The following is a 113095-nucleotide window of genomic DNA, read 5'->3' on the forward strand; positions in this document are numbered from 1 at the left end:
AGCGGCCACCGGTGCGTTCCAGTTCGTGCAGCAGCGTGGTCATCAGGCGCGCGCCGGTGGCGCCGAGCGGGTGGCCCAGCGCGATGGCGCCGCCGTTGGGGTTGGTGCGCTCGGGTGCATAGCCGGTCTCGGCCAGCCATGCCATCGCCACCGAGGCGAAGGCCTCGTTGATCTCGACCACATCGATATCGGCCAGGCGCAGGCCGCTGCGCTCCAGCGCGCGCTTGGTTGCCGGAATCGGCGCGGTCAGCATCCACAGCGGGTCGTCGCCCAGCACGCTCATATGCGCGATGCGCGCGCGCGGCGTCAGGCCGTAGCGCTTGAGCGCGTCCTCGGACACGATCAGCAGCGCGGCGGCGGCATCGGCGGTCTGGCTGGACACGGCAGCGGTCAGCGAACTGCCCGGCATCAGCGGTTCGAGTGCGGCCATCCTGGCCAGCGTGGTATCGGGACGCGGGGTTTCGTCCCGGGTCACGCCTTCGCACGGCACGATCTCGCGCGCGAAGCGGCCGGCCTCGATCGCCGCGGCCGCGCGCTGGTGGCTCTCCAGCGCATAGGCCTCCATGGCCTCGCGCGACAGCTTCCAGTGCTCGGCAATGCGCTGCGCCGCGTGGAACTGCGACACCGGCGCATCGCCGAAGCGCGCCTGCCAGCCCTTGCTGCCCGAGAACGGGTCGGCAAAGCCGAGCGCCTGACCGGCCAGCATCGCCGACGAGATCGGGATCTGGGTCATGGTCTGCACGCCGCCGGCGATCACCACGTCCTGCGTGCCGCTCATCACCGCCTGCGCGGCGAAGTGCACGGCCTGCTGCGACGAGCCGCACTGGCGGTCCACCGTCACGCCCGGCACGGTCAGCGGCAGCCCGGCCGCCAGCCACGCGCTGCGCGCGATATTGCCGGCCAGCGGGCCGATGGTGTCGACGCAGCCGAACACCACGTCGTCATAGTCTTCTGCGGGAATGCCGTTGCGGCGCACCAGCTCGGCCAGCACGAAGCCGCCCAGGTCGGCGCCGTGCAGGTGCGACAGTCCACCCTTGCGGCGCCCGGTGGGGGTGCGCAGGGCATCAACGATATAGGCGTGGTTCATGGTCTTGGTTCTCCTTGGGATCGGGCGATTCAGGCAAAGGTGGCGCCGGCGCCGATCGCGTGCTCGCCGTCCAGGATGTGCGCGCCCAGGCGTGCCTTGTGGAAGGCGCGGTCGCCCCAGCTTCCCGCCAGAGCCCAGGCGCGCTTGGTGAAGATCTGCAGGTCCAGCTCCCAGGTGTAGCCCATCGCGCCATGCACCTGGATCGCCTGGCGCGCCGCGCTCCACGCGCAACGCGCGGCGGCGACGCGGGCATGCGAGACATGCAGCCCGGCGTGCGGCAGGTTGTGTGCCAATGCGGCAGCGGCGCGCAGCAGCACCGGCTTGGCAAACTCCAGCTGGATCGCCACGTCCGCCAGCAGGTGCTTGACCGCCTGGTAGGCGCCGATGGCCTTGCCGAACTGCTTGCGCTGCGCGCTGTAGTCGATCGCCAGGTCGAGCATGCGCTGGGTCAGGCCCAGCTGCTGCGCGGCCACGCCGAGCGCCCCCCGGTTCAGCGCCGCATCCCACAGGCCAGCGCCGGCCGCCGCCGGGACCAGCCGGGTCCCGGCGCCCGGCGTCCACGCCAGCTCGAACAGCCGGCGCGACGGATCCAGGCCCGTGCGCGCCGTCAACCTGGCCTGGTCCGGCCGCAGCAGGTGCACGGCCCCGTCATGCGCGCACAGGACGGCGTCGGCGACATGGGCGTCCGCCACCAGCCGGTCCTGCGGGTGCGCGACCGCCACGCGCGCCTCGCCGGCGGCGATGCGTTCCAGCAGCGCAGCGCAGCGCTCGCGCGTTGCGGCATCGGGCGCGGCATCGAGTGCATCGCGCAGCAGGCCAGCCGCCACCAGCGCGGTATCGAGCAGCGGCTCAGGCAGCGCAAAATAGCCGCACGCCTGCGCCAGCGGCGCCCATTCGAGCTCGGCCAGACCGAGCCCGCCCTGCTCCGCCGGCACCATCACGGCGGTCATGCCCTGGTCGGCCAGTTGCCGCCACAGCGCATCGGAGCGGCCGGTCTCGGTCGCCCACAACTCGCGCGTCAGCTCCGGCGTCATCTCGGTCATCAGGAAGCGCCGGATCGCCTCGGCAAACTGTTCCTGCTCTTCGGTCAATGCGAAATCCATGTGTATTCCCCGGGTGCCGTCATGCGCGCGGCATGCCGAGCAGGCGCTCGGCGACGATGTTGCGCTGGATCTCGTTGGTGCCGGCGTAGATCGGCCCGGCCTGCGAGAACAGGAAGCCATCCAGCCAGTGGCCGAGCGAACCCGGCGGCTGGCCGGCGGGCGCGACTTCGGCGGCCTGCCCCAGGATGGCCAGCGCGGTATCGTGCATATGGATGTCCAGCTCGGACCAGAACACCTTGTTGGTGCTCGATTCCGCGCCGATGTGGCCGCCCTTTACCAGCCGGCTCGCGGTGGCGTAGGTCGACAGCGTGTAGGCCTCGGCATCCATCCACGCGCGCAGCACCGCTTCGCGCAGCGACGGGTCGCGGTCCGCGGCCTCGCGGTTGGCCTGGTACAGCCGCACCAGCGCGCGCGCGGTTTCCTGGAAGCGGGCGGGCGAGCGCAGCATCAGGCCACGCTCGAAGCCGGCGGTGGCCATCGCCACCTGCCAGCCGGCGCCTTCGGCGGCCAGGCGGTTTTCCACCGGCACGCGCACGTCGTCGAAGAAGATTTCGGCAAAGCCGGTCTGGCCGTTGAGCTGGCGGATCGGGCGCACGGTGATGCCGGGCGTATTCAGCGGCACCAGCACGAAGGTCAGCCCGTGGTGGCGCGTCGACGCCGGGTCGGTGCGGAACAGCCCGAACAGCCAGTCGGCCCACACCGCGCGCGTCGACCAGATCTTCTGGCCGTTGATCACATAGTCATCGCCGTCGCGGATCGCACTGCAGCGGATCGCGGCCATGTCGGAGCCGGCGTTGGGCTCGGACCAGCCCTGCGCCCAGATATGCTCGCCGGCGGCCATGCGCGGCAGGAAGCGTGCTTTCTGCGCCTCGGTGCCGAATTCCATCAGCGTGGGGCCGAGGAGGAAGATGCCGTTCTGGTTCACGCGCATCGGCGCGCCGGCGCGCCAGTACTCTTCCTCGAAGATCAGCCATTCGATCAGGTCGCAGCCGCGCCCGCCCAGTTCTGCGGGCCACGTGACCATGCTCCAGCGGCCCTGGTTGAGGGTGGCCTCCCAGGCGCGGTGCTGGGCAAAGCCGGCTTCCGTGTCGAAGCTTTCCAGCGGCGTGCGCGGCACGTGCGCGGCCATCCAGTCGCGTACCTCGGCGCGGAAGGCGCGCTGGGCGTCGGTGTACTCAAGCTGCATCGCGTGCTCCCTGGGCGAAGGAAGCTTCCCGGCCTTCGACGAACGCGGCGCGCGCCTCGCCGGAGTCGGCGCTCATGTACGCCTGCAGCGTGAAGCCTTGCTCCCAGCGGTACTTGTCTTCCAGGTTGCCGTCTTCCACGCCGTTGAGCGCTTCCTTGGCCAGCTGCAGCATGGCCGGGCTCTTGGCCGCGATCTGGCGCGCCAGCGCCATGGCGGCATCGCGCAGTCCGGCGCGCGGCACCACGCGCTCGACCGCGCCCAGGCGAAAGGCTTCGGCGGCGTCGATCATCTCCCCGGTGAAGTACATGGCCCGGACCTTCTGCACGCCGAACATGCGCTGCAGGTGCGCGCCGCCGCCCATGGCGCCGCGGTCGATCTCGGGCACGCCAAAGCGCGCGCACTCCGACGCGACGATGATGTCGGCCGCGCCGCAGATGCCGATGCCGCCGCCCAGCACGAAGCCGTGCACGGCAACGATGACCGGCTTGGGATTGCGGTGCACGGCGCGAAAGGTCGCGTAGTTGCCGGCGTTGACGTCGACGATGCGTTCCGGGTGCGCCGACAGTTCCTTGATATCGACGCCCGCGCAAAAGCCGCGGCCTTCTCCGCGCAGCACGATCACGCGCACGGCGGGATCGGTGCCGAGGCGGTCGATGGCCGCGGCCAGCGCGTGCCAGCCGGCGTTGTCGAGCGCGTTGACGGGCGGGTGGTCGATCACCAGTTCGGCGATGCCGTCGGCGGTGTCGATGCGGAAGGGTTGGTGCGTCGCTTGCATGGTTGAATTGGCTATCATGTTGTTGATGCGTTGGTTCGGGCGTTGACGGCTCGCTGCTGCGGTAGCGCCTGCCCTCACCCCCTGCCCCTCTCCCGCGAGCGGGAGAGGGGAGCAAACCGGCGGCGCTTGCAACGCACGCAGTCCTGACCGCTTCGGTCGGGGTACTCCCTCTCCCGCTTGCGGGAGAGGGCCGGGGTGAGGGCCGGGCGCATCAACGAAGCCCACCCTGCCGCAATGCCAGCGCCTCCATCCGCGCTCGCGCCGCGGTGACCATCCCGGCCACGATCTGCTCGCACGACTCGATCGCGCCGATCGCCGCGGCCGCCTGCCCGCTGGGCAGCACCCCTTCATCCGGGCACCCCTCCACCATCGCGCGCTGGATCAGCACTGGCGCATTGGCGGCCATCAGCGTCTGCGCGGCGCTGTAGTCCTGCTCGCGCATCGCGCGCCAGGCCGTCGCCAGCAGCTGCGTGCTGCGCATGCCGGTACGCGCCTGCCATTTGCGCGCGGCCGCCAGTGCCAGCCAGGTGCGCCGCAACGGGCCGGCCTTTTCCAGCCCGACCAGCAAATCGTTGTCGATCATCCGCTGCGGCAGCCCGTCGATTGCCAGCGAGACGCGGATGTGGGCCGGGTCGCGCACCTTGACGTAGCGCTCCAGCGTCTGCGCCGGCACCGGCGACTCGGCCGACATCAGGAAGCGCGTGCCCATGGCCACGCCGGCGGCGCCATAGGCCAGCGCCGCGGCCAGCCCGCGGCCGTCGAAGAAGCCGCCCGCCGCCACCACCGGCACGCTGACGCTGTCCAGCACCTGTGGCAGCAGCAGCGTGGTGGGCGTGCCGCCGGTATGGCCGCCGCCCTCGCCGCCCTGCACCGTGACCACGTCCGCGCCCATTTCCACGGCCTTGGCCGCGTGCTTGGCGGCGCCCACGGTCGGCATGCAGACGATGCCTGCCGCCTTGAGCCGGCCGACCATCTTCGCGTCCGGGCCGCGCCCGTAGCTGACCGCACGCAGCCGGTGGCGGATCGCCATCTCGATGACTTCGTGCGCGTTGGGCTGGAACATGTGGAAGTTGATGCCGAAGGGCCGGTCGCTGAGCGCCTTCACGCGCAGGATCTCCTGCTCGACCTCGCCGGGCGGAATGGTCGCGCCGGCAAGAAAGCCGAAGGCCCCGGCGTTGCCGCTGGCAGCGACCAGCTTCGCGTCCGCCACCCAGCCCATCGCCGTCTGCACGATCGGATAGCGGCAACCCAGCAGGTCGCACAGCACTGTGTGCAGGCTCGCGTTGCTCATGCCTTGTCCTCGCCGCCGGTGCGTTGCGACGCCGCCATCGCGCGCGCGTCGTAGCCGCCCAGCTTGTCGCCGCTGACCAGTTCGTTGTGCGCATGGGCAAAGTGGTGCCAGGCAAAGACCGCATCCATCGCGGTGCGCTTGCCCTGCAGGTCCTCCACGTGGTTGACCGCCTGCTTGGTCAGCGTCAGGCCCAAGCGCGGCATCTGCGCGACCTTGGCGGCCATGCCGTAGACGGTATCCTCCAGCACGTCGCGCGGCACGACGCGGTTGACCATGCCCATGCGCTCGGCGCGCTCGGCGCCCATGCGCTCGCCCAGGAACAGGAATTCCTTGGCGATGCGCGGGTGCAGCTCATACGCATGCGCGAAGTACTCGACGCCGGGAATCCCCATGCGCACCACCGGATCGGCAAAGAAGGCATCGTCGGAGGCCACGATCAGGTCGCACACCCAGGCCAGCATCAGGCCGCCGGCGATGCAGGCGCCGTGCACCATGGCGATGGTGGGCTTGGGCAGCTCGCGCCAGCGCCGGCACATGCCCAGGTAGACCTCCTGCTCGCGCGCATAGAGGAACTCGCCGCCGGGCTTGTTGACGTGGTCATACCAGAGCGAGGCGCGCTCGAAGGTCTCGTTGATATCGCGCCCCGGCGTGCCGATGTCGTGCCCGGCCGAGAAATGCTTGCCGGCGCCGCGCAGCACGATCACCTTGACCGCGTCGTCGGCGGCGGCGCGCCGGTAGGCCTCGTCCAGCGCATACGTCATCTTCGAGTTCTGCGCGTTGTGGAACTGCGGCCGGTTCATGGTCACGGTGGCAATGCCGTCCGCGACCTGGTAGAGCACTTCGGCGTTGGGGCCCAGTTCGATGGCTTCGGTAGCTGGCGATGTCATGGCTTGGATCTCCGTGTCACGCGCGTCCGGCAGGATTGCCGCGCACGATCGCGGCGCGCAGGTTGTGCGGATCGAGCTGCGCAATCAGCCGCAACTCTTCCGGCGTCGGCGCCGCCGTCTCCGGCAGCGCTTCACCGGGCGCGTTGGCCAGGGCGAAACCGGTGGCTGCCTGCACCTGGTCCAGGCTCACGCCGGGGTGCAGCGAACGCACGCGGATGGCATGTTCCGGCCCGCCGAAATCCATCACGCACAGGTCGGTGACGATCACGCGCAGGTCGACGAAGCTGCGCATGCCTTCGATCCGCCGCGCCGGGTTGTAGCCGACGCTGCAGACCATGTCGACTTCGCCGGCGACAAAGGCGCGCGTGCTGTGCCCGGGCACGAAGTAGGAGTTGGCGTGGTGGATGCTGTTGCCCGGGAAGCCGCGCGCGCCGAGCAGCTGCGTCTTGGGCTGCGCATGGGTGCCGCCCAGGCAGGAGATATTGGCCTGGCCGAAGCGGTCGATCTGCGTCGGCATCACCAGCGCGTGGCGGCGCCCGCCCCACAGGCAGTCGAACACGCGCGCATAGCCCATCCAGCCGCTCGCGCGCACCTGGTAGTCCGGTTCGCGCGGGCCCAGCGGCACCGGCGTTTCGACCAGGTAGGCCTCGCCGTCGGTCAGCAGCAGGCCCGGGTTGTGCGCAAGCCGCGCCAGACCGGCGGCGATGCGCGGGCCGGTGCCGATGCCGGTGGCCAGCACCTCGCCGTCGTCGCGCCAGGCGCGGGCGGCGACGGCAATCATCAGCTCGGCGCGGGTGAATTCATAAGTGGCGCTCACGGTCGCTCCTTGGGGATCAAAGTACGGGCAGCGGCAGGTCGTGCACGTGGCCAGGGCCGCCGATGCACGCCAGGTAGTGCGCCTCGCTGTCGCCCACCACCTCGTCGCGGTAGGCGCGGAAGCCGTCTTCCGCGTCGGCGCTGGCGCAGTAGGACTTCAGCGCCGGCAGGTCCCAGCCATAGGCCGGCGCGCACGAAGTGGGATGGGCTCCCGCCGGCGCGTGGACCACGCCGCTCACCAGCGCGCGTTCGAACGGGTTGTTGCGGGCGCGCGCCAGGTCGATGTCTTCGAGGCGCGGGTGCAGCGTTTCGCAGCTGACATAGCAGCGCTGCGCGGCGCGCGCGAACCACTCGTCGAAGAACGGATCGGGGCCGTCGATGCGGGTGTTGCCGAGCACATCGCTTTCGTTCACGTGCAGCAGCGCCGCGTCCAGCGGGATCGCCGGCATCGCCAGCAGGACTTCGCCATCGTCGTACGGCGAACGGACCGTCTTCAGGTGCGGGTTGCGGTCCAGCACATCGGTGCCCAGCGCGGCGCGCGTCGGCAGGAACGGCAGGCGCGCGGCGGCGGCGCGCAGGCCCAGTTGCAGCATGCCTTCGTCCAGTTCCGTCACCGCCAGCAGGCCGCGCTCGCGCGCCTGGCGGAAGTACGGCTCGAGCGGGATCACGTCGAGCGAGACAAAGCCGAACACCAGCCGGCGCACCTTGCCGGCGGCGCACAGCATGCCCACCTCGGGGCCGCCGTAGGCGACCACCGTCAGGTCTTTCAGCGGCGAGCGCAGGATCTCGCGCACCAGCGCCATGGGCTTGCGGCGCGGGCCCCAGCCACCGATGCCGATGGTCATGCCGTCGGCGAGCTGGCCGACCACGTCGGCCGCGCTCATGGTCTTGTCGATCGTCTTGGTCATAGGTCTGTGCCGCGCTTAGCGGTATCCGATGCTGAAGTCATGGCCCCACAGGCTTACCCGCGTGGCCTCGTAGGCGGCGTGCTGGCTCCAGTCCACCGCCAGCCCGCCGTGCCCGAACTCGAGGTCGAAGCCGCCGGGGGTCTTCATGTAGAAGGAAGTCATGCGGTCATTGCAGTGCTGCCCCAGCGTGGCCGACAGCTTCACGCCGTGCTGCTGCACGCGGTCCAGCGCGCGGCCCACCTCGGCCATGTCGGGCACCTCGGCCATCACGTGGATGCAGCCTGCTTCGGACGGCATCTCGAAGATCGCCAGGCTGTGGTGGCGGGCGTTGGCGCAGTGCAGGAAGTGGATGCGCTTCTCCGGCTCGTTGGGGTCGCTGGTGAAGCGCACGCGGAAGATGTCGGACAGGCCGAAGCCCATCACGTCGCGCAGGAAGGCATAGGTCTGGTCGAAGGCCGGTGCCGGCAGCACGGTATGGCCCGCGCCCATCGGGTCGGTGATGAAGCGCGGCACGCCAACCGGCGAGACAAAGCGCAGGAAGTCGGAGCGCATGCCCCACGAGACCTCGTGGCGGTTGCCGGACGGATCGGCAAACCAGGCCATCGCCTGCACGCGGCGCTGCGCCAGTTCCGCGGGGCTGGCGTGCACGACTTCGACGTTGGCCTGGCGCAGCGTCTCGAGCGCATGGCGATAGGCAGGCTCGTCGGCCAGCTCCCAGCCCGATGCCAGGTAGCGGTCGCGCGCACCGGGCACTACCAGGTAGCGGTAGTCGCGCTCATCCATCTTCACGTACAGCGCACCGCCGGGCGCGCCGGAACAGGCCATGCCGAGCACCTGCTCGGCATAGCCTCGCCACTGCCCGATGTCGGTGGACTCGACCACGATGTAGCCAAGCGCACGAATATCCAACATGCCGGTCTCCTCAGGTTCGTTGCCACTGCTGGCTGATGGGACCATTCTTCCGTGCGCTGCAGCCCGGCACATCGTCCAGTGGGACTAGCCGGTCCGGCGCGGGCGTCAGGCCGCTGCCGGGCGCACGAGGTACTGGCTGGTGGGGATCACGTCGATCTTGTCGAAGTCGATGAAGCGCTGGCAGCTTTCCATCATGGCCTGCAGGTTGCGCTGGAACTTGTCTTCGTCGCCGGCCGCGTCGAAGAACGCCTGCGGGTCGGTCATCGCCGCATCGGGGAAGCCCTCTTCGACAATGGCGTCGTAGTGCGGCGCGGCGTAGGTGAGCGGGCGCACCACCACGTTCTGCACGTAGAGGAAGTTGTCCTGGGTCTCGACCGCCACCGGCGTATGGTGGTTGTGCCAGAGGTCCAGCCAGGCCTGCGGCGTAAGCCGGGGCGGCCGGGTAAGGAAGGCAAGCTGCGCGAAGCCGGGCGTGCGTGCGCCCGGCGCGGCCGGGAAACGTGTATTGCGGATGGGCTGGGACTCCGTCACAAGGTAGCCGGCCATGCGGCCCACGGCGGCCTCGATCGCCTGGTCGAACGGCTGCCGCAGGCGGTCGATGGCGCTGTCCATCCAGACCGAGACCAGCCCTTCCATCTGTGGACGGGTATTCGCCTGGCGCAGGCCCGCGGCCGGCAACACCGCGTCATCCGCCACGTTCACCTGCAGTCCGCGCGCGCCCAGCGCCAATAGCTTGTCCGCAAGCGTCGTGCGCAGCCGGCGCGCGAACTCCCCCGGCTCGGTCTGGGAATCGCGCCAGACGATATAGATGACTTTTTCCATGCTCCACGCTCCCTGGTACAGGGTCCGGCCGGGGCCGGACAGGTTGATGCGTGCGCGGAACAGGAGCGGGCGCGGACAGCACGCGTCGCTGCGTCCGTCTGAGGTGCCATCCGTGTGCCGCGCCCGCTTGTCGAATGCATGCTAGCGGCGCGGATGGCGGGACTCATCCTCCATTCGGACTAGGAGAACCGAACATCGGGCCACAAGGGAGTTACGCGTGCCCTGGAACACGCGTGCGTAGATGGCGCCCCGGCGCTCAGCCGAGCGTTACCACACTGCTCAGCAGCATGCGCACCAGTGTGGCCTGCCGCGTGACCCCCGTCTTGGAGAAGATCGCGCGCAGGTGGGCGCGCGCCGTGTTCTTGCTGGTGCCCAGCGCCTCGGCGGCTTCGTCGAGCGTCATGCCGTCGGCAAGCACCAGCGCCAGCGCGGTTTCGGCGGGCGTGAGGTCGAACAGCTTGCGCACCACCTCATGCGAGGCGCGCGACTTGCGCTCGGGATCGCGGATAAAGACCGCGCAGGCCGGGCGATGGCGGTGGTCTTCGGACCATTCGCTGAGCGGAATGGTGCGGATCAGCACGCCCAGCTTGCCGCGCCCCGAGGGGCGGGTGATCGACATGGCTTCGGCCAGCGCCGGCGCGCTGCCGTGGTGCCCCATCTGGGCGCGGCGCAGCAGGTACTGGAACTTGCGGCTTTCCTGTGCGTAGGCGATCTCGAAGCTGGCGCCGTTGAGGCGGATGCCATCGTTCTCCGCAAGGATCTCGTCGGCTTCCGCATTCTTCTTCAGGATTGCGCCGGCTGCGTCGAGGATGACCATGCCCACCAGCATGCGGTCGATCGCGCCAGCATAGAGGCTGCGCTCCGATTCGACCACATCCAGCCTGGAATGCAGCCGGACCGCGCGCCGCAGGTGCGGCAGGATGGTAGCGCACGCCGCCTTGTCCACCTCGGAGAAGTCCTGCGCGTCGTGCTGGCGGCAGACGCGCAGCCGGCACTCGACCCCGTCTTCGGTGCAGATGTCCGCGCCCAGCAGGTAGCGCACGCCAAGCGGCTGCAGGAACTGCCGGTAGATCTCGCTGCGGCACCAGTTGCCGGCGCCCATCGCTTCGTCGACCGTCACGGCCCGGTCGGTGGGCAGGTTGATAAAGGGATCGATGGCGTAGTAGTAGGTGTTGTACGACGCCTCGGCCTCGAGCGAAGTGCCGTGCTGCGACGCATGCACCGCGATGCCACTGCGGTCGCTCGCGGGCGAGCGCAGGATGAAGCTCACATAGCTGGCATCAAGTTGATTGCGCAGCATTTCCAGCGCGCGGCCCCAGGGTACGGGCTCCATCGGCCCTTCGTAGACCGCCGCCAGCAGCGCGCTGAAATGCGGCAGGCTCAGTCCGGACTGCGCAAACCAGGGCGACGCCGCCCCTTGCGCCTCTACGGTCGCCATCAACATTGTCTGTCTCCTGTTTCCACACTCCATGCGTGGACTGACCGGTGCTCTGCGGCACCTGGGCAGCGCAGATTATAGGGAGGCTGCCTGCCGATGTCCGGCACTCGGCGCCCTTGTTTGCCCTGGTTTGCGCCCTCTCGGTGTTTTCCCTGACCTGCAATCGGACGATGCCGGTCGCGCCTGCCGCCGATCAAATGGCCGTACACCACAGGGCAACCGAAGGAGAACGACTCAGATGGATTTCACCGACAAGACCGTGCTGGTCACCGGCGGCGGCGCCGGCATCGGGCTCGCCAGCGCGCAAGCCTTCCAGGAACAGGGGGCGCGCGTGGCGCTGATCGAGATCGACGCACAGCGCGCCGGGCAGGCCCGGGGGCGCTGCTGGGCAAGACCGGCACGGAAGTGCTGGTGGTACAGGGCGATGCCACCGATGCCGGCACCGTGCGCGAACTGGCTGCGCAGGTCGAACAGCGTTTCGGGGTGCTGGACGTGCTGGTCAACAACGTCGGCGATTTCCTGCGCATCGCCAAACCGTTCGAGCACTATGCCGACGACGAGATCGCGAGCCTCTACGCCGCCAACCTGGGCCACGTGTTCACCGTCACGCGCGCCATGCTGCCGCTGCTGCGGCGCAGTGCCGCCGGCAGCATCGTCACGGTGTCGTCGATCGAGGCGTTCCGCGGCATTCCCTACTGCAGCGTCTATGGCGCCTTCAAGGCCGCCATCACCGGCTTCACGCAGAGCCTGGCGCTGGAACTGGCGCCGGCGGGCATCCGCGTCAACCTGATCGCCCCCGAGACCACCGAAACGCCGCAGGTTCCGGTGTCGCAGATGGTCGCGGCGGAACACCGGCACCATATCCCGCGCTGGATTCCGCTGGGCCGCTTCGGCACGCCGCGCGACATTGCCGACGGCATCCTGTTCCTGGTCGGCCCGCGCGCGGCCTGGATCACCGGCACGGCGCTGCATGTCAATGGCGGCGCGCTGGCCGCGGCCGGCTGGTATCGCGACCCCAGGGGCGCGTGGACCAACATGCCGGTCATCGGCGGCAACGGCATGAACCTCTGATGGCCGCGCACCGCGGCCACACCACCCCACCAGGAGACAAGCATGAAGATACTGATCGTCGGCGGCACCGGCATGATCGGGGGCCACGCGGCCCTGCACCTGCGCAGCCACGGGCACGACGTCACCATCGCGGGGCGCAACCGCCCCGCGCCTGGCACGGCGCTGGGCGGGCTGGACTTCCTGCGCTGCGACTACATCGCCAATGACGTCCCGGCCGCGCAGCTCGGCGCCTTCGACGCGCTGGTCTTCGCCGCCGGCAACGATGTGCGCCACGTGCCGCCCGGCGGCGACGAAGCCGCGCACTGGGAGCGCGCCAACATCGAGGGCGTGCCGCGTTTCCTGCGCGCGGCGCGCGCTGCCGGGATCCGGGTCGCCGTCTACGTCGGCAGCTTCTACCCGCAGGCGCAGCCGCAGCTGGCCGAGGACAACGCCTATATCCGCTCGCGCAAGCTGGCCGACGAAGGCGTGCGGGCGCTGGCCACGGATGCCTTCCGCGTGTGCAGCGTGAACGCGCCGTTCGTCGTGGGCACGGTGCCGGGCCTGATGGTCCCGATGTTCAAGGCCTATACCGACTACGCCCGCGGCAACTTTGCGCCGATGCCGGATTTCGCGCCGCCCGGCGGCGTCAACTTCATCTCGGCCACTTCGCTCGCGGAAGCGATCGAAGGCGCCCTGCTGCGCGGTGAAAACGGCAAGGCTTACCTGGTAGGTGACGAGAACCTGTCGTTCCAGGACTATTTCGGTGCCTTCTTCCGCGACGCGGGCCGCCCGGTGCCGCCTGTCATCGACCAGGAGCATCCGTTGCTGCCGGACTCGGCCATCTGCTTCGGCCGGGGCAATACGCTCTACTACGAGCCGGATGCGGCCGAGACCGCCCTGCTCGGCTATCGCCGCCGCGACATCCTGCGCACGGTCGGCGAGATCGTGACGCAGTACAGCTAGCCTGGCGCTGCGGCGGCCTGCTTCCACGGGCCGCCGCAGCGGGCCTTACAGCCCCGAGATCAACTGCGCGTTATCGATGCGCAATTCCGCGCCATTGATAAAGCGCGACGCGTCCGAAGCCAGGAACAGGACCAGCTTGGCCACATCCTCCGGCTGGCACATCCGTGCCATCGGGTCGGTGCCGATACCGAGCGTGGCCGGGTCCAGGTCCGGCACCAGCGCCTGCGTCATCGGCGTCCAGACGCCATCGGGATGGATCGAGTTGCAGCGGATCCGGTAGCCGTTCTGCTTGCAGTGCACGGCCACGCTGCGCGTCAGCGCGGTAACGGCGCCTTTGGCGCCGCTGTACGCGCACATCATCGGCAGCCCACCCAGCGCCGCCACCGACGACATCACCACGATGGAGCCCCCGGCGGGGTTGCCCTTCATCGCCTGCACACCGAACCTGCAACCAAGGAAATAGCCGTCGGCATTGACCCGCATGACCTCCCGCCAGCTGTCGAGCGAGGTTTCCTCGATCGACCCGAGCGGACAGATGGCCGCATTATTGACCAGCACGTCGAGCCGGCCGAAGCGGTCCTGTGTGGCGGCCATGGCCTTGCGCCAGTCCTCCTCGCTGGCAATGTCGTGGCGCACGAACATGGCCGCGTCCCCGATCTCGCGGGCCAGTGCCTGCCCGGCCTCCTGGTTGACATCGCTGATGACCACGCGCGCACCTTCGGCCGCCAGCAGCAGCACGTCGGCGCGCCCTACCCCGCTGGCCGCGCCGGTGACCAGCGCAACCTTGTCCTTGACTTGATGCATAGTTTCTCTCCTTGGGTTGCCGGCTTCAGCCGGCTTCGGGAATCCTGCCGGTCAGAACGGCCTGCAGCGCGGCTTCGCCATACACCGCAGCCACGGTTTCGTCGAGGATGGGATTGCCGCGCAGCTCGCTGCCGCCGTCCACGGCGATGCTCTGTCCGGTCACCCAGCCCGATTCCGGCCCCGCCAGGTAGCGCACCGCGCTGGCAATGTCGTCCGGTTCGCCGGCGCGGCCCAGCGGCATCTGCGCGACGAACTTGTCGAGGATGGCCGGGTTGTCGAACATCGGCCCGGTCGCGCCGGAGCGGGTGAGCCCCGGCCGCACCGCATTGACGCGGATGCCGCATCCCGCCAGCTCCTCGGCCGCGGCGCGCACGAACGCCTCCAGCCCCGCCTTGGCGGCGCAGTACGCCGACAGCCAGCGGCAGGTCATGCGCGCCGCGTTCGACGAGATACAGACGATCGCACCGCCATGCGGTGCCATCAGCGGCGACGCGTGGCGCACCGCCAGGAATGCGCTGGCGATGTTCAGCTCAAGCTCCGCCATCAGGGAGGCCGCGTCATGCATCAGCAGCGGACGGAAACCGCCCCCGCCAACGGTCGCGACCACGATATCGAGGCGCCGCTGCAGCGCCCAGGCCTGCTGCAGCGCGGCCTGCATGTCAGCCTCGCGGCAAGCGTCGCCGACGCTGATTTCCACGGTGGCGCCGGCCACCTGCGCGCACAGGCTGCGACGTGCCGCTTCCAGCGCTTCGCGCCGCCGCCCCATGAGGACCACCGCCGCGCCATCGCGCAGCAGCGCCAGCGCGCTGGCCGCACCGATGCCGCCGGCGCCGCCGGTGACGAGGGCGGTCTTGCCTTCCAGTACACGGGTCGTCATCATGCCCCCCGCAGCGGCAGGTCCTGCGTCCAGTCCACCACCAGCTCGCGCGCGGCAATGCGCCACTGGCCGTCGCGCCGCACGAAGCGGTCCTGGTAGCGGATGCCCCAATCCAGCTTGCGCGGCACGCCGTCCTGTTCGTACAGATGGTTGGCCACGCAATAGGTCTCGCCGGTCGCGGTATCGCCATCGACTTCGACCAGTTGCTGGTGCACGTGATGCTGCGTGGTGCTGTACTGGCCGAGCGATGCCATGCCGTCAGCAATCGCCTGCGCTGCGTCCATGCGGAAGCCCGGCCCGCTCAGCCATGCATCCGCCGTGAACAGCGCTGCCAGTTTCGAGAAATCGCGCCGGTCCACCGCCTGCGCATAGCGGCAGGTCAGGGCATGGATGGCTGCCTTGCACTCCAGTTCAGACATGGCCAGTCTCACTCCTTGTTGTGACCGCCAGCGCCGCGATATGCAGCGCTGGCAGTCGTTGGGATGGGGACTATCGTCGGCCTTGCCGCGCCGGGGGCCATCGTCCGCGTGGAGTATCCGGACCGGGTATCGCGTAGTCCGAACGAAGGATGTAGCGACGCCGTTCCCGCCCCAAGCTTCGATGGCATCCATGACACAGGAGACACACATGAAGCAGGTGGAACAGGCCATCGTCGCCGTCGTCACGGGCAGCTCGCGCGGTGCCGGCAAGGGCATCGCGCTGGCGCTCGGTGCGGCGGGCGCTACGGTGTACGTGACCGGCCGCACCGAGCAGGAAGGCAGCGCGCCGCTGCCCGGCACCATCCACGCCACGGCACGCGAGATCGATGCGCTGGGCGGGCGCGGCATCGCGCTCGCGTGCGATCATCGCGACGATGAGCAGGTGGCGCGGCTGTTCGCGCGTGTGCGCGAGGAATCCGGCCGGATCGATATCCTGGTCAACAATGCGACCTTCCTGCACGACGAACTCATCATGCCGGGGCCGTTCTGGCAGAAGCCGCTGGAGATGGCCGGCATCCTCGACGTGGGCCTGCGCTCAGGCTACGTCGCCAGCTGGCATGCCGCGCCCATGATGACCGCGCAGGGCCGCGGGCTGATCGTGTTCACCTCGTCATTTGGCGCCAACTGCTATATGCACGGTCCTGCCTACGGCGCGCAGAAGGCGGGCATCGACAAGTTCGCGCATGACATGGCGGTCGACCTGCGGCCCTACGGCGTGGCGGCGGTGTCGCTGTGGATGGGGCCGCTGCGCACGGCGCGCACGCTGCGGGTATGGGAGCAGCATCCGGACAAGTACGCGGGCTTCGCGCCGGTGGCGGAGACGCCGGAGTTCACGGGGCGCATCATCGACGCGCTGTATCGGGATCCGGGGTTGATGGAGAAGTCCGGGCAGGTGCTGATCGGGGCGGAGGCGGCGCTGGCCTATGGCATCGTCGATGCCGAAGGCGTGCAACCGCCGTCGTACCGGCAGGCGCTGGGCGGCCCGCCGGCGGTGCATCCGGCGATTGTGGAATAGGGTTGGGACGCGTTGGCGCCTGGGACGCGCCAACTCTCCCCAGGCCCTCCAACTCCCGCTTGTGTACTCCCTCTCCCGCTTGCGGGAGAGGGAGAAAACCCTCGGCAGGATCGTTGCCTCGGGCCTTCCAACTCCCGCTTGCGGAGATAGGAACAAACAATCGGCAGGCGCCAGCCAGCTCGAGCGCCGTCAGCCTACGTCCCCACCGACAACAACCCCGTCGTAAACACCGTCGACCGGATCACCCAGGCCCCCTCCACCCGCACATACTCATCCACATAGCGCCCAGTCAGGAACGTCCGCGTCCCGCTGGCATCATCCAGCGCCAGGTAAGCCAGGTCCCAGCTCCCCTGCGCCGTGCCGTCATCTCCCACGCGGATATCCCCCTGCCCCGCAAAATGCATCTCCCGCAGCGTGGGCCGGCAGGCCAGTTCCGCAAAGCACTGCACCAGCGCATCGCGTCCCGCAAAGGTCCCGATCCGGTCATAGTGGATATGGGCCCCGTCGGCGACAAAGCACGCCCGCATGGCCCCGGGGTCCTTGTCGTCGCAGGCGCGCAGGTAACGCAGCTTGAGCGCACGGATCGCGTCGGCGGCTTCGAGCCGCTCCAGGCGTTGCGCAAGCGACTTCATGTCCGTCATGGCGTATCCCCCCGTCACGATGCCCGCAACTGGTACTTCAGCACCTTCCCCGCCGCGCTGACCGGCAGCGAGGTCACGAACAACACCTCGCGCGGCACCTTGTAGTTGGCCATGTGCCGGCGCGCCCAGGCGATCAGCGTGTCGGCGTCGACGCGCGCGCCGTGGCGCAGCACCACGTAGGCGCGGCCGACCTCGCCGAGGCGGTCGTGCGGCATGCCCACCACCGCCACCTGGGCCACGGCCGGATGCGCCACCAGCAGCTTTTCCACCTCGGCCGGATAGCAGTTGAAGCCGCCGACGATAAACATGTCCTTGATGCGGTCGGTGATGCGCAGGTAGCCGCGCGCATCGAGCGTGCCGACGTCGCCGGTATGCAGCCAGCCGTCGCTGTCGACCGCTTCGGCGGTGGCTTCCGGCAGGCCGAAATAGCCCTGCATCACGTTGTAGCCGCGCACCAGCACTTCGCCCGGTTCGCCGGTGGCCACCGGCTGGCCCTGCGCGTCGATGCAGCGGATCTCGATGCCGGGCATCGCGCGGCCGGAGGTGCCGGCAACGGTCTCGGCGTCGTCGCCGGCGCGCGTGAGCGTGGCGAAGCCGCACGACTCGGTCAGGCCGTAGCCGGTGATGATGGTGTCGAAGCCCAGTTCGTCGCGCATGCGCTGGATCAGCGCCGGGGCGATCGCGGAGGCGCCGGTCACCGCCACGCGCAGCGAGGACAGGTCGAACTCGCGCAGGCGCGGCGCATTGAGCAGCGTCTGGTACAGCGTAGGCGGACCGGGCAGCACCGTGATGCCTTCGTTCTCCACGCGCGTCATCACGGCCTCGGCGTCGAACACCAGGTGGGGCAGCACCGTGGCGCCGCGCGACAGCGCCGCCAGCCATCCGGCCTTGTAGCCGAAGGTATGGAAGAACGGATTGACGATCAGGTAGCGGTCCCCTGCCCGCACCCCGGTGATGGCGGCCCAGCCGTCGATGGCGCGCAGGTTCTGCGCGTGCGCGGTCATCACGCCCTTGGGCCGGCCGGTGGTGCCCGAGGTGAACATGATGTCCATCGGCGTGTCTCCGCGCACGCCGGCTTCGCGCGCGGCAAATGCCGCCGGCTCGGTGCGCGACGCCAGCGCCAGGAAATCGTCCCATGTCAGTTCGTCCGCGCCGGCGGCCCGGCCCTGCCCCGGGCGCAGGATCACCAGCCGCTCCAGCGTGCCGGGGCGATGCGGCGCCAGCATCTGCGGATAGCTTTCGCCGAGGAAGCCGTCGACGCAGAACAGCAGGCGCGCGCCGCTGTCGGCCAGCACCGCGCCGGCTTCGGCCCCTTTCATGCGCGTATTGAGCGGCACCAGCGCCGCGCCCACGCTGTGCGTGGCCAGCGCCGCGATGATCCACTCGGAGAAGTTCGGCGCCCACAGGGCCACGCGGTCGCCGGGCTGCACGCCGAGCGCCATCAGCGCGCGCGCCGCCCGGATGCGGCTGTCGTCGAGCGCGGCGTAGCTCAGGCGCAGCCCGTCTTCCTGGATGGCGATGCGCTCGCCGTGGCGGCTGGCAGCGCGCCGCAGCAGCTCGGGAATGGTCTCGGCGATGCTGTCGTTTGCCGCGGCTTCGATGCCGGCCGGTGCCACAATGGCGTCGAGGGTGTCAGATGGAGTCATGTCAATCCGGGAACTTCAGGTGGATCTCGCTGCTGGCCGGGCGCGCCTGGCAGGCCAGGGTCCAGCCCGCCTCCAGGTCGGCGCGGTCGAGCACATGGTTTTCGCCGAGCGTCACGTCGCCCTGCGTCACCTGGCACATGCAGGCGCCGCACAAGCCGGCGCGGCAGGAGTTGGGCGCGGCCACGCCGGCGCGCTGCAGCGCGTCGAGCACGGTTTCGTCGGGCGCCACGCCAACCTGGTGGGTCGCGCCGTCCAGCTGCACGGTGAGGGCCGCGCCGCGCATCGCAGGCGCGCAGACGACAGCTTCGGTCACGGCCACGCTGGCTGGCGCCGTGGCCGCCGGCGCGTCGGGCAACGAGACGAAGCGCTCTACGTGCAGCTGGCCGCGCGGGACGCCCAGCGCCTGCAGTGCGGCCTGGGCGCCGTCCATGAACGGCCCGGGACCGCAGACAAAGCACTGCGCCATGCTCCACGGCCGCACCAGTTCCTCGATCTGGCGCTGCGTGGGCGGGCCCTGCACGCTGTCCAGCCAGTGGATCACGCGCAGGCGGCCGGGATGGCTGCGCGCCAGTTCCGCCAGCGCCTCGCGAAAGATGATGGAGCGTTCGTCGCGGTTGGCATACACCAGCGTGACCGCGCCGCGCCCGTGCCGCAGCGCCGCCTTGGCGATCGACAGCACCGGCGTGATGCCGCTGCCGCCCGCCAGCAGCAGGAAATCGCCCTGCAGCGCTGGCGGCGTGAACACGCCGGCGGGCGGCATGGCCTCGACCGTATCGCCGGCGCCGAGATGGTCGCAGATCCAGTTGGAGACGCGCCCGCTCTGCACGCGCTTGACGGTCACGCGCAGCGCGCCGTCAACGCCCGGCGAGCTGGACAGCGAATAGCAGCGCTGCAGCGGCACGCCGTCGACGGGCACGCGCAACGTCAGGAACTGGCCCGGGCGGTAGGCGAAGGTCTCGCGCAGCCCCTCCGGCAGCGCGAAAACCAGTGAATGCGCCTGGTCCGTCTCCGCGACCACTTCGGCAATCTGCAGCCGATGGAATTGCACTGGCGCCATGATGTCCTTCTCTGCGGTGGGCGCGCTCAGGCCACGCCCATGATGGTCTGGGCGTTGTCGATGCGCAGTTCCGCACCGTTGATGAAGCGCGACTCGTCCGACGCCAGGAACAGCACCAGGTTGGCCACATCGCGCGGATGGCACATACGCTGCATCGGCTCGGCGCCGCCGACTTCCTCGGGCAGCGCGGTGGCGCCGCCGGGCAGGAAGGCCGCGGTCATCGGCGTCAGGATGCCGTCCGGATGGATCGAATTGCAGCGGATGCGGTAGCCGCTCTGCTTGCAATGGCCCGCCACGGCGCGCGTCAGCGCGGCCACCGCGCCCTTGCTGGCGCTATAGGCGCAGAACGCGCCCATGCCGCCCAGCGCCGCCACCGACGACATATTGACGATGCTGCCGCCGCCCGCCTTCATCGCCGCCACGCCGTACTTGCAGCCCAGGAAGTAGCCGTCGGCGTTGATGCGCATCACGCGCTGCCACTGCTCGAGCGTGGCTTCCTCGACCGTCCCCAGCATCAGGATGGCGGCGTTGTTGACCAGCACGCTGGGTGCGCCGAAGCGCTGCTCGGTGCGCGCCATCACCTGTTGCCAGCCGGCTTCGCTGGCGATGTCGTGCGGCACGAACAGCGCGGTCTCGCCGATCTCGCGCGCCAGCGCATGGCCGGCTTCCTCGTTCACGTCGGTCAGCACCACGCGCGCGCCTTCGCGCGCCAGCAGCAAGGCGTCTTCCTTGCCGACGCCGCTGGCGGCTCCGGTGACGATCGCAATCTTTCCTTCAGTACGTCGGCTCATGGGTAGTCTCCTGGTGGATATGCGCCTGCCTTCCGTCGATGAGGTGGCCGGCAGGCTGTTGTGCAAGATGGCGGCCCGCGTTGCGCCCCGACCAGATGCAGTCGGCAAGCGACAGGCCGCTTACGTAGTGATTGGATGCGATGCCGACCGCCGTGCGGCCCACCGCATAGAGGCCGGGTATCGGCGCGCCGCCCGCTGCCGCCAGCACCCGGCCGCTGGATTCCTCCACCGCCAGCCCGCCCAGCGTGATCGCCGGACACGGGAAGACCCGGCTGCCGGCCGAGATGTCGATGGCCAGCCACGGGCCGGCCTCGAGCGACGCGCACATGGCCGCTGACTTGCCGGCCGGATCGGGCCTTTCGCCACGCGCCGCGGCGTTATAGGCGTCGAGGGTCGAGCGCAGCGCCTGCCCGGGCATGCCGAGCTTGCCGGCCAGCGCCTCGACGCTGGCGGCGCGGCGCGCACCGGCCAGCATCAGCAATGCCGCGGGCAAGGCCTGGAATGCCCACAGCCGGCCGCCCAGGCATTCGCGCAGGGCTTCGCGCGCCAACGCGCGGTTCAGCACCAGCCAGGCGCGCCCGCCGTGCCGTTCGCAGATGGCGTGGCCGAGGGTGGCGCCATAGGTTTCCTCGTTGCCGATGCGTGTGCCGTGCGCATCGACCACGCAGCCGCGCGCCCACGCGAACGGCGGATTGATAAAGCGCCACGCCGACACGCGCCCCAGGTGCCGGGTGGCGCCGCCGGCCGACTCGCCGAGGCGGATGCCGCTGCCGTCGCAACCGGTCGCGCCCAGGCGCCAGGCCTGCTGGTACTTGCCGGCATGGCGCGCCACCATGGCACGGTTGAAGATAAAGCCGCCGGTGGCCAGCATCACCGCGCCGGTGCGCACCGCGACCGGCTGCGCGTGGCGCAGCTCCAGCTGCAGCACCTGCGCGCGCAGCCGGTCGGCCAGCGCCGGCATGGTGTTGTGCAGGCGCTCGGCCAGGCGCGCCAGGCGCGCATGCAGCTTCTGGTGACGGCCCGGCGGCAGCTGCCACAGTTCGACGCCGACGACCGCGCCGTCGCGGTCCACGATCAGCCGCCGCGCCGCGCACTGGCGCATCACCGTGATCTGCCGGTTGTCTTCCACGGCGCGGCGCAGCACGCCATACAGGGTGCGGCCGGACATGCCGGGGCCCTTGACGCGGTGCCCGCGCGGTGCGGGCGCGGCATGCTGCGCGTAGGCGGGCACCGCTTCATTGCCGGAGTAGTACAGGTAGTAGGGCTGCGCCGGATACGAGGTCTTGCGCGGCGGCACGGTGGCGGCAAAGCGCACGCCCAGCGCTTCCAGCCAGCCGAGCATCGCGCGGCTGTTCTCGCAGAAGTCCTGCAGCGTGGCGTCGCTGACCACCCCTCCGGTTTCCTGGCGCAGGTAGCCAGCCATGGCCTGCGGGGTATCGTCAAAGCCCGCGGCGCGCTGGTAGGGCGTGCCGCCGCCGGCATAGACCACGCCGCCGCTTCTGGTGCTGGCGCCACCGCCTTCGAAGCGTTCCGCCACGATCACGCGCGCGCCGCCATGCGCGGCTTCCAGCGCGGCGCAAGCGCCGGCGGCGCCGAAGCCGACCACCACGGCATCGCAGGCGGCCTGCCAGGAATGCGCGTCGGGGTCATCGAGCCGCAACGGGGCGTGGACGGGGGTGACGGCGTCTTGAGCCATGCTGGTGCTCGCTCCGGGTCAGGCCGAACACAGCGCGCCCAGCGGCGCGGAGGTGGTATAGGCGCCGTCGACGTAGACCAGCGGCGAGACCTCGCCCGCCAGCCTGACCTCGCGCAGCCGGCCGATAAAGACCGCATGGGTGCCGTAGTCGAAGCGGCCGTCCTGCTGGCAGAACAGGTTGGCCTGGGCATCGCGCAGGGACGGCACGCCCAGCAGGTCGTCTTCCCACTCGCCGCTGGTGAAGCGCGCTTCGCCCTTGAGGCGGCCGCTGCAGTCGACCGCGATATCGCGGTGGTCCGCGGCGAGCAGGTTGATGCAGAAGTCCGCGCCGGCATCGAGCGGCGGGTAGATCGAAGAATTGCGGTTGATGCAGATCAGCAGCGAAGGCGGATCGGCCGACAGCGAATCGACCGCGGTGACCGACATCGAATAGCGGCGCTCGCCGTGGCGGCAGCTGATCACGGCGACGGAGCGGGCCATGCGGCGCATCGCCTTCAGCATGTCATCGCGCAGCGCGCCAACGGCTTCGGCGCTAGGTTCGGGTCTGGCGCTCATAGAGCCTCCTGTACAGGTTGAGCGGGGTGCATGGCGGCGGGTTGCCGCGCATGCTGCGAAATCACGTCCGCGGCGATCATGCCGAAGGTCATCGCCGGGCCCAGCGTGGAGCCGGCGCCGGGATAGCTGGTGCCCATCACCGCGGCGCTGGTATTGCCGATGGCGAACAGGCCGGCGATGGCGCTGCCGTCATCGCGCAGCACGCGCGCGCTGGCGTCGGTCACCAGTCCGCCCTTGGTGCCGATATCGCCGGCGTCGAGCCGCACCGCGTAGAACGGGGCCTTGCCGATCGGCGCCAGGCAGGGGTTGGGCCGTACCGCCGGGTCGCTGTAATAGGTGTCGAACAGGTTGTCGCCCTTGCCGAACTCCGCGTCCACGCCGGTGGCGGCGTAGTCGTTCATGCGCGCGACGCTGGCGGCCAAGCCATCGGCATCCACGCCGATCTTCTGCGCCAGCTGCGCGAGCGTGTCGGCGCGCACCAGGATGCCCGACAGGCTGGCGGGGATGCTGCGGTCCGGCATCACCGAGCCGGGCAGGATCGGCCCGCATGGGTACTTGTGGCGGAAGGTGGCGTCGAACACCATCCAGGCCGGCACGCTGCATCCGGTCTGTTCGTGGTCGCGGTACATCGCCGGCACGAACTCGGAATACGGCGCGGCCTCGTTGACGAAGCGCCGGCCCTGCCCGTTCACCACCAGGCAGCCCGGCATGGCGCGCTCGATAAACAGCGCGCGCTGTTTTTCCTCGCCCTGCACCTGCACCGTGGGCGCGCCCCAGACGTGGGACATCAGCGCCACATCGGCGCCGGCCGCCTGCGCGGCACGGATGGCATCGCCGGTATTGTTGGGCGGTGTCGCGCTCCAGGCGGCACGGGTGGGCTGCGGCAGGTATTGTTCGCGCATGGCCTGGTTGCGCTCGAAGCCGCCCGCGGCAAGGATCACGCCGCGCAGCGCGCGGATCTCCACCACGCGTCCCTCCTGCACGGCGCGCACGCCGCGCACAGCTCCGTCCTCGACGATCAGGTCCTGCAAGGCGGTATCGAGCCACAGCGGGATCGCGCGATCCATCATCGCGCGCCGCAGGCCGCCCACCAGGCTGTTGCCGAGCGTGAGGCGGCGGTCCCGCCGGGTCTTGCGGCGCCAGCCCAGGTCGAGCCAGTATCGGGCGAACTGGCGCACCGCCAGCCCGAGCCAGCCTGGCGAGCGGCACAGCAGCGCGTGCGCCTCGCCGGAGGTGACGGCCACGCGGCCGCCCACCAGCGTGCCCGGTGAGGGCGGACGCAGCCGGTCGAACTCCTCGCGCAGCTGCGCGCCGTCGAACGGCATCGGGTCGAGCGCGCGGTAGCCCGGCATCGCCCCCGGCAGCTTCTGGAAGTAGTCGGCGTAGCGCGGCAGCGTGTAGTAGTGCACCCCGGCCTGCTGCTCCAGGTACTGCAGCATGCGCGGCGCCTGTTCGAGATAGGCGCGGATGCGCTCCGGGTCGCCGTGCTCGCCGGTGCAGGCGAGGATGTATTCCAGCGCGCTGGCGTAGTCGTCGTGCCCGCCCGCCGGCGCGATATGGTGGTTCAGCGGAATCCAGATGCCGCCGCCGGACACCGCCGAGGTGCCGCCATACTGGCTGCTCTTCTCCAGCACCACCACCGACAGGCCGCGATCGGCGGCGCGGCAGGCGGCCAGCATGCCGCCGGCGCCGGAGCCAACCACCACCACGTCAAACTCGCTGGGCTGCATGCGCGCTCTGCTCTGGCTCATGTTGGTTCCTCGTGCCGGCGCGGCTCAGATGAAGAAGTCCGTATTGGCGCGGCCCATCATCACGCCGCCCAGGTTCTGGCCGAAGCGGTCCAGGTTGTTGGCATAGTGGGCGCGCGCCGCATGCAGGTCCAGGAAGCGGCGCACCATCGGGTTGCTGCGGTAGATGCCGTTGCCGCCGGCATAGCGCAGCAGGCCGTTGGCCAGCTCCGCGCAGCGCTGCGCCACCTGCGCCGACTGGAAGCGGAAATGCAGCCGGCGCGGCGTGTCGATCTGGCCGCCGTCGCGCGCCACCGCCAGCAGCTCGTCGAAGTTGCGCTCCAGGATGGCCCGCATCTCGTCGATGGCCACCTGCGCGCTGGCGCACGCCATCTGCGCGCCGCCGTCTTCGGCGGTCTTGCCGCCGCCATTGCTGCTGACGCGGCCGTCGGCGTAGGCGACGAAGTCATCCAGCGTGCCTTCGAGCGCGCCGATGCAGGCGGTGCAGACCGCGCGCACGAAGATCTGCGCGAACGGCAGCCGGTACAGCGGCACGTCATTGACGGCCAGCCCCGGGCTGGTGCCCATGGCGCCATCGACGGCGCGATGGGTGCGGTAGTCGGGCACGAATACGTCGTCGACCACGATGTCGTGGCTGCCGGTCGCGCGCAGGCCCAGCACGTCCCAGTTGCGCACGATCTTGTAGTCCGAGCGCGGCAGCAGGAAGGTGCGGTAGTCATAGGCACCGCCGGGCTCGGCCGGCGGCACCAGCCCGCCCAGGAAGATCCAGTCGCACAGCTCGCTGCCGCTGGAGAACTTCCAGTGGCCGGAGAAGCGGTAGCCGCCTTCCACCGGCGTGACCTTGCCGACCGGCATGTAGGTCGAGGCGATCAGCGTGGCGGGATCGTTGCCCCACACTTCCTGTTGCGCGCGTTCGTCGAACAGCGCCAGCTGCCAGTTGTGCACGCCGACCACGCCGTAGACCCAGGCGGTGGACATGCAGCCGCGGGCCAGCGCCATCTGGATGCGGAAGAAGGTCTGCGGGTCCAGCTCATAGCCGCCGTGGCGGCGCGGCTGCAGCACCTTGAAGAAGCCCGCGGCCTGCATCTCGGCAATGGTCTCGGCGGGAATGCGCCCGTCGGCCTCGGCCTGCGCGGCGCGCTGGGCCAGGGCCGGGATCATCTGCTCGGCGCGCGCGATCAGGCGCGCGGCCAGTTCCTTGGGATGGTTGTCGTGATGCACCGCGGTCTCCTTGTTGGCCTGGTTTTGTGGCTGGCATCGATGTTTGCACCGGCGCGGCGGCGTGCCATCGTCTGTTGGGACTAGCTGTTATCGCGAACGCGCGCGCGGCTTCGTGGATACGCCGGCCCTCACCCCCGCCCCTCTCCCGCAGGCGGGAGAGGGGAGCAAACCCGCAGCGGATGATTGCTTCGAGCCTTCCAACTTCCGCCTGCATACTCCCTCTCCCGCTTGCGGGAGAGGGTTGGGGTGAGGGCCGGAGCATCAACGAAGTGCAGGCCGTCGCTATTGCAAACGCCCGCCCTCACCCCCGCCCCTCTCCCGCAAGCGGGAGAGGGGAGCAAACCACCAGCAAACCAGCGCCATCTCGACTCAGGCCAGCGCCCGCAGCTTCCTGCCCTGCTTGCGGAAATGCGGAATCACGTGCTCGCCGATATTGCGGATGGTCTCCAGCTGCGCCCACTGCGGCACCGTGCCCATCTGGCAGATGAACAGGATTTCATCGGCGCCGGCATCGATCAGCCGCTGCACGTAGCCGATGCAGTCCTCCACCGTGCCGTAGGCGTGGTTCGGGTTCAGCATCATCATCGACGGATCGCTGAAGTCCACCGACACCTTCTCCGACGCGAACTTCGTGTTGATCACCGCCTTGCCCTGTGCATCGGTTGCCGTGACATGCTCGTCGTCCCAGGCCGACGGATCGGGACGCTCGCCGCCGGCATACCAGTACGACAGCGACTCCATGAAATAGCGCTGCCCCTTGATGCCGATCTTGCGCGCGGCCAGGCCGTCTTCCAGCACGATGGTCGGGCACAGCGCCGCCAGGTGCTGGTGCGGGCGGAAGCCCACCTGGTCTTCCGGCTTGCGCGTTTCCCAGGCGGCGCGGTAGATCTCGTTCTTCTTGGCCACATCCTCCGGTCCGCCGAAGCCGAGCACCAGCGCGCCCATGCCGCGCGCGCCCGCGCGCTGCAGCGTGTCGGCATTGGTGCAGGCCAGGTACATCAGCGGGTGCGGGTCCTGGCGCGGCTTGGGATGGATCGGGCGGCGCGGGATCTTGATGAACTCGCCGTCGTGCTCGATCTCGTCCTGCGTCATGATCTTCGGGATCAGGTACATCGATTCGTCGATCATCGGGTGCAGGCTGTTCAGGTCGTAGCCGAAGGTGCCGGCCTCCTGCTGGGTGCCGCCCTTGCCGACGCCGAAGTGCACGCGGCCGCCGGACAGGATGTCGAGCGTGGCGATGCGCTCGGCCACCTTCACCGGATGGTTCATCGCCGGCGGCAAGCACACCACGCCGTGGCCGATGCCGATGCGCTGGGTACGCCCGGCGACGAAGGCCAGGAAGGTTTCCGGCGCGCTCATGTGCGCGTAGTTGGTCAGCGCGGTGTGCTCGACCGCCCAGACCACGTCGAAGCCCATGTCCTCGGCCAGCACCACCTGTTCCATGATTTCATCGAACACCTTGTGGTCGCCGGCGCGCGAGGCATCGACGGTCTGGGCTTCATAGATCAACGAAAAACGCATTGCAGTCCCCTCTCGCTTGGTCGGTACAAGACCGCATCCGGGGCACTGCGAGGCGCTGCGCCTTGGGCCGGAAGCGGCCTGCGTGATCGCAGTGTGGTCGGCGCAAGACGTCGCAACATCGTCTGATTGGATTATGAGCCGCGCCGGGCGCGTCCCTATCATGGGCACCGGGCAATCCGCCCGCGCCTATCGAAAGGAACTGACACCATGCAAGCCAGGCTGCTGCTCTACCCCGTTGCGGACATCGACGCCGCGCTGCCGTTCTTCACCGAAGCACTGGGACTGCCGGTCAAGTTCCGCGACGCCAACCGCTATTGCGCGCTCGACGCGGGCGCGCTCACGCTGGCGCTGGTGGCCGGCGAGGAACGGCTGGTGGACCAGCCGGCGCTGGCCTTCAAGGTGGACGAGGGAGTCGAGATTGCCGCGGCGATGGCGCGGCTGGTGGCAGCTGGCGCCAGCGTGGCGCAGCCCGCGGCGCAGGGACCGCACGAGACGCGCGCGGTATTGCGCACGCCGGAGGGCTTTGCGCTGGTGCTCAGCGCAAAGCCCTGACGCCTTGCCTTAGCCCAGCGAGATCACGCTGCTCAGCAGCATGCGCACCAGCGTGGCCTGGCGGGTCACGCCGGTCTTGGAGAAGATCGCGCGCAGGTGCGCGCGTGCCGTGTTCTTGCTGATGCCGAGTTCGTCCGCGGCTTCATCGAGCGTGAGGCCGTTGGCCAGCTGCAGCGCGAGCTGGGTCTCGGCGGGGGTGAAGTCGAACAGCTGGCGCACCACCTCGTGCGAGGCCTGCGAGCGGCGCTCGGGGTCGCGGATGAAGACCACGCAGGCGGGGCGCTTGCGGTTGTCCTCGGACCACTCGCTCAGCGGGATGGTGCGGATCAGCACGCCCAGCCTGGCGCTGCCGGACGGGCGCGTGATCGACATCGCTTCCATCAGCGCCGGCGCGGTGCCGAGGTGGCCCATCATGGCCTGGCGCAGCAGGCGCTGGAACTTGCGGTTCTCCTGGCCGTACTCGACATCCAGGCCGCCCTTGGCGACACGGATACCATCCTTGGCGCCGAGGATCTCGTCGGCGGCGGCATTGGTCTTGATGATGGTGCCCGACTCGTCCAGGATCACCATGCCCACCAGCATGCGGTCGATGGCGCTGGCGTAGACGGTGCGTTCCGACTCGACCACATCCAGGCGCGAGTGCAAATCCACCGCGCGCTTCAGGTGCGGCAGCAGCGAGGTGCACAGCGCCTTGTCCGCGGCGGAGAAGTCGGGGCCGTCATGGTCGCGGCACACGCGGAAGCGGCATTCCACGCCGTCGTCGGTGCGCAGGTCGGCGCCCAGGATGTAGCGGATGCCGACATCCTTGAGGAACTGCAGGTACAGCTCGCTCTTGCACCATATGCCGGGGCCGAGATGCTCGTCGATGGTGACCACCCGGTCCGACGGCAGCCCGATGAACGGATCCAGCGCGTAGTAGTAGTTGTTGTAGGAGGTCTCGCCCGGCAGCGTCGAGCCATGCTCGGAGGCGTTGATCATCAGCCCGGGACGATCGGTGGCCGGCGAGCGCAGGATCAGCGTGGCGTAATTGGCATTGAGCTGGCGCCGGATCTGCTCCAGCGCCTTGCCCCATGGCACCTGCTCCATCGGGCCCTGGTAGATATTGCCCAGCAATGCGCTGAACTCCGACAGCGACACCGTCGCCTGCGCGAACAGGTGTGCGGCCGCCTGGCTCTGGCTAACCTCCATCAGCATTTTCCTCTGTCTCCATTGTGGCGTGCTCAGCGCTCCGGGCGAGCCGGGCCGCTGGCTTGTGCGGGCTCTGTGGCCCTTTTTTGTGCCCCGATTATAGGGACGGCTAAGAGGTCGCGGCTTGCCCCCCGCCTTCATGGTTTGCCCTAGGCAGCCTGGCCGCACAGGTGGGTCGCACATGTGGGTCGCACATGCCGGCCGGACTAGTCCCGCGGGACAGGCCCATCGTCACGCGGCGGCGGCGCAAACACATACTCCAAACAGACTAAGGACAGACCCATGCCCGCCCGCCAAGGGCAAACCCCTATGCAACCGGTAGCGCATGCGCGTCCTACCCAAACAGACGATGCCCGCGCGCCGCGCCGCCGCTACAAGGAGCCATGCGCGGCGATCGGCGCCGCCGTTTTCAGGAGACTTCCACCATGGCGGCAAACCCGCGGCAGCAGGCCGCAGTCATCACCGGGGCAGCCGGCGGCATCGGGCTGGGGCTGGCCCACGCGCTGGCCGCGCAAGGCTACGCGCTGGCGCTGGCCGATATCGATGCCGATGCGCTCGAAGCCGCACGCGCGGCGCTGGCACGCGACGGCGCCACCGTCGTCGCCGTGCCTACCGACGTAGGCGACGCGCGGCAGATCGCGCACCTTTGCGACGAGAGCTTCCGCCAACTGGGCCGTGTCGACCTGCTGTTCAACAACGCCGGCGTGCTTGCCACCGGCCGCTGCTGGGAATTGCCGCCCGAAGTGTTCGACAAGGTCATGCGCGTCAACCTGTGGAGCGTGCTGCATGCGCTGCGCTGCTTCGTGCCGCGCATGGTGGCGCAGGGCTCGGGGCATATCGTCAACGTGGCGTCGATGGCGGGGCTGGCCGTGGGGCCCTGGCTGGCGCCTTACACCCTGTCCAAGCAGGGCGTGGTGGCGCTGAGCGAAGGGCTGGCGCTGGAGCTGCAGGCGGCGGGCCTGCCGATCAAGGTGTCGGTGGTCTGCCCCGGCCCGGTTGCCACCGGCATCGCGGCGGACCTGGACGGCGCCGCGCCGCAGGAGGTGCACCAGATGAACGGCGCACTGCGCACGGGCATCGCCGCCGGCCTTGCGCCGGACCAGGCCGCGCGCGTGATCCTGGACGGCGTCTCGGCCGGCCGGTTCTGGATCCTGCCGCACGAACAGGCCGCGCACGCGGCGCTGGCGCGCGCGCAGGGCATTGCCGCGGGCAGCGCGCCGTCGTTTGCGATGCAGCTTTGATTGCCCGCCTGATTTTCGCCTGAATTTTTCGCCTGAATTTTTTGCCTGATACCCCCCGCCATCCAGGAGACACCATGCCGCTCGATCCCCAGGCCCGTGCCATGCTTGATGCCATGGCAGCCATGCCCAGCCCCGACTTCTCCACGCTGCGCGCCGCCGACTACCGCGCCGCGCTGGCGGCCATGCCCGGCTTCGCGCCCGGCGATGCCGTCGCCGCGCAGCAAGACCTCACCCTGGACGGCCCGGCCGGCCCGCTGCAGGCGCGCTTGTACCGGCCCGATGCGCCCAGCGAGGGCCAGGGCAACGTGGCGCTGCCGCTCGTGATCTTTTTCCACGGCGGCGGCTTCGTGTTGTGCGGCCTCGATTCGCACGACAACATCTGCCGCAGCCTGGCGCGCCGCAGCGGCGCGCTGGTGCTGTCGGTCGACTACCGCCTCGCGCCCGAGGCGCGCTTCCCGGCCGCCGCCGACGACGCCGTCGCCGCGGTGCGTTGGGCCGCCGCGCATGCGGCACAACTGGGCGCCGACCCGTCGCGGCTGGCGGTGGCGGGCGACAGCGCCGGCGGCAACCTGGCCGCCGTGGTGTGCCAGCAGCTGCGCGGCAGCGGCATCGCGCTGCGGCACCAGCTGCTGCTCTATCCCTGGGTGGACTGCAGCGATGCCGCCGCGGGCAGCGCCAGCTACCGGGAATGCGCGCAGGGCTATTTCCTCAGCGTCGCCGAACTGGCGTGGTATCGCGCCCAGTACCTGGCCACGCCCGCCGACGCCGGCGATGTCCGCGCCAGCCCGCTGCACCAGCGCGACCTGCGCGGCCTGCCGCCGGCCACCATCATCACCGCCGAATTCGATCCGCTGCGCGACCAGGGCGAGGCCTACGGCGAAGCGCTGCAGCGCGCCGGCGGCAACGCGGCCGTGCGCCGCTGGCCCGGCCAGATCCATGGCTTCGCCAGCATGCAAGGGGTGATGGATGCCGCGAGCCATGTGCTGGACGCGGCCGCGGCGGCGCTGCGCCAGGCGTTCGGCGCAAGCAGCCGGCAGGAGGCAGCATGAGCGCGGCCAACCTGCTGGCGCCGATGCCCGAGGTGCTGGCAGCGCTCGCCGCGGGCGAGCGCGTGGTGGTGCTCGAAGATGAGAGCGCGGAAGCCACCGGCTGCGTACTGGTGGCCGCCGAGCGCGCCACCGAGGCCGACGTCAACTTCATGGCCGCCGAGGCGCGCGGCCTGGTGTGCATGGCCATCACCGAGGCGCGCCGCGCGCTGCTGCAGCTGCCGCCGATGGCCGCCAGCCAGCGCCAGCGCGAGCGCTACACCGTGTCGATCGAGGCCGCCAGCGGCGTCAGCACCGGCATCTCCGCCGCCGACCGCGCGCTGACGCTGCGCGTCGCGGCGGCGCCGCGCGCCCGGCCGCATGACCTGGTCCAGCCAGGCCATGTCTTCCCGGTGGTGGCGCAGCCGGACGGGGTGCTGCGCCGCGCCGGCTTTGCCGAAGCATGTTCCGACCTGCCCCGGCTGGCGGGACGCGTCGCGGCCGGGGCCTATGCGCTGGTGCTCGACGACGACGGCGAGCTGATGCGCGGACCGGCCCTGCTCGACTTCGCCAGACGCCACGGGCTGCCGGCCGTCTCGGTCAGCGCACTGATCCACCACCGCCTGCTGACCGAGGGCGCGCTGCGCCGCACCCGATCGACCGAACTGGCGACGCCGTTCGGGCGCTTTACCGTGCACGCCTACCATGACGCGCCGGTGGACGCGCTGCACCTGGCGCTGGTACTGGGCCAGCCCGACCCGCACACGCCCGTGCTGACGCGCGTGCAGGCGGTGGAGATGCAGCGCGACGTGCTGGCCTTCGGCACGCCCGCGCAGCCGGCGTGGAACCTGGAGCGCTCGCTGGAGAGAATCGGTGCCGAGGGTTGCGGCGTGCTGGTGCTGCTGGACGAGCGCGAATCGCCGCAGCAACGGCTGGAGCGGCTGGCCGCTGCGGCCGCCGCCGCGCCCGCGCCGGCTTTCGCGCAGCGCGCGCTCGGGGTCGGGGCGCAGATCCTGCGCGACGTGGGCGCGCACAAGCTGCGCCTGCTGAGCCATCCGGTGCCCTACCGCGCCGTCACCGGCTTCGACCTGGAGGTGACGGAGTTTGTCCCGCCGGGCTGAGCGGCGCGCCGAAGCAGTCGGCAAAGCTGCGCGTAAAGCGCTCCACGTCGGCGTCGGGCAGGTGGTTGATGCCGCCGGCCAGGCGCCGGCCGCCGCCGGTCTCGAAGGCGCGGCAGAAATCGGCCGCGCCGGTAGCACTGTGCGCCGGCACCCGCACGCTGACCGCAAAGCCGCCGCCAGACCTGGGCGATAGCAGGCCGATCGCATCGCCGGGACGCCCGCGCACCAGCTCGTTGGCGAGCACGCCGATCGCGCGCCGTGCCCACGGTGCGTCGGGCAGCACCAGCAGCGCGGCGCCGGGCACTTCATGCAGGGGCGAAAGGCGGCGCGCCCGGGCCATGTCGTCGTCGTAGCCGTCGCACAGCAGCGTGTAGGTGGCGCACTGCGCGGCGAAGTCCAGCGGGTCGGCGAACGGCAGCATGTGCTGCGCCAGCGCGGCGGGGTCGCAATGCAGGTCGGCCACGCACTCGCCGTACGCGTTGTAGTTCAGGCAGGTGCCGAGCCGTTCCAGCACCGCGGTCTGGCCTGCATCCAGCCCGAGCTGCGCCGCCATCGCGCGCGCCACGTCGCCGAGGTTGTCGCCAAAGGCTGCGGTGACCGCCCAGCGCCGGTGGCGTCCGTCCAGGTGGCGGTCGACCAGGATGCTGGTGCAGACCTGCGCCGCCTCGTCGATATGCGCGCGCAGGCCGGCATGCGCCGGCACGTCGCCGGCGTGGTGGTGGTCGAAGTAGTGCACCTCCACGCCGGCGTCGAGCAGCCGCAGCAGCCCGTCGCGGTTCTGCTCGAGCGAGATGTCGAGCGCCGTCACGATATCGCCGGCGCGAGCGTCGATGCGCTCGAGCAGCCGGATATCGCGCTTGACGCCGGTAAACAGCGTGGCGTCGCCCGGGTGCAAGCGATGGGCCAGGCGCAGCTGCTGCAGGGCGCACAGGCCGTCGGCGTCGCCGTTAAAGGCAAAGTAGCGTGTCATGGCATGCGGTGCTATGGGCTCAGGGCATGAAATCGCCACCGTTGGCGTCCAGCGACGCGCCGGTGATGGCCCTGGCGTAGTCTGACACGAGAAACAGCGCTGCGCGCGCGCAATCATCGTCGGTCGGCATGCGGCCCAGCGCGATCTGCGCCGTTACCGGCGCGATCACCGCGTCTTCGCTCACGCCCTGCTCGGCGGCGGCGTGGCGCACATAGCCCTGCACCGGCGCGCCCCACATCCAGCCCATGAAGATGCTGTTGGCGCGGATGCCATGCGGCCCCAGTTCGCGCGCCAGGTACTTGACCGCCACCGCCAGCGCGCCCTTGGACGCGGCGTAGCCGGATTCGCCCGGCATCGGCTTGCGCGTGGCCTGGGTGTTGATCATCACGATGGCGCCGCCGCCCTGCGGCTTCATCAGCGCCGCCACCTCCTGCGTCAGCGTCATGGTGCCGAAGACATTGGTGTCGAACACCTGGCGCCACACGTCCAGGTCGGCCGCTTCCACCGGCTCGGGGAAATTGCCGTGCTGGAAAGCGCTGTTGACCAGCGCGTCGATGCGGCCGAAGCGGCGCAGGGTCTCGCTGGCAAGGTGGCGCGACTGGGCGCGGTCGGTGATGTCGGTCACCACCTTCAGCACTTCGCAATCGGCGCCCAGGGCATCGATGCGGGCCTGCGCCTCGTCCAGCTTCGCCTCGGTGCGCGCGGCGATGGCCACGGCGCGGGCGCCCTCGCGAGCGGCCTCAACGGCCAGCTTGATGCCCAGACCCGGGCCGATGCCGGATACGATGACGATCTTGTCTTTCAGCAGCATGGGGGTGGTCTCCTCGTTGTGTTCGTATCAGTCGCGGCCCAGTACGTGCCGCTCGCGGTAACCGGCAAAGTCGCGCTCCAGCTGCGCCTGGCTCAGCCCGAACCGTTCCGGCGTGTAGGCGTGCGCCGCGCGCTGGTTGCGCGGGTTGCTTTCCATCCAGGCCCACATGCCGGCGCGCGCGGCCTCGGTCAGCGGCATGCCGGCGAAGCGGTAGACCGCCTGCGCCACGCCGAAGGGATCGCGCACCGTGTCCTCGAAGCGCACGTCGAGGAAGCGCCCGGCGGGCATGGCGTCGCGCACGGCCATGGCGTGCTCGGTGCCGCGCCGCATCTGTTCGCTCCACTGGCGGCCCACCGCAAGCGGATCCGGGTCATCGGCGTACAGCTTCCACAGCGTATGCGCCATGCTCGCCATCGACGGGATGGTCTGGACCGGATCGCGGTGGGTCAGCACCACCTGCGCCCCTGGGAACACCCGGAACAGCACCTCCAGCGCATGCAGGTGCTGCGGAGTCTTCAGCACCCAGCGTTGTGCCGGCACCGTCGAGGTCTCACCGCGCTGGCGCTTTTGCCACTGCAGGAACTGCAGCATGGTCTTCAGGCAGGCATAGACCTCGGTGTGGTCCTGCTGCGCCAGCCAGCCGGTGTAGGCGGGCACATTGGCGTAGGAATCCATCGCGCACAGGAACGAATGCTCCATCAGCATGAATTCCTCGTCGGCGGCCATCGCGTCGAGCGGGTGGATGGCAAGGATGTCAGGGATGAGCTGGATCATCTGCGCCACTTCCTCGCGCGCCGCGGCGATGCGCCGGCCGGGGTCGCGCACGTCCTCGCCCGGCAGCGGGGCCGGATAGCGGGTCTCCCACCACGCCGCCGAGCTGAAGCGCGCGTCGGTGGCCAGCATGCGCTGCAGCAGCGTCGTGCCGGTGCGCGGCAGGCCGACGATGACCAGCGGGTCTTCCACGCGCTCCTGCAGGATCTCCGGATGGCGCCGGCAGTAGTCCTGGATCACCAGCCGGTTCGCCAGCTGGGCCTGCAGCTTGCCTTCCAGCATGTGCGCGCCTTGCGGCGACAGGTTGGCCTCGCGTGCCAGCGAGTCCGACAGCACCCGCAGCGCCTCGCGATAGTTGCCCGGGCCGAAGTCAGCCAGCCCCCCGGCCCGCTCGCTCGCCTGCGCCAGCAGGCGTTCCACGTTGATGGCATTCATGCGTTGTTCTCCGCGAGGGTTGCACTGAGCGATGCAAGCTTGACCACGCGCGTGCGCGGATGCGACGGCTGCGCCGCGCCGACCCAGCGCCAGCACATGGTGCCGTTGTGATGGCCCGCGGTTTCCAGCCAGTTAGGCAGGCCCGGGTCGCGCGCGCTGAGGATCACGGTGACGCCGCCGTCGGCGTTGAGCCGGGCACCGTGCTTGTTGAGGCAGATGTCGTGGTAGCGGTAGTCGAGCGATTCCATCCAGTAGTTGTTGATCTGGAAGTTCCAGAACTCGCACTCCGGCACCCGGTCGACCTCGACCACCAGCGCCTCGTCGTCCGCGAGCCGCCAGCAGGAGTGGTAGTAGTAGATGTTGGGATCGCCGCCGGCCGCCTGGCAAACCGCCTGGTCCGCCGGCGGCAGGGCGTTGACGTGGCCGCCGTAACCCTGGGCCCAGTCGGCAAAGATGCGCGCGGTGCCCTCGACAAAACCAGCGGCGCGCAGCAGGCCGGCGTGCAGGCGCTCCGCGCTCAGCGCCGGCGGCTTGCCGTCGGCGTCGATGCGCTCGATCTGCAGTTCGGCGGGCGTCTCCGCCTTGCGGTCGAGGAAGGTCTGGCGCACCACCAGGGCATTGGTGGCCGGCTCCATGCGCACCCAGTTGCCCGGTTGCGGCTGGGCGCTGAGCGTGATCTCGAAACTGCCGTCCGGCTCCACGGCAAGCTTGTTGCTGTCGATAAAGCCGGTCTGGACCATGCGCCCGTCGGCTTCGTAGCCGCCCTTCTGCGTGCCGAAGCTCAGGTACGCCACCGTGCCGCGCCGTCCGCGGATGCGGTACGCCGCGCTGCCGTCCAGCCGCGCGTAGCGGTACAGGTTGTCCGGATTGTCGGCACCGATCTTGGCGGTCTCGTGCGACGGCGAGAACAAGCCGGGGAACGCCGGATCGGCAAATTCCACGTGCATTTCCAGCGCAATGCGCAGCAAGCGGCTCAGGTAGCGGAAGCCCTCGGCGCGCGTGAGCGCGTCAGTCGGCGCTTCCGGGCGCAGGATCTGCTGCCCGCTGCGCTTGAGCACGTCACAAAACTCGGCCCAGGTCTGGCCGCTCAGCAATTGGTCTTCGGCGGATATCGCCATCTGCCTGCTCCCGTGGTTCGTCGGCGCAGCAACGATACCCAGCGCAGGGCGGCCCCTTCCTCGTCCGGGTGGACTAGGAAATGCGCGCCGCGGCCCGCGATTTCTTAGTCCGCCCGGACGAAGTGGCGCGGGCCCCCGGCTCGCTACCTTTGGCCCATGCCGGACGACCGCGACAACCCTGCGCGGCACCGGCAAACCCAGAGGACCAAGCGTAAAAAGGAGACCCCGATGTTGACCCACCTGGAGCAACTGGAGGCCGAGAGCATCCACATCATGCGGGAGGTGGTGGCGGAATGCGAGAACCCCGTCATGCTCTATTCGATCGGCAAGGACAGCGCGGTGATGCTGCACCTGGCGATGAAGGCCTTCCATCCCGCGCGGCCGCCGTTCCCGCTGCTGCATGTCGATACCACCTGGAAGTTCCGCGAGATGATCGCGTTCCGCGACCAGACCGCAGCCCGGCTGGGCCTGGACCTGCGCGTGCACGTCAACCCCGAGGGGCTGGCGCGCAATATCAGCCCGCACGAGCATGGCTCGGCCGTCCACACCGACGTGTGGAAGACGCAAGGCCTGAAGCAGGCACTGGACCACTACGGCTTTGACGCGGCCTTCGGCGGCGCACGCCGCGATGAAGAGAAATCCCGCGCCAAGGAGCGCGTGTTCTCGGTACGCACCGCGCAGCACCGCTGGGACCCCAAGATGCAGCGCCCCGAACTCTGGCGCCAGTACAACACGCGCAAGCGCAAGGGCGAGAGCCTGCGCGTGTTCCCGTTGTCGAACTGGACCGAGCTCGATATCTGGCAATACATCTACCTGAACGAGATCCCGATCGTGCCGCTGTACTTCGCCAGGGAACGGCCGGTGGTGGAGCGCGACGGCACCTTGATCATGGTCGACGACGAGCGCCTGCCGCTGCGTCCGGGCGAAACCCCGCAACTGCGCAAGGTGCGATTCCGCACGCTGGGCTGCTACCCGCTCACCGGCGCGATCGAGAGCGACGCCGACACGCTCGGCGGCATCATCCAGGAAATGCTGCGGGCGACCACGTCGGAGCGCCAGGGACGGCTGATCGACAGCGATTCGGCCGGTTCGATGGAAAAGAAGAAGCAGGAGGGATACTTCTGATGCAAACCCTGATCGACAACGCGCCGGCGACGGCGCAACCCGCCGGCGCGCAGAACGAGATCGCCCGGTATCTTCGTGCCCAGCAAAGCAAGAGCCTGCTGCGCTTTATCACCTGCGGCAGCGTCGACGACGGCAAGAGCACGCTGATCGGCCGGCTGCTGTATGAATCGAAGATGCTGTTCGAAGACCAGCTGGCGCAGCTCGAGGCCGACTCGAAGAAGATGGGCACGCAGGGCGAGAACCTTGACTTCGCCCTGCTGGTGGACGGCCTGGCCGCCGAGCGCGAACAGGGCATCACCATCGACGTGGCCTACCGCTTCTTCGCCACCGACAAGCGCAAGTTCATCGTCGCCGACACGCCGGGCCATGAGCAGTACACCCGCAACATGGTCACCGGCGCCTCCACCGCCGACCTGGCCATCCTGCTGGTCGATGCGCGCCGCGGCGTGCAGACGCAGACGCGGCGCCACAGCTACCTGGTGGCCACGCTGGGTATCCGGCGCGTGGTGCTGGCCGTCAACAAGCTCGACATGGTGGACTACTCGCGCGAGGTCCATACGCGCATCGAGAAGGAATACCGCGAGTTCGCGCGGCAGATCGGCCTGACCGATATCGTCTGCATCCCGATGTCCGCGCTGTGCGGCGACAATATCACCGAACCCAGCGCCAATACGCCGTGGTACCAGGGCCCGACGCTGATGGACCATCTGGAGAGCGTGCCGATCGACCACGTGCCCGCGCAGGACGAGGCGTTCCGGCTGCCGGTGCAATGGGTCAACCGCCCCAACCTGGATTTCCGCGGCTTTGCCGGCACGGTCAGCGCCGGCGTGGTCCGGCGTGGCGACCGCGTGCGCGCGCTGCCCTCCGGCCGCGAAAGCCGCGTGACCGCCATCGTCGGCGCGGCCGGCGAATGCGAGCAGGCCATGCGCGGCCAGGCGGTGACGCTGACCCTGGCCGACGAGATCGACATCAGCCGCGGCGACGTGCTGGCCTGCGCCGAAGACCCGCCCGCGGTGGCCGACCAGTTCGAAGCGACGCTGGTATGGATGAACGAGGACGCCATGCTGCCCGGGCGCCCCTACCTGCTCAAGCTCGGCACGCGCACCGTGGGCGTGACCGTGGCGCAGCCAAAGTACAAGGTCAACGTCAATACGCTGGAGCACCTGGCCGCGCGCACGCTGGAGCTGAACGAGATCGGCGTGTGCAACCTGCACCTGGACCAGGCGGTGGCCTTCGACCCGTACGCGCGCAACCGCGAGCTGGGCGGATTTATCCTGATCGACCGCCTGACCAACAACACGGTCGGGGCCGGCATGCTGCACTTTGCGCTGCGCCGGGCGCAGAACGTGCACTGGCAGGCCATCGACGTCGACCGCCGCGCCCATGCCGCGCTCAAGCACCAGTCACCGCGCATCGTCTGGTTCACCGGCCTGTCCGGCGCGGGCAAGTCCACCATCGCCAACCTGGTGGAAAAGCGCCTGCACGCGCTCGGCCACCACACCTACCTGCTCGACGGCGACAACGTGCGCCACGGCCTGAACAAGGATTTGGGTTTCTCCGAAGCGGACCGCATCGAGAATATCCGGCGCGTGGCCGAAGTCGCCAGGCTGATGCTGGATGCGGGGCTGATCGTGCTGGTGTCGTTCATCTCGCCCTTCCGCTCCGAACGCGAGATGGCACGCGCACTGGCCGGCGACGGCGAGTTCATCGAAGTCTTCATCGACACGCCGCTGGCCGTGGCCGAGCAGCGCGACCCCAAGGGCCTGTACCGCAAGGCGCGTCGTGGCGAACTGAAGAATTTCACCGGCATCGACTCGCCCTACGAGCCGCCCGAGCATCCGGAAATCCGCATCGACACCACCGGCGACACCGCCGAGCAGGCGGCAGAGCGGATCGTGGCGTGGCTGCGGGATAGGCCTTAGGCCGAATGGACGATGAGGCGGCGGCGGGGGTAGGTACGATGGGCAAAACCGGCATTCTGCCGGGCCTGCCCCAGGCCAACGTGCATCAACGACCGACGGCGTACTCCCTCTCCCGCATGCGGGAGAGGGGAGCAAACCGTCGCACCACCATGCTCCCAGCTTCCCTCCCTGCCGCCGAGCTTAGCGCCCTGCTCGCCCAGCTCTACCAGGGCCCCACCGAAACCGTCCCCTGGGCCGGCTTCCTCGAAAGCCTCCGCCAGCGACTGGCCGCCACGTTCGTCACGCTGGTGCTGCGCCACCCCGCCACCGACCGCCCGGGCCTGATCGTCAACGCTTCCGACTACGGCCCCCACCTGCCCGGCGAGCCTTCCTACAGCGAGCAATACTATGCGCTGTGCCCCTTCCTGGACCTGCACCCCGACCGCCTCTTCAGCGCCGACGAACTGTTCGGCGAACCCGGCTGGCTGGCGCATCCGTTCTACGTGCAATACCTGCAGCCGCTCGGCTTGCGCTACATCCTGGCAGCGAACCTGATCACGCCGGATGGCGTCGAATGCGCGCTGTTCATCAGCCGCACCGCGGCCGGACAAGACTTCACCAGCCCCGACAAGGCGCTGCTGCTCGACTTGCTGCCCCACCTGAAACGCGCCGTCGACCTGCATGCCGCGCTCGACGTGCTGGCCTCCGAACGGTCGCTCTACGCCGATGCGGTCGACCGCATGCAAGTGGGCACGGTCATACTGGACGAGCACGGCCGCTGCATCCGCAGCAACGACGTCGCCGGCCGCCTGCTGCGTGCCCACGACGGCCTCTACCTGGCGGACGGCGCGCTGCACGCGCACTGCCCGATGGAAAACCGCAGGTTCCGCAAGATTCTGGAGAGCGCCGCACAGGCCCATGCGCTGGCCGCGCCCCGCAGCGAAGTCACCACGCTCAGCCGGCCCGCCGCGCCCACGCCGCTGAGCGTGCTGGTCCGGCCCATCCCGCTCAGCTACCGCAGCGAGGACAAGGCCCGCCGCCCCGCGGTGGCGGTCTTTATCCGCGATCCCGCCGGTTCGCCGCGCAACACCCACGCCAGCCTGCGCAAGCTGTTCCACCTGACCCCCACCGAGATCGAACTGGCCCTGCTGATGGTCGACGGACTGACCCTGGATGAGGCCGCGGCGCGGCTGGGCGTGAAGAAGAACACGGCGCGGGCGCATTTGCGGGGGATTTTTGCGAAGACGGGGGCGACGCGGCAGGCGGTGTTGGTGAAGATGTTGCTGTCCAGTGTGGTGGGAATGGGGTAATGCAGGTGCGGGGCCCTGAGCGCGCGTCCACGGCGCAGCGTTTCCGTCAGCGTGATTCCCGCCTGCCCTGCGGGATCACGTCGCCGGCACGGCGCCTGCTGTCAGGGTGTCATACAACGCCCGCGCGGCAGGCTGCAATGGCCGGTCATGGCGCCGTATCAGGCCAAGGACCCGGTCTACGGAAGGATCCACCAGCGTCACGCCGCAAAGCCGGGGATGATCGTGCGGCAGCGCCATGCCGGGCAGCACTGCCATGCCCAGGCCGGCCTCGACCAGCGCCAGCACCCCGACCACGTGGTTGGCTTCGTAGTGGATGGTCGGGCGTCGCCTGAGGTGGGCGATGGCATTCTCGATCAAGGCACGGTTGCCGCTTTGCTTTGAGACGCCCACCATCCGCTGCCCCGCAAGTTCATCCCAGGCGATGGCATCCCGCCCCGACCAGGGATGGTCGCGCGGCATCACCAGCCGGTAGGGCTCGGCGCGGATGGCGCGAAATTCGATGTTCGGCTCCTGGGCACCCATGAAATTGAGCCCGAAATCGGACTCCCCGGACATCACGCTGGCCAGCACGTCGTTGGCGTTTTCGTCAATCACACGCACGCGCACCCCGGGGTGCCGGGAGCCGAACTCATGAATGGCGTCGGGCAGGAAATGCAGCACCGACGACGGTATCGCGGCCACGGTCACAAGGCCGCGCTGGAGCGTGACCTCGTCACCGAGCCGCAGCACCGCGCTGTCGAGGATGGCCAGCGCTCCACGCGCCTCCTCCAGGAACTGCCGGCCAATGTTTGTCACCTGCACGCGTCGCGTGGTCCGTTCAAGCAGGCGGGAGCCAAGCGTCCTTTCCAGTTTGTCGATGCGCCGGCTCAGGGCGGGCTGGGAAATGTGCAAGGCCTCCGCGGCCATGCGGAAGCTGCCTTGTTCCGCGGTGGCGACAAAGGCCTGCAGATCTTCCAGCCCGAAATTAATGCGCGGCATGCATCAGCTCTTGAATAAGTTGCAATTCACAGATTAATACGCTGCCCATATGCTGGCAATGCCTCGACGAGGCACCATGACGTGCAGTGAAGCGCATAAATCCAGAGCCAGCTTTGACCAGGGAGACGATATGAAGTCCGCAACCTCTACCGCCCGGCACACCGTTCTGATCTTGTTGCTAGGGTTGGGTGGTCCAGCCTGGGCGGATGACATCCGTGTCATTACCTCGGGCGGATTCACGGCGGCCTACCAGAAACTCGTCCCGCTTTACGAGGCCGCCACGCAGGATCGCGTCATCACCGCCTACGGCGCATCGATGGGCAATGCGCCGGACTCCATCCCGAGCCGGCTGGCGCGCGGCGAGACCTTCGACGTGGTCATCCTGGCGGATGCCGGACTCGAGAAACTGACCGCCGAAGGCAAGGTTCTGGCCGGCAGCCGCGTCGACCTCGCGCGTTCGCTGATCGGCATGTCGGTGCGCAAGGGGGCGCCCCGGCCGGATATCAGCAACACCGATGCCTTCAGGCAGACGCTGCTCAACGCCCGGTCGATCGCCTACTCCGCCAGCGCCAGTGGAACCTATTTGTCCAACGAGCTGTTTCCCCGGCTCGGTGTCGCGGACCAGATCAAGGACAAGGCCCACAAGATCTACAGTGAGCGCGTCGGCGCCGTGGTGGCGCGCGGCGATGCGGAAATCGGCTTCCAGCAGGTCAGCGAACTGCTGCCATTCCAGGAACTGGATTACGTCGGCCCCTTGCCTGACGAGCTGCAGCAGAAAGTCTTCTTCTCGGCCGGGACGATTGCAGGCCGGCAAACAACTGCCACCTCGCGTTTCGTTGGTTTCCTGGCCTCGCCTGCCGCGGCTGCAATCGTAAGCAGCACCGGACTGGAACCGGTGGCGACGCCACTGCCGCCACCGGCACCGCCGAAGCTGGGGCAACCGGCGAAACCCTGATGCCGGGCTTTGATTACGACTTTGCAATGATCACGCTGCCGTTGACACCGCGCTGGCAAATCAAAGACCGACCGGTCGGGCTAACAAACCATGGGGGATAGCGCTCTGCCAATTCGCTCGGGCACCGCATCAGAGCCGATGGGACCCATGCAGAAAATACTCCAGACCGTCGACAAGGACATTGAAGCCGCGGTGATGGGCACCTAAGATGGAGTTTCTGGCGCGAGCGGCAAGCCTGCCGTCGCCAGGATGTGGTCTGCGATGACTGGACCCTCCGATCCAGGCGGACCTGCGGTGTAGTGTAGTCCCGTAGCAAGAATAGACCTATAGCTTGGGAGACAACTGTGCTGAGTCATCATGAAATCGCCACGCTGGTCCTCGTGAACGACCACTCGGACACCATCGAGCTGGACGACGCAGACATGCAGGCACTGCTCGAGAAGCAGTTCATCACGCTCGAGCGCCTCGGGCCAACCGTTGCGCAGCCGCGCGTCACGATTCAAGGCTACGCCTTTCTCAAAGCGGTCGGTCGTGTTCGCGCAAGCGACGGCAAGGCACGCCAGCAATCCGCCTGCAGGACCTTGCTTTAACCCCTTCGGTACCTGTCGACTTCCCCGGCCTGCTTTGGCGGCAAGCGGCAGCCGGCATTGCCAATGTGGGCATGGCAATCGTCGTGCCTTGACCCTCCGCTCCGCGCAGCACTGGTCTTGCAATCGTTGCGAGGGGCGGAACTTATCTGGAGACGCAAAATGACAAAGTGGTCGCCTGAGCAAATCAGCAAGCTTCAGATTACCGGCATCGACGCCTGGGCGGGGCTGGCCAGCAAGTCGCTGGAATGCATCGCCAGGTTGGTGGACCTGAATCTCCAGACCATGAAAACAACCCTGGAAGACGGACAGGAGTGCGCCAGGAAGGCGTTGTCGACCAAAGACCCGCAAGAACTCGTTGAACTGCAAGCGGAATTGTTCCAACCCACGGCCGAAGCGATGTTGGCGTATCGACGCCGTGTGCAGGACATCGTTGCCGATGCGCAGGCCAACGTCGAAAAGGTGCTGGAGGTGCAGTACGCCGCCGGCAAGCGCGAGGTACAGGGATTCATGGAAACCGCGCTGAGCAACGCCCCGACCACCTCGATGACGCCTTTTGTCGCCTGGCAGGAGGCGCTTAACGCCACGACCGCGCTCTTCGACTCCATGCAGGCAACGGCAAAGCAGGCGATGCAGATGGCCGGGAGCAGCCTGGATTCCGCCGCCGAAGCCACGTCCAAGGGCGTACGGCGCCGCCCTGCACCCGCCCCGCACACGGCGGAGTAATACCGCCAGCCGCGTTTGTCGGCGCCGGCGCCAGGCCGCTTGCCTTACCGATGCGGGACAACGCCCGGAACCGTGGCGTAGCCGACCCGGCGCCTGTCCCGCATATTCCAGACACAGGGGATCGCAGACATGACAAAAAAAATCGCCATCGTGACAGGTGGCATGGGCGGGCTTGGCGAAGCGATCAGCATCCGACTACAGGACGCAGGTTGCACCGTTGCGGTCACGCATTCGCATGGCAACAGCGGCGTCGACGCCTGGCTGGCGAGAATGGAAGAAGGCGGGAGAAAATTCCATGCCTATCCCGTAGACGTTGCCGATTACGCCTCGTGCCAGCTGTGTGTTGCAGCCATTCACGAGGAGCTGGGCGCCACCGACATTCTGGTCAACAACGCCGGTATCACACGCGATGCCAGTTTCAGGAAGCTGGACAAGGTCGACTGGGACGCGGTCATGCGCACCAACCTCGACTCGGTATTCAACATGACCAAGCCGGTGTGTGAAGGCATGGTCAAGCGCGGCTGGGGCCGCATCATCAATATCTCGTCGATCATTGGTTCCAAGGGCGGCTTCGGACAGAGCAATTACGCAGCGGCCAAGGCCGGCATGCATGGATTCACCAAATCGCTGGCGCTCGAAGTGGCCAGGAGCGGCGTGACGGTCAACACCGTGTCGCCGGGCTTTATCGCCACCAAGATGGTAACGGCGATCCCGCAAGAGATCCTCGACACCAAGATCATTCCGCATATCCCCGTCGGCCGCCTGGGACAGCCGGACGAAGTGGCGGCGCTGGTCGCCTATCTTTGCTCGCATGAAGCCGGTTTCTTGACCGGCGCGAACATTGCGATCAACGGCGGACAGCATTTGCAGTGAAGCCTCGCTGCTCCGGCCGGCGCGATGTTGACGCAGCAATGCGAGGGCATCGCGTGGCGGGTCGCAGCGTGGGCGCATGAGCAAGGCGGGAAGCTCCGTGCCGGGGCGGCGTGCTAGCATGAACGCCTCCGCTCTCCTCCGCCCCGCTTCCCATGACCACGCTCTACGCGACGCTTGGCGTACAGGCCGATGCCACCCTGGATGAGATCAAGCTTGCCTATCGCCGTGCGGCAATGAAATGGCATCCGGACCGCAATCCCGGTCGCGAAGCCGAAAGCCATGCCGCGTTCCAGCAGATTCGCGATGCCTATGCGATCCTGTCCGACGCCGAGCAGCGCCAGGTCTACGACGACGTCTTCGAACGCGAAATGCGCAGGTGGGAAGCCGAGCACGCAGCACAAGAGGCCGAGGAACGCCAGGCCCAGGAGCAGGCGAGACGCGTCGCGCAGGAGCATTACGAGAAGATGGTGGCCATCGCGATGCGCTTTGCCGACGAAGGGCATTCGCGCGACGTCCTGTTCGGCATCCTGCTGGGCAAGGACTGCGAGACGGAACTCGCCGGACGAATTGCCGACAGCGTTTATGCACTGCATGAGTCGCGCCACGCATGCGCCGAGGGCGAGGCCGTAGCGCCGGCACATGCCGGCACCGCGCGCACCGAGATACCCGTCAGCCCGTTCGACGCATTCTGGCAAGGGCTGTTCAGGTTTCGCTAGCAGGCGAATCCACACCCCCACTTTGGTGGGGTGTTGGCGCTGCAAAATTGAATCTCCGTTAACCGCCGTTTGATATAGATTGTAAAGACATTTAGAGCCACCGGTTCGCATAGCAGGGCCTGGCCGCAGTTCATCTTTGGTATCAGCCGTCGGCGAAGACCACGATCTCGTGGTGACCGCCGGCGAGCCGGGGGGAGACAATCTTGCGCCTGGTGCTTGCGCGCATGCGGAGCCCGCTTGGACGCCTTGGGTCGCGTTCCATCACGGCGGGCACGGTGCTTCTTGGAGCGCTGACGACGGCTGTCGTCTATGCGTTCTGCACCGATCTGCTGGAACGGGATGTGCGGCTGCGCTTCGAGAGCGATACCGGCGACGTGGTCCAGCAGATCGATACGCGGATCCGGCTCTATACCGACGTGCTGGTCACGATGCAGGCGCTGTTCGGTGCCAGCGACGATGTCTCGCGCGGCGAGTTTCGCGACTTTGTCGTCGGCCTGAACCTGCCGCAGCGCTACCCCGGTTTCCAGACCCTGAACTACGCGCCCTATGTGCCGGCGCCGGAGGTCGATGCGTTTATCGCCCGGCAGCGCAATGATCCGATCCTGCGCGAGGCCGGCGTGACGTTCAGCATCCGGCCTCCCGGCCCGCGGCCGGGCTACTTCGTCCTGACCTATGTCGAGCCGCTCGACACCAACCTGCGGTCCATCGGCGTCGACATGGGTGCCGAACCGCGCCGCCTCGCCGCGCTGGAGCGCGCCCGCGATACCGGGCACCCGGTGAGCAGCGGCCGGCTGATCTTCAGCGACGCCAAGGATCCTCATGTGGGGATTGCCCTGCGCCTGCCGGTGTATCGCAGGGCGCTGAACCTGGATTCCGTGGAGGCGCGCCGCGCCGCTTACGTCGGGTCGGTCGGTGCCGGCATTCGCGTGGCGGATTTGCTCAAGGACCTGGTCAGCAACCAGAACCTGCGCCCGATCCGCTTTCGCGTCTATGATGCCGGCGACATCGCGGCGCCAGCCGATCCCCTCTCCGCCAACAACCTCCTTTACGACAGCCGCACGGGGTTGGCGACGCCGCGGCCGGGCCGTGCCGCGCAAGGCCGCGCAGCGCCTCGCGCGGGCACGCCGGCGGCCGAACCGGCGGCCAGCCGGGACGACCTGGCCAAGAGCGTCGAGCGCAACTTCGGCGGACGGCGCTGGGTCATTGCCTTCGCCGCCGACTCGACCGCAAGCGGCGGCCCGCAACGCTATCTGCCGACGCTGGTGATCATTTCCGGGATGATCATCACCGTGCTGCTGGGCTGGCTGGCCTACGCCTTGTCCAGTTCGCGTGCACGGGCCGTAGCCGTAGCCGACCAGATGACGCACAGCCTGCGCGAAAGCCAGGCCGCGCTGGCCGAGGCGCAGCAGATAGCCCAACTCGGCGACTGGCGCATCGACCTGGGCAAGGACGTCGCCCACTTTTCACGGGAGATGGGTCGCTTGCTGGGCTGGCGCGGCCACAGGCCGACACCGGACACGCTGTTCCAGGCGATCGAGACCAGCCATCGCGCGGTGTTGCGGGAACGGATGGAAAAAGCCGCGCGGGACCTTCAGCCGTTCGAGCTCGAGTGCCCTTACCGTACGCAACGTGGACAGCGCGGCTGGTTGCATCTGATCTGCCACGCGCAGGGTCCGGCGGGCAGCAGTACCGCCTTGCGCGGCACGGCACAGGATATCAGCCAGCGCAAGTCGGCAGAACAGGCCCGCGCGCAAGAGCACCAGATCGCCCTGCACCTGGCCACGGCCGACAGTGAAGCCGAAGTGCTCGAGGACATCGTCCACACGCTGCTGGAAGGCATGGAATGGGAGGCCGGCGCATTCTGGCCGGCCGACGAGGGCCATGGCAACAAGCTGCCGCAGGTATGCCTGAGCCGCGCCAAGGCGCTCGAGCCATGGCTCGCTTCGCGCCCTGCCCGTGCGCCGGATGCCACGGCCATCACGGCGCCACAATGGTATGCGGGGCTGCATGACGTGGCCAGCCATGCGCAAGCCGGTTGGCTCGCAAGTGGTGGCATCCGCACGGTATTCGCCTTTCCGCTGAGCCGGGGTCACGTCACCCTTGGCGTGGTCGAACTCTATTCCCGCACCCGGCGCAGCGTCGATGTCCATGCGCTGGCGATGGCCGGCGGCATTGCCAGCCAGACCGGGCATTTCCTGCTGCGGCGGCAGGCCGAGGAAAACCTGCGTTTCATCGCCAATCACGATGCCCTGACCGGCCTGCCCAACCGGCTGATGTTCAAGGCCGAGTTCGAAAAGGCCCTGGCACGCGCCCGCGCCGGCGGGCAGGCGCTGCACGTGATCTTCGTCGACCTGGACGAATTCAAGGTGGTCAATGACACCATCGGCCACAACGCCGGAGATGCCGTGCTCCGCGAAATGGCCGAGCGGCTTCGCCAGGGCCTGCCCGAGGTGGAGCTGATTACACGCTTCGGCGGCGACGAGTTTGTCGTGCTGCTCGACCCCAAAGGCGATTCGGCGATTCTCGCCCGGACCATCTCGCAGCTACAGGCCGTGCTCACACCCGCCTTTGTCATCAATGATTCCGAAATGCGGATGACCGCCAGCATCGGCATCAGCTCGTTCCCCGAAGACGGCGACGACTGGCAAACCCTGCTCAAGCATGCCGACCTGGCCATGTACGGCGCCAAGCAGCTGGGCAAGAACGGCTATCAGTTCTATTGCCGCGGCATGAGCACGACCTTGCAGCGGCGCATCGACATGGAGTCGCACCTGCACCGCGCGCTCGAGAATGATGAGTTCGTGCTCTATTACCAGCCGCGTATCGCGCTGGCATCCGGCACCTGCACCGCAGTCGAGGCACTGATCCGCTGGCGCCACCCGGAGCTTGGCCTGGTCATGCCCGCCGACTTCATTCCCTTCGCCGAGCAAAGCGGCGCCATCGTAGAGATCGGGGCGTGGGCGTTGCGCGAAGCGTGCCGCCAGAATGCCACGTGGCTGGCCCAGGGCCTGCCGCCGGTCAGGGTTTCGGTCAATCTCTCCGCCCGGCAGTTCGCCGACAAAGCGCTCAGGCTGACCATCATCGATGCGCTGCGCCAGGCGGCCCTGCCAGGCAACCTGCTGGAGCTGGAGCTGACCGAAAGCATGGTCATGCGCGATGCCGAACAGGCGTCGAACTGGTTGTCGCGCCTGAAGCGAACCGGCGTGCGCCTGGCCATCGATGATTTCGGTACCGGTTATTCCTCGCTCGCCTACCTGAGCCGCTTCCCCATCGATACGGTCAAGATCGACCGCAGCTTTGTCCGTTATGTTCCGGAGAGCCGCAGCGACACGCAGATCACCAGCGCGGTGATCGGCCTGGGCCACCGGCTCGGCCTCGAGGTCGTCGCCGAGGGCGTGGAGAACGAGGCACAGCTTGAGTTCCTGCGCCGCGAAGGCTGCGACGAAGTGCAGGGCTACTACTTCAGCCATCCCCTGCCGCCGGCGAAGATCACTGCCTTCCTCGCCAGCCGCATGGAGAATGGCCCCGATTTCGCACGGGGCCAGGAACCGATGCGCGCCTGACCGAGGCCAGGCGCGCGTCCGTGTCGTCGCAATGCAGGCAGTCCAAGACCAGCAAAAAGAGAGGAAACTGAATCATGCATGAACGTACTGTGCAAGCCATGTGGCAAGACATCGATGCCCTCGATTTCTCGAGGATGAAGGCCAAGCTGCTGCACCAGCAGCATCGGGACTGGACCCCGGCGTCCCTGGAGCAGGCCGAGGACGGCTACCGCCAGTTCCTGAAGCTGGCTGCGAAGTATCCGGAAACACCGGCCGTGCCCAGCGAGCTGGTCGATGCCTTCTGGCACGCCCACATCCTGGATACCCGGCGCTATGCCGACGACTGCATGCGCATCTTCGGCCGCGTCCTGCATCACGATCCCTACGTCGGCATCGATGGCCCGGAAGACGAGGCGCGCCTGATGGCGATGGCCGCCTCGAGCGATGCGCTGAACATGCGCGAGTTCGGCAACCCGCTCACCTCCGCGGCGTACTGCGCCCGCGCTGCAACCGACAACGCCGCGTATTGCGCGCGCATGAGCGAAAAGCAGGATGCCGCGTACTGTGCGCGGCTGGCTGAAAGCAAGGATGCCGCCTACTGTGCTCGCCTGGCGACGGATAAGGCTGCCTACTGCGCGCGGGAAGCGGAAAGCGGGGTGGGACGGGTGCACGCGGTCACTACGAAGCCCGCTTATTGCGCGGTGACTTCGCCGCGTGGTGTTGCTTGACATCGGATGAGAAGGCACTCATCACATTAGCCCGAGTGTACATATAGCGACCACTGGTACAACCTGCAGATCGCTCCCCGTTATCTGTCAGGTGATTGTGAATGCGCGGCTTTGCCGCGCATTTTTTTAATCAGTCCGCGAAATCCATGGCTTCGGACTGGTCATGTCTTCAGGGCAGCGCCACGCTCATGCCCCCGTCGGCCATGACGACGGCGCCGACCATGAAACTGGCCTTTTCCGAGGCAAGAAATGCGATCACCTCGGCAATTTCCCTCGGCTGGGCTGCGCGGCGGATGGGCGCCTTCTTGCCGTGCTCCGCAAGGAACGCCTGGCCGTCGGCATGGATGTGGTTGGTAATGTTGGTGATGACATCGCCGGAGCCCACCGCGTTGACGCGAATGCCATGTTCGATGGCTTCCAGCGAGAGCGCCCGCGTCAACTGCGCCAGCGCACCCTTGGACGCCGCATAGGCCGCGATCAGCGGAAACGCCTGATAACAGGCGTAGGAGCCCACGTTGACGATGGCGCCAGTCTTTGCCGGCACCATCGCGCGCATGGCTTCCCGCGAGAACAGGAACGCGCCCGTGGCGTTGACGGCCTGGATGCCGTTCCAATCCTCGAGCGACATATCCACGAGCGGCTTGTTGATGATGACCGCCGCGTTGTTGACCAGGATGTCGAGCTTGCCAAACCGCTCGATCGCGGTGGCCACGGCCTGCACGGCGCTTTCCTCGCGCGCCACATCGGCGACGACGGGAACGAGACCGGGACGAGCCAGCGCTTCCACCTTGCTGCTGCGCTCAACGGCAATCACATTCGCGCCCTCGGCATGGAGCAGCTCTGTCGTGGCCAGGCCAATGCCACTGGCCGCACCGGTAACGATGGCGACCTTGCCTGCGAAAGCGCCACTGGCTGGGTTGCGTGATGTCATGAGGTTCTCCTTGATCGGGTTGCGTAGTACGTATCGGTTGGGTCAGTACGGGCTGGCGGTGGGGCGTACGACGATCTCGCTGACGTCGACGTCGGCGGGCTGCCCGACCGCGTAAGCAATGGCGCGGGCGATGGCGTCGGGCGTGATGGCGATGCGGCGGAACTCCTGCATCGCCGTGCGCGCGGTGTCGTCGGAGATCGTGTCGGCCAGTTCGGATTCCACAACGCCCGGGCAGATCACTGTCACGCGGATCTTGTCGGTTTCCTGGCGCAGCCCGTCCGAGATGGCGCGAACGGCAAACTTGGTAGCGCAGTAGACCGCGGCGGTCGGCGACACGGAAAGGCCGCCAATCGAAGAAATATTGATGATCTGGCCGTGGCCTTGCGCTTCCATCGCCGGCAGCACCGCGGCAATGCCGTGCAGCACGCCGCGGACGTTCACATCGATCATCCGGTTCCACTCGCCTAGCTTGAGGGCGTTGAGCGGCGAAAGCGGCATCACGCCTGCGTTGTTGATCAGCACGTCGATGCGGCCGAAAGCGTCGAGCGCGAAGCGCGCGAATGCCGCCACGTCATCAGCCGAAGTCACGTCGAGTTCGCGATAGCGAACCATGCCCCCGGACGCTGCAATCGATTGCGTCAGCCCGGCGAGCCTGTCGGTGCGGCGCGCGCCAATCACGAGGCGGTGTCCTTGCGCGGCGAGCAAACGGGCCGCGCCCTCGCCAATGCCGCTGCTGGCGCCGGTGATCAGAATAACTTTCGATTCGCTGGATGTGTTTGCCATCTTGCATACTCCTATTGCTGGTTCGGATCGGGCCGCCGGTGCCCACGCTTTTCCGCAGGAACCTTCTGTGCCCGGTTACGGCTCTCAATGAAGCGAAATGGTTCGTCGGCCGGTGAGTGAATGATAGGGATGACGGGTCTTCAGGCGAAGACACGGACCGATGCCGTTATTGCCTATTCCTATCAAGTGCGCTGGCACCTCTCGCGAGGCGGGGCTACAATTGCGCCTGTAGCGAACAACAGGAGACTGCGGTGTCGAAGGTCCGCTCCCCCGCTTCCGTCAGGATGGTCCGCCTTATCGAGACGCTGGCGCCTAACGAGGGATACACCCAGTCGGCGCTGGAAAGTGTCCGGCTGATGCGTTCCGACCGGCCGCTCGGGCGCACGCCGGTGCTGTACGAGCCGAGCATCGTGATCGTTTGCCAGGGCCGCAAGCTGGGCTTTCTGGGCAATCAGGTCTATGTCTACGACGCACAGCACTATCTCGTGCTGTCCGTACCGCTGCCGTTTTCGACGGAAACCCAGGCCTCGCCAGAGGAACCCATGCTCGCGGTGTCCATCCGCCTCGACCTTATCGAACTCAGCGAGCTGATCACGCAGATCGGTGCAGTGGGTCATCTTCCTGACGAGCCGCCCAATGGCATGGTGTCTACCCGGCTTGACGAGAATCTGGCCGGCGCAACAGTCCGGTTGCTGGAGGCCTTGACGGTGCCAATGGATGCGCAGATTCTGGGCCCGAGCCTGGTGCGGGAGATCTGCTACCGCGTACTGACGGGCGCGCAGGGCGGCGCGATGCGTGCCGCGCTTGCCCACCACGGACGTTTCGGTCGCGTCGCGAAGGCGCTGAAGCGGATTCACACCGACTATGCGACGCCACTCAATGTGACGTGCCTGGCCAAAGAAGCCGGCATGAGCGTGCCGGCATTCCACGCCAACTTCCGCACCGTGACGCAAACTTCGCCGATCCAGTACATCAAGTCCACCCGCCTTCACCAGGCGCGGCTGATGATGATTCGCGATGGCGTCACCGCCGCGGCAGCTGCGGGACGCGTCGGCTATGAAAGCACCTCGCAGTTCAGCAGGGAGTTCAAGCGCCTTTTCGGGAGGACGCCGGTTGAAGAGGCGCGCGACATGCGCGAGTCGTTCACCCTTTCGCCGGCGGTTCGCTTCGGTGCCTAGGCAATGCCTACCGGGCCACGTCCTGTACGGAACCGGAATTCGTGAGACTACGTGCTTTTCTGTGAGACTAGACATTTGGAATTAGTGCGACTGCCGCGCGCTTGCCTAGAGACCAAGCGGGCTGCGCGCTAGGAGCGCGAAACCCGCTTCCCTACAGTCCCGTACTTGTGGGGAAGCACTGACCGGGGGGCGCATTTGACTGCTGCCGGCCATTTGCGGCCGTTCGTCCACTATCTCAGACGGACACTCAAACGTCGGCTCCACATCAGACTACGGACATTCCCCCGCGAATTACATAGGAGCGTTATGGGCCGCCTACTCCCATGCGCTTGAACAGCGGATGTAGTGTCTTGGCACGCTACCCCAACGCGCGGGGGTGGTCGCAATCGGCGTCGCGAACGGAGCGACAGGAACATCCCGCGTCAGCAGGTTGGCCATCGCGTCGAAGTCCGCCTGACTTACGTCGGCATAGAAGGCCAACTTGGTATTGGCGCGGTACGTCGCGGAGCTGCTGCGCTGGTCGATGCGCAGCGCGCCGACCACCGCCGGATCCGCCAGAAGCTGCGGGCTAACAAGCTCTCCAGCGTTTTCCGGCGATTGGATGTAGGCGACACCGGGAACCCCCGACTTCGGCATGAAGGCCGTGAGCTAGACCAGCTTGGCCAGCTTTTCCGGCACACGCTCTGCCACTGCCGTGGCCACGACTCCGCCCATACGGTGCGCCACCAGCACCACCTTGTCGTGCCCCGATGCGCGGACCTGGTCAATGGTGGCGATGACGCTGTTGGCGTAGTCGTCGAGCGTGGTGCCCGAACGCGGCCGGATCGAGCGGCCTGACGTCGTAGGAAGTCGGGAAGCGTGTGTTCAGGCCGTGCGCTGGAAGGTCACGTGCTACCGCGCAATGTCCCTTGGCAGCCAGCAACGGAATCACGCGTTCGTAGGTCGACGCACCGTGCCATGCGCCATGAACCAAGACGAACGCCGGTGCCAAGACATCTTCCGCCTGGTTGCCATCGCAGGCGGCCAAGCCGACGCCCACAGCAGTGCCTGCCGCAAACTTCATAGAATCTCGTCTGGTGTTGTGTCCCATGTTGTCTCCTGGGTCTGAGGAAGCCATGTTGTGCTGGCTTGGTCGAGACTCTAGGCAGACCCCTGTTGGGCCGGCAACCGGCCTTGCTTGCGAGCGCAAGCGACTTGTCTGAGAGTGCAGCGACGAGGGCGGCGTCACTCCGAATCGCGCCGCCACGCGCTGGGTGCCACGCCGAAGACGTCGCTGCTGGATTTGCCCAGGGCCGGAATCCATTGCGGCCGACAGCGTGGCGCGCAGCAAACCGACCAGGGCCTGAGCGATGTGTGCGGCGTCAGCGGCACGGATATCGCTTCGCCACTGCGACAGCGGCTGCATCTGGCTCACCAGCAAGTGTGCTGGCGCGGTCTCGGGCAGTCGCAGAGGGCGCCCATCGAAGGACGGGGTATCCCGGCCGTTCAGCACCGAATGGGGAACCGCCAGCGACAGCAAGTCAGTTTGCTCCGGTTGCTTGAGCTTGAAAGGCCGGCAACTGTCAAAGAGCAGCAAATGCCCCGGCGCCGCCGCTACCTCCAGTCCGTTTTGCTCAACGCGGGCGTTGCCCGACAGGTAGAGATTCACGAAGAAGACAGGCGAACCACCTCGAGATACGGCGGCGGACGTTCGCCACGTGTCATGCGACGGGCCGCGTACCTCATTGAACGCAAGACAATCGATCGTGCGGTGGGTCATCGCTGCCTGAAAGTCGTCCACGCGGTTCAGTTGGGGGGTCATATGCTCGCGCGGAGATGTCGCGCCAGAACTCCCTGCGTTGCCTGCTGGGAATGGCAAGTGACGTCCAACTGTCATACATGCGCGTCATGCTCCGTAAAAGCGCCGCCAAGGAGCAGAGAAAAACTCAAAGATCTTTTCCTGACGGACATAGGCGTCGAGTAAAAAGGCGGGACAACAGGCGAGCAAAGCATCGCACTCCCTTACCTCCAGAATGCGCTGCATATCCCTCCAAACGCCCAATCACCTTGGCCATCCCGGGATGAAGAGCTGGCCATTGAGCCCGCGGCCGGTAGGGAGAATTGGGGCTGAACGCGCGTATGCGCCTGCTGCTTACGGCTCCTTTCCGACGATCGGAGGACACCATCTCAGTCGGCTCAGACGTGTCCGGATCATGCAACACGCTCACGCGAAACAGCGAACGGCCTTGCTGCGTTGGTTACGCTTCGATCGCAAGCGGGTCATTCGTTCGCCCCGCGCAGATCAGCCTCGCAGAAGGGTCTTACTGATGGTGCTTTGACCGCGCCCCCTGACCTTATAGGGTGGATTGTCTTGTCAACCCCCACCTTCGTAGTTATCGGTCTATTGTCTTGACATGCCGACATAAGCACTTCTTACACGGCAACAAAGAACATTTCATGGCCAAACATTGAATTAATGCGTTCGGGCTGAGGCAATATGGCGCGGCATTACGTCATCAAACTGACACACGCGGCGGACAGACATCCCGCCATCTATAAAAATTAAGCGCAAGGACGAGTGGCATGTCTGTCAGCAGAGTCGGGACGGCGGAGGAGGAGTATCTGGTCTTTGGAAAGCGGTTCCAGATCCATGCGCCGCAAAGCTTGTGGGCCAGCTATTTCAACTACTTCAGCGACAGCTACGAGCCGGCTCATCAAGAACAAAGGGCCTTGGCAGACACTACCGTCATTCGCGTACGCTACGTTGATCGCACAGATATTCTCTCGTCGATTACGAACAGCGAAAAACGCGTTGCTTTCCATCTGTCATCGAACTACGGCCACTGGAATATTGTTGGCTATGGCGACGGCCACGATATGGTATTGCCGGAATACGGGCTGGCAATTCAATATTTCGAAGACGGCCACGTCGACATATTCAGCGACTGTCCACCGCATCCTCGATCAATGGAACTGGTATTCCATGTCGCGCGGAACATCAGCCTCTATTCGCTGGACCGTCGAAACACTCTGCTATGCCATGCAAGCGGCGTGGCCTTCGATAACCGCATCGTGCTATTTGGCGGGAACAAGGGCGCGGGGAAGTCAACGCTCTTCATAGAGGCCGTCTCCAGTGGTGGAGCGCCCTTCGCGAACGATCGCACCGCAATCGATATATCTACCGGCACCGCAACTTCTTGGCCTAGCTATCTCAGCTATTGCGAAGGCACCATCGGGGACTATGGGCATCTGACGCGAGCCTTCCTCGACTACGAACAGGACTCGCTGTCGGTGGGAATGAAGCGGTGGGGCACAGTGCTTCGGCGCGACTATAGCCAGGACGCCAAGCGGATCATCCCGCCCCACTTTCTGACGCGTGCGCTGAACCGTCGTTACTGTCAGAACGGCTACATCGCCGCGATGGTTGTACCTCGGTTGGATCCTGGGCTGACGACACCGTTCAAGTGTTCAGGTCCGCTAGAGATGGCGGCACTGACCCCTGCTGAGGCCACTGCGCTTCGCATGCCCCAGGAGGATCCTGACATCCCTCGGTGGCACGGCCGCGGGACTACCTTGTCGAACACGTCCGGCAGTGACAGCGGAGTTGCACTGCTGCGCAAACTCGCGGTACCGGCCTATCGCATCGAAATGAATCCCAAAAGCGGAAAAGAGCAGTTCGTTAGTTTCCTCAAAACAATAATGCAATAAGGAGCTTACCGTGTACCGCGAATTGAGTGTTGCCTTTTCGTTTACCGATGAAGAACGGGTCCGCATTACCGAGGCGCTAACCGCCATCCGGGTTAGCCCTTACAAGGCGTATCCGGCGTTTCGTAATATCATCCGCAGGCTCATCTCGGAGGACATCGGGCTACAACGCTTCCACAATGCGATTTCGTGGTTCGGAGCGCAGTCCTCCTACGACCAGCCGTTCTTCTTCGCCGAGAACTGCCCCATCGACGCGGACCTCCCCGAGTTCTCGAACGAGGATCCCGTTGGTGAGAAATACGCAAAGAAAAAGACGTTCGTTGCGGAGGGCTTTCTGCAGATTTTCGCCGATCTGTCGGGACAGCATCCCATCTCCTATATGAACGTCAACGACGGAGACGTTTTTCAGGACATTTTTCCGAAGGAATCGCTGAAGCACACCCAGTCGCAGAAAGCGCTGGGACCCATCAACTTTCACAAAGATCTCGCTAACCACTTTGTTCGGCCCGACTACGTCAACATTCTCGGACTCCGCAGTCACGAAGCAAACGAAATCTGCACGACCTTCGTCTCGAATCGTGACGTTCTTGAAAACGTCTCTGCGACAACGCGCGATGTGTTACGGCAGACGGAGTTCTATACGCCCTTCGACGACCTCACCACCAGCGAAAGCCGCGTGGACGTCGGACGGGCGCCAAACCATCCGATCTTGTCGGGAGACGCGGATATTCGCTTCTTCGAGAATCGCACCGAAGGCTTGACTGCTCGTGCCAAGGCGGCGGTGGCCGAGCTGCTGGAGGTGGCGCACGCGCATAAGGCGAAGGTACTTATGCGGCCCGGAGACTTTGTCTCGATCGCCAACAATCTATCGCTCCACGGGAAAGAGATTCACAGCGTCGCCTCAGAAGAGCAAAAGGCAAAGCGTTGGAGCATCAAAACCGTCAACGTGCAGTCCATTGCTCCCCATGTTCGGCGGCTCGTCGAGGGCACAGACTATCTGGTCAACGGTTGACCGTACCGTCGCCTTTCATCCCTTTCTTCTATAGCACTGACTAACATGATGACTGAACTGTCTGCCGGCGACCTCAAGCCCCTGGAGCCAATTGTCGGACGCGTGGATGCACTGACAGAGGTCTCCGGTGGACTGTTCAACCGCGTGATGCGCGGGGAAGGCGAGCTTGGCGTCTTCTACGTCAAGCAACTGACCGATAGTGCGCGTAGTGGCAGCTTCCCGCCCTTGCCCACGAGCCGCACGCAGCGATACGCGGTCGCAGTGTCCTGGCACGAACACGCCCTAGCCTGCTCCGCAGACCATAACGTCGTCGTTCCCGTGCTCTTGGGAACATCCGCCGACGATTCGCTGATTGTGATGTCTGAAGTCTCCGGGCGGCCACTCTATGAAGACTTGGTGACTAGCCCTATGCCGCCAAGTTTTGTCGAAAGCCATCTGCGGAAGATCGTGGCGTGGCTTGGCAGATTCCACGAGCGACCGATGCCGGAACGCGAGCGGATGCATGCGGCCAGCGACGCATTCAAACGGTACAAGGTCGGCCTACAATACCTGGACCTCTTCCCCCTGTTGCCTTCGTCGCTTCTCGATGGCGCGGGCGCCTTTGTGGCTTCATATCTGCAAGCTACGGACGACGTGGTCCACGGCGACCTGAACTCGAGAAACGTTCTCGTTGAGTCGGACAAGATCGCAGTGATCGACTTCGAGCAAGGACATCTCGGAGAGGGCATCTACGATTTGGCCTACATTTTGTCCGAGTACGTGATCTTCTCTCACGCCCATTCGCATACGTCGATGGAGACCTTCATCGGTGCTATGTGGCGCGAGTATGTAAAGGTACGACCCAGCGTGAAGCTGGATGTCGAGGAATGCCGCTTCCAAGTGCACCTTGGCTTTCAGACTTTGTATCGCCTTGTCGGTCCATCGCGCACAGTGTGGAGTGGGCATCTGGACGATTTCGTGAAGCGCGACCTCACTGCTTGGTCAATGGACCGGCTGTCCAAATGGCTGCCGACGTGAGGATCGGTACCTCCACGACGGCCACCTTCGCAGGATACGTCACCTTCTTTCTCCCGGCCGGGGTCCTCCTCAGCTTCCTTTCGCTGTACTTGCACGGCAAGGGCATGTCCACGGCCGAGGTCGGCTTCATTGTGAGCTGCTTGTTTAGTGTCAAGCTGGTCGCCAGCCCGCTAATTGTCCTCTTTGCCGATGCGAGGGACCGCCATGCCGGTGTATCAACCGTATTCCTGGCCCTCTCGCTTCTTGCCGCTGCAGGTCTCGGTTATCTAACTGGCTTTACCTCCTTGGCGCTGGCCACGGTGGCGCTGGCTGTCTCACGGAATTACTTTCAGTCCATGCTGGAGAACCGGGCCGTCAAGCTTCGTAGCGGCGGCCGGCCACAATACGGCGCATTGCGGCTGACCGGGTCACTAGCCGTCGCAATAGGTGTCGCCATCGCCGGCGCGGTGCAGGCGTGGCGTCCCCAGGCCTTTCCGGCGGCATTTGCCGGGCTGCTGGTGGCATCGAGCTTAGGTTTTGCAGCGGCGACCCAAGCGATGCCCGTTCCGCCGAATAGTGGCGCGGTAGCTTCGACAACATTCGACCCGCGCGCAGCAGCCGGCGGGCGCGCACGAGCGGTCATTCTTGTACTGTTGGCGGCGACGCTATTGGTCGGTGCCCACGGCGCCCTTTACAGCGTGGGCAGCATCGCGTTGGAAAAGCACGGCTTCGGCCCTGCCGCGATCGCCGTGATATGGGTCGGCACCTTCGCCGCGGAAGCGATCGGCTTCGGCCTTCTGAATCGTGCAACGAATTCACTCGGGCCGCGGGTCATCGCCTTCGCAGCCTCGGTGGCGATACTGCGCTGGGGGTTGATGGCGGTCCTTTCATCACCGGCGTGGTTCGCCGCAACTTTCTTGCTCCAGGCAGTCACCCTCGCGTGGTGTCACGGTACGCTGGTCAAGACAATAAGCGATCTGTTCCCAGGCCGCTTTGCGGCGACAGGCCAGGCCCTCTACCTGGCAGGGGCGCACGGCATCGGCATGTCACTGTGCACATACTTCGGTGCAAAGCTCTTCGTTGTCTACGCCGACCAGGCATTCTTGCTTCCCTTGATGATGACCCTCGGTGGATTGGCTGCCTGGTATAGCTCGGCGGCTGCGATCCGAAAATTGGAAAAGGCAAACGCATGCGCCCTGCCCACGACATAGCAGTTATCGTTGACACCGTAGTCCGCGCTGGCCTCTCGACAGATTTTCCAACTATCGCCATTGCGTTGGGGGGGTCTCACGGTCAGAAAGACAACGACGACACCTCCGACGTGGACATCGTCTTTGTGGTGGATGTCTCCGATCCGCTAATGGCTGCCAGCAAGTTGAAGACCACCCTAGAATCCCACCTCGACGTGAGCGGGACCCTGCAATCCGGCCCCGGCTGGAAGGACGGATTCGGTTGTCGGTTCAACTACATCTATGCCGATGGATTCAAGCTCGAGTTGTTCGTTATGAGTCCCTCGACCCTGCCAAAAAGTCACCGCGTCGGCCGGTGGAAGCCGTTGTTTGGAGAGTCGGCATTGAGAAAATTGGCCGAATCAGTCCTCCCAAGCTTGGCGCCAGAACGGCTGCTCTCACGTGCGATCTTCGATTTCACATACTATGTCATGTCACTGCGTCGCCATGTGAGCCGTGGCGAAATGCTGTCGATCGACTACGTGCTGGCTGCATTCTTGGCGACACTGCTGTCTATCCATCAGCTGAAAACTCGCGGAATCTACGATCCCGCTGTGTCGTACAAACGGGTCTATCGAGACGGTGAGATCCAGCAAGGCGATGTTGCGGAGATCCGCGCGGCAATGGCCTTGCCACGCGAGACATTGGAATCGGCTGCAATAGCGATCGAACGGCTTGTGCAGTTGGGCGAGCGCCAGTTGCATGAGGCGTTAGGGAGATACCCCTCCGTGCAAGGCGAATGGGATCGCTCGTTGGCCGTACTGCGCGCGTGCGCGGGCTGGACGGACGCACACAGTGCAGCCCAGGGAGGCTAAGCCTCGCACGGCAGCGGTACTGTGGGATCTTGATGGCACGCTGGCGGACACTGCGGGGGATTTCGCGGCGGCCGGCAATTCCATGCGGGCCTGCCGCTCGCTTCCACCGCTCAGCGTTGATGAATACCGCGGCGTCGCACGGCACGGCGGCCGGGGCGCGGTCCGCACCGCCTTACGCCTGCCTGCAGACAGCCCTGTAGATCCGGACCTCCTTGAAGAGTTCTTCGTCGCTTACGAATCCACACTTTGTGTGCATACAAAGCTGTACCCCAACATAGGGGCGATACTCGCCGGCCTCGCCGAATCAGGCGTTGCGTGGGGTATTGTCACGAACAAGGCGGCGCGCTTCGCAGTCCCCCTCGTTCAAAGATTGGACCTGCAGCCCGCCGTTCTGATTGCTGGAGATACCACCGCCCACCGGAAGCCCCATCCAGCGCCGATACACGCCGCCTTACGGTCCTTGTGTCTACCGGCGTCGGCCTGTGTGTTTGTCGGAGATGACGAGCCAGACGTCGCAGCAGCTAAGGCGGCGGGAGTGGGATCGATCCGCGTTACGTACGGCTACGGAGTTCCCACGCCAGACATGGCACGCGGCCGCCAGGTTGGCTGCACGGCTGAGCTTTTCGATGCCTTGATGTCACTACTCATCGATGCACATGACTCGTATTCCGACTTCACAAAAAGGTGCCCTTAGGAATTAAGAAGGCTGCGCGTACTTGCCACTGGCCGAAGAAATTCCGCCCATGGGCGTCTTGGACGCCTCGTGATCGCAAGAAATGTGCAAACCAGGCGGATGAGCTTGCCTGGGCGCGCGCGCGCCGCCCAAAGGCCTGTAAGCTCATCGGATACCGAACGCTGGCGCAGGTTGTGGCAGCCAAGCTGAGGTCGCAATGGTCCCCAGAGCAGATTGCAGGCTGGCTCAAGAATGCATATGCGGTCAATAAGGGCTACCAGGTGTCACACGAGACGTCACGGCGTACGGCACGCACACCATGCGGCGGACGAAGGCATCGCTCATCTATCGCAGAACCAAGAACCTGCGCGCGGTGCAATTGCTGCTGGGCCACACGAAGCTGGAGAGCACGGTTCGCTACCTCGGTATCGAAGTCCACGGCGCACTGGAGATGGCGGAGCAAACGAAGTGTGAAAAAAGCTCGGGCCGGCGAGCGGGCGCTTGCCGGCCATAAATGGTCCTTTACAGGCTGTCGGACAATGTCCGATGAAGAACCACGAGGGCCGTTTTTCAAAGCGACGGTGAACCGGCGATTCGAGGGACGACCCGCCAAAACGTTACCCTGCTCCGCCCAAGCTATTCGTCGTCTTCGTCACGTTGGTCGCCGTCCGCATCCTCATCTTCGTCGTAGCCCAGCCCCCTGAAAATTTCCCAGCTTGCCAGGAACGGGGTCAGCGTTTTGTAGGCGAACTTGGGAAGATCATCGCTGTAGAAAATCTCATCGACCTTCTTGTCATAGACGTACTCGATGTATTGAAGATAGATCTCTCGAAGCAGACCGGTTCGATGCAGATTGAGGTTATGTGTGGTGACCGCATCAACGAAACTTGTCTTCAAGCCGTACCAGTCGGGCAGCGAAATCTCCGGCCGAACCGTGCCTGTCATGCTCAAGAAGCAAAATTCGAACTGTTCGCGCGAAACCCGGATAAGCTTGTCGTGAAAATTGCTCTCCATGGTATCGATCCAAAACTCCTTTCCATCGTCAGTGAGTTGATCATAGACCGCCTGAACCTGCGCAAGCCGGCCTTCATCTGAGCGGCCATAGACGACACCCTCATGGACTGACGTGCGATACGAGCAGAAGGGATTCATCGCTGCAACGACGATGGTATTTGGGTTGGGAAAAAGCGTCGCCACCTCTCCCCATTTCTGGTTTGCGTAAATGAGAGCATGAAAACCTTCGGCTTCCAGCCTTTGGGCGATCGAGTTACTGATGACATTAAGCGCGTCGAGGGTGTAGTCGGGCGGAGTGCTTCCGTCCATGCCTCCATCAGGATCGATCCACCCTTCGATCATCGGGAACGAAAGGGCAACGCAAATCATCGAACTGTCGTTCAAGATGTTCCGCTCGAAGGCTTTGTAATATTCTTCGCCGGGGTAGAAGACCTCCAACGCAAATTTTCCTGCGTCTTCGTGCGGGATCAGCGCGATGATGTTCTTCTCGTTAGAGACAAGCTCCTGAACAAACGCATCCTTGACCGTCCGGCCTTCCATCGGCGCTACAAGAACTGATGTCACGGCCGACTCTTTGAGACCGGGGAAGAGTGAACCGAAGTAGTTGGAATACGCCAACAACTCTGTGAAGGCTTGGCGCTCCGTCTGATTCGATTTCTTCAGTTCGATGATGGTCAACCCAGTCGATTCCGAATTTCCGAGCAAGTCAACCCGAGTCGGATGCAGTGCACCGCGGTCAAGCCGCAGTTCCTTCGACGTCAGAACGAGGTCCTGCAGATTGGCGAGTATTTCATTGATCTTGCGTTCTGCGCGCTGCTGCAACAGAAATCGGATGGGTGGAAAAGAATTTTCCGTCCATCTCACCGGCTCACGCCGACCGACGACGAGGGTGGACAGATCCTCCTTGTGATGTTGAAACAAGTAGTCCCGGAATGAATTTTCACTGACGGTCAACATATGTGGTGTGTACGTGATTTTTGCGTCAAGATCAGATATCGGACTTGTGGTATGTCGCCATTGAACGATATTCCTGTGCCGGAACTACCGAATCCCGAAAATCATACATCAGCGCCCCGCGCGCGGTCTTCGCCGAGAAGCAGCAGTTCCGCCGGCGCCAGATGCGCGCGCACAAAGTCAGTGAGGCTGGTGTCTCCGGCGTACACCTGGGCATTCGCCAGCCGAACCACTTGGAAGTTGAGCCATTCGGCCAAGGATCGAAGGCCGTAGAACTTCGCAAGGTACTCTGCTACGCCCTTTTCCGGGCAAGCAAAGAAGGCGAAGCGCGGGCTGATGGGCATAGCAATGACGCTGCCGGGGTGATCTAATCCCGGAATGATGACCAAGGGGTGATCGCTGCTCAATAGCGGTATGCCCGCGCCGCTGAAGTCCATCTGCCACCATTCCATTCGGATGATGCGGTTGTAGGCTCGGTCATCGAGGATCAACGACGGTATAAGCAGTCTCCCGAAGTCCTCGATCAATCCCGGCTTTGCGTGCTCCACCCATTCCAACAGCGTCTCTGGGTCCTCCCCCTCCTTTAACGCTTGATACTGCTCGGGATTTGCCGCGAGGACTTCCCGAAGATGGGGCGGAGCCTGCTCATGCAGGAAGCGGACAATCTAGGGCGAGCGAATCCGCTGCGCCATCAGGAATCGTGTCCAAACGTGACGCTCTTCCATTGTGAGATTGTGCCCACGTCCCGACGTTCGCATTTTGTTTAGGACGAGTCCTGCTGGAGCCTCGATCACCCCTGCTAAGAAATCCTTCTCAATCTGCTGCTGCCTTTCTGGCGGCACGCTGTCGAGGGAATAGAGCCGATCTAGACTGCCGGTAGAGCGTGGGTGAGCCCGTTCGACAAGGAGGCGTCCGCCCTTCCATTGGTATCGGTAGAGGCGTTCGCCCTGCGCCTGCTCGTCCGGCGTGCACCAGCCGTTGAGGTAGAACTGCGGGACGTAGTGATGACGTTCGTTGGCGGGCATATAGGGTGCTGGCTGTCGGGCTGCCTGCAATTCTGCCAGCTCAGTTCGACCTCTGTAATGCTCTGTGTTTCCCACCCCGGGTGTGTAGCGGCGCTGATCGAAGTGCCGCACTAAGGCCTCTGTTCCCCGCCTATTCGCATGTGCGGACGGCCGTTTGACATCGCAAAGCGGCCCTAGAGTGAGGCCGGGCTCAAGGTCCGGAGAGGGTCGCAAAGAGACAGTGAGCGACCGGTGCGGGGCAGTCCAACGAATTCGCACTTCAATTCAGGTCAGTCTCGCTATTTCCGGTTCTCATCCGAACGAGCGCGGACCGAATTGGACGCTAAGTCGTTGATTGTTCGGAGAACGCAGTCTCGAGAATTCCGATTCCTCACACCACGACGACCTTGCCTCTCACGTGGCCGCCCATGCTGTGGCCAAGCGCCTGGCCAGCGGCTGAAAGAGAAAAGACCGAATCGATGTGGGTGCGCAGGTCGCCCGATGCGTGAAGCGCTGCCAGCTTCTCAAGCAGCGGCCCATCGCTACGGGTCGCAAAATGTCTGCCGACCGCCTGTGCGTTCCTGGCACGTGCCGCGTCAGGTCGGGCGACGGTCGAAACCAGCGTGCCGCCGGCTTTCAGTACCGACCATGACCTCTGCTGGGTTTCGCCACCGATCAGGTCCAGCACCAAGTCTACCCTCGGGACATGCCTGGCGAAATCCTCGGCACGGTAATCAATGAACGCATCCGCGCCAAGGCTTCCCACATAGTCGCGATTCCCGGCCGAGCCGGTGCCGATCACGCGGGCACCGGCCAGCCTGGCGAGCTGCACGGCTGCACTGCCCACGCCGCCCGCCGCACCGTGAATCAGGACGGATTGACCGGCTTGCAGGTTCCCATGCTCTTGCAGCGCCTGCCATGCCGTCAGCGACGCTGCGGGAATCGCAGCGGCCTGCGCGAAAGTCAGGGACGCAGGCTTGCGCGCCAGACGGGCCGCTTCCACGACAGCGCGGGTGGCGAAGGCTCCGACGATGCCGATGAAGCCCATTACTTCATCCCCCGGCTTCAGTGTGGTGACGTTGCGCCCCACTGCAATGACAGTCCCTGCGGCATCCACACCGGGCGTAAATGGCAGGGCAAGGGGAATGAAGGCCTGCATGGCGCCGCTGACGATCTTCCAGTCGATGGGATTTACCGAGGCCGCCGCAACCTCGATCAATACGTCATTGTCGCCGGGCACCGGGTCGTCCATCTCGACCAGAGTCAGGCGCTCGGGGCTGCCATAGGCAGTCACTCGAATGGCTTTCATCAAATGCTCCTGGAAGAGACGCCCACCACCGGGGCATCGAGGGCAAGCGCGGCCTGGACGGGGTCGAAATACTCGCGCAGATGCAAGATCCGGCCGTCACGGGCGGTCAGGAACACGACATACTCCTGGCGGTAAGTGCGGCCAGTCGCGGCAATCGCGCCCTCGCCACGGACCCGTGCGATCGCATGCAGGGGGTCGTCGGTCGCCGTCACGATGGCATCGAAGAAGTGAAAGTCCCTGACCGCCCCCGCGAACCAGCTCGCGTGCCGCAGAACGGATTCGCGGCCTTCGAGCCTTAGCGGATGGCCCAGGCTGGGGGCGTAGGGCAGATCCCATACGATGTCCTCGGCGATCAATTCCTGCCATTGCTGCGGCTCGTCCACCAGCCATTGGAGGTGTTGCTGCAGAAGCGTTGTTGCGATGGTCATGAGGTGTCTCCGGTAATGCAATCGTCAGGCGACCGCACGCGCGGCCGGCACGCGACGGTTGTCAAGGCTGAAGGCCCCCGGGCCAAATGCGACCACCTGCAAAAGGCCACCGGCCATCGCCAGGTTCTTCAGGAAATGGAACATCTGGTTCTGGTCGGCGAGAGCGTGGTGAAAAATCAGCGCGGTTGCGACAGCGTAGACAGCAAGCAGGAGTGCAGCCAGGCGCGTCTTGTAGCCGACGACCAGCAGCGTGGCGCCCGCCAGCTCCAGCGTCAGGGCGCCAATCAGTCCGAGCACTGGTGCGGGCAGACCAAGCGATCCGATATAGGCCATCGTCGCGCCGGGGGCCAGGATCTTGCCGATGCCGCTAATGAAGAAGATCGCTGCAATGAGCGCCCGGCCAGCGGCCGCAAGCGCCGGGTTCGCGTTTAGTGAGACGTTGAGGTTCGAGTTCATGGTGATCATCCTTTCAAGAGAGTGGATGACCGGAGATTAGGGCCTTGACATGTATCAAGGAAGCCTATATTTCTAGATACAATCCATCTATTCCATAGATACATGCTCGACGCCGTCTCGCTGGACCAGCTTCGCACCTTCATTGCCGCCGCCGACGAAGGCAGCTTCTCCGCCGCTGGCCGCAAATTGCGACGCGCACAGTCCGTGGTCAGCCATACGCTGGCCAACCTGGAGGGCCAGATCGGCGTACAGCTCTTTGATCGGGCCGGGCGCTACCCGCGGCTGACAGACGAAGGGGCGGCCTTGCTCGCGCAGGCGCGCCTGGTGGTAAGCGGCATGGACGGTTTCAAGGCCAAGGCGCGCGTGATATCCGATGGACTCGAACCCGAGCTGTCCGTGGTGGTGGACGTGATGTATCCGATGGCGTCGTTGACCGACGCCGTAGGCGCGTTCCGAAACGAATTTCCGCACACGCCATTGCGGCTTTACGTCGAGGCGCTTGGCGCCGTCATGCAGCCTGTACTTGCGCAGGCGTGCCGGCTCGGCATCAGCGGCTCGATGCCATCGGTGCCGGAGATTCTCGATGCCGAGAAATTGCTGGATGTGCCGATGATCACGGTCACCGCGCCGTCACACCCCCTGGCGTCAAAGAAGGGCATCATCCGGCCGGCGGATCTCAAGGGACATGTGCAACTGGTGCTGACCGACCGCACCGCACTGACGGAAGGCAAGACTTTCGGCGTCTTCTCTCCACAGATATGGCGACTTGCCGATCTGGGCGCCAAGCATGCATTTCTACGCGCCGGATTCGGATGGGGCCATATGCCGGTGGCAATGGTCCAGGATGACCTCGACTCCGGAAACCTCGTGCCGTTACGGCTCGAAGCCTTCCATCCGTACACACCCCCTATCGCCATGTTCGCTGTGTATCGGAAAGACACGCCGCCGGGTCCCGCCGGCCGTTGGTTCCTTAAACGGCTTAAGACCGCGCGCGATGTCGACTAGCGTTGGCTGTCTGGTTCGCGTCTTGTTCTCACCGTTTTCTGGTCACAGACAGTAATGACGCGATAGACCGCTATGGGCGAGGCAGCGCCGACCGGGGCCCCTCACCCCCCGCCTGTCGCCCGTCCAGCGCCAATTGTTGCGGTTCGCTCAACATACTGACGGCCTTCGCGACGCTACTGGCAATCGTTCCCCCTGCCTAGAATCGGTTGCAACGATGGTCGCACGGAACGCGCGACGGTCGAGAAGGATGTCCGCGCAACGCTGCGGAACACGCCTGCCGCCCAGTGCGGTTTTCCCACCCATTGACAGGACCCCGATGATGAGCGAAACAATCCGCAATGTGCAGCCGGTTACCGCCAACCTTGGCAAAGATAGTGCCGGCGAACTCGTGCCCTCCCGCTACGCCGTGCGCGTGGGCGACGTCGATGTCGTGCTGATCAGCGATGGCATTCTGCCGCTGCCGACCTCGACCATGTCGACCAACGTGAGCCCGGCGGACCGCAACGAATGGTTCGATAGCCGCTTCCTGCAACGCGACACGTTCGACTGGGCGCTGAATATCGCGCTCGTGCGCAGCGGCGAACGCCTGATCCTGATCGACTCGGGCGTGGGCGACGGCTTCGAGTACTTCACGCGCGCCGGCCGGTCGGTGATGCGCCTGGAATCGGCGGGCATCGACCTGGCTGCGATCACCGATATCGTGATCACGCATATGCATATGGACCACGTCGGCGGACTGAACGTAGATGGCGTCAAGGCCAAGCTGCGGCCGGACGTGCGCATTCACGTAGCGGCCGCGGAACTGGAGTTCTGGAAAAATCCGGACTTCAGCAAGACGGTCATGCCGGAAGCGGTGCCTCCGGCGCTTCGCAAGGCGGCTGCAAAGTTTGCGCAAAGTTACAGCGAGAACATCGTGCCGTTCGATCAGACCGTGGACATCGCGGCGGGCGTGTCGGCGCGCGTGACCGGCGGCCACACGCCGGGTCACTGCGTCGTGGATGTTGCATCGAACGGCGAGAAGCTGACCTTCGTCGGCGACGCCATCTTCGAAGTCGGCTTCGAGCGGCCCGACTGGCAGAATGGCTTCGAGCACGATCCCGAAACCGCCACGGACGTGCGTATCGCGCTGCTCAACGAGGCTGCGGAAACCGGCGCCCTGCTGGCCGCGGCGCATGTCGCGTTCCCGTCGATCGGGCATGTTGCGAAGCACGGCGCAGGCTTCCGGTTCGTGCCGGTGACATGGGATTATTGATCCAGGGTCGACTATCAGCAGTAGTCGTATAGATTGCACTGGCCAGCCCGTCGCCGCCCTGCCGACGGGCATCAACGCCCTTGCGCTTCCGTAACCTCCCGCTGCGCCGCAGCCATTTTCCGAGGCCAGGTACTTTTGATATACGCCAGCACGGCGACGATGTCTTGGTCGGACAGCGATTGCCCGAATGCCGGCATATCGCTGACATACCCCTCCGGAGCCGTCACCCCGGCTACCAGCCCATTCTTGGTAATCGCGAACAGCACGGCGTCGGGATGATGCCAGGTATGGCCGGAAGCATCATGCGGGGGTGCCGGCATCCGGCCATTCGGTAGCCGCTCGCGCCAGTTGGGCTGGCCTTCCAGGTTGGCACCATGGCATGCGGCGCATTGCTGTGCGTAGATCTTGCGGCCCTGCGCGACGCTGGCCGCATCGGTGGCATCGATGCGCAGCTGCCGCAGATCGCGTGTCTTGCCGGCATCGGCGGGCGTATCCAGGTACCGCCTGGTCTGCAGTGCAACGGCGGTGGCAATCACCCCGCCGAGCACAAGCAGCACCACGATCCGCCAGCGTGGCTTGCCTGATTTGTTCATGTCGTGCCTGCACCAATAAGCTTCATCACTACACCTGACTCCTGACAAGCAAAGAGGGTCGCTCCGTATCCGCCCGCATCGGCCTTACGAAGCGGCGCTCCTGAGACGCAGCGCATTGGCGATGACCGAGGCCGAACTCAGGCTCATCGCCAGCGCCGCGATCATCGGCGACAACAACAGGCCCGTCGCGGGATACAACACGCCGGCCGCCAGCGGCACGCCGAGGGCGTTGTAAATGAACGCAAAACCGAGATTCTGCTTCATGTTTCGAATGGTCGCGCGCGAGAGTTGGCGGGCGCGGGCGATGCCGCGCAAATCGCCCTTGACCAGCGTGACCTGGGCGCTGTTCATCGCAACATCGGTGCCGGTGCCCATGGCGATACCCACATCCGCCTGCGCCAGCGCCGGCGCATCATTGATGCCGTCGCCGGCCATGGCGACCACCGCACCCGCCTGTTGCAGGGAACTGACAAGTTCAAGCTTGTCCGCGGGCTTCACCTCACCGTGGAATTCGTCCACGCCAAGTTTTGCGGCCACCGCCCTCGCCGTTGCGATGCCGTCTCCGGTCGCCATGACGACACGGATGCCTTCATCCCGGAGACGCGCCAGCGCCTCCGGCGTGGTGGCCTTGACCGGGTCGGAGACGGCGAGCAGGCCCGCAAGCGTGCTGTCGACAGCGAGATACATGACGCTGGCGCCTTGCGCTCGCAACGCGTCGGCCTGCGCCACTAGCGGATCGGTGGCGACGCTCTCGGCTTTCATCAGCGCGGTGTTTCCTATCGCAATCTTCCTGCCGCCCAACTTGCCGCTTACCCCGATTCCCGAACTCGACTCGAAGTTCTCTGGCTGGTCCAACGGCAGGCCTCGACTGCGAGCGGCTTCGACGATCGCGGCGGCCAGGGGATGTTCGCTGCCTTGATCCACGCTGGCAGCCAACCGCAGCACGTCTTCCTCGGTAAAGCCATTGGCGCCGATTGCGCGCTCGAACACCGGCCTGCCTTCGGTGAGCGTTCCCGTCTTATCGACAATCAGGGTATCGATCTTGCGCAGGTTCTCGATCGCCGCGGCGTCGCGGAACAGCACCCCGCCGGACGCGCCCTTGCCGCTTGCCACCATGATCGACATCGGCGTGGCCAGGCCCAGCGCGCAAGGACAGGCGATGATCAGCACCGCGACGGCATTGATCAGGCCGAACACCCAACCAGGATCGGGGCCGAACAGTACCCATGCGACAAAAGTCAGCACGGCAATGCCGATCACGCCGACGACGAAGACGCCGGCAACCTTGTCCGCCAACCGCTGCATCGGCGCCTTCGATCGCTGCGCTTGCGCCACCATCTGGACAATCTGCGACAGCACGGTCTGCGAGCCGACCTTTTCGGAGCGGATCACCAGGCTGCCCGATGTGTTCATGGTGGCGCCGATGACCCGGTCGCCGACGCGCTTGGTGGCCGGAATCGGCTCGCCGGTGATCATCGACTCGTCGACGGCGCTGGTGCCGTCGGTCACGACACCGTCAACCGGCACCTTCTCGCCGGGTCGCACGCGCAGCAGGTCGCCAACATGCACATGGGCCAGCGGCACGTCTTCCTCGATCCCGCCGGGACCGATGCGTCTTGCGGTCTTGGGCGCCAGCCCCAGCAGTGACTTGATGGCGGCCGAGGTCTGGGAGCGGGCCTTCAGTTCAAGCAACTGCCCCAGCAAAGTCAGGGAGATGATCACTGCCGCGGCCTCGAAGTAGACGCCGATGCGGCCATGCTCGGCAAAAGCCTGCGGAAAGGCGCCGGGCATGATGGTCGCGACGACGCTGTAGAGCCAGGCGGCGCCGGTGCCGATCCCGATCAACGTCCACATGTTCGGACTGCGGTTGACGATCGACTGGAAACACCGGGCGAAGAACGGCCAGCCCGCCCACAGCACCACCGGCGTCGACAGGACAAGCTCGACCCAGCTCTGCGTCGACAGGTCCATCCAGCCAAGGCGATGCCCGAACATCGCCAGCACGAACACCACGCCGGTCAGCGGCAGCGTCCACCAGAAACGGCGACGGAAGTCCGCCAGCTCCGGGTTCTCGCCCTCGTCCAGTCCTGGCAACAACGGTTCCAGCGTCATGCCGCACTTCGGGCAGTTGCCCGGATGGTCCTGGCGGATTTCCGGATGCATCGGGCAGGTATAGATCGTGCCCTCGGCGGGAGACTGCACCGCGCCCGTCCCGGTGCCAGTACCAGGCTGTTCATGAGCACGATCATGATGATGCGCATGCTCGTGATGATGACCATGAGCGAGGTCCCGGGCCGCGGCAGGTGCGCCGGCGCCGTGGCGCGCAGGCTTTTTGGCATCGTGTTCGTTGCGCGTCCTGTTCATCCTGGCTCCCCTGGTTGTTTGGCCGGTGCGGACTCCGCGATCGCGTCCGAAGACGCCAGCTTAGACCTTCCTATCGTTGTAAGGTCAAGGGCAACCGGGCAGTATTGGTCTCTTCGGGATGGCCGTGTCTGGATCCGGTGTGGGCTGGGATACCAAAAAGCAAGGGCGTCCGGCGAGGCGCCCACATAGCTGGCGGCCTTGGTTCACCAAGATGGTAGGAACTCGTCTCTCACCAAGACATTACGCAACCATTACATCCCGGTAAGCTGGAACCCTGGACGTCATCCGTGGCGCGGAATGACCAGGTGGCGATGATGACGGACGGATGTACCGCAGGATGCCCCCCAACCGGCATATGCCGCAAGAAGTCAAACGCTGCTACCATTCCCGCAACCTGTGCCTCTCCCGTGCGTACTTCTTTCCGTCGGCTCTGGCTTGCCGCATTCCTGCTGAGCGCTTTCCTGACAGTGCAACTGGCAGCGGCGGCGTATGCCTGCGACGGCAGCCGGTATTCGCTGGGCGCGACGGAAGAGATGGCCGGCATGACCGAAGCTTGCCCCGACATGGCAAGCGAACACGCCGGGCCGGGCGTACATGATGGTCTTTGCCAGGAACATTGCCAGCTCGGCTCGAAGTCGGCCGACCATGCCACGCCGCAGATTCCCGCGTTTCATCCGGTGCTGGTCAATGTCGTGGTGCCCGCGCCGATACCGGTGCTCGCGCATCGCATAGCCACGCCCCGCGATGCGATACCCCGGGCCCCGCCACGCCCCCTCCCCATCCTTAACTGCTGTTTCCGAACGTAGCCTCCGAAGCAACGCCGGTTGTCCTGCCCTGAGCCATGGTCTCCAGGGTGGTCGTTGCTTTGCGGAGGCTTTATGCATTTGCGCTTATCCCCCCAGTGCGGGCGCCGGCTGGCGCTCGCCCTTACGCTGCTTGCCGTGATCCGTCCGGCATGGACGCAGCCCGCGCCGGCCCTTTCCTTGCAGGAAGCGCTCGCGCTCGCCACGTCGCGTTCGGCCGATGCCGAAACCTCGCGCTCGGCGGTAGAGTCGGCCATCGAGATGGCAGTGGCTGGCAGGCAGATGCCGGATCCGGTGCTGAAGGTCGGCGTCAACAACGTCCCGGCGAATGGCCCGGATCGGTTCTCGCTGGGCACGGATTCGATGACCATGAGGTCGATCAGCCTCATGCAGGAATTCACACGCCCGGCGAAGCGCCTGGCCCGCGCAGAGCGCTACGAGGCCGAGGCGTCTTCGGCCGAGGCCCAACGTATGGTGGCGCTGGCCAACGTCCAGCGCGGCACCGCCACGGCGTGGCTGGAGCGCTGGTACGCTGAGCGCGCGCACGCGGTGCTTGCCGAACAGGCGCAATCGATCAAGCTGATGATCGATGCGGCACAGGCTGCCTACCGGGGCAACCGCGGCTCACGCACCGAGATCCTGGCCGCCCAGATCGAATGGCAGCAACTGCAGGATCGCGAAGACGAAGCCCGCGCCGCGGTCGCCTCGTCCCGGGCGACGCTGCGTCGGTGGGTCGGCGAGGCTGCGGCGTTGCCGCTGGCCGAGCGACCCGAATTCGATGCGCCGGCCTGGCTCGATACCCTGGATGTTGCCGGGGCTACGCAATTGCCCGATGTCGTTGCCGCGCAGGCGCAAGCCGGCGTGGCCGAGGCCGAGAGCCGCGTCGCGCGCGCGAACAAGGTGCCGGATGTCAGCGTCGAGCTGATGTACAGCCAGCGCGGCCCCGCCTACTCGAACATGGTGTCGCTGAACGTCTCGCTGCCGGTGCCCTGGGACCAGGGCAACCGCCAGGACCGCGAACTTTCCGCCAGGGTGGCGCAGGCCGATGCCGCGCGGGCGCAGGCCGAATCGGTACGCCGTGGCCTGATTGGACAGCTGCGCGGCAAGCAGGCCGAACTGCAACTCGGCCAGGCGCGCCTGGACCGCTATCGCAACACCACGTTGCCACTGGCGAAGGCACAAACCGAGGCGGCCCTGGCCGCCTATCGCACCGGTGCCGGCAGCCTGGCAGCCGTGGCGGACGCCAGCCGCAAGGCGCTCGAGCTGTCGCTCGAACGGCTCAGGCTGGAGGCTGCGACCGCCAGGCTCTGGGCCGAGCTAACGTTCCTGATGCCGTTGCCGACCGCCGCGCAAGCCATCCCGCCGCAAGGAGCCCGACCATGAAGCAGACCACGATTGCACGGACCCTGGTGGTTCTGCTCGTGCTGGCGAGCGCAGGAGCGGCCTATTATCTCGGCCATCAGCAGGGGCGCCGGCAGATCGCCGCGTCGGACACGCCGGCCAGCGGCACCGGTGGGGCGAACCTGAAGGCCGGCGATATCGATCCGGGCACGGGCAAGCGCATCCTCTACTGGCATGATCCGATGGTGCCGGGCCAGCGCTTCGACAAGCCCGGCAAGTCGCCCTTCATGGATATGCCGCTGTCTCCCGTGTACGAGGAAGCCGGCGGCGGCGCAACCGTGACGGTTGACAGCCGCGTGGCGCAGAACCTTGGCGTCCGCACGGCGCAGGTGAAGGCGGGCCGGCTGGCCTCCGCATTCGAAGTCCCGGGCAATGTTGCGATCAACGAGCGCGGCATCGCCGTGCTGCAGGCCCGTACCAGCGGGTTCGTCGAGCACGCGTATGCCAGGACGACGCTGGATCCGGTTCGCAAGGGCCAGCCGCTGGCGCAGATCTACTCGCCGGAATGGGTCACCGCGCAAGAGGAATACCTGGCGGTGGTCCGCACCGGCGCAAGCCTGCAGGGCGATTTGCGCGAGGCCGCGATCGCCCGCATGCGGCAGGCCGGCATGACCGACAGCCACATCCGCCTGGTGCAGGACACCGGCAAACTGCAGCCGCGGCTTGTCATCACCAGTCCCGTGGACGGGATCGTCACCGAGATCGATGCGCGCGACGGCATGACGGTCTCGCCCGGCACGACACTCTTTCGCCTTGCCAGCCTGGCGACGGTATGGATACTGGCCGAAGTGCCGGAGACCCACGTCGCACGGCTACGGCAGGGACAGGCGGTGTCGGCGGTCGCGGCCGCGCTGCCGGGACAAGCGCTGACCGGCAGGGTCGACGCCATCCTGCCGGACATCAACTCCGGCACCCGTACGGTCAGAGTGCGGATCGAACTGCAGAACAAGGGCCGCCAGTTGATGCCAGGCATGTTCGTGACTGCCCGCTTCGATGCCGCGCCTGGCCCGGACCGGTTGCTGGTCCCGACCGAGTCGCTGATCCGCACCGGAACGCGCACCATCGTCATGGTGGAAACCGGCCCCGGTGGGTTCCGCCCGGTCGAGGTCAGGACCGGCGCCACCTCGGGCGGCCAGACCGAAGTGACCGAAGGCCTCGAGGCCGGACAGAAGGTCGTGGTGTCCGGCCAGTTCCTGCTCGATTCCGAAGCCAGCCTGCGCGGCTCCGCGCAGCGCATGGCCGCGGCGCCGGCCGCGCCGGCGGTCGCCGCCGCCGGGCCGGAGCACGAAGGCAGCGGACGCGTCGAGGCAGTCAGCGCGGAAAGCATGACGATTTCCCACGAACCGATCCCGTCGGTTAGCTGGGGCGCCATGACCATGGACTTTGCCGCACCCGCTTCCGGCATGCCGCAAGGATTCAAGCCTGGCGACCGTATCCGCTTCCGCTTCCACCTGGACCGCGACGGTGCGGCAACGCTGTCATCGGTGGAACGCGCAGCTGCCGCATCGGGAGCCAGGCCATGATCGCGCGGCTTATCCTGGCTTCGATCCGCAACCGCTTTCTGGTGCTGCTGGCCACGGTCATGCTGACCGCGTGGGGCTTGTGGGCCGCGCACAGCACCCCGCTCGACGCGCTTCCGGACCTGTCCGACGTGCAGGTGATCATCCGCACGCCGTTTCCCGGCCAGGCACCGCAGATCGTCGAAAACCAGGTCACCTACCCCCTGACCACGACGATGCTGTCGGTGCCCGGTGCCAGGACCGTGCGCGGCTATTCGTTCTTCGGTGACTCCTATGTCTATGTGTTGTTCGAGGACGGCACCGATCTCTACTGGGCGCGCTCGCGCGTGCTGGAATACCTGAACCAGGTGCAGTCGCGCCTGCCCGCCGCGGCCAGCCCCGCGCTTGGCCCGGACGCGACCGGCGTAGGCTGGATCTACGAGTACGCCCTGGTCGACAGGACCGGCCAGCACGATCTTGGCCAGTTGCGCGCATTGCAGGACTGGTTCCTGCGCTTCGAGCTCAAGTCGCTGCCCAATGTGGCCGAAGTCGCGTCGCTGGGCGGCATGGTCAGGCAGTACCAGGTTGTGCTGATGCCGGACCGGCTGCGTGCCTATAACCTGTCGCAGGGCAAGGTGCTGGCGGCGCTCAGGGGAGCGAACCGGGAAACCGGGGGCTCGGTGCTGGAACTGGGCGAAGCCGAGTACATGGTACGTGCCAGTGGCTACCTGAAGACGCTTGACGACTTCCGCCAGATTCCGCTGGCCACCAGCGATACCGGCATCCCGGTACGGCTGGGCGACGTTGCCACCATTCAGCTGGGGCCGGAAATGCGGCGCGGCATCGCGGAACTCGACGGCCAGGGTGAAGTCGCGGGCGGCATCATTGTGATGCGCTCCGGAAAGAATGCGCTGGAGACCATCGACGCGGTCAAGGCCAGGCTCGCCACCTTGCAGGCGAGCCTGCCCAAGGGCGTGGAAGTGGTGACGACCTATGACCGCTCAGCGCTGATCAAGCGCGCCGTGGATAACCTGACAACCAAGCTCATCGAGGAATTCATCGTGGTGGCGCTGGTATGCCTGGTGTTCCTGTTCCACTTGCGGTCGGCGCTGGTTGCCATCGTCTCGCTGCCGCTCGGCGTGCTGGCAGCGTTCCTGGTGATGCGCTACCAGGGCGTGAACGCCAACATCATGTCGCTTGGCGGCATCGCCATCGCCATTGGCGCCATGGTCGATGCGGCGGTGGTGATGATCGAGAACGCCCACAAGCACCTGGAACGCTGGCACGCCGACCATCCCGGACGGCAACTGACCACGCAGCAGCGATGGCGCGTCACTGGCGAGTCGGCGGCGGAGGTGGGCCCGGCCCTGTTCTTCTCGCTGCTGATCATCACGCTCTCGTTCATTCCCGTTTTCACGCTGGAGGCGCAGGAGGGGCGGCTGTTCTCGCCGCTGGCGTTCACCAAGACCTATTCCATGGCGGCTGCCGCCGGCCTGTCGGTCACGCTGGTGCCCGTGCTGATGGGCTACATGATTCGCGGCAGGATTCCGTCGGAACAGGCCAATCCGCTCAGCCGGTGGCTGATCCGAGGCTACCAGCCCTTGCTTGCCAAGGTGCTCTCCTATCCCGGGACCACCATTGCGGTCGCGGTACTGCTGCTGGCGGCAACCGCCTGGCCCATCATGCGCATCGGCGGGGAGTTCATGCCGCCGCTCGATGAAGGAGACTTGCTGTACATGCCATCGGCGCTGCCGGGCCTCTCCGCCGGCAAGGCGGCGCAGCTGCTGCAGCAGACCGATCGGCTCATCAAGACCGTGCCCGAGGTGGCGACAGTATTCGGCAAGGCCGGCCGCGCCGATACCGCCACCGACCCGGCGCCCATCGAGATGTTCGAGACCACCATCCAGTTCAAGCCCCGGGACCAGTGGCGGGCAGGCATGACGGCCGACAAGCTGGTGGAGGAACTGGATCGCGTGGTCAGGGTGCCTGGGTTGTCGAACGTCTGGGTCCCGCCGATACGCAACCGCATCGACATGCTCGCCACGGGGATCAAGAGCCCGGTCGGCATCAAGGTGGCCGGCACGGACCTGAAAGAGATCGACAGGCTCGCCACCAGGATAGAAGAGGCGGTCAAGTCAGTACCGGGGGTCACGTCGGCGCTTGCCGAACGTCTCACCGGCGGCCGCTATATCGATGTGGATATCGACCGTGGCGCCGCCGGCCGGTACGGCCTCAACATCGAGGACGTGCAAAGTATCGTGTCATCGGCGATCGGGGGCGAGAATGTCGGTGAAGTGGTCGACGGACTGGCGCGCTTTCCGATCAGCGTCCGCTATCCGCGCGACTATCGCGATTCCATCGAGCAATTGCGTGCCCTGCCTATCGTCACCGACAAGGGACTGCAGGTCACGCTTGCGGACGTGGCGCGCATCGAGGTCGTGCAAGGCCCGCCGATGCTGCGCAGCGAGAACGCGCGCTTGTCCGGCTGGATCTATGTCGACATTCGCGGACGTGATCTCCGTTCAGTCGTGCGCGAGATGCAGGCCGTGGTGGCAAAGGCGGTGCCGATGACCGCGGGGTATTCGCTGAGCTGGTCCGGGCAGTTCGAGTACCTGGAACGGGCATCGGCCAGGCTCAAGCTGGTGGTGCCGTTCACGCTGCTGATCATCTTTGTGCTGCTTTACATGATATTCGGCCGCCTGGATGAGGCGCTGCTGATCATGGGCACGCTGCCACTTTCGCTGATCGGCGGCTTCTGGCTGCTCTACCTGCTGGGCTACAACCTCTCCGTGGCTGGCGTCGTCGGTTTCATCGCGCTGGCCGGCGTGGCGGCGGAGTTCGGTGTCATCATGCTGCTCTATCTGAAACAAGCCTGGAGCGAACGCGAAAAACGTGGCGAAACCACGCAGTCGGCACTTCTCGACGCGATCCAGGAGGGGGCGGTGCAGCGCGTGCGCCCCAAGGCAATGACGGTCGCGGTCATTCTCGGCGGCCTGGTTCCCATCATGTGGTCGCATGGCACCGGCTCGGAAGTGATGCAGCGCATTGCCGCGCCGATGGTCGGCGGCATGGTGACCGCCCCATTGCTGTCCCTGTTTGTCGTGCCGGCGGTGTATTGGCTGTTACGCCGTCGTCAGACCCGAGTTCCCCCAGCCCCTACCCACCCTTCACTTCAGGACGAATCGCAATGAAACCCGGCAAGACTCTCGCACTCGCGCTCGCCATCGTCGCCGCCTCCACCGCCTCCACTGCATTCGCAGCGGGATCCATGGACGGCCATCCTATGCACGGCATGGACAACAAGGCAGCCGCCGCGTCCAAGCAGGCCGCTCAAGCTGTGCCAGCCGAGATCAAGAAGATCGATACGTCGACCGGCAAGGTCACGCTCAAGCACGGCCCCATCGCGAACCTTGGCATGTCAGCCATGACCATGGCGTTCCCGGTCAAGGACCGCGCCTCGCTGAAGCACTTCAAGGAAGGCGACTCGGTTTCCGTCACGTTCGACAAGGTCGACGGCAAGCCGACCGTCATCGACATGCAGCGCAAGTGAGTGGACTCGGCCGCCTGTCGCCGTTTCTGGCGGCGGCAGGCCAGCTTGCGTGGCCGGTGCAAAACCTCCGGCGCGCCAGCGCTGCCTGTACCGAGGCCGCAACGGGCAGCAACGGGCAGCAACTGTCGCAAATTACCTTGCGGCGGCGCGGCGGCGCTTGCCGGTTGCGACCGCCCCGTCCTCGCGGAGGCGGTCCAGCACCCACTGAGCCTTGTCTGAGCAATCCAGGTCTGCCGGCCGGTTTTCGATATTCCTGATGACGGCGAGCAGATGCGCCCGGTTCCGTTTCAGGCGTTTCTGCATCTCCTCGATCTCGGCGACCTTCCGCTTGAGGGCATCCAGCAGTTCATCATGCTGCCAGTCCCCCGAACCGAGCGGCAACAGATGACGGATCTGGTCGAGCGAGAAGCCCGCCTCCTGGGCGCTGGCAATAATCTCCAGAATCCACACCGCCTCCGCAGAGTAGTCGCGATAGCCATTTGCCGTGCGCTCGACGGCTGTGATCAGGCCGGCCGCCTCGTAGAAGCGGATGCGGGAGGCCGTCAGGCCACTGAGCTTTGCCAGTTCTCCGATTCTCATAAACAAAAAAAGTTGACCTTGAGGTGAGCTTCAATCCTACAGTGAATGTCGGCCAGGGCGCAGCCCGCGGATTCCCGTCCGCGGCCACCGCCCGACAACGGCATGCCAGTGCCGGGCCGGCGGATTCTTCAATGGCAGTCTTCATTGGCACCACATAGGAGAAGCGAACATGGGATACGTAACGACAAAGGATGGCGTTGACATCTTCTACAAGGACTGGGGACCACGCGACGCGCAGGTGATCTTCTTTCATCACGGCTGGCCGCTCAGCGCTGATGACTGGGACGCCCAAATGCTCTTCTTCCTGGCGCAGGGCTTTCGGGTCGTGGCCCATGACCGCCGCGGCCATGGACGGTCCAGCCAGGTCTGGGACGGCCATGACATGGACCACTACGCGGATGACGTGGCGGCGGTGGTCAGCCATCTCGGCGTGGAGAAGGCCGTCCACGTTGGCCATTCCACGGGCGGCGGCGAGGTCATCCACTACGTCGCCCGCCATGGGGAGGATCATGTCGCCAAGGCCGTGCTCATCAGCGCTGTTCCGCCGTTGATGGTCAAGACGGAAAGCAACCCGGGCGGCCTGCCCAAGGATGTCTTCGACGATTTCCAGGCCCAACTCGCGGCCAATCGCGCGCAGTTCTACTACGACATAGCCGCCGGCCCGTTCTACGGCTACAACCGGCCCGACGCGAAACCGTCGCAGGGTGTCATCTGGAACTGGTGGCGGCAGGGCATGATGGGCAGCGCCAAGGCACATTACGATGGCATCGTGGCCTTCTCGCAGACCGACTTTACCGAGGACCTGAAGCGCGCCACGATTCCCGTGCTGGTGATGCATGGCGATGACGACCAGGTCGTTCCCTACGCTGACTCGGCACCGCTCTCGGCAAAGCTGCTCAAGCACGGCACCCTGAAGACCTATCCGGGCTTTCCGCATGGAATGCCGACCTCCAACGCCGATACGATCAATGCCGATCTGCTGGCGTTTGTGCGCAGCTAGCCGCTCCGCCGGCATCCGCCAGCCTTCCTCGTCACCATGCGCCACGCGCGATTCCGCTGCGCGGAAGTGAAGCTGTTCTGCACGGCCCGCCCTTCGAGGCGGGCCGTTTGCATTCTTGCGAACAGCCGGCGCAGCGAAAAAATACCTTGACCTTAAAGTTAACTTCAATCTTACAGTCGATTCACGATCCAACGGGGTGACCTTATGAACGTGTTCGACAAACTGATTCTGCGCAACGGTTCAATCGTTCCAAACCGCATCGCCAAGGCCGCCATGGAAGAGAACCTGGCGGATAAAGACCACGCGCCTTCCGAAGCACTGATACGCCTGTACAGTGCCTGGGCGGAGGGCGGCGCAGGCCTGCTGATCACCGGCAACGTGATGGTCGACAGCCGTGCCATGACGGGTCCCGGCGGCGTGGTGCTGGAGAACTCCCGGCATCTGGACCGGTTCCGGCGCTGGGCGCACGCCGGCCGGGCCAACGGCGCGCAGCTGTGGCTGCAGATCAACCACCCCGGTCGCCAGATGCCTGCCAGCCTGGGGCAGCCCACCTGGGCGCCCTCTGCGGTGCCATTGCAGCTGGGCAAACTGTCCCGGCACTTCAGCGCGCCAAAGGCGATGACGCACGACGTCATCGAAGACGTTATCCGCCGCTTTGCCCGTACCGCTCAACTCGGCGAGCAGGCAGGCTTCACCGGCGTCGAAATTCACGCGGCACACGGCTATCTGCTGAGCCAGTTTCTCTCGCCCTTGACCAACCATCGAAGGGACCAGTGGGGCGGCTCGCTGGAAAACCGCGCCCGCCTGCTCATCGAGATCGTCAAGGCCATACGCGCCGTGGTTTCGCCCGGATTCGCGGTTGCCGTCAAGCTGAATTCCGCCGACTTCCAGCGGGGCGGCTTCAGTGCCGACGATGCCCGCCAGGTCGTGAAACTGCTCAACACGCTGGACGTCGACCTGGTCGAACTGTCCGGAGGCAGCTATGAGGCGCCGGCCATGCAGGGCGACGCCCGCGACGGCAGCACCCTCGCCCGCGAGGCCTACTTTGTCGAGTTCGCCCGGGACATCCGCGCGGTGGCGAAGATGCCAGTGATGGTCACGGGCGGCATCCGCCGCTGGCCGGTAGCCCAGGCAGTGGTCCAGAGCGGCGTGGACATGGTTGGCATCGGCACCGCCCTGGCCATCGATCCCGATCTGCCGCGCGCCTGGCGTGCCGGCAAGGACAGCGCGCCGACGTTACGGCCAATCGACTGGACCAACAAGCCGCTGGCCTCGCTCGCCAACATGGCGGCAGTCAAGTTTCAACTGCGCAAGCTCAGCCGCGGCAAGGCCACCAATCCGAAGGTGTCACCGCTGTGCGCCCTGATCCTGCAGCAGGCGTCCGACGCATGCCGCGCCCGTCAGTATCGGCGCTGGATCGCCCAGCGCAGCGGCTGATAGCAGGCCTTCGCGACGCCACTGCCGTTCGGCCCCTTCCTACAGCCGGTTACCGCCAACTTGATCCAGCCGGGCTGGCGCTGGCCATCGCCGGAATCCCTGTTGAGCAGAACTAATCGTTCCTGATCACCCAGTCCCGGCCAGACATCAATTACCCGCGTCGTTCAGGGCGTCTTCTTGCCGCACCGGCCACGCCCTTTCCTGCATTCAGCAATGGAGCGGCTTTCCTCGCAGTCTCGCTGGCCTGCTGCTTGACGCCAGCGATGATCAGTTCCAGCCCCGTACTGAACCGCGCATCGAAATCGGTAGAAAAGATGGACTCCTGAGCAGCCCAATTCCTCGGATAGCTGCGCTTCGCCAACTCCTCGAAGGCAGTCTTGCGTGAAGTGACATCGAACGCGCTGTGGGGTCCGAGTGCCTGTTCTTCCATCACAAAACCCAGGATGTAGTAGAGAACGCTGAAGGAATACGTCGATGCACAGGACACATCGACGCCGGCCAACGCGAATGCTTCCAGCATCGCCTCGCTAACGCGCAGCACGTTGTCCGACACTACATAAGTGCCCGCAAAAACACGAGCACCATCACGGTGCTGCAATAGCGCCTGCCGCAGCTCCGCGGCAATTTGCCTGAGCCGGCTGTCCCATGGCTGATCCGGGCTCTGGGGCAGGACAACATTCATGACGAGTGCATCCGCTACGGCATCAATAAGTTCTTGCTTCCCGCTGAAATGCCAATAGAGCGAAGGTGCCTGTATGTCGAGTGCCAGCGCCAGCTTGCGCAGCGTCAATCCATCAAGCCCCTCCTGATCCAAAAGGTCTAACGCAGCCTGAATGACCTGATCACGTCGAATTTTTGGGGTTTTCATTCACATCTGTGTTTGCAAACTAACACCGTTAGTGTACCATCGATCGTGATTGCCTAACACCGTTAGGTTTCATCCCCCTGATTCACGCTGTCCATACGAACGCCCCGCTAAGCGGGAGATGACAGGACAACCAAAGGAGGCAACAGATGAAACATGAGGACCGGAAGCGCTTCACGGATGATCAGGTCAGACGGTTGGCCAGCGGCCTTCAACTCGGCGCTTGGACGGAAGAGGAGAAAATCGCGCTCGCATGCCGCATGCTGGCGCTCGAAGGACACTCACGCTCACTCGCGGGGCAAATTACGGTGAGAAGTGCCGATGGCACGTTCCTGACAACACCATTGGCGGTGGGTTTCGACGAGGTCGACGCCGACCAGATCATTCGCATCGACGAATCGATCAACGTCATCCAAGGCAGGGGCGCTGCCAATCCAGCGATCCGGTTTCACCTTTGGATATACCGCGAGCGTCCCGACGTCAATTGCATCATCCATACACATCCGCCATACGTATCGGCCCTGTCCATGACCGGGATGCGCTTGCGTGTGGCCCACATGGATGCAACGCCGTTTGCCGATGACTGCGGATTCCTCGCTGAATGGCCTGGACTTCCAATCGCCGACAGCGAAGGAAAGATCATTGCCACAGCACTCGGCCAAAATCGAAGCGTGCTGCTCGCCCATCACGGCTTTCTCTGCGCCACCGGGTCCATAGAGGAGTCGGCCTATTTGTCGATGCTGATCGAGAACGCTGCACAGCTACAGCTGATTGCTGAGTCGACCGGTTCCGTTGCCGAACTCGATCCTGACCTTGCCAGGGAATCACATGACTTTCTGCTACGCCCGGAAATCGTCCAGGCGAGCTTTGCAATGTTCGCCCGACGGGCAGTCCGCGCCAGTTTGCCAACGCCATGGGGTAGCCGTACTTCCTGAGTGTTCGTGATCCGAGACTGATCGGAACCGATTTCCCGGTCGGCAACACGTCGGCAATCGCCACGCGCAACGACCTTCGATCCAAGAACCAATTTCTTCGAGAACAAAAAGGATGGTTATGAAATATCAAGTCGTCATTTCCGGTGCTGGTCCGGTAGGGTGCTGGCTCGCGGGAGAACTGCAACTCGCAGGAGTCTCGACCCTGGTTCTGGAACAAAGCGAATCGATTGATCCACAGTCGCGCGCTTTGACGGTACATCCACGCACTATCGAGACCTTCGCATCGCGAGGCGTCGAAAAGGCGTTTCTCGATGAGGGTGTGGCAATCCCTGCCGGGCATTTCGGACTTCTGGACTATCGGCTCAACTTCCGTCCGCTTGAGTCGCCGTATCCCTTTACCCTCGCCATTCTTCAAGCGCGGACAACCGAGTTGTTGCAACAGCGCGCACGCGATCTCGGCGCCGAGATCCGACGCGGGCACAAAGTCCAGTCATTTACGGAAACCGACTCCACGGTCACCGTCGCGGTGCAAGGTTCAAGTGGGCCGTATTCCGTGGACACCGAGTACCTTGTCGGCTGCGATGGCGTGCGAAGCACGGTACGGAACTGCGCCGGCATTGCCTTCCCCGGCACCGATGCCACCGTCTACGGGTGGTTGGGTGACGTCATCCTGGACTCCCCACCCGACGACCTTGCCCTTAACAAATGGACGTCCGCTGGCGCGATTGCGGTAGTCAAGCTCCCAGGGGAGCGTCATCGGCTAGTCGGTATTTCACCCGATGACGTCCGAACGGATCGTCCCGGAGAGTTCACGCTCGATGAACTGCGGGCAAAAACTGTCGCGATCATGGGGACTGACTATGGCATGCACAGTCCTTCGTGGCTGTCGCGTTATAGCAATACCGCCCGGCAGGCAGAGGCTTACCGGAAGGGACGCATCCTGCTGGCCGGCGACGCTGCGCACCAGCATATGCCGGCCGGCGGCGTCGGCCTTAACGTCGGCATCCAGGACGCCATGAACCTTGGCTGGAAGCTGGCGGCAACCATCAATGGCTGGGCGCCGGCGGGACTGCTCGACAGCTACCACGCCGAACGCCATCCGGTCGGCCAGAACCTCCTTGAGCACACTCAGGCGCAGACGCTTCTGATGAGCGTATTCACCAATGAATGCCGGGATCTGCGTTCATTGCTGCAAAAGTTGATCCAGGAGAACCCGGCGCTCGAGATAAGCCTGGTCAAGCGGCTGACTGGCCTGTCGGTTGTCTACCCTTCCGCCGATCCCGCACATGCTCTCGTCGGACAGCGTGTTCCAAACCTAATGTTCCAGCATTCAAGCGAAGGCATCTTCCAGAAGCTTCACAACGGGCGCCATGTCATGCTTGATCTGAGAGCCAATACGGCGTTGTCCAGCCCACTAAGCGGCGATGACCTTGGTCCTCACAGCAGCTCCTTGGTGGACATGCATGTTACGGCGTTGACACCCTGTGCACCCGCTCCCTGGTCCCGTCTTACCGCCATGCTGGTGCGTCCGGATGGCTATCTTGCCTGGGCGAGCGAGGACCACGATACCGCGGCGCTGAAAGCCGAGTTAGCCAAGGTAGGCAGCACAACGTTTGCCCCGGCCTTGGCAGCGTCGATCACAGCGGAGGTCCACTGATGAACTCGGACTCCGCGCAACCGCGCAAGACCAACGACGGCTCAACGGTCTTGCCCGACGGTATGCTGATTGACGGCGTCCTGGTCAAAGGCGCCGCCACCATGGACGTAGTCAATCCAGCCACTGGAAGGATCTTCGGTGTCGCGCCGCGCGCATCCGCCGACCAGGTTGAGCAGGCCATAGCGAGCGCAAAATCAGCGCTGGCGAAGTGGTCGCGCAGCGATCTGACGCACCGGCGCAGTGTGCTGCGGGACATTGCCGACGTCGTCGATGCGAATGCCAGCCAGCTTGCATGCATGCTCACGCAGGAACAGGGCAAACCCATTGCCGATGCGATGACGGAAGTCCAGGGCACAGCCGCGTTCTTTCGGTACGTCGCCGCCGCCGAACTGGGGCCGATTTCCCTCGAACACAGTGAGGTCCGCCAGGTCGAGCTGCATCGACGTCCGCTGGGTGTGGTCGCGGTGATCGTGCCTTGGAATTTCCCGTTGCTGCTGATGGCCTTCAAGGTTCCTGGCGCGCTCCTGACGGGTAACACCGTCGTGATCAAGCCCGCCGCAACGACCCCGCTGACGACACTGATTTTCGCCCGGCTGGTTGCCTCCATCGTTCCGGCCGGCGTTCTCAATGTCATAACAGACAGGAACGATCTCGGCAGCACTCTGACCTCGCATCCGGATGTCGCAAAGGTGTCGTTTACCGGGTCCACGGCAACCGGGTACTCGGTGATGGCCAATGCGGCGAAGACGCTGAAGCGTGTCACCCTCGAGCTAGGCGGAAACGACCCGGCCATTGTGCTTGATGACGCCGTTCCTGCGGACATCGCACCGGGCATCTTCCGTGCCGCCTTCTTCAATGCAGGTCAGGCGTGCATTGCCATCAAACGCCTGTACGTCCACGCATCCATCTACGACGAACTTTGCGCTGAGCTGGCCAGGCTTGCAACAGGCGTCACTGTTGGCGACGGCTTGAACAGCCGGACGACCATGGGGCCGCTCCAGAACCGTGTCCAGTATGAAAAAGTCAAGGCCATTCTGGCGGACGCCGCAACGAAGGGGCGGATCGTAACCGGCGGTCAAATTGATGATGGCAAAGGCTACTTCATCCGTCCGACCATTGTCGCTGACATCGAGGAAGGCGCCCGATTGGTCGACGAGGAGCAGTTTGGCCCGGTGCTTCCGCTCATTCGTTATACCGATCTCGACGATGCCATTCGGCGCGCAAATGCCAGCGAATACGGTCTCGGTGCGTCGGTGTGGTCCTCGGATGTGAGCCGAGCCCGAGATGTAGCGGAACGACTGGTATGCGGCAGCGTCTGGATCAACCAGCATCTTGATCTGGCACCGCATATTCCTCAGGCGGGCGCAAAGCAGTCTGGATTCGGCGTCGAACTTGGCGGCGAAGGTCTTCTGGAGTTCACCCAGATTCAAGTCGTCAACATCCGAGGCGACAAGGTACAAGAGGAGCTGAGTTGATGGGAAACAGTGTACGCAGGATTAACCCAAAGGGGCTTCCGAAACTAGAGAACGTGATCTCCCACGCGATCATCGTGGAGCCGACCGGCTTGATCTATACCTCAGGCCAGCTTTCATGGGAGGAGAGCGGTGCCTTGATCGAAGGAACGATGATCGAGCAGTTTCGCCGAGCCTATGCCAACATAGATCTCATACTTCAGGCCGCAGGATCTTCGCGGGAAAAGATCGTGAACGAAGTGATCTACCTGGTCGACTATTCGCCTGATAGCGCGGGCGAACTGGTTGCAGCTCTCGCATCGGAACGGCCCCCGGGGGCGGTTCCGCCCACGAGTACCGTCGTTGGGGTCCAAACGCTATTCGCGCCTGGTTTCCTTGTCGAGGTGCAAGTCGTTGCAACTACCTGAGCGGTCACGCACGCGGGAGTCTCGCGGGCAATGGAAAGGCGTCGGTTGGCGTCGACGGTACACATTGATATACGGCAGCACGGCAACGAGCACCGAGTGACGGCAACACTAGCCGGAAACGGCGTACGGACTCCGCGATCGACCGCATGCCGCCGCTTCCGGCGGCGGCATGCCGGGCCGAGTGCCCGCTGCGCGCCCATCGGCGTGCTCAGACCTCCGACACCGCGGAGCGGGCGGGCACTCCTGCCTTGGTCCACGGCTAGTGGACCGAACCAGGCTGCAGTTCGACCTTGATCCAGCCGGGCTGGCGCAGGTCAAAGGCCTGGTAGGCCTCGATCGCCGAGGTCATCGGCTCGCGCCGCGTCAGAATGGCGGCCGGATCGACCGCACCGGTGCGCACCAGTTCGACCAGCCGAGGGATATAGGCGCGGTGGTTGCAGTTGCCCATGCGCACCGTCAGGTTCTTGTTCATCGCCGCGCCGATCGGGAAACTGCGGTCGGTGGGCGGATACACGCCGATGATCGACAGCGTTCCGGCCTTGGCCAGCGCGTGGATGGCCCAGTCCAGCGCCTGCGCGGGCGCGTCACCCGGAACCCAGTTGCCCTGCGCCGACGGCTGGGCGTTCGGCGCCAGGCGCGCGGCCTCCTTTTCGCTTTCCGGGATGGACGGATCCTGTGCCGCCGGTCCGTGGTGCGCGTGCATGGCATCGACGCCAACCGCATCGATGGCCCGGTCCACGCCGATGCCGCCGGTCAGCTGCACGATGGTCCCCACCGGATCTTCGGCATCGAAGTTCACCACCTCGGCACCCTGCTGGCGCGCCATGTCGAGCCGGTCTGCCACCGCATCCACGGCAAAAATGCGGCCCGCGCCCATCAGCTTCGCCGACGCGATCACGAACTGCCCCACCGGGCCACACCCGAACACCGCCACCGTGTGGCCGGGATGGATGCTGGCGAGATCAGCGCCGAAATAGCCGGTCGGAAAGATGTCGGAGAGCATGATCGCCTGCTCGTCGCTGATGTTGTCCGGCAGCTTGACCAGGTTGACGTGGGCGAACGGCACGCGTGCCTTCTCTGCCTGCAGCCCCTGGAACGGGCCGGTCTGCTCCGGCCCGCCATAGAAGGCGGTGCCGGCCTGCTTGCCGTGCGGATTGGCGTTGTCGCACTGGGCGTAGTAACCGGCGCGGCAGTACGAGCAATAGCCGCAGGCAATGGTGGAAGGAATCACGACGCGGTCGCCCACGCTGAGGTTGCGCACGCCGTCGCCCAGCGCCTCGACCACGCCCACGCCCTCGTGGCCCAGCACCGTGCCCGGCGCCAGCCCTTCCATGGTGCCGCGCACGAAATGCAGGTCGGTGCCGCAAATGGCACTGGCGGTCAGCCGCACGATGGCGTCGGTGGCCTGCTCGATCACCGGTTCCGGCACATCATCCAGCCGGATGTCGCCGATTCCGTGAAACACAACAGCTTTCATGGTGTCCTCCAGATGAAGCCGGAGCCACCTCCGGCGAGGTCAGTCGGAGTAGCGAAGCTGCAAGGAACATTCCCACGGGCTCCTCCCTTGGCCGGCGCGAGGAATGGAGGCCAGAAGCTTCCGCCTGGCAAATTCTGCTACGCGCCTTGCAATCCATTCCGGCGCGCGCAGGCACCGGTCGACCAGGCGACTGACACGCTTCGCCGCCGTGATTGCGTGCGTCGGAATCCGGCAACCAGGCGGAGAGAAATGGCTTGGGCATGTCGATTGCTAAATCACCCCTGACGTCCTCACCCTGGCGCACATTACCAAGGAGGCACCCATCATGAAGCTGTACTACGCTCCGGGCGCATGTTCACTGGCGCCACATATCATCCTCATCGAAACCGGCCTGCCCTTCTCCACCGAGCGCGTCGACTTGCGCGCCGAGCCGCACAAGACCGAGAGCGGCGCAGACTACAAGACCATCAATGCCAAGGGCTATGTGCCGACGTTGGCGCTCGAGAGCGGCGACCGGCTGACCGAGGCGGCCGTGGTGGTCCAGTACATAGCCGACCAGGCCCCGGAAAAAGCGCTGGCGCCGGCGTGCAATACGCTGGAGCGCTATCGGCTGCAGGAATGGCTGAACTTCATTTCATCAGAACTGCACAAGGGTTTTGGACCGTTCTGGAAACCCGGCACGCCGCAGGAGCAGAAAGACGCGACGTGGACGCGCCTGTCGCAGCGGTTCGACTGGCTGGCGCCGCAGCTCGCGGACAAGGATTACCTGATGGGAGAGTTCACTGTCGCGGATGCGTACCTGTTCACCATCCTGAGATGGCCTGATCATTTCAAGCTGTCGCTCGAGCGCTGGCCTGCGCTGCAGGCGTATCGGTCGAGGGTTGGTGAGCGGGCGGCGGTGAAGCAGGCGTTGAAGGATGAGGGGATTGGGTGACCTACGGCAATTCCGCCTCATTCGCGATGCGGATGGTCGGGCGTGCCACCGATGGATGGCTAGTTGAACCGGCTGCTCTGTTGGCCCGAGAAACCAAGAGACGGCGCGAGACCAACGGGCTCGCGCCGTTTGCTGTTGTTGATCGAGTCAGACCAGTGCCTGCAGACGGCTAACGCTCTCGTCCAATTGCTCCTTGAGCGGCGAGAGCAAGGCATGCAGACCGACGCCTTGAGTGGTGGTGTCGCACTGCAGGTCCAGCAAGGTCAGGAACGACTCAAGGCCCGCGCTGACGCGCAGGAGGTCATCCGTGACTTCAAGGATGTGGTCCTCAAGGGTGGTGCCTGAACTGGGGGCCCGCGGGGCAACCTTGGTGCGGCAACGAGGCTGGACGCGGTCAACCTTGTCGAGGTTCTCCGCCAGTTGCGTTGGCTTTTGGGCCAGGACGGGCTCTTGGGGAGCCGGGGTGGTGCTTTGCATGGTGACCTCCGCAATAAAGGAATGGAGGCCCGTCATCCGCTGCTAATCGGGTGGGCGGGCACAGGGCAGGGTTAGCAGACCGGCGCACCGAACCGGCGAGCCCTGAGGCTCCCCTGCCAAGGCCCGCCCGCAGGTGTGGACCTTCGATGGCGGGACGGACAGAGCCGCTCGCGCGGACTGTCCGTCGGTCGGTGCGCAGGCTGCTAAACCTGGCCGCCGTTGGCGACAGACCATTCTCGAACACGGGGCAATGGGGCGGATCAAGTGGAAACGAATTTTGACATAGTGCGGGTATGGCAGGCAGTGGTGCGCTAGCCATGGTGACGGAAGCGTGATGAATCACTGGCTGGGCGGGGAGTCCCTTGTCGGCCATTTTGCGTCAATGGTGCTGGTTAATATGAATGGCCGTTGAGCAACTCGTAGCCGGACACCTCACGGCGCAAATTTGCACGCGAAAAGTGCATCTTTGCGCTCCCGCGGCACACCCTGAATGATAGCCTTGAACCATTCCAAGCGCATTCGTCGGCTCCGATCGATCTTATTCCCGAAGAGGTAAGCATGAACGCCAATCAAAATTCGCTCGCAAAGAAAACCGCCTATTGGGGTGTACCGTGGGAGGACGCATATGGCTATGCGCAGGCAGTCCAAGTAGGTGAAGACATCTATGTGTCCGGACAACTGAGCCATGATAGCAACGGACAGCTTGTCGCTCCGGCCGCTCTTGACGAAGCAGGGAAGCCGCGTGACTTTTCCATGATGGAAGCGCAAATGCGTGCCACCTACGAGAACATCGCCACCCTTCTCGGGAAATTCGGTGCAACGCTCGACAATGTTGTAGAAGAAACGCTGTACGTTCTGGACGTCGATGCAGCATTCGCAGCCGCCGGCAAAGTACGAAAAGCAGCGTATGGCACCGAACGCCCTCAATGCGCCAGCAACCTTATTGGTGTCTCGCGCTTGGCCATGCCGCCGCAATTGATTGAGATTTCCTGCAAGGCGGTATTGCGCAAGCCAGGCACCTAACCGACCCGCTTGTCAGAGCTTTCCGATTGGTGTCGCTTCGCGGCCTTCAATCAGCGCCTTCTGCTTTGCTACCGCCGCTGCACAAAAACTCATAAACGTTTGGACGCGTCGTGTCCGCCGAATATCGGGATGTGTGAGCAGCCAAAGCTCATCCTCCAACTCGGGAACCACAGGACCGACGCGGACCAACTCGGTCGTCAGATCGCCGAGCATGCATGGAAGGTAACCAATACCGAGCCCGGCAGCGACCGCTTTGCTAACGGCAGCAACTGAGTCGGAACGGTATGCAACGTTGATCGGTGCAACGTGGCTCTGCAGGTAATGGGATGCTTTGAGCCCCGACAGTTTCCCGGTGTAAGAGACCCACGTCATATCGAAAATTCGATCCGTTGCAGGCCGCCTCCGGCGAAATTGGAGGGCGCTTCCGTACGGCGCCCACGCAATGTTCGCGAGCTTTCGCCCAACCAGATTCTCCGACGGGCTTCGTGTTGCTCTTATCGCGATGTCCGACTCGTCCCGGGCGAGATCAAAGGTGTCGTTTCCGACTAAGACATCAACTGACAAGGAAGGGTTGCGGGTCTTGAATTCGGCGAGGATTGGAGTCAGGAAATACAGCAACAGCGAATCGCTTGTGGTAATACGAACGGTTCCCAACGGCCCATGTACTGCACCTGCGACCCGGCGGGTTACGCTGACGACATCCAACTCGACGCGCTCGGTCAGCGCCCGCAGTTCCACCCCTTCAGGAGTTAGCTTGTAGCCAGCACGTCTCCGGTCAAACAACGCAACGCCCAATGCGGCCTCGGCCTGCGCTACCCGGCGCGAAACGGTGGACACGTTGATCCCCAATCTTTCGGCGGCGATCGAGCGACTGCCGCACTCGCTTAGCGTTTTGATGACGCGGAGATCGTCCCAAGAAAATCGGAGAGCCATATCGCCGATTGCTATTGATTTTCGGTCTGGCACAGTTGAGGTTGGCATGAGTCTCAGTAGTGAAAACTGTACGTTAAGGCCTTGCGCCGGTGAGCGCATCATCTCACAGTAGGATCACTAGTTTGAAGTGAGCTAGTTCCGGCGGGAGAAAGCTGGGCCGGCCAGCAGTTCACCCCTGTTTTCCTCAACAAACGTTGTTCCCGACTCCCTCACTCAGGGCATTGAAATTGTTGGCAGGGGAGCAGCTCTGCACCCATCTGTTTCTTGCGTCCAACATTGCCGCCGTTGGAGGCGTATGCGTTCGGTGACCGAGAAGGATCGGTAGCCGCCGCTCCACCACGCGGCACGCAGCAAGTGCCGCTGACGACCGGGATCGGCCAGCAACGGACATTCCTTGCGGTTCGGATACCACCGCGCGCCGCGCGATGCCAGCCCCGTCGGAATCAGTCCGATGCGGCGTTGCACACGGCACAGCAGGTCATTGCGGACCAGCGAAAAGTTTTCCGCGCCCGCCGCCGCATCCAAGACCAAGTTCAACTAGAGGCTTCTGGACCCGGCCCGGCTGGCCATCGCCGCATCGCCCTGTTGCGCGAACCGGGCCGCGAGCACCGCCGCCACCCGCGTCTGCCTGGCCGGGTGACCCGAAAGTACGACGAGCCCGCTGTCGACCGCCTGCTGCCATGCAATTCGTCCAGCCAGCAGGCCGCGCAGCACCGCCTCGCCGGTGACCACGACGACATCGCCTTCCACCGGCCAGGCATCGTGGCCGGCATGCTCGTCCGCGTGACGGGATCGGCCAGCCGGCGCATAGCGCGTCCACAGCCGCGCCTCGACCAGTAGCAGCGACATCGCCGGCAGCCGGCTTTTCACCGGCGCCAGCAGCGGCTCCAGCCGATGCGCCGCCTCATCCGCGCTCACGCGCGTACCGGCATTTGCGAAATCGTTCGAATGCACCAGCATGCCGGCGTTCCGTGCATCGAGCATGGCAAAGGCAACGCCGATCGATGCCGGATGCGCAGCGCCGACTTCATCGCCGAGCACGAAACCCGAGCCGCAGGCCGCCGCAGGCGGCGCCGCCAGCGCGAGACAGGCGGCGATGGCAAGCGTTGTTTTCATGGCGTCACGATGTTGAACCAGAACGGGAACGAGTCGAGCAGGCCGAGGAACTCGCTCAACGCCTCGCGTCGCCCCTCCGTAGTAGCCGCGGTTGAGCCAAAACTTGTCGAGCTCGGGCGGCAGCTTGATCAGCTCGGAGATTTCCTCGCCGGTGTAGTCTCCCGGCGGACCGCTGGTAAGAACGGGCTTCCGCGCAGAAAGCCATCTGGCTGCAGTGTTGCTCACCGTCGCTATGACAATCATCACGTTCAATAGCGTGCGCAAATATTTTGGCAGCACCGGCTCTACCCGAACGCCAGCATTCGCCCCGCCAGCATCACCGCAGCCCACAATCCAAGGGACAACAGCCCGGCGAACCGGGCATGGTGTCCATTCAACTGCCGGAACGACGCAAGCTGCAAGACCATTGCATTGAGGGCGGCCCCACCCATCAACGCCAACTTGGCCGCAAACCATGGATTCGACTGATATTCGCGCGCCGCTGGAGCAAACAGCAGCAGGCCTGTGAGTGCAGCGAGCCCGAAGCCGCCAAGCGATAGCGGCACCAGCGTCTCGCGCACTGTTGCCTCCTCGAGCCGCAGCAATGCCCCGGCCAGCCGCAGATCGACGACCGCGATGGTTCCGAACAGCAGGCCAATACCGAGCAGATGCAGCCAGCTGACCAACGGATAGGCCCACGTCGATGCACGCAGTGCTACCACCGGGTGCCATGTCTCGATTGCTGCGAGCAAAGCGACCCACGTTTCCATGTTGTCTTTTCCGCTCAGCCGCGCGGCGCACCGCTGCATCCCGCGGGCAGCGCGACCGATTGCTGGCGCACGCCAACGCCGTCCAGAACGATCAACGCTGGTCGCGCGGCATGGCGGTCGTTGCAGGAAGGAAACCCGATGGCCTCGAGCCGGTCGCCGGGTCGCGGCTCGCGCGGCATGCCCCATCGTTCGAGCCGGTTGATCGGCGCTAAATCCAGGGTCCAACGGCCGGGCGAGGCCGATGCGCGTACTGCCGCCAGCGTTCTGCCAAAGCCCAGTTCGGCGAGTTCTGGCGGAATGGGTAGAGCATTCCAGTTACGCGGCAAGGAATTGGCTTCGACTTCGATAGTCACCTGCGGATGCGGGTTGCGCCATGTCACCGTGACCACGCGGCCCGAGAAATAGAGCGGCGTGGCAGTGTCGTAGTATCCCCACCCGTGATGCGCCAGCGCAGGCCATCCGAGCGTCATCGCGACGCCCGAGAGCGCTATCGCAACCCATCGTGTCATGGTTCGACTCATTCGATACCTCCTCAACTGGTTGTGGTGACGATAACCGTCGCCAATTCATGCATCAATAACCGAAAATGGCATCATTCGATACGATGCGAGGTATCAATGGAATTCCAGCAGCTGAAGCTTTTCCTGGCCGTTGCCGAGGCCCTGCATTTCGGCCGGGCGGCACAGCAGGTCGGCATGGCACAACCGCATCTGAGCCGCGCGATTGTCAGGCTGGAAGAGGAAATCGGCGTGCGCCTGTTCGACCGCACCAGCCGCCGCGTCGCCCTGACGGCCGCCGGCGAGTGCTTGCGCGAGGAAGCCATCGCCCTGCTGCAAGCGCAGCGGCGTGCGCAGGAGACCACCCGCGCCGTGGGACAGCAACGGCGAGGCCTGCGCATTGCTTATGTCTCGGCCGCGCTGTATCTGGCGTTGCCTGCGGCGCTGCGGACGCTGTCAGGCGGACAGGAACGGGTCGAGTTTGCGCTGCAGGAAGCGACCACCAATGAACAGTTGTCCCTGCTCGCGGCCGGTGAGATCGATCTGGGCATCGGGCACCCGCCCTTCGAGACGCATGCGCGCCTGGACAGTGTTCTGCTCTCGAATGACCGCTTCGAGGCCGTGCTGCCTGCTGACCACCGGCTCGCCAACCGGGCCGCCATCCCCTTTGCCGACCTGGCCGGCGAGCCCCTGGTGTTGTTTCCGGAGGCGCAGGGGCCGGCATTGTATGCAGCGATACGCGATCGTTGCCGTGTCGCGGGCCATGCGATGCGGGTGGCAGCGACCGCGCCTCGTCTGCATGGACAGTTATCGCTGGTCGCCGCGGGCCTGGGCATCGGGCTCGCCCCGACGCAGTCGCGCAGCCTATCGGTGGCAGGCACGGTCCGCATGCCGATCCAGCCTTACCCCGCCGCGCTGGTGCTGACGCTGAAGGCCCTCTACGATCCGCGTTCGCGTCATCCGGCATTGCCGCTTGCGCTGACGGCGTTGCGGCGCGGCGTTGCGGCAGGTAAGCGGTCCCGTCGATACGCTGAGTAGCTGACAAGCAACTGGCCATCCGAGACGGCAGCATTCAGCCGGAGCATTGTTGACTGGCCGTTCAAAAACCTGCACACTCGCGTTATTGAACAATCGTTCCATAACTGGCGAATGGGTATCGCATGGCTAGGCCAAGGACGTTCGATGAAGACGTTGTGATCGCCCGCGCGGCGGAGGTTTTCGGTCGTATCGGCTACAACGCCTGCTCGGTCGACGACCTGGTGGAGGCAACGGCGTTGCATCGAGGCAGTCTGTACAAGGCATTCGGTTCCAAGCGGGGTCTATTCGAAAAGGTGCTGGACCAAGCCCTTGTCGGCGAATGGTACCGGGACCCGGCCGCGCTCGACCTCCTCATCACCGCCCTGCGCGAACTCGCGCCAGCGGATCTGCCGATCGCTGCCCGTTGCCGCGACGCCTTGCAAGCTTATGGAGAAGGCGCTGCCGGACTGCTCGGCGCGCGTCTGCTCGATCACCTGCCCACTCACGATCCCAACAAGGAGTAGCGATGCCTCGACTCGAACTGACCGACCGCGAACTCGTTGTCCACCTGACACCGTGGGAATCGATCTGGTCGCTGCGCCGCGGCTTTCGCGTGCCGCTTGCGCAGGTTCGCGGCGCTACCGAAGACAATGGCTTCGATAGCAGAGCGCTAGGCCTGCGCCTGCCGGGCACCTACTTCCCGGGCCTGATCGCCGCCGGCACCTTTATCAAGGGCGGCGACAAGCAGTTCGTCTACACCTCGCGCAAGCTGCAGACCATCGTCATCGAACTGGCCCGAGATGACTGGGCCCGCCTGGTGATCGGAGTGCCCGATGCGCGCGCCGAGGCAGCGCGAATCAACGCCGCCATCGCCAGCCGCCCCTAGCATCCAGAACGGACGCAGGACCAAGTCGACGTCCAGGCGTCGGCAGCGCACATGAAGGATGTCTGCTTTGGGTCGGCTCGCCTGAACCACGCAATGAGCAGTCGAGCGACTGGTTCATGCCGAAGCCCGCTCGAAATCCCCCCGTGACCAATTTTCCGCGCCGCCGATAGGGCGGCACTGGCTGCTCTTATCCCGATACCAGAGCTGTCCCGTTTCGCTCTGCCGGCGCACACCGCTCAGCCTCCAGGAACGGCAGCAGTTCCGCCATAAAGGCCTCCGGCGCCTCCTCCATGATGAAGTGTCCGCAGTCCGGCACTACCACGCCGCGAAGGTCGATGGCGTTGTCCTGTAGTGTAACCAGCGGCGCGTCGTTGGTCGCATGCTCGGCGCCGATGGCCAGCACCGGCATTGCCAGCTTGATCGTTGCGCGTTCCCGGTTCTGTCGCACCGTTTCTGGAATTGCGCGGTAGTAAGCGAAACCGCCGCGCAGTCCCCCCGGCGCCGAATAGGCCTCTATGTAGGTATCCACGGCCACTCGATCGCGGCGATGGGACCACTGGTCGAACATGAAATTCAAGTAAGCGGTTTCGCGCCCCGCAATCAGCGTCTCGGGCAGATCGGCCACCTGATTGAACATGAAGTGCCACAGGAACTTGTTCTCGGCGGGCGGCGCAAAGATGCTTGGAGCAGGTGCAAGTCCGGGGATCACGGCCTCGGTAAGGGCCAGCCGGGTGACTGCGTCGGGATGATCGCTTGCCAGCGCGTAGGCCACCCACATGCCTACATCGTGGCCGACAACCTGATAGCGATCATGGCCCAGTGCCACCATGACACGATGCAATATGCTAGCCACGGCGCCCGTGTCATAGCTAATCTGCGGCCGATCGGAATGACCCGTACCCGGCGGGTCGACTGCAACAGCGAGGAAACCGCGTTGCGCGAGCGCCGCGGTCACATGGCGCCAAGCGAACCAGGTCTGCGGCCATCCAGGAATCAGCAGCACTGGCTGGCCGCTGCCTGCGGTGACACAGTGCACGCGATGGCCGTCGATGCGTACATAGGTATGGGTGTGTCGAGCGTCGTCTTGCATGGGTACCTTCGGTGGGTGCATTGGATGCGTTGCTAATGTGTGTCAGGCAATGCCGAGCATGCTGTTGATCTGCGTCTTATTGACAGTGGCACCGGCAAAGTCGTCGAAGATGCGGGAAGTCACACGAATGATGTGGCGGTTGATGAAATCCACGCCTTCGCGAGCGCCGTCTTCCTGGTCCTTGAGGCAGCACTCCCACTCGAGGGTCGCCCAGCCCGGGTAGTCGTATTGCGCAAGCTTCGAGAAGATCGACCTGAAATCGACCTGGCCATCGCCTAGTGAGCGGAAGCGGCCCGCGCGCTCGGTCCACGACGAATATCCGCCATAGATACCCTGCCGCCCGCTTGGATTGAACTCGGCATCCTTGACGTGGAACATGCGGATGCGATCCCGGTACAGGTCAATGTAGTCCAGGTAGTTCAGCTGTTGCAGCACGAAATGGCTGGGATCGAACAGGATCTGGCAGCGCGGATGGTTGCCAACCAGACCCAGGAAGCGCTCGAAGGTGGCGCCGTCGTGCAGGTCTTCGCTGGGGTGGATCTCGTAGCAGAGGTTGATGCCCTGCGCATCGCAGGCATCCAGTACCGGCAACCAGCGTCTGGCAAGCTCCTCGAAGGCGGCTTCGATCAAGCCTTCCGGGCGTTGTGGGAACGGGAACAGGTAAGGCCAGGCGAACGAGCCCGAGAAGGTGCCCATCTCGGTCAGGCCGAGCCGGCGCGATGCCTTGGCGGCAAGCCGCAGACGTTCCAGCGCCCAGGCGGTGCGCGCCTGCGGCTTGCCGCGTAGGGCGGCCGGCGCGAAGTTGTCGCACATCGCATCGTAGGCGGGATGCACCGCCACCAGTTGGCCGAAGATATGCGTGGTCAGTTCGCTGACGACCAGGCCGTGTTCGGCGAGGGTGCCCTTGATCTCATCGCAGTAGGTCTGGCTTTCCGCGGCGGTAACCACGTCGAAGAGGCGTTCATCCCATGCTGGAATCTGCAAGGCCTTGAAGCCGGTTTCGGCAGCCCATCCAGCGATGGCGGGCAGCGTGTCGAACGGCGCTTGCGCATCGCTGAACTGGGCAAGATGGAGGCTGGGTCCTTTGATAGTCTGCATTTCTTCGCACATCCTATTGTTTGTCGATTAACAAAGAATAGAGGCGTGATGCGAGGAAGTCAACCGTATTGGGTTCCAGGCCCGGTAAAATGCAAGCCACCACAGCCTTCACTCATGAGCACAGCATGGCCGGACGCCCCAGAGAATTTGATCGAGACCAAGCCCTGAAAACGGCCATGACCGTGTTTTGGGAGCGCGGCTATGAAGGTACTTCCATGTCGACGCTTGTCGAAGCGCTGGGTCTCGCCTCAGCACGAATCTACGCTGCGTTCGGCAGCAAGGAAGCCCTGTTCCGCGAAGCCGTGGCGCTTTACGAAGCAGGCGAAGGAGGCTTTGCGGACCGGGCCATGCGGGAAGAGGAATCGGCCAGGCAGGCTATTGCCCGCCTGCTCAACGATGCGGTGCTGACCTATACCAAACGCGGCCGGCCGCATGGTTGCCTGGTGGTGTCTGCCGCCAGCAGTTGCGCGGCCGAGAACGAAGCGGTGGCTGACTGGCTGGCGGAACACCGGCGTCAGCGCACACAATCTATTATCGAAAGGTTGCATGCCGCAGTGCAAAGCGGTGAATTGCGGCAGGATACAGACATCGCAGCGCTTGGCGATCTGTACGGCGCACTGCTGCACGGTATCTCCATTCAGGCCCGCGACGGCATAAGCCGCGCCCGCTTGCAGGCGATGATCGCGCCAGCGATGCTGGCGCTGGATGCTGCAGCCTCCGGCTGCCGTGCCTGAGCCGAAGCGGTTCGCGGTTGTCAGCTTCGCCGTGCTGGCGGGGCGTTGGGATGTTCCTCAAGCAGGCAGGTTAGAGCCAGGCCGACAGGGCCGGCATGCCGCCAGCGTCTGCCGGATGCCCTCGGCGTACGGCGTCTTGCGGATCGGTCCGATCAGCCGTTGTAGCGCGGCATCGTCCAGGATCAGCGGATCAGTCATCAGGTAGTGCATCTCGACCAGTTCGCGCATGAACGGGTTAAACAGCCCGAGCAAGCGCAGCATGCCCTTGCCGGCGATGCGCAGCTTCAGCTTGCGGCCGGTCTGTGTTTCCATGTGCGACACCAGTTCGCGCTGAGTCGTGACACCGGCGCCGGCCAGGTGCCAGATCTTGCCGAAGGCCGCCGGCGTGTCGGCCAGGCGGGCGACAACGGGACCGACGTCCGGCACATACACGAACTCGTGTGGCGCATCGATCGGTCCGATCAGGTCCGCGGTGCCGCCACATGCGGCAGCCTGCGCGGCGCGGTGCAGCAGGCTGGCCTGCACGCCCGGACCGTAGAAGTCGGGCAGCCGCAGCACCGTGGCGCGGATGCGGCCGGCTGCGTCCGCCTGCATCAGCAGGTCTTCCTGTGCCTTGCGCATGCGGCCCTTGAAGGTATGCGGCGCGCGCGGGTGGTTCTCGCTGACCGGATTGCCGCCCTGCACGCGTCCATACGGGTAGACCGTGCCGATCAGGACGAATTGCCTGACGCCCGCAGCGATCGCGCCATCCAGTGTCTTGCGCAGCAGTTCCGGGTGCAGGTCGAAGCGCCAGTAGTCAACGCCGACCATGTAGACCAGCGTGTCGATGCCGCTCGCCGCGGCCCGGACGGAGGCCGGCGAGTCGGGATCCCAGGTGACGATCTCCGCGAGCGGGTCGGCCCCGAAGGCCTGGCGCAGGCGCGTCGCATCGCGGCCGACCACGCGGTATGGCTGGCCACGGCTTGCCAGCGCGGCGGCAACGCTGTGGCCGATGGCGCCGGCGGCACCAAAGAGCGCGATCTTGGACATGGGGTTCTCCTTTGCATGGGTAACTGCCGTGGTCTGATGCGGCCCAGTTTGTAGCCATCCTGGCAAAAAGAAAATTATCTATAATCGGCTGGTCGCTAAACAAAAACGTATAGCATGGCCGTCGAACCGAACTGGGAGTGGTACCGCACCTTTCTCCACGTGCTGGAAACCGGCTCGCTATCGGCCGCCGGGCGCGCCATGGGGCTGACGCAGCCGACCGTCGGCCGTCATATCGACAGTCTCGAGGCTGTGCTGGGCCTCAAGCTCTTCACGCGCTCCTTCGACGGCTTCGCCCCCACCGACGCCGCCCACACACTGCAGCCCTATGCCGCCGGACTGGCCGCCACGGCCGCGGCCATGCGGCGCGCCGCCAGTGGGCACGGCGCCGGCGTGCGCGGCACGGTGCGGTTGTCGGCGAGCGAAGTCGTCGGCGTCGAAGTGCTGCCGCCGATCCTCGCTGTACTGCGCGAAGCCCACCCGGCGCTGGAGATCGAGCTGGTGCTGTCGAACCGCGTCGACGACCTGCTGCACCGCGAAGCCGATATCGCCGTGCGGATGTTCCGACCCGAGCAGGATGCGCTGGTGGCGCAGCGCGTCGGCGGCATCGAGCTGGGGCTGCATGCGCATGAGCGCTACGTGGCCGCGCACGGTGTGCCGCAATCGCTGGAGGAACTGCCGCGGTTTGCCGTGATCGGTTTCGACCGCGAGACGCCGTTCATCCGCCGCCTGCTGGAGCGCTTTCCGGCTTTGTCGCGCCAGCGCCTGGCCTTTCGCGCCGACAGCGACCTGGCCCAGCTGGGCGCGATCCGCGCCGGCTTTGGCATCGGCGTGTGCCAGTCCGCGCTGGCGGCGCGCGAGCCGCGGCTGGTCAGGGTGCTGCCCGGCGAGTTTTCCGTGGCGATGGATACCTGGGTAGCGATGCATGAGGATTTGCGCGCCAGTGCGCGCTGCGCGGTGACCTTTGCCGCGGTGGTGGCCGGGCTGCGTGGCTACGCGGAAGGGACGTAGCCGCAGCGCCGGTGCCGCCGTGCAACAGCAGCAATGGTCGGTGCCAGGGGTGACCGCCACGACCAGCCTGGCAACAACTGTCGGCATATGGGTGGCCGGGCGTTATCTAGAACCACCGGCCACTACTGCCCCATAAGCATCAAATCCAGGTTCTGCACCGCAGCGCCCGATGCCCCCTTGCCAAGGTTGTCGAACACCGCGGACAGCAGCACATGCCCGTTTTCGACGTTATGAAATACGCTCAGCTGCATGTCGTTCGTACCGTTCAGCGCTTGCGGATCCAGATGAGTCAGGGCGCCCGATTCGTGCAGCGGCAAGACCCGTACGTAAGTTGCCTCGGCATAGTGGCGCGCAAGGCAGGCGTGTAACGTGGCGCCATCCACGCCGGGCCCCAGTTGCCGCAGCGCCAGCGGCACCGTCAGCACGATGCCCTGGCGGAAGGCTCCGTACGCCGGGACGAAAATGGGACGCTGCGCAAGGCAGGCGTGCTGCTGGATCTCGGGCGCGTGCTTGTGCGCGAGTTCCAGGCCGTAGACCTGGTATGACGGCGCATTGGCGGCTCCCGGTCCCTCATATTCCTCCACGCCGGCACGCCCGCGTCCGGAGTAGCCGGATACCGCATGCACGCTGATCGGGTAATCGGCCGGGATGAGCCCGGCCTGTGCCAGCGGACGCAGCAAGCCAACCGCCCCCGTCGGATAGCAACCGGGATTGGTGACCCGAGATGCGTTGGCAATCTTCCCGGCCTGCCCCGGCGCCATTTCCGGAAACCCGTAGGTCCAGTCCGCATGTGTGCGATGAGCGGAGCTGGCGTCGATCACCCGCACGGCGGGATTGACAATGGCGCCCACTGCCTCGCGCGCGGCGGCATCCGGCAGGCAGAGGATGGCGATATCGCAGCCGTTGATGGCTTCTGCGCGCCGCCGCGCATCCTTGCGCTCCGCAGCGGGAAGTGTGAACAACCGGATGTCGGTCCGGTTGCGCAGCCGCTCGTGGATCTGCAGCCCGGTGGTGCCTTGGTCGCCGTCGATAAAAACTACGGGAGAGCTCATGGGTGGTTGACTCCGCTGCCTGGGGGTTGAACAAGTAAAACCAAGCCCCTATGTTGCGCGGGGGACTAGAATAGGGAAAGTTGAATTTCATAACCAGGACATTCAGCTTTCCTGAATCTGGATTCCGTCATGCGAGAGATCAGCCTGGACCGCCTGCGCACTCTGGTCGCAGTTACCGACCGTGCTTCCTTTGCCGATGCGGCGCGCGCCTTGCACCTGGCGCCGCCAACGGTCAGCCTTCACATCGCCGAACTCGAAGACCGCATCGGGTCTCCACTGCTGATACGCAAGCGCGGCCATGTGGGACCAACGCCTATCGGCGAAGTGCTGGTGGAGCGCGCGCGCCGGCTGCTGGCCGACGCGGAGCAGGCGCTGGATGATATTCAACGCCAGGTAGACGGACTCGAAGGGCGTGCGCGTATCGGCGCGTCAACGGGCGTGATCGCGCACCTGCTGCCGCAAGCGCTGGAGGTCCTGCGCGAGCACCATCCCGCCATCGACATCCAGATTGCCGTGCATACCTCGGAAGAAACCCTGTCCCGGCTGGTGGATGGAACGCTGGATATCGGGGTAGTTGCGCTGCCTCAGCCCCCGGTGGCCGGACTGGTGATAAAACCCTGGCGCCGCGACCCGGTGATGGCCTTTGTGCCGGCGCACTGGCGGTGCCCGGCCCGCGTTACCCCCGAATGGCTCGCCGCCCAACCGCTCATTCTCAATGACGCGACCACGCGTCTGTCGCGCCTGACGGCGGAGTGGTTTGCGACCGGGGGGCAGCACCCGGCGCCGCGCATTCAACTCAACTACAACGACGCGATCAAGAGTCTGGTGGCGGCAGGTTACGGCGCGGCGCTGTTGCCCCATGAGGCCACTACGCCATTGCCCGACAGTCGCATTGTCATGCGCCCGTTGCGGCCCGCGTTGTGGCGACGGCTCGGTATTGCCCATCGTGCGGGGTACGTTGAGCGCTCCACGCAACACGTGCTGGATGTGTTGTGGGATTTGCGATTGCCGTAGGCGTTGCACGCGGAACAAACGCCGGTCTTCCCACTTCTCCGCCGCCGGTAACGCCGCAGCATCTCAGTCTTAAATTAAGTTCATATTGCCTGCCCTGTCGCCGCTGACTAGTATTCTGAGACAAAAAACACAGGGGGGCTTCCATGCGGCCAATTCAGGTTTCCCTCGCAGGCAGGCGACGCTCCGGCAACTGGTTGCATGCACAGACCTGCCCCGGCCTGCCGCTCCTGCCCGACGCGCGCGCGGCGTCACGCTGCCGACGGCCTCATCGCTACCGACATCCCCAGCCTGCCGCCTGATCCAGGCCGGCAGCGCCGCGGCGCATGGCGTGCGCAGATAGCGCGCCGGCACCGCAGCCCCTGCCGATGATCTCCCTTTCGTGCGGGGGCAAGATGCGCGTAGTGCTGTATCACGACGATCGTGCCAGGCTCGAGCGCGATTTGCACGAGCATGGTTTGCCCGACCACCTGCCGCTGGACGAGAACGCGCGCGGCATGCTGGCGGTGCTGGTGGTGGCCGATGGCAATCGCGTCACCGAGGCCGCGCAGCGCTGGCTGCGCGCCGAGCCGCGCGCCGACGCCTTTATCGCCGGATGCACCGCCGCCACCCGCTGCCATTGCATCCCCCAGGCATGGTGGCCCACCACCGTATGCGACCTGGTCTGCGCGCCGGACCATGACGCACTGCTGACCGAACTGGCCTCGCGGCTGTGCCGCCTGGCCGAGATCGAGGACGTGCTGGATGCGCCGTGGTTGCGCGAGCGCGCCGTGGGCGACTCGCCGGCATGGCGCGCCACCTTGCGCGCGGTGGCGCAGGTGGGCCGCTATGGCCGCGGCACCTGCCTGCTGCTTGGCGAAAGCGGCTGCGGCAAGGAACTGCTGGCACGGCTGGTCCACGATCTCGATCCGGAGCGCCATCGCGCGCCATTCGTGGTGGTGGATTGCACCACGCTGAGCCCGGAGCTGTCGGGCAGCGAGCTGTTCGGCCATGCCAAGGGCGCCTTCACCCACGCCGTCTCGGCACGCGACGGCGCCGTGGCAATGGCGGATGGCGGCACGCTGTTCCTGGATGAAGTGGGCGAGCTGCAACTGCCGTTGCAGGCGCGCCTGCTGCGCGTGATCCAGGAACGCATGTACAAGCGCGTGGGCGAGGATACCTGGCGCAAGTCGGATTTCCGGCTGACGTGCGCGACCAATCGCGACCTCGAGGCCGAGGTGCAGGCCGGCCGGTTTCGCAGCGACCTGTACTTCCGCATTACCCAGTGGACCGTGCGCGCGCCCTCGCTGGCCGAGCGCCGCGAGGATATCCCGCTGCTGGTGCGGCATTTCCTTGCGCAGAGCCTGGCCGGCACCGGGCCGGGCCTGCCGCTCGTGATGCCGGAGGTCATGCATTACCTGGCGACGCGCGACTACCAGGGCAATGTGCGCGAACTGCGCAATGTGGTGTCGCGCCTGGCCGAGCGCCAGCGCGGCTTTCAGGTGATCAGCACAGGCGGGCTCGACGGCCCCATGCCGGGGCTGCGGACCGAACTTGCGGCGGACATCGTCAACCCCTGGCCGGAAGCGCTGCGGCATGCCATCGAGGGCGCACTGGACGCCGGGCTAGGCCTGAAGCATATCGGCCAGATCGCCGAGTCCATGGCGGTGCAGGTGGCCGAGAGCCGCCACGGCTGCACCAGCCGCGCGGCCGAACTGCTGCAGGTCACGCCGCGGGCGCTGCAGTTGCGGCGGCAGGTGCGGCCCGCGCCGTCGGCGTGATGCGCTGGCCGATGCGCTGGCTGATGCGCTGGCCGATGCGCGCATTGTTTCTGCTGGGCGTTGGCGGCGGCAGCGCTACCCGCGCCAGCAGGCGCAACGCATTGCCACCGGCCATGCGCGCGAATGCCTCCGGCGTGGGACGCAGGGCACGCAGCTTGGCCAGCTCCAGGCCGGGGTGCAGCCACGGGCCGTCGGAACCGAACAGCAGCTTGCCGGGGCCGGCGCGCCGGAACGCTTCCTCCAGCACGTCGAAGCGCCGCACGCCCGAGGTATCGGCAAACAGGTTGGGATAGCGCGCGACCAGGTCCACCACTTGCCGCTGCGCCGCCCAGTCGTCGGCAAAACTGCCCAGGTGCGCGAACACGAACGCCACCTCGGGATGGGTCTGTGCCAGCAGGCGCAGCGCGCCAGTCTCGCCGCCGGGGTCGTACAGCACCGGCAGGCGCCAGTGGCGCGCGGCATCGCAGACCTGCCGGTGGATCGGAGCATCGTGCCGATGCACCTTGATGCCGCGCAGGCCCAACCGCAGTACCGCTTCCTCGATCATGCGATGCACGCGGTGCCGGTCGCGTTCGGCATGTACCATGGCAAAGCCGGTAAAGCGCCCGGGATCCGCGCGCACCAGTGCCGCCACGTCGCGGTTGCCGCGCAGGTAGTCCGACTGGAACACCGGCAGCAGCACCGAATGCGCGATGCCGGCCTGCCGCGCGCGCCGGACGTAGTCGGCCAGCGGCGCGGTGGTGTCCCACGGTCCCGTCATGCCGTCGCCCTGCCCGGCATGGACATGGAAATCGACGATCATCGCGACAGCTCGAAGCGCTGGCCGGGCCCGTACTGCAGGTCATTGCCGGCAGCGAGGATGCCGGCCGGGACCAGGTTGCGGATCGACAGGCCGCTGCCGACGGTGACCGTGCCGCGCAGCTTGTCATTGGCCAGCGCGAAGCCCTTGTTGGCGAGCGTGCGCACGATGGCGTGCTCGACCGCCGCGCGCTCGCCGGCGCTGGCCACGTTGGCCGTCCATACCGTCAATGGCGGCGCGCAAGTGCACGCGGCGCCGGCGCGCGCGCTGCCCTGGCGCGCGTGGTACCAGCCATGCACCCCCAGCCGCGCCGGCAGGCTCGCTGCCGTGCCGACATAGACCGGCGTCGCGCCGCGCTGGAACAGGTAGACGCCACCACCGCGCGTGGCGCGCGCGGCGGCGTCCAGGCTCGGCCAGCGCCGCCATTGCAGCGTCACGTTGGCGGATCTTGGCGCGGACTCGAACGCCAGTTCGGCAAGCGCTGGCTCGCTCTCATACCGGCTTGCCGGCGCGCGCCAGCGGTCCAGGCTGAGACCAACCAGCGACAGGCGCCCCGCCTGCCGCCGCGCCAGCAGGCAGGCGCGGCAGCACGCGCCGCCGCGGTCCAGCCGGCTCTCGTACCGCGCCGTGCCGCGGCGCGTAGGCGTGCCGATGCGCCGTGCGCGCGCCACCAGTTGGCGCAGGTCGGTCAGCAGTGCCTGCGGCGGCGTGCCGGCCGGGTAGCGGCGCACCTCCGCCAACAGCCGCAGCAGCCGGCGCATGCGCCATGGCGCCAGTTCCAGTGTTTCACCTTCCGCAGTCTTGAACATGGAGGCTCTCCCGATAGGCCGGCGGCGCACGCCCGCGCGGCGCGGCCGGCTGGCCCGCCAGCAAGGCAAGCGCCGCCAGCAGGCCGTCAATCTCTTGCGGCGCATGGCTGGCGCGCACCACCACCGCCACGGCGCAGCGCCCTTCGGCCTGCCGCAGCAACGCCGTGCGGAAGCCAGCCGCGCGCAGCCCCGCGTGCAGGGCGCGCGTGCGCCCGGCAGACCCCAGCCGCAATTGCTGCATTGGGTGCAATGGCACGCTCACCTGCAGGTCCGGCAAGCGGTGCTGCGCCAGCCAGCGCAAACCCCGCCGCAGGCGCCGCACCCGCTCCAGCAACGCCGCCCGCAGCGCGTCGCCGTCGCGGCGATTGCGCGCCAGCGCGTTCAGCCCGGCCAGCAGCGCGGCCTGCGAAGCCGCGCTGCAATGGGCCTGGGTCGGGCCGTCGCGGGCGATGTCGCCCACCAGCGCGGCGGGGCCGCACAGCGTGGCCAGCGGCGCGCCGAAGGCCTTGGCCCACGATGCCAGCAGCAGCACCGGCTCGGCGGGCGCCAGGCCCGCATAGCGCAGCAGCCCCCCACCGCCGCTGCCCCAGGGTCGTCCGGGGCCGGGTTGCGTGCCTGCCAGCCCCAGCAACTGCGTGTGGTCGGCCACCACCAGGCCGCCACGTTCACGCACCAGCGCGAGATAGCGGCGCAGCGCCACAGGCGCGCCTTCGCGGCGCGTGCCGTCGGTCACGACCGCGGGCGGACGGGTGCCGGTGCCCTGGCGCAATTGGCGCGCCAAGTCGGCCAGGTCGGCATGGCGGAACAGCGTGACCGGGGCGCCAAGCCCGCGCACCCGCTCGAGCCCCCAGCGCATCACCGGATAGAGGGTGTCATCCGCCACCAGCGCATGGGTGCGCCCGAGCCGGTCGAACAGGTCGAGCGACAGGTGCAGCGTCGACGGGCCGGCCAGGCCCGCCTCGCACCCTTGCAGCGCGGCCGCCTGCGCCGCCAGCGTGCCGGCCAGCGGCGACACGGCCAGCGCGGCGGGCGTGCCGGTCGTCAGCGCCGCATAGCTGCCCAGCTGCGCGGCGGGATGCGACATGCCCAGGTAGAGCGCCGACGCGAAATCGATCATGGCCGCCTGCCTCTGCTCTCGCCTGTCCCTGCCGTCCGCGCCGTGCGCCGGTCAGGCCACCCGCGCACTACGGTGCTCTTGCAGCCGGCGCAGCAGGTGCATGCCCGGCACCTGCACGTCGACCGGCTCGGCGCCGATGTCCACGCCGGTGACGGCCCGGTACGAGTGGATATAGGTCTGGATCTCGGGGCGGAAATACGCTGCCCAGTTCGCCGCGTTGGACGGATCGGTGACCGAATTCCAGTCGCTCCAGCGGATCGACGACACGATCTGTTCGCCGGTGGTGGCCAGCTGCCAGAACTGGTAGGTATTGGTATCGCCCCACCCCTGCAGCTTGCGCATGCTTTCCACCGAGTGCATCCACGGCTCCGGATACGCGATCATCGAGCGCCGCGGCAGGAACTCGCGGAATTCCGGCCGCGCCAGGATCCACTGCTGCATCATCATCTCGATGCGCGAGGTGGTCGGCAGGTCGCCGAACTGGTTATGCGCGCCCTCGGACAGGATCAGGTGCACCTCGCGCAGCGCGTTCAGCAGCGGGAAGCCATCGGGCACCACGGTGGTATCGTCGGCCTGCCGGAAGAACGGCACGCACAGGTTCAGCAGCGTATGGAACGCGCCCAGGAACTTGCTGCGGCTGTCGGCCGGCTGGATGCGCGGCACCGCGCGCCCGAACAGCCGGAAGCCATACTCGTGCAGGTACTCGGCCCCGCGCCGCTCGATCGGCAGCCGGTGCTGTTCATCCTGTACCCAGCCCCAGATGATGTTGCTCACCGGCCGCAGCGGGTCCAGCTCGAGCTGGTTGAGCGGATCGTTGGGCCCGCCGGACAGGTTCTGGAAGCGGCGCGAGATGGCGTTCATGGTCTGCACCAGCTGCAGCTCCTCCATCCAGTAGCTCCAGATCAGTTCGATCAGCGGCGGCGCGCTCAGCTTGGCCGAGATGTCGTTGTTCCAGTGCTGCAGCCACAGGCAGCCGTCACCGCACGGGCCTTCGTCGCGCGGCACCAGTTCGCGCGAGCTCGACAGCGGCTCGGCGGAATGCGTGGCGGGATGTTCCACGCTACCGGAACGCGCGATGGACTCGCGCATGCTGTCGACGGTACGCCCCGCGTCGGTGCCTTGCAGGCCCTGCACCACGCGCTCCAGGTATGGCAGCGTGGGTGACCCGCTCTTGCCGAAATACTGGCTGGCGACGTCCTCCACCTGTGCCGGCTCCAGCCGCAGCCCGAGCCGTTCATTGGCCAGCCGGATCGCGGCTTCATCGGTCCGCAGCAGCCTGGCGATGGCGCCGCTGTCGTGCGGGGACGGCACCACGGCGCCCCACGTCACCACGAAGGCCTCGGTGGCCACCTTCAGCGCGCGGTAGGCGTCGGTGTCCGAGAACGGCAGGAAGCGGCGCCGGCTCAGCCGCGCGGCTTCGTCGTACAGCGCCGGGCCGCCGGGTGCGCCCGGGCGGGCGGGCAGCGGGCTGGTGCCGAAGAACAGCAGGTCCACCTGGCGCGCGTAGTTGTCCCAGCTCAGCATGTCGGCGTTGCGCTTGATCAGCAGCCACAGCGCCCAGTCCGCCGTCAGGTCGCGCGAGGTGCGCTTGAGGCTGATTGCCGGCTCGCGGTAGTCCTTCACCCCCACCGGGCCGGAACGCACCCCGATCGGGTCGAACCCGGCCGCGCTGGTATCGTCGCCTTGCGGTCCGGCATCGTCACCGGCGTCAGGATGCGGCGGTGCCTTCAGCCGGCCCGTCACGGTGACCTCGCGCCGGCCGCCCAGCTTGGCCGCAGCGGCGAACAGCATCTCGTCCGGAATGCCCAGCGCCGCCAGCTTGCGCATGGTGTGCGCCACCTCGCTGAGCGCCGCGGGCAGCCCCTCTTCCTTGTGGCCCCAGTGGTCCGAGGGCCCGACGCGGATCTCCAGCCTGGCCTCGCTGCCAGGCTTGAGGCGCAGCTGCTCCATCTCGCGCGGCTCGCCTTCGCGGGCGTACACCGCCAGCTTCAGGTATTTCTGGCCTTCGGTCAGCCTGGTGAAGTCATAGTGCCAGTCACCGTCGGTATTGCCCGTCGGCACCAGCGCGTACTCCACGCGACCCGACTCCGTGTTCGTGTTCGTGTTCATCACGTTCTCCTTCAGCAAATCACGCGTAGGCCGCGACCGGCATGCGCAGCGGCTGCCGTCGTTGGTTGAGCGCCTCGCTCAGCTGCGCGCTGCCGGCGCTCCAGGGCAGATAGCCGGCCAGTGCCCAGCGCTGCAGCAAGGCCGAGATGGTGCGCAGCTCGACGTCTGGCGCCAGCAGGCCGCTGTAGCGGGCCTGCCCCAGCACCGCGAACGCCAGCGTCGGGGTATCGGCCAGGTACTGGTGCGGGCGCGACCGCACCAGGCGCCAGAGCCGCAACAGGCTGGCGGGATCGCGGCCGGGCAGCCGCAGCGCCTGGCCCAGCGTGCGCCCGCCCAGCCGCGGCGCACGCAACGCCAGCAGCCTGGCCACGAACGCCGGGATCGACTGGTCCAGCTGCGCGAACGCGCGCCGTTGCGCGGCGCTCATCTGCCAGCGCGGATAGAGCCGTTCCCACACCTGCTCGAGCGCATCCCATTGCGGATGCGGATACAACGCCCGCCCCATCGCCACCGACAGCTTCACGCGTATCCACGGCGCCGGATGCGGATCGTCGAGGTTGATGCGCAGCACGAAGGCGCGCGGCAGGCTGACCACGCTCATCAGCCCGCACGTGGCGGTGATGCCCACCCGCGACACCGCCCACAAATCGGCGACGATCTCGCTGATCCAGCGCTCCCAGGCGCGCCAGGCCTGCGGCGGCGCCGTCGCGCCCGGAGTTGGCGCTGGCATCGCGCCGGTGCCGCCGGACACCAGCCGCAGCCCTCGCTGGCCATCGCCGGCGGCGGCACGGCGGTACGCATTGGCCAGGTCCAGCAGCGCGGCCGCCTGGTGCCCCACCTCGTGGAACAGGGACGCCGCCAGGCCGGTACCGACCATGCGTTCGCGCGGCATGCGGATCACGGCCACCGGATTGGCGCCGCCACCGGGCAAGCGCGTGCGCGCCCGCCGGATCGCGCCGCCATGGCCGCGCTCGACATAGCAGATCACCTGCGGCAGGTCGATGGCCACGCCGGGCTGGCGCAGTCCGTCGCGCGCAGCCACGTCCAGTCCCGCCAGCCAGACGCCGGTGCCATGCTGGCTGCGTTGCGTCAGCACTTCGGCAAAGATCTCGAAATGCGTCAGCGCGGCGTGGAAATACAGCTTGAGCATGGCGTAGCGCCGCTGCGCGCGCGCCACCGCGCCAGGCTCGGGCCGCGCGGCGCGCAGCGCGCCGAGAAAGCGCCCGATGCGCCGGCGCAGCTGGTGCCGCGCCGCCTGCATGTGGCGCTCGATGGCGCCCATGGCCTCGTCGCTGATATTGGCGGCGGGGACCATCGGCATCTGCAGCGCGTAGGGCAGCTGCGCGTCCAGGCGGGCGCGGATGCCGAGCACCTCCTGTTCCAGCAACCGCAGGGCGTGGGCGCAAGCGTTCATGACGGCGGCCTCGGAGTCGTAGCGCGAGTATCGAAGTAGACGGGTGCGGCTCAGAACATCGGCCGTTGCGGTGCCAGGTACAGGATCAGTGCGCGCCCGTTGCGCGAGCGCCGCCACTGCCCGCCCATCGGCAGCGCCGCCGCGCCCAGGCCGCCTTGCGCGGCCCCGTTGCCGCACGACGGGCACGACCCCGCGCCACCGTTGGCATAGCCCCCATAGCCCGAGCCGGGGGCGCGCACCGCCGCGGCCAGGCTGGCGACCGGCTGCGCCGCGGCGCCGCTGGCCGCGGGCCCGAAGATCGGCGGCGTGCCGATCTGCCGTGCCGCCGCCACGCCGTTCTGCGAAATCGTGCGCATGGCGGGCAGCAGCCCCGGCGCAACCTGGCGCGCGGCCTGCAGGAACGCCGCGCGCGCGGCGCGCGACGGCGGCACGTTGCGCGGCATGGTCAGCAGGTTGCGGGTCGCCTGCTGGCCGATGCGGACCACGCGGCGCGCCACCTCGAACTCGCGGTCCTCGTTGCTCAGGCCCTCCAGTTCGAGGCCGAGCGCGCTGCCGGCCATGCTGGCCAGCTTGCCGCCGATCGCGCCGCCCGCGCCGGGCACCACCAGGTTGCCGAGCGCGCTGCCGACCACCGGCAGCGCCGCCTTGGCCGCCGAACGCAGGATGCCGCCCAGCGCCTTGCCCGCCGATGACCTGGCAAAGCTGCTGGCGGCGCGCCCCACCGAACGCACCAGGCCGCCCAGGAACTGCTCCATTTCCTGCTCGCTGTTGACGGCCAGCAGCTCGGCCGCGAGTTCCATCTCCTGCATCTCGCCGGACACCTCTTGCTCGAACTCGTTCTCGAATTCCCCCTCGCCCTCGAATTCACCCTCGAACTCCGTCGCCATGCCGCCGAGTTCCTGGCCCAGCTCGCCAGCCTCCATCAGCTCCGAGGCCAGCTCCTGTTCGAGCTCGTTGTAGCCGGTGCCCCAACCGCCCGGCCTGGAAGTCCCGATATCGTGCATTTGCAGCTCCTTTCAGGTTAGGTTGGCGAGCCGCAGCGGAACTCGCGTGCCCACCTTGTGCACGCGGCGTGCCAGCCCGCACAGAAGGGCTAAGTCCCTGAAAAGGCGAGATATTGGGAAAGTCCCCGGCGGCCGGCGGCGAACCGCGCTTCGCGCGGGGCCGGCCTGGGGTGCGGGATCAGGCGAAGCGCGCTTCGCTGCCCGGGCGCAGGCTGGAAGGCAGGACCGGCGTGGACTTCCGATGCGGCGTGGCGCGACCTGCCCACGCCGTCACCGGCTTCACGCCGCCTGCTGTCTGCGCAGGAGATGACGGCAGGAGACCATGCCCCCGCCGCCGGTTCCGCCTACTTGATGCAGGCGAGGTTCACGGCAAGGCCGCCCCAGTCGGTGGCCTGGTTGTTGTCTACCTGTACCTGCAGCTTGTCGCCATGGGTGACCGCCCCGGCCTGCACCTCCTTGCTGCAGTGCTGCTGGCCATTGGTGATCTTGCAGCTCAGGTCGCTGACCGGTGCGAGCACGACCGAAGCGCCGGCACCGGTCACCTTGTACACCGAGATGTCGAGCGTGCCCTGCACCTTGCCCAGCGTGCTCGCCGTAAGCGCGACGCGGGTGCAATCGTAGGGGATCACCACCCCGAAGTCCGACGGCAACGCTACCGCCCCGCCGGCGCCGGTCATGGCATAGCGGCCGCGGCTGAGCGTATCC

Annotated in this window: 103 protein-coding genes and 5 pseudogenes (2 of these 108 only partly in view); 48 read left to right on the forward strand and 60 right to left on the reverse strand. The window is 66.0% G+C overall.

The annotated features are described in order from the left end of the window. From GA0116996_RS12430 to GA0116996_RS12480, 11 genes are all read right to left on the reverse strand, one after another. On the reverse strand, positions 1 to 1087 hold the 5' portion of the coding sequence (locus GA0116996_RS12430; protein ID WP_092311530.1) for an acetyl-CoA C-acetyltransferase. It extends 65 nt beyond the left edge of the window; the window shows 1087 of its 1152 coding nt (coding positions 1–1087); it begins with the start codon at positions 1085 to 1087; the stop codon falls past the left edge of the window. A gap of 29 nt (positions 1088 to 1116) precedes the next feature. Next, on the reverse strand, positions 1117 to 2190 hold the full coding sequence (locus GA0116996_RS12435; RefSeq protein ID WP_092311533.1) for an acyl-CoA dehydrogenase family protein: 1074 nt from the start codon (positions 2188 to 2190) through the stop codon (positions 1117 to 1119). Positions 2191 to 2209: 19 nt separating this feature from the next. Further along, positions 2210 to 3376, reverse strand: coding sequence for an acyl-CoA dehydrogenase family protein (locus GA0116996_RS12440; protein ID WP_092311536.1), 1167 nt, complete (start codon positions 3374 to 3376; stop codon positions 2210 to 2212). Next, positions 3366 to 4151, reverse strand: coding sequence for an enoyl-CoA hydratase family protein (locus GA0116996_RS12445; RefSeq protein ID WP_092311539.1), 786 nt, complete (start codon positions 4149 to 4151; stop codon positions 3366 to 3368). Before GA0116996_RS12445 ends, GA0116996_RS12440 begins: the two co-directional genes overlap by 11 nt. 211 nt (positions 4152 to 4362) lie before the next feature. Further along, entirely contained in the window at positions 4363 to 5442 is a 1080-nt protein-coding gene (locus GA0116996_RS12450) for an NAD(P)H-dependent flavin oxidoreductase (RefSeq protein WP_092311542.1), read from the reverse strand. After that, positions 5439 to 6329 carry an enoyl-CoA hydratase gene (locus GA0116996_RS12455; protein WP_092311545.1) on the reverse strand — a complete coding sequence of 297 codons (891 nt, stop codon included), beginning with the start codon at positions 6327 to 6329 and terminating at the stop codon, positions 5439 to 5441. Before GA0116996_RS12455 ends, GA0116996_RS12450 begins: the two co-directional genes overlap by 4 nt. 16 nt (positions 6330 to 6345) lie before the next feature. Next, a complete protein-coding gene (locus tag GA0116996_RS12460) occupies positions 6346 to 7146 on the reverse strand; it encodes a CoA-transferase subunit beta (RefSeq protein ID WP_092311548.1) in 801 nt (266 codons plus the stop codon). 16 nt (positions 7147 to 7162) lie between these two features. Then, on the reverse strand, positions 7163 to 8053 hold the full coding sequence (locus GA0116996_RS12465; protein ID WP_092311551.1) for a CoA transferase subunit A: 891 nt from the start codon (positions 8051 to 8053) through the stop codon (positions 7163 to 7165). A gap of 15 nt (positions 8054 to 8068) precedes the next feature. Further along, on the reverse strand, positions 8069 to 8965 hold the full coding sequence (locus GA0116996_RS12470; protein WP_092311554.1) for a VOC family protein: 897 nt from the start codon (positions 8963 to 8965) through the stop codon (positions 8069 to 8071). A gap of 105 nt (positions 8966 to 9070) precedes the next feature. Then, entirely contained in the window at positions 9071 to 9787 is a 717-nt protein-coding gene (locus GA0116996_RS12475) for an EthD domain-containing protein (protein WP_092311557.1), read from the reverse strand. Between the two features lie 256 nt (positions 9788 to 10043). Next, positions 10044 to 11231: a helix-turn-helix transcriptional regulator gene (locus tag GA0116996_RS12480; RefSeq protein WP_092311560.1), complete on the reverse strand. Its 1188-nt coding sequence runs from the start codon at positions 11229 to 11231 to the stop codon at positions 10044 to 10046. Positions 11232 to 11463: 232 nt separating this feature from the next. On the opposite strand from GA0116996_RS12480, the pseudogene GA0116996_RS12485 reads away from it, so the two are divergent. Together GA0116996_RS12485 and GA0116996_RS12490 are read left to right on the forward strand one after the other, a co-directional pair. Beyond that, a pseudogene (locus GA0116996_RS12485) lies at positions 11464 to 12296 on the forward strand (SDR family NAD(P)-dependent oxidoreductase). A gap of 42 nt (positions 12297 to 12338) precedes the next feature. Next, positions 12339 to 13238 (forward strand): NAD-dependent epimerase/dehydratase family protein, encoded by a 900-nt coding sequence (locus GA0116996_RS12490; RefSeq protein WP_092311563.1) that lies wholly within the window; start codon positions 12339 to 12341, stop codon positions 13236 to 13238. 45 nt (positions 13239 to 13283) lie between these two features. Here GA0116996_RS12490 and GA0116996_RS12495 read toward each other — a convergent pair whose 3' ends face one another. Genes GA0116996_RS12495 through GA0116996_RS12505 form a run of 3 tightly spaced genes read right to left on the reverse strand, consistent with a single transcriptional unit; the run spans position 13284 to position 15338 of the window. Continuing rightward, positions 13284 to 14042: an SDR family oxidoreductase gene (locus GA0116996_RS12495; RefSeq protein WP_092311566.1), complete on the reverse strand. Its 759-nt coding sequence runs from the start codon at positions 14040 to 14042 to the stop codon at positions 13284 to 13286. 25 nt (positions 14043 to 14067) lie between these two features. After that, the gene (locus tag GA0116996_RS12500; protein WP_425248312.1) at positions 14068 to 14922 is read right to left on the reverse strand and encodes an SDR family NAD(P)-dependent oxidoreductase; all 855 of its coding nucleotides are present in this window, start codon (positions 14920 to 14922) and stop codon (positions 14068 to 14070) included. Continuing rightward, positions 14919 to 15338, reverse strand: a complete 420-nt coding sequence (locus tag GA0116996_RS12505; protein WP_092311569.1) for a nuclear transport factor 2 family protein — start codon at positions 15336 to 15338, stop codon at positions 14919 to 14921. The genes GA0116996_RS12500 and GA0116996_RS12505 overlap by 4 nt, the downstream gene beginning before the upstream one ends. Positions 15339 to 15546: 208 nt before the next feature. Between GA0116996_RS12505 and GA0116996_RS12510 the strand changes: the two genes are divergently transcribed. Next, on the forward strand, positions 15547 to 16413 hold the full coding sequence (locus GA0116996_RS12510) for an SDR family NAD(P)-dependent oxidoreductase (RefSeq protein WP_092311572.1): 867 nt from the start codon (positions 15547 to 15549) through the stop codon (positions 16411 to 16413). Between the two features lie 194 nt (positions 16414 to 16607). Here the strand turns inward: GA0116996_RS12510 and GA0116996_RS12515 are convergent, their stop codons facing one another. The 9 genes from GA0116996_RS12515 to GA0116996_RS12555 form a co-directional block, all read right to left on the reverse strand. Continuing rightward, the gene (locus tag GA0116996_RS12515) at positions 16608 to 17054 is read right to left on the reverse strand and encodes a nuclear transport factor 2 family protein (protein WP_092312271.1); all 447 of its coding nucleotides are present in this window, start codon (positions 17052 to 17054) and stop codon (positions 16608 to 16610) included. A 14-nt stretch (positions 17055 to 17068) separates the two neighbouring features. Beyond that, entirely contained in the window at positions 17069 to 18700 is a 1632-nt protein-coding gene (locus tag GA0116996_RS12520) for a FadD3 family acyl-CoA ligase (protein ID WP_092311575.1), read from the reverse strand. A 1-nt stretch (position 18701) separates the two neighbouring features. Further along, entirely contained in the window at positions 18702 to 19757 is a 1056-nt protein-coding gene (locus tag GA0116996_RS12525; protein WP_092311578.1) for a ferredoxin--NADP reductase, read from the reverse strand. A 26-nt stretch (positions 19758 to 19783) separates the two neighbouring features. Next, positions 19784 to 20548 carry an SDR family oxidoreductase gene (locus GA0116996_RS12530; RefSeq protein WP_018009071.1) on the reverse strand — a complete coding sequence of 255 codons (765 nt, stop codon included), beginning with the start codon at positions 20546 to 20548 and terminating at the stop codon, positions 19784 to 19786. Beyond that, positions 20532 to 22244: an FAD-binding protein gene (locus GA0116996_RS12535; RefSeq protein WP_092311581.1), complete on the reverse strand. Its 1713-nt coding sequence runs from the start codon at positions 22242 to 22244 to the stop codon at positions 20532 to 20534. The genes GA0116996_RS12530 and GA0116996_RS12535 overlap by 17 nt, the downstream gene beginning before the upstream one ends. Positions 22245 to 22262: 18 nt before the next feature. Further along, positions 22263 to 22799, reverse strand: coding sequence for a flavin reductase family protein (locus GA0116996_RS12540; protein WP_092311583.1), 537 nt, complete (start codon positions 22797 to 22799; stop codon positions 22263 to 22265). Continuing rightward, on the reverse strand, positions 22796 to 24550 hold the full coding sequence (locus tag GA0116996_RS12545) for an FAD-dependent oxidoreductase (RefSeq protein WP_092311586.1): 1755 nt from the start codon (positions 24548 to 24550) through the stop codon (positions 22796 to 22798). Before GA0116996_RS12545 ends, GA0116996_RS12540 begins: the two co-directional genes overlap by 4 nt. A 24-nt stretch (positions 24551 to 24574) precedes the next feature. Continuing rightward, positions 24575 to 25768, reverse strand: a complete 1194-nt coding sequence (locus tag GA0116996_RS12550) for a flavin-dependent monooxygenase (RefSeq protein ID WP_092311589.1) — start codon at positions 25766 to 25768, stop codon at positions 24575 to 24577. 369 nt (positions 25769 to 26137) lie between these two features. Continuing rightward, positions 26138 to 27289 carry an LLM class flavin-dependent oxidoreductase gene (locus GA0116996_RS12555; protein ID WP_092311592.1) on the reverse strand — a complete coding sequence of 384 codons (1152 nt, stop codon included), beginning with the start codon at positions 27287 to 27289 and terminating at the stop codon, positions 26138 to 26140. 207 nt (positions 27290 to 27496) lie between these two features. Here GA0116996_RS12555 and GA0116996_RS12560 point away from each other — a divergent pair, with 207 nt between their 5' ends. Beyond that, a complete protein-coding gene (locus GA0116996_RS12560; protein ID WP_092311595.1) occupies positions 27497 to 27841 on the forward strand; it encodes a VOC family protein in 345 nt (114 codons plus the stop codon). Between the two features lie 9 nt (positions 27842 to 27850). Here GA0116996_RS12560 and GA0116996_RS12565 read toward each other — a convergent pair whose 3' ends face one another. Further along, positions 27851 to 29035, reverse strand: a complete 1185-nt coding sequence (locus tag GA0116996_RS12565; RefSeq protein WP_092311598.1) for a helix-turn-helix transcriptional regulator — start codon at positions 29033 to 29035, stop codon at positions 27851 to 27853. Positions 29036 to 29454: 419 nt separating this feature from the next. Between GA0116996_RS12565 and GA0116996_RS12570 the strand changes: the two genes are divergently transcribed. From GA0116996_RS12570 to GA0116996_RS12580, 3 genes are all read left to right on the forward strand, one after another. After that, positions 29455 to 30270: an SDR family NAD(P)-dependent oxidoreductase gene (locus GA0116996_RS12570; RefSeq protein WP_092311600.1), complete on the forward strand. Its 816-nt coding sequence runs from the start codon at positions 29455 to 29457 to the stop codon at positions 30268 to 30270. 74 nt (positions 30271 to 30344) lie between these two features. Further along, positions 30345 to 31319 (forward strand): alpha/beta hydrolase, encoded by a 975-nt coding sequence (locus GA0116996_RS12575; protein WP_092311602.1) that lies wholly within the window; start codon positions 30345 to 30347, stop codon positions 31317 to 31319. After that, positions 31316 to 32416, forward strand: coding sequence for a 3,4-dihydroxy-2-butanone-4-phosphate synthase (locus GA0116996_RS12580; RefSeq protein WP_092311604.1), 1101 nt, complete (start codon positions 31316 to 31318; stop codon positions 32414 to 32416). The genes GA0116996_RS12575 and GA0116996_RS12580 overlap by 4 nt, the downstream gene beginning before the upstream one ends. Here GA0116996_RS12580 and GA0116996_RS12585 read toward each other — a convergent pair. Genes GA0116996_RS12585 through GA0116996_RS12600 form a run of 4 tightly spaced genes read right to left on the reverse strand, consistent with a single transcriptional unit; the run spans position 32370 to position 36521 of the window. Then, the gene (locus tag GA0116996_RS12585; protein ID WP_092311607.1) at positions 32370 to 33386 is read right to left on the reverse strand and encodes an acetyltransferase; all 1017 of its coding nucleotides are present in this window, start codon (positions 33384 to 33386) and stop codon (positions 32370 to 32372) included. The genes GA0116996_RS12580 and GA0116996_RS12585 overlap by 47 nt on opposite strands. Before the next feature lie 19 nt (positions 33387 to 33405). Further along, complete coding sequence (locus GA0116996_RS12590; RefSeq protein WP_092311610.1) at positions 33406 to 34197, reverse strand: SDR family oxidoreductase; 792 nt, start codon at positions 34195 to 34197, stop codon at positions 33406 to 33408. 27 nt (positions 34198 to 34224) lie between these two features. Continuing rightward, positions 34225 to 35403: a sulfotransferase family protein gene (locus GA0116996_RS12595; protein ID WP_092311612.1), complete on the reverse strand. Its 1179-nt coding sequence runs from the start codon at positions 35401 to 35403 to the stop codon at positions 34225 to 34227. Beyond that, positions 35400 to 36521, reverse strand: a complete 1122-nt coding sequence (locus GA0116996_RS12600) for a DUF1214 domain-containing protein (RefSeq protein WP_092311615.1) — start codon at positions 36519 to 36521, stop codon at positions 35400 to 35402. Before GA0116996_RS12600 ends, GA0116996_RS12595 begins: the two co-directional genes overlap by 4 nt. Positions 36522 to 36677: 156 nt before the next feature. On the opposite strand from GA0116996_RS12600, the gene cysD reads away from it, so the two are divergent. From cysD to GA0116996_RS12615, 3 genes are all read left to right on the forward strand, one after another. Next, positions 36678 to 37646, forward strand: a complete 969-nt coding sequence (gene cysD, locus GA0116996_RS12605; protein WP_167355500.1) for a sulfate adenylyltransferase subunit CysD — start codon at positions 36678 to 36680, stop codon at positions 37644 to 37646. Beyond that, positions 37646 to 39568, forward strand: a complete 1923-nt coding sequence (gene cysN, locus GA0116996_RS12610; RefSeq protein WP_092311620.1) for a sulfate adenylyltransferase subunit CysN — start codon at positions 37646 to 37648, stop codon at positions 39566 to 39568. Before cysD ends, cysN begins: the two co-directional genes overlap by 1 nt. Before the next feature lie 149 nt (positions 39569 to 39717). Then, complete coding sequence (locus GA0116996_RS12615) at positions 39718 to 40857, forward strand: helix-turn-helix transcriptional regulator (RefSeq protein ID WP_092311623.1); 1140 nt, start codon at positions 39718 to 39720, stop codon at positions 40855 to 40857. Between the two features lie 75 nt (positions 40858 to 40932). Here GA0116996_RS12615 and GA0116996_RS12620 read toward each other — a convergent pair whose 3' ends face one another. After that, a complete protein-coding gene (locus GA0116996_RS12620; RefSeq protein ID WP_092311626.1) occupies positions 40933 to 41835 on the reverse strand; it encodes a LysR family transcriptional regulator in 903 nt (300 codons plus the stop codon). Positions 41836 to 41965: 130 nt separating this feature from the next. Between GA0116996_RS12620 and GA0116996_RS12625 the strand changes: the two genes are divergently transcribed. The 7 genes from GA0116996_RS12625 to GA0116996_RS12655 all read left to right on the forward strand — a co-directional run bounded on the left by GA0116996_RS12625 (position 41966) and on the right by GA0116996_RS12655 (position 49962). Further along, the gene (locus GA0116996_RS12625) at positions 41966 to 42790 is read left to right on the forward strand and encodes a substrate-binding domain-containing protein (protein ID WP_092311629.1); all 825 of its coding nucleotides are present in this window, start codon (positions 41966 to 41968) and stop codon (positions 42788 to 42790) included. Positions 42791 to 43134: 344 nt separating this feature from the next. After that, positions 43135 to 43380: a hypothetical protein gene (locus GA0116996_RS12630; protein ID WP_092311632.1), complete on the forward strand. Its 246-nt coding sequence runs from the start codon at positions 43135 to 43137 to the stop codon at positions 43378 to 43380. Between the two features lie 159 nt (positions 43381 to 43539). Further along, on the forward strand, positions 43540 to 44103 hold the full coding sequence (locus tag GA0116996_RS12635; RefSeq protein ID WP_092311635.1) for a phasin family protein: 564 nt from the start codon (positions 43540 to 43542) through the stop codon (positions 44101 to 44103). A 129-nt stretch (positions 44104 to 44232) separates the two neighbouring features. Further along, positions 44233 to 44976 (forward strand): acetoacetyl-CoA reductase, encoded by a 744-nt coding sequence (gene phbB, locus GA0116996_RS12640; protein WP_092311638.1) that lies wholly within the window; start codon positions 44233 to 44235, stop codon positions 44974 to 44976. Between the two features lie 152 nt (positions 44977 to 45128). Further along, positions 45129 to 45692, forward strand: coding sequence for a J domain-containing protein (locus tag GA0116996_RS12645; protein WP_092311641.1), 564 nt, complete (start codon positions 45129 to 45131; stop codon positions 45690 to 45692). Between the two features lie 224 nt (positions 45693 to 45916). Beyond that, positions 45917 to 49255 carry a bifunctional diguanylate cyclase/phosphodiesterase gene (locus GA0116996_RS12650; RefSeq protein WP_092312274.1) on the forward strand — a complete coding sequence of 1113 codons (3339 nt, stop codon included), beginning with the start codon at positions 45917 to 45919 and terminating at the stop codon, positions 49253 to 49255. Positions 49256 to 49329: 74 nt separating this feature from the next. Next, a complete protein-coding gene (locus tag GA0116996_RS12655; RefSeq protein ID WP_092311644.1) occupies positions 49330 to 49962 on the forward strand; it encodes a glycine-rich domain-containing protein in 633 nt (210 codons plus the stop codon). Positions 49963 to 50131: 169 nt separating this feature from the next. On the opposite strand, the gene GA0116996_RS12660 is transcribed toward GA0116996_RS12655, so the two are convergent. Together GA0116996_RS12660 and GA0116996_RS12665 are read right to left on the reverse strand one after the other, a co-directional pair. After that, positions 50132 to 50893 (reverse strand): SDR family NAD(P)-dependent oxidoreductase, encoded by a 762-nt coding sequence (locus tag GA0116996_RS12660; protein ID WP_092311647.1) that lies wholly within the window; start codon positions 50891 to 50893, stop codon positions 50132 to 50134. Between the two features lie 42 nt (positions 50894 to 50935). Then, on the reverse strand, positions 50936 to 51676 hold the full coding sequence (locus GA0116996_RS12665) for an SDR family oxidoreductase (RefSeq protein WP_092311650.1): 741 nt from the start codon (positions 51674 to 51676) through the stop codon (positions 50936 to 50938). 284 nt (positions 51677 to 51960) lie between these two features. Here GA0116996_RS12665 and GA0116996_RS12670 point away from each other — a divergent pair, with 284 nt between their 5' ends. Continuing rightward, positions 51961 to 52854, forward strand: coding sequence for an AraC family transcriptional regulator (locus tag GA0116996_RS12670; RefSeq protein ID WP_092312277.1), 894 nt, complete (start codon positions 51961 to 51963; stop codon positions 52852 to 52854). Between the two features lie 333 nt (positions 52855 to 53187). On the opposite strand, the pseudogene GA0116996_RS28450 reads toward GA0116996_RS12670, so the two are convergent. Both GA0116996_RS28450 and GA0116996_RS28455 read right to left on the reverse strand, forming a co-directional pair. After that, positions 53188 to 53881, reverse strand: a pseudogene (locus GA0116996_RS28450) (alpha/beta fold hydrolase); the annotation flags it as partial. A gap of 297 nt (positions 53882 to 54178) precedes the next feature. Beyond that, a pseudogene (locus tag GA0116996_RS28455) lies at positions 54179 to 54730 on the reverse strand (AraC-like ligand-binding domain-containing protein); the annotation flags it as partial. Between the two features lie 686 nt (positions 54731 to 55416). Between GA0116996_RS28455 and GA0116996_RS12685 the strand changes: the two are divergent. The 8 genes and pseudogenes from GA0116996_RS12685 to GA0116996_RS28465 form a co-directional block, all read left to right on the forward strand. Continuing rightward, a complete protein-coding gene (locus GA0116996_RS12685) occupies positions 55417 to 56541 on the forward strand; it encodes a hypothetical protein (RefSeq protein WP_092311653.1) in 1125 nt (374 codons plus the stop codon). 10 nt (positions 56542 to 56551) lie between these two features. Continuing rightward, positions 56552 to 57550: a TauD/TfdA family dioxygenase gene (locus tag GA0116996_RS12690; RefSeq protein WP_092311656.1), complete on the forward strand. Its 999-nt coding sequence runs from the start codon at positions 56552 to 56554 to the stop codon at positions 57548 to 57550. Positions 57551 to 57595: 45 nt separating this feature from the next. Next, positions 57596 to 58567 carry a phosphotransferase gene (locus GA0116996_RS12695; RefSeq protein ID WP_092311659.1) on the forward strand — a complete coding sequence of 324 codons (972 nt, stop codon included), beginning with the start codon at positions 57596 to 57598 and terminating at the stop codon, positions 58565 to 58567. Continuing rightward, positions 58552 to 59757 (forward strand): MFS transporter, encoded by a 1206-nt coding sequence (locus tag GA0116996_RS12700; protein ID WP_167355502.1) that lies wholly within the window; start codon positions 58552 to 58554, stop codon positions 59755 to 59757. The genes GA0116996_RS12695 and GA0116996_RS12700 overlap by 16 nt, the downstream gene beginning before the upstream one ends. A 110-nt stretch (positions 59758 to 59867) precedes the next feature. Beyond that, a complete protein-coding gene (locus tag GA0116996_RS12705; RefSeq protein ID WP_141693732.1) occupies positions 59868 to 60590 on the forward strand; it encodes a hypothetical protein in 723 nt (240 codons plus the stop codon). Then, complete coding sequence (locus GA0116996_RS28620) at positions 60571 to 61284, forward strand: HAD-IA family hydrolase (RefSeq protein WP_167355503.1); 714 nt, start codon at positions 60571 to 60573, stop codon at positions 61282 to 61284. Before GA0116996_RS12705 ends, GA0116996_RS28620 begins: the two co-directional genes overlap by 20 nt. Before the next feature lie 86 nt (positions 61285 to 61370). Further along, positions 61371 to 61569: pseudogene (locus GA0116996_RS28460) on the forward strand (IS30 family transposase); the annotation flags it as partial. Beyond that, a pseudogene (locus tag GA0116996_RS28465) lies at positions 61556 to 61777 on the forward strand (hypothetical protein); the annotation flags it as partial. The pseudogenes GA0116996_RS28460 and GA0116996_RS28465, both read left to right, overlap by 14 nt. Before the next feature lie 122 nt (positions 61778 to 61899). Here GA0116996_RS28465 and GA0116996_RS12725 read toward each other — a convergent pair. The 6 genes from GA0116996_RS12725 to GA0116996_RS12755 form a co-directional block, all read right to left on the reverse strand. Beyond that, the gene (locus tag GA0116996_RS12725) at positions 61900 to 63234 is read right to left on the reverse strand and encodes a hypothetical protein (RefSeq protein WP_141693733.1); all 1335 of its coding nucleotides are present in this window, start codon (positions 63232 to 63234) and stop codon (positions 61900 to 61902) included. A gap of 101 nt (positions 63235 to 63335) precedes the next feature. After that, positions 63336 to 63788 carry a hypothetical protein gene (locus GA0116996_RS12735; protein WP_141693734.1) on the reverse strand — a complete coding sequence of 151 codons (453 nt, stop codon included), beginning with the start codon at positions 63786 to 63788 and terminating at the stop codon, positions 63336 to 63338. A 108-nt stretch (positions 63789 to 63896) separates the two neighbouring features. Beyond that, complete coding sequence (locus GA0116996_RS12740; RefSeq protein WP_092311681.1) at positions 63897 to 64256, reverse strand: DUF4238 domain-containing protein; 360 nt, start codon at positions 64254 to 64256, stop codon at positions 63897 to 63899. A gap of 370 nt (positions 64257 to 64626) precedes the next feature. Then, the gene (locus GA0116996_RS12745) at positions 64627 to 65544 is read right to left on the reverse strand and encodes an NADP-dependent oxidoreductase (RefSeq protein WP_092311684.1); all 918 of its coding nucleotides are present in this window, start codon (positions 65542 to 65544) and stop codon (positions 64627 to 64629) included. Beyond that, entirely contained in the window at positions 65544 to 65972 is a 429-nt protein-coding gene (locus GA0116996_RS12750; protein WP_092311687.1) for a nuclear transport factor 2 family protein, read from the reverse strand. The genes GA0116996_RS12745 and GA0116996_RS12750 overlap by 1 nt, the downstream gene beginning before the upstream one ends. A gap of 24 nt (positions 65973 to 65996) precedes the next feature. Beyond that, on the reverse strand, positions 65997 to 66437 hold the full coding sequence (locus tag GA0116996_RS12755) for a DoxX family protein (protein ID WP_183300166.1): 441 nt from the start codon (positions 66435 to 66437) through the stop codon (positions 65997 to 65999). A 93-nt stretch (positions 66438 to 66530) separates the two neighbouring features. On the opposite strand from GA0116996_RS12755, the gene GA0116996_RS12760 reads away from it, so the two are divergent. Together GA0116996_RS12760 and GA0116996_RS12765 are read left to right on the forward strand one after the other, a co-directional pair. After that, on the forward strand, positions 66531 to 67433 hold the full coding sequence (locus tag GA0116996_RS12760) for a LysR family transcriptional regulator (protein ID WP_092311690.1): 903 nt from the start codon (positions 66531 to 66533) through the stop codon (positions 67431 to 67433). Between the two features lie 319 nt (positions 67434 to 67752). Continuing rightward, on the forward strand, positions 67753 to 68685 hold the full coding sequence (locus tag GA0116996_RS12765) for an MBL fold metallo-hydrolase (RefSeq protein ID WP_092312283.1): 933 nt from the start codon (positions 67753 to 67755) through the stop codon (positions 68683 to 68685). A gap of 71 nt (positions 68686 to 68756) precedes the next feature. Here GA0116996_RS12765 and GA0116996_RS12770 read toward each other — a convergent pair whose 3' ends face one another. Together GA0116996_RS12770 and GA0116996_RS12775 are read right to left on the reverse strand one after the other, a co-directional pair. Next, entirely contained in the window at positions 68757 to 69278 is a 522-nt protein-coding gene (locus GA0116996_RS12770; protein WP_092311693.1) for a c-type cytochrome, read from the reverse strand. An 84-nt stretch (positions 69279 to 69362) separates the two neighbouring features. Beyond that, entirely contained in the window at positions 69363 to 71441 is a 2079-nt protein-coding gene (locus tag GA0116996_RS12775; RefSeq protein WP_244159854.1) for a copper-transporting P-type ATPase, read from the reverse strand. A gap of 608 nt (positions 71442 to 72049) precedes the next feature. On the opposite strand from GA0116996_RS12775, the gene GA0116996_RS12780 reads away from it, so the two are divergent. The 5 genes from GA0116996_RS12780 to GA0116996_RS12800 all read left to right on the forward strand — a co-directional run bounded on the left by GA0116996_RS12780 (position 72050) and on the right by GA0116996_RS12800 (position 78895). Further along, complete coding sequence (locus GA0116996_RS12780) at positions 72050 to 72448, forward strand: copper resistance protein (RefSeq protein WP_092311699.1); 399 nt, start codon at positions 72050 to 72052, stop codon at positions 72446 to 72448. A 72-nt stretch (positions 72449 to 72520) separates the two neighbouring features. Further along, positions 72521 to 73828 (forward strand): TolC family protein, encoded by a 1308-nt coding sequence (locus GA0116996_RS12785; protein WP_092311702.1) that lies wholly within the window; start codon positions 72521 to 72523, stop codon positions 73826 to 73828. Further along, entirely contained in the window at positions 73825 to 75369 is a 1545-nt protein-coding gene (locus GA0116996_RS12790) for an efflux RND transporter periplasmic adaptor subunit (RefSeq protein ID WP_092311704.1), read from the forward strand. The genes GA0116996_RS12785 and GA0116996_RS12790 overlap by 4 nt, the downstream gene beginning before the upstream one ends. After that, positions 75366 to 78536: an efflux RND transporter permease subunit gene (locus GA0116996_RS12795; RefSeq protein WP_092311707.1), complete on the forward strand. Its 3171-nt coding sequence runs from the start codon at positions 75366 to 75368 to the stop codon at positions 78534 to 78536. The genes GA0116996_RS12790 and GA0116996_RS12795 overlap by 4 nt, the downstream gene beginning before the upstream one ends. Then, entirely contained in the window at positions 78533 to 78895 is a 363-nt protein-coding gene (locus GA0116996_RS12800) for a copper-binding protein (protein ID WP_092311710.1), read from the forward strand. Before GA0116996_RS12795 ends, GA0116996_RS12800 begins: the two co-directional genes overlap by 4 nt. A 132-nt stretch (positions 78896 to 79027) precedes the next feature. On the opposite strand, the gene GA0116996_RS12805 is transcribed toward GA0116996_RS12800, so the two are convergent. Then, entirely contained in the window at positions 79028 to 79474 is a 447-nt protein-coding gene (locus GA0116996_RS12805) for a MerR family transcriptional regulator (RefSeq protein ID WP_092311713.1), read from the reverse strand. Between the two features lie 169 nt (positions 79475 to 79643). On the opposite strand from GA0116996_RS12805, the gene GA0116996_RS12810 reads away from it, so the two are divergent. Continuing rightward, entirely contained in the window at positions 79644 to 80474 is an 831-nt protein-coding gene (locus GA0116996_RS12810) for an alpha/beta fold hydrolase (protein WP_092311716.1), read from the forward strand. Positions 80475 to 80678: 204 nt separating this feature from the next. Next, positions 80679 to 81911 (forward strand): NADH:flavin oxidoreductase/NADH oxidase family protein, encoded by a 1233-nt coding sequence (locus GA0116996_RS12815; protein ID WP_092311719.1) that lies wholly within the window; start codon positions 80679 to 80681, stop codon positions 81909 to 81911. Between the two features lie 151 nt (positions 81912 to 82062). On the opposite strand, the gene GA0116996_RS12820 is transcribed toward GA0116996_RS12815, so the two are convergent. Further along, on the reverse strand, positions 82063 to 82779 hold the full coding sequence (locus GA0116996_RS12820; protein WP_092311722.1) for a TetR/AcrR family transcriptional regulator C-terminal domain-containing protein: 717 nt from the start codon (positions 82777 to 82779) through the stop codon (positions 82063 to 82065). 146 nt (positions 82780 to 82925) lie between these two features. Here GA0116996_RS12820 and GA0116996_RS12825 point away from each other — a divergent pair, with 146 nt between their 5' ends. The 4 genes from GA0116996_RS12825 to GA0116996_RS12840 all read left to right on the forward strand — a co-directional run bounded on the left by GA0116996_RS12825 (position 82926) and on the right by GA0116996_RS12840 (position 87247). Next, positions 82926 to 83711, forward strand: coding sequence for an aldolase (locus GA0116996_RS12825; RefSeq protein WP_092311724.1), 786 nt, complete (start codon positions 82926 to 82928; stop codon positions 83709 to 83711). 118 nt (positions 83712 to 83829) lie between these two features. Next, the gene (locus GA0116996_RS12830; protein WP_092312286.1) at positions 83830 to 85368 is read left to right on the forward strand and encodes an FAD-dependent monooxygenase; all 1539 of its coding nucleotides are present in this window, start codon (positions 83830 to 83832) and stop codon (positions 85366 to 85368) included. Further along, a complete protein-coding gene (locus GA0116996_RS12835) occupies positions 85368 to 86843 on the forward strand; it encodes an aldehyde dehydrogenase family protein (protein ID WP_244159841.1) in 1476 nt (491 codons plus the stop codon). The genes GA0116996_RS12830 and GA0116996_RS12835 overlap by 1 nt, the downstream gene beginning before the upstream one ends. Then, the gene (locus tag GA0116996_RS12840) at positions 86843 to 87247 is read left to right on the forward strand and encodes a RidA family protein (RefSeq protein WP_092311727.1); all 405 of its coding nucleotides are present in this window, start codon (positions 86843 to 86845) and stop codon (positions 87245 to 87247) included. The genes GA0116996_RS12835 and GA0116996_RS12840 overlap by 1 nt, the downstream gene beginning before the upstream one ends. A 259-nt stretch (positions 87248 to 87506) precedes the next feature. On the opposite strand, the gene GA0116996_RS12845 is transcribed toward GA0116996_RS12840, so the two are convergent. Next, a complete protein-coding gene (locus tag GA0116996_RS12845) occupies positions 87507 to 88724 on the reverse strand; it encodes a zinc-dependent alcohol dehydrogenase (RefSeq protein WP_092311730.1) in 1218 nt (405 codons plus the stop codon). 325 nt (positions 88725 to 89049) lie between these two features. Here GA0116996_RS12845 and gstA point away from each other — a divergent pair, with 325 nt between their 5' ends. Further along, positions 89050 to 89658, forward strand: a complete 609-nt coding sequence (gene gstA, locus GA0116996_RS12850) for a glutathione transferase GstA (protein ID WP_092311734.1) — start codon at positions 89050 to 89052, stop codon at positions 89656 to 89658. Between the two features lie 147 nt (positions 89659 to 89805). Here gstA and GA0116996_RS12855 read toward each other — a convergent pair whose 3' ends face one another. Then, positions 89806 to 90135, reverse strand: a complete 330-nt coding sequence (locus GA0116996_RS12855; protein WP_092312292.1) for a DUF1484 family protein — start codon at positions 90133 to 90135, stop codon at positions 89806 to 89808. A 558-nt stretch (positions 90136 to 90693) separates the two neighbouring features. On the opposite strand from GA0116996_RS12855, the gene GA0116996_RS12860 reads away from it, so the two are divergent. Then, a complete protein-coding gene (locus tag GA0116996_RS12860; RefSeq protein WP_092311737.1) occupies positions 90694 to 91158 on the forward strand; it encodes a Rid family hydrolase in 465 nt (154 codons plus the stop codon). Positions 91159 to 91170: 12 nt separating this feature from the next. Here the strand turns inward: GA0116996_RS12860 and GA0116996_RS12865 are convergent, their stop codons facing one another. From GA0116996_RS12865 to GA0116996_RS28000, 4 genes are all read right to left on the reverse strand, one after another. Then, a complete protein-coding gene (locus tag GA0116996_RS12865) occupies positions 91171 to 92139 on the reverse strand; it encodes a LysR family transcriptional regulator (protein ID WP_092311740.1) in 969 nt (322 codons plus the stop codon). 489 nt (positions 92140 to 92628) lie between these two features. After that, positions 92629 to 93486 carry a hypothetical protein gene (locus GA0116996_RS28470; RefSeq protein ID WP_243419632.1) on the reverse strand — a complete coding sequence of 286 codons (858 nt, stop codon included), beginning with the start codon at positions 93484 to 93486 and terminating at the stop codon, positions 92629 to 92631. Between the two features lie 5 nt (positions 93487 to 93491). Continuing rightward, the gene (locus GA0116996_RS12880; protein ID WP_092311745.1) at positions 93492 to 93956 is read right to left on the reverse strand and encodes a hypothetical protein; all 465 of its coding nucleotides are present in this window, start codon (positions 93954 to 93956) and stop codon (positions 93492 to 93494) included. 14 nt (positions 93957 to 93970) lie between these two features. After that, positions 93971 to 94477, reverse strand: coding sequence for a DUF6152 family protein (locus GA0116996_RS28000; RefSeq protein ID WP_165835145.1), 507 nt, complete (start codon positions 94475 to 94477; stop codon positions 93971 to 93973). Between the two features lie 96 nt (positions 94478 to 94573). Here GA0116996_RS28000 and GA0116996_RS12885 point away from each other — a divergent pair, with 96 nt between their 5' ends. The 3 genes from GA0116996_RS12885 (at position 94574) to GA0116996_RS12895 (ending at position 96356) form a co-directional block, all read left to right on the forward strand. Further along, positions 94574 to 95491, forward strand: coding sequence for a LysR substrate-binding domain-containing protein (locus GA0116996_RS12885; RefSeq protein WP_165835144.1), 918 nt, complete (start codon positions 94574 to 94576; stop codon positions 95489 to 95491). A 155-nt stretch (positions 95492 to 95646) separates the two neighbouring features. Next, a complete protein-coding gene (locus GA0116996_RS12890) occupies positions 95647 to 95994 on the forward strand; it encodes a helix-turn-helix domain-containing protein (protein WP_244159842.1) in 348 nt (115 codons plus the stop codon). 2 nt (positions 95995 to 95996) lie between these two features. Further along, positions 95997 to 96356, forward strand: coding sequence for a hypothetical protein (locus tag GA0116996_RS12895; protein ID WP_092311754.1), 360 nt, complete (start codon positions 95997 to 95999; stop codon positions 96354 to 96356). A gap of 187 nt (positions 96357 to 96543) precedes the next feature. Here the strand turns inward: GA0116996_RS12895 and GA0116996_RS12900 are convergent, their stop codons facing one another. After that, positions 96544 to 97446 (reverse strand): alpha/beta fold hydrolase, encoded by a 903-nt coding sequence (locus GA0116996_RS12900; protein WP_243419630.1) that lies wholly within the window; start codon positions 97444 to 97446, stop codon positions 96544 to 96546. 42 nt (positions 97447 to 97488) lie between these two features. Beyond that, positions 97489 to 98544, reverse strand: coding sequence for a sugar phosphate isomerase/epimerase family protein (locus tag GA0116996_RS12905; RefSeq protein ID WP_092311760.1), 1056 nt, complete (start codon positions 98542 to 98544; stop codon positions 97489 to 97491). Between the two features lie 125 nt (positions 98545 to 98669). Here GA0116996_RS12905 and GA0116996_RS12910 point away from each other — a divergent pair, with 125 nt between their 5' ends. Continuing rightward, entirely contained in the window at positions 98670 to 99278 is a 609-nt protein-coding gene (locus GA0116996_RS12910; RefSeq protein WP_092312299.1) for a TetR/AcrR family transcriptional regulator, read from the forward strand. A gap of 57 nt (positions 99279 to 99335) precedes the next feature. On the opposite strand, the gene GA0116996_RS12915 is transcribed toward GA0116996_RS12910, so the two are convergent. Beyond that, positions 99336 to 100307, reverse strand: a complete 972-nt coding sequence (locus GA0116996_RS12915) for an NAD-dependent epimerase/dehydratase family protein (RefSeq protein ID WP_092311763.1) — start codon at positions 100305 to 100307, stop codon at positions 99336 to 99338. A 114-nt stretch (positions 100308 to 100421) separates the two neighbouring features. On the opposite strand from GA0116996_RS12915, the gene GA0116996_RS12920 reads away from it, so the two are divergent. Next, the gene (locus tag GA0116996_RS12920; protein WP_092311766.1) at positions 100422 to 101315 is read left to right on the forward strand and encodes a LysR family transcriptional regulator; all 894 of its coding nucleotides are present in this window, start codon (positions 100422 to 100424) and stop codon (positions 101313 to 101315) included. Between the two features lie 122 nt (positions 101316 to 101437). Here the strand turns inward: GA0116996_RS12920 and argC are convergent, their stop codons facing one another. After that, positions 101438 to 102367, reverse strand: a complete 930-nt coding sequence (gene argC, locus GA0116996_RS12925; protein WP_092311769.1) for an N-acetyl-gamma-glutamyl-phosphate reductase — start codon at positions 102365 to 102367, stop codon at positions 101438 to 101440. Positions 102368 to 102496: 129 nt separating this feature from the next. On the opposite strand from argC, the gene GA0116996_RS12930 reads away from it, so the two are divergent. Next, positions 102497 to 103381 carry a LysR family transcriptional regulator gene (locus GA0116996_RS12930; protein ID WP_092311772.1) on the forward strand — a complete coding sequence of 295 codons (885 nt, stop codon included), beginning with the start codon at positions 102497 to 102499 and terminating at the stop codon, positions 103379 to 103381. Between the two features lie 365 nt (positions 103382 to 103746). After that, positions 103747 to 105138 (forward strand): sigma 54-interacting transcriptional regulator, encoded by a 1392-nt coding sequence (locus GA0116996_RS12935; protein ID WP_244159843.1) that lies wholly within the window; start codon positions 103747 to 103749, stop codon positions 105136 to 105138. Here the strand turns inward: GA0116996_RS12935 and GA0116996_RS12940 are convergent. From GA0116996_RS12940 to GA0116996_RS12970, 7 genes are all read right to left on the reverse strand, one after another. After that, complete coding sequence (locus GA0116996_RS12940) at positions 105083 to 105940, reverse strand: amidohydrolase family protein (RefSeq protein WP_092311775.1); 858 nt, start codon at positions 105938 to 105940, stop codon at positions 105083 to 105085. The two genes, GA0116996_RS12935 and GA0116996_RS12940, sit on opposite strands and share 56 nt — an antisense overlap. Then, complete coding sequence (locus GA0116996_RS12945; RefSeq protein WP_092311778.1) at positions 105937 to 106746, reverse strand: hypothetical protein; 810 nt, start codon at positions 106744 to 106746, stop codon at positions 105937 to 105939. Before GA0116996_RS12945 ends, GA0116996_RS12940 begins: the two co-directional genes overlap by 4 nt. Beyond that, on the reverse strand, positions 106724 to 107863 hold the full coding sequence (locus GA0116996_RS12950; RefSeq protein ID WP_092311781.1) for an aminotransferase class I/II-fold pyridoxal phosphate-dependent enzyme: 1140 nt from the start codon (positions 107861 to 107863) through the stop codon (positions 106724 to 106726). Before GA0116996_RS12950 ends, GA0116996_RS12945 begins: the two co-directional genes overlap by 23 nt. Positions 107864 to 107914: 51 nt before the next feature. Continuing rightward, positions 107915 to 109972, reverse strand: a complete 2058-nt coding sequence (locus tag GA0116996_RS12955; RefSeq protein WP_244159844.1) for an 8-amino-7-oxononanoate synthase — start codon at positions 109970 to 109972, stop codon at positions 107915 to 107917. Between the two features lie 19 nt (positions 109973 to 109991). Continuing rightward, positions 109992 to 111386, reverse strand: a complete 1395-nt coding sequence (locus tag GA0116996_RS12960) for a hypothetical protein (RefSeq protein ID WP_092311787.1) — start codon at positions 111384 to 111386, stop codon at positions 109992 to 109994. 50 nt (positions 111387 to 111436) lie between these two features. Next, complete coding sequence (locus tag GA0116996_RS12965) at positions 111437 to 112390, reverse strand: hypothetical protein (RefSeq protein WP_092311790.1); 954 nt, start codon at positions 112388 to 112390, stop codon at positions 111437 to 111439. A gap of 344 nt (positions 112391 to 112734) precedes the next feature. Then, a protein-coding gene (locus GA0116996_RS12970; RefSeq protein WP_092311793.1) for a hypothetical protein crosses the window boundary here: on the reverse strand, positions 112735 to 113095 show its 3' portion. Its footprint extends 908 nt past the window's final position; only the last 361 of its 1269 coding nucleotides appear in the window; its start codon lies off the right edge, out of view; the stop codon is at positions 112735 to 112737.

The organism is Cupriavidus alkaliphilus, from assembly GCF_900094595.1.
Classification (GTDB): Bacteria; Pseudomonadota; Gammaproteobacteria; order Burkholderiales; family Burkholderiaceae; genus Cupriavidus; species Cupriavidus alkaliphilus.

Coding starts and splice junctions, on each gene's coding strand:
- GA0116996_RS12815 (WP_092311719.1), top strand. CDS start 80,679: ATGAACGTGTTCGACAAACTGATTCTGCGCAACGGTTCAATCGTTCCA.
- GA0116996_RS12565 (WP_092311598.1), bottom strand. CDS start 29,035: ATGCTGATGGAGGTTAGCCAGAGCCAGGCGGCCGCACACCTGTTCGCG.
- GA0116996_RS12800 (WP_092311710.1), top strand. CDS start 78,533: ATGAAACCCGGCAAGACTCTCGCACTCGCGCTCGCCATCGTCGCCGCC.
- GA0116996_RS12880 (WP_092311745.1), bottom strand. CDS start 93,956: ATGGAAACGTGGGTCGCTTTGCTCGCAGCAATCGAGACATGGCACCCG.
- GA0116996_RS12700 (WP_167355502.1), top strand. CDS start 58,552: ATGGCTGCCGACGTGAGGATCGGTACCTCCACGACGGCCACCTTCGCA.
- GA0116996_RS12520 (WP_092311575.1), bottom strand. CDS start 18,700: ATGACTCCATCTGACACCCTCGACGCCATTGTGGCACCGGCCGGCATC.
- GA0116996_RS12435 (WP_092311533.1), bottom strand. CDS start 2,190: ATGGATTTCGCATTGACCGAAGAGCAGGAACAGTTTGCCGAGGCGATC.
- GA0116996_RS12495 (WP_092311566.1), bottom strand. CDS start 14,042: ATGCATCAAGTCAAGGACAAGGTTGCGCTGGTCACCGGCGCGGCCAGC.
- GA0116996_RS12620 (WP_092311626.1), bottom strand. CDS start 41,835: ATGCCGCGCATTAATTTCGGGCTGGAAGATCTGCAGGCCTTTGTCGCC.
- GA0116996_RS12490 (WP_092311563.1), top strand. CDS start 12,339: ATGAAGATACTGATCGTCGGCGGCACCGGCATGATCGGGGGCCACGCG.
- GA0116996_RS12725 (WP_141693733.1), bottom strand. CDS start 63,234: ATGTTGACCGTCAGTGAAAATTCATTCCGGGACTACTTGTTTCAACAT.
- GA0116996_RS12785 (WP_092311702.1), top strand. CDS start 72,521: ATGCATTTGCGCTTATCCCCCCAGTGCGGGCGCCGGCTGGCGCTCGCC.
- GA0116996_RS12600 (WP_092311615.1), bottom strand. CDS start 36,521: ATGGCGATATCCGCCGAAGACCAATTGCTGAGCGGCCAGACCTGGGCC.
- GA0116996_RS12935 (WP_244159843.1), top strand. CDS start 103,747: ATGATCTCCCTTTCGTGCGGGGGCAAGATGCGCGTAGTGCTGTATCAC.
- GA0116996_RS12820 (WP_092311722.1), bottom strand. CDS start 82,779: ATGAAAACCCCAAAAATTCGACGTGATCAGGTCATTCAGGCTGCGTTA.
- GA0116996_RS12945 (WP_092311778.1), bottom strand. CDS start 106,746: ATGTTCAAGACTGCGGAAGGTGAAACACTGGAACTGGCGCCATGGCGC.
- GA0116996_RS12575 (WP_092311602.1), top strand. CDS start 30,345: ATGCCGCTCGATCCCCAGGCCCGTGCCATGCTTGATGCCATGGCAGCC.
- GA0116996_RS12960 (WP_092311787.1), bottom strand. CDS start 111,386: ATGAACGCTTGCGCCCACGCCCTGCGGTTGCTGGAACAGGAGGTGCTC.
- GA0116996_RS12515 (WP_092312271.1), bottom strand. CDS start 17,054: ATGACGGACATGAAGTCGCTTGCGCAACGCCTGGAGCGGCTCGAAGCC.
- GA0116996_RS12825 (WP_092311724.1), top strand. CDS start 82,926: ATGAAACATGAGGACCGGAAGCGCTTCACGGATGATCAGGTCAGACGG.
- GA0116996_RS12535 (WP_092311581.1), bottom strand. CDS start 22,244: ATGGCTCAAGACGCCGTCACCCCCGTCCACGCCCCGTTGCGGCTCGAT.
- GA0116996_RS12910 (WP_092312299.1), top strand. CDS start 98,670: ATGGCCGGACGCCCCAGAGAATTTGATCGAGACCAAGCCCTGAAAACG.
- GA0116996_RS12940 (WP_092311775.1), bottom strand. CDS start 105,940: ATGATCGTCGATTTCCATGTCCATGCCGGGCAGGGCGACGGCATGACG.
- GA0116996_RS12445 (WP_092311539.1), bottom strand. CDS start 4,151: ATGCAAGCGACGCACCAACCCTTCCGCATCGACACCGCCGACGGCATC.
- GA0116996_RS12590 (WP_092311610.1), bottom strand. CDS start 34,197: ATGCTGCTGAAAGACAAGATCGTCATCGTATCCGGCATCGGCCCGGGT.
- cysD (WP_167355500.1), top strand. CDS start 36,678: ATGCCGGACGACCGCGACAACCCTGCGCGGCACCGGCAAACCCAGAGG.
- cysN (WP_092311620.1), top strand. CDS start 37,646: ATGCAAACCCTGATCGACAACGCGCCGGCGACGGCGCAACCCGCCGGC.
- GA0116996_RS12950 (WP_092311781.1), bottom strand. CDS start 107,863: ATGATCGATTTCGCGTCGGCGCTCTACCTGGGCATGTCGCATCCCGCC.
- GA0116996_RS12830 (WP_092312286.1), top strand. CDS start 83,830: ATGAAATATCAAGTCGTCATTTCCGGTGCTGGTCCGGTAGGGTGCTGG.
- GA0116996_RS12895 (WP_092311754.1), top strand. CDS start 95,997: ATGCCTCGACTCGAACTGACCGACCGCGAACTCGTTGTCCACCTGACA.
- argC (WP_092311769.1), bottom strand. CDS start 102,367: ATGAGCTCTCCCGTAGTTTTTATCGACGGCGACCAAGGCACCACCGGG.
- GA0116996_RS12480 (WP_092311560.1), bottom strand. CDS start 11,231: ATGTTGATGGCGACCGTAGAGGCGCAAGGGGCGGCGTCGCCCTGGTTT.
- GA0116996_RS12465 (WP_092311551.1), bottom strand. CDS start 8,053: ATGACCAAGACGATCGACAAGACCATGAGCGCGGCCGACGTGGTCGGC.
- GA0116996_RS12670 (WP_092312277.1), top strand. CDS start 51,961: ATGGTCCGCCTTATCGAGACGCTGGCGCCTAACGAGGGATACACCCAG.
- GA0116996_RS12585 (WP_092311607.1), bottom strand. CDS start 33,386: ATGACACGCTACTTTGCCTTTAACGGCGACGCCGACGGCCTGTGCGCC.
- GA0116996_RS12795 (WP_092311707.1), top strand. CDS start 75,366: ATGATCGCGCGGCTTATCCTGGCTTCGATCCGCAACCGCTTTCTGGTG.
- GA0116996_RS12655 (WP_092311644.1), top strand. CDS start 49,330: ATGCATGAACGTACTGTGCAAGCCATGTGGCAAGACATCGATGCCCTC.
- phbB (WP_092311638.1), top strand. CDS start 44,233: ATGACAAAAAAAATCGCCATCGTGACAGGTGGCATGGGCGGGCTTGGC.
- GA0116996_RS12500 (WP_425248312.1), bottom strand. CDS start 14,922: ATGATGACGACCCGTGTACTGGAAGGCAAGACCGCCCTCGTCACCGGC.
- GA0116996_RS12475 (WP_092311557.1), bottom strand. CDS start 9,787: ATGGAAAAAGTCATCTATATCGTCTGGCGCGATTCCCAGACCGAGCCG.
- GA0116996_RS12570 (WP_092311600.1), top strand. CDS start 29,455: ATGGCGGCAAACCCGCGGCAGCAGGCCGCAGTCATCACCGGGGCAGCC.
- GA0116996_RS28000 (WP_165835145.1), bottom strand. CDS start 94,477: ATGAGTCGAACCATGACACGATGGGTTGCGATAGCGCTCTCGGGCGTC.
- GA0116996_RS12660 (WP_092311647.1), bottom strand. CDS start 50,893: ATGACATCACGCAACCCAGCCAGTGGCGCTTTCGCAGGCAAGGTCGCC.
- GA0116996_RS12555 (WP_092311592.1), bottom strand. CDS start 27,289: ATGCGTTTTTCGTTGATCTATGAAGCCCAGACCGTCGATGCCTCGCGC.
- GA0116996_RS12695 (WP_092311659.1), top strand. CDS start 57,596: ATGATGACTGAACTGTCTGCCGGCGACCTCAAGCCCCTGGAGCCAATT.
- GA0116996_RS12450 (WP_092311542.1), bottom strand. CDS start 5,442: ATGAGCAACGCGAGCCTGCACACAGTGCTGTGCGACCTGCTGGGTTGC.
- GA0116996_RS12770 (WP_092311693.1), bottom strand. CDS start 69,278: ATGAACAAATCAGGCAAGCCACGCTGGCGGATCGTGGTGCTGCTTGTG.
- GA0116996_RS12845 (WP_092311730.1), bottom strand. CDS start 88,724: ATGAAAGCTGTTGTGTTTCACGGAATCGGCGACATCCGGCTGGATGAT.
- GA0116996_RS12885 (WP_165835144.1), top strand. CDS start 94,574: ATGGAATTCCAGCAGCTGAAGCTTTTCCTGGCCGTTGCCGAGGCCCTG.
- GA0116996_RS12750 (WP_092311687.1), bottom strand. CDS start 65,972: ATGACCATCGCAACAACGCTTCTGCAGCAACACCTCCAATGGCTGGTG.
- GA0116996_RS12775 (WP_244159854.1), bottom strand. CDS start 71,441: ATGCATCCGGAAATCCGCCAGGACCATCCGGGCAACTGCCCGAAGTGC.
- GA0116996_RS12540 (WP_092311583.1), bottom strand. CDS start 22,799: ATGAGCGCCAGACCCGAACCTAGCGCCGAAGCCGTTGGCGCGCTGCGC.
- GA0116996_RS12470 (WP_092311554.1), bottom strand. CDS start 8,965: ATGTTGGATATTCGTGCGCTTGGCTACATCGTGGTCGAGTCCACCGAC.
- GA0116996_RS12635 (WP_092311635.1), top strand. CDS start 43,540: ATGACAAAGTGGTCGCCTGAGCAAATCAGCAAGCTTCAGATTACCGGC.
- GA0116996_RS12645 (WP_092311641.1), top strand. CDS start 45,129: ATGACCACGCTCTACGCGACGCTTGGCGTACAGGCCGATGCCACCCTG.
- GA0116996_RS12455 (WP_092311545.1), bottom strand. CDS start 6,329: ATGACATCGCCAGCTACCGAAGCCATCGAACTGGGCCCCAACGCCGAA.
- GA0116996_RS12855 (WP_092312292.1), bottom strand. CDS start 90,135: ATGCAAAGCACCACCCCGGCTCCCCAAGAGCCCGTCCTGGCCCAAAAG.
- GA0116996_RS12530 (WP_018009071.1), bottom strand. CDS start 20,548: ATGAGCCGACGTACTGAAGGAAAGATTGCGATCGTCACCGGAGCCGCC.
- GA0116996_RS12505 (WP_092311569.1), bottom strand. CDS start 15,338: ATGTCTGAACTGGAGTGCAAGGCAGCCATCCATGCCCTGACCTGCCGC.
- GA0116996_RS12595 (WP_092311612.1), bottom strand. CDS start 35,403: ATGAATGCCATCAACGTGGAACGCCTGCTGGCGCAGGCGAGCGAGCGG.
- GA0116996_RS12545 (WP_092311586.1), bottom strand. CDS start 24,550: ATGAGCCAGAGCAGAGCGCGCATGCAGCCCAGCGAGTTTGACGTGGTG.
- GA0116996_RS12615 (WP_092311623.1), top strand. CDS start 39,718: ATGCTCCCAGCTTCCCTCCCTGCCGCCGAGCTTAGCGCCCTGCTCGCC.
- GA0116996_RS12865 (WP_092311740.1), bottom strand. CDS start 92,139: ATGCCAACCTCAACTGTGCCAGACCGAAAATCAATAGCAATCGGCGAT.
- GA0116996_RS12900 (WP_243419630.1), bottom strand. CDS start 97,446: ATGCAAGACGACGCTCGACACACCCATACCTATGTACGCATCGACGGC.
- GA0116996_RS12840 (WP_092311727.1), top strand. CDS start 86,843: ATGGGAAACAGTGTACGCAGGATTAACCCAAAGGGGCTTCCGAAACTA.
- GA0116996_RS12740 (WP_092311681.1), bottom strand. CDS start 64,256: ATGCCCGCCAACGAACGTCATCACTACGTCCCGCAGTTCTACCTCAAC.
- GA0116996_RS12560 (WP_092311595.1), top strand. CDS start 27,497: ATGCAAGCCAGGCTGCTGCTCTACCCCGTTGCGGACATCGACGCCGCG.
- gstA (WP_092311734.1), top strand. CDS start 89,050: ATGAAGCTGTACTACGCTCCGGGCGCATGTTCACTGGCGCCACATATC.
- GA0116996_RS12525 (WP_092311578.1), bottom strand. CDS start 19,757: ATGGCGCCAGTGCAATTCCATCGGCTGCAGATTGCCGAAGTGGTCGCG.
- GA0116996_RS12955 (WP_244159844.1), bottom strand. CDS start 109,972: ATGAACACGAACACGAACACGGAGTCGGGTCGCGTGGAGTACGCGCTG.
- GA0116996_RS12625 (WP_092311629.1), top strand. CDS start 41,966: ATGAAGTCCGCAACCTCTACCGCCCGGCACACCGTTCTGATCTTGTTG.
- GA0116996_RS12440 (WP_092311536.1), bottom strand. CDS start 3,376: ATGCAGCTTGAGTACACCGACGCCCAGCGCGCCTTCCGCGCCGAGGTA.
- GA0116996_RS12760 (WP_092311690.1), top strand. CDS start 66,531: ATGCTCGACGCCGTCTCGCTGGACCAGCTTCGCACCTTCATTGCCGCC.
- GA0116996_RS12650 (WP_092312274.1), top strand. CDS start 45,917: ATGCGGAGCCCGCTTGGACGCCTTGGGTCGCGTTCCATCACGGCGGGC.
- GA0116996_RS12965 (WP_092311790.1), bottom strand. CDS start 112,390: ATGCACGATATCGGGACTTCCAGGCCGGGCGGTTGGGGCACCGGCTAC.
- GA0116996_RS12685 (WP_092311653.1), top strand. CDS start 55,417: ATGTCTGTCAGCAGAGTCGGGACGGCGGAGGAGGAGTATCTGGTCTTT.
- GA0116996_RS12915 (WP_092311763.1), bottom strand. CDS start 100,307: ATGTCCAAGATCGCGCTCTTTGGTGCCGCCGGCGCCATCGGCCACAGC.
- GA0116996_RS12665 (WP_092311650.1), bottom strand. CDS start 51,676: ATGGCAAACACATCCAGCGAATCGAAAGTTATTCTGATCACCGGCGCC.
- GA0116996_RS12810 (WP_092311716.1), top strand. CDS start 79,644: ATGGGATACGTAACGACAAAGGATGGCGTTGACATCTTCTACAAGGAC.
- GA0116996_RS12920 (WP_092311766.1), top strand. CDS start 100,422: ATGGCCGTCGAACCGAACTGGGAGTGGTACCGCACCTTTCTCCACGTG.
- GA0116996_RS12860 (WP_092311737.1), top strand. CDS start 90,694: ATGAACGCCAATCAAAATTCGCTCGCAAAGAAAACCGCCTATTGGGGT.
- GA0116996_RS12790 (WP_092311704.1), top strand. CDS start 73,825: ATGAAGCAGACCACGATTGCACGGACCCTGGTGGTTCTGCTCGTGCTG.
- GA0116996_RS12510 (WP_092311572.1), top strand. CDS start 15,547: ATGAAGCAGGTGGAACAGGCCATCGTCGCCGTCGTCACGGGCAGCTCG.
- GA0116996_RS12835 (WP_244159841.1), top strand. CDS start 85,368: ATGAACTCGGACTCCGCGCAACCGCGCAAGACCAACGACGGCTCAACG.
- GA0116996_RS12905 (WP_092311760.1), bottom strand. CDS start 98,544: ATGCAGACTATCAAAGGACCCAGCCTCCATCTTGCCCAGTTCAGCGAT.
- GA0116996_RS12805 (WP_092311713.1), bottom strand. CDS start 79,474: ATGAGAATCGGAGAACTGGCAAAGCTCAGTGGCCTGACGGCCTCCCGC.
- GA0116996_RS12755 (WP_183300166.1), bottom strand. CDS start 66,437: ATGATCACCATGAACTCGAACCTCAACGTCTCACTAAACGCGAACCCG.
- GA0116996_RS12765 (WP_092312283.1), top strand. CDS start 67,753: ATGAGCGAAACAATCCGCAATGTGCAGCCGGTTACCGCCAACCTTGGC.
- GA0116996_RS12580 (WP_092311604.1), top strand. CDS start 31,316: ATGAGCGCGGCCAACCTGCTGGCGCCGATGCCCGAGGTGCTGGCAGCG.
- GA0116996_RS12745 (WP_092311684.1), bottom strand. CDS start 65,544: ATGAAAGCCATTCGAGTGACTGCCTATGGCAGCCCCGAGCGCCTGACT.
- GA0116996_RS12930 (WP_092311772.1), top strand. CDS start 102,497: ATGCGAGAGATCAGCCTGGACCGCCTGCGCACTCTGGTCGCAGTTACC.